Genomic DNA, 112,659 nt, shown 5'->3' with positions numbered 1-112,659 from the left:
GGATCGATCGCGAGGTGTATAAGAAGGCGGCCGCCGCGGGCCTGTACGGCCTCGAGATCGGCGAGGAGTACGGCGGTTCCGGCGTGCACGACTACCGGCACCGCATGGTGGTCTCCGAAGAAGTGTCGCGCATAAACGCACTGTCTTTCGGCGTCACGATCAGCCTGCAGGACGACCTCGTCCTGCACTATCTGCTCGACCTCACCAACGACGAGCAGAAACAGCGCTGGCTGCCCGGTTACGCATCGGGCGAGATCATCGGCGCCCTCGCCATGACCGAGCCCGGCGCGGGCAGTGACTTGCGCGGAATCCGCATGAGCGCGGTGCGCGACGGCGATGACTGGATCATCAACGGGCAGAAGACCTTCATTTCCAGCGGCATCATGGCCGATGTGGTGGTGGCGGCGCGCACCGATCCCGATGCCGGCTCGCGCGGATTCAGCCTGTTCGTCGTCGAGCGAGACACACCGGGCTTCGAACGCGGACGCAAACTCGACAAGATCGGGTTGCCTGGACAGGACACCGCCGAACTGTTCTTCGCCAACGCCCGCGTCCCGCACGCGAACATGCTCGGCGAAGAAGGAAAAGGCCTGCAGTACTTGATGAGTCACCTGCCGCGCGAGCGACTCGGGGTCACCGCGACAGCACTGGCGACGACACGGGCGATCCTCGACCAAACCATCGAGTACTGCAAACAGCGGCGCGCCTTCGGCCAGCCGATCGCCGATTTCCAGCACGTCCGCTTCGAGCTGGCCGAAATGCAGACCGAGTTCGAGATCGCGGAGGCCTACGCCGACCGATCGGTCATCGCCTACAACGCGGGCGAACTCGATCCGATCGACGCGGCCAAGGGCAAGTGGTTCCTGAGCGAACTGCAGAAGCGAGTAATCGACCGTTGCCTGCAGCTGCACGGCGGGTACGGCTACATGACCGAATACCCTGTCGCCAAGGCCTACATCGACACCCGGATCCAAACCATCTACGGCGGCACCACCGAAATCATGAAGGAACTCATCGGGCGAGCGATCGTTCGCTGATTCCGGCGGCAGCCGACCGGCCGGTCAACCCCGGTTCGCTGGGCGAATATCGAACAGAGGCCCCGAACTCATACGGTCTCGTCCCGGTTGCCTGAGGAGAATATCGTCGCGACCCACTCCCCTTTCTTGATCTCCTGCCCACCCAGGACGGTGTCCTGGGTCGCGGTCCTGCGGAAGGTCATGACCGGAGTCACTCATCGCACGAATTCCTCGTTGGCCGTACCGATCCGACCCGAGGTCCGCGCAGTACAGGACGCGGTCGACGCCCAGCGGACACAGGTGGTACTCGAAGCTGTGCGAACCGTCTTCGACGACGACGAAGCGCTACACCATGCCCGGTGGGGCGTTTACCTGCTAGTCGGATACCAGCAGTTGGACGCCGGCAAAGACGTCGCTTCGTTGGAATGGGTCCTGCGCAGGCTGCTGCGCGACGTGGTAGAGCGACAGTCACACGAACAGGGCCACGTAACGCCAATCGAGAACCGCCCGTTCACCATTGGCCACCCGACCACCCGCGAAAACCTCTGAGCGGAGTTGCACCAGGCGAGAGCCCGCAGCGTACGGCGTGACCTCCTCGACGGTGATTACACTGCGCAGTGTGTCGCCTTCGTGTACGGGACCGAGGTGGTCGCAGCCGTGCCAGCCGACCACCGTCGCCAGATTCGGGAAGGCCCGAGATGCCTGCGACAATGCGATTCCGATCGTGTGGCCACCATAGACAAGCCGGCGACCCCCGGCCGCGTGTTCGTCGTGGTGTACCCGAGCGATATTGAGACTGATCCGGGCGAGCTGCGTGGCCGCGTCGACCACATCACCACCGATCACCTCGATCTGCTGCCCGGCTTCCGGAACAAGGCCGTGCGCGCCCGGCACCCGCGTTAGCGCGTCGACATTCCAGTCACCTACCGCCGCCGCCCAATTCAGGTCGGTGTCGGATCCGATGTCGTCGAGGTTGTCTGCCCGTCCGGTGTCGCGGTCCTTGCGTAGTGGCAGCATGGCGCACCGCCAGAAGTCGAGGACGTCGCGGCCGCGCTGATCGACCGTATGGATTCGCAAGGCCACCAGACCCGTCGGAGCCCGGTCCAGACGACGCCGGTTCTGCCGCAAGCCTTCGACCGTCGTCGTGGTCGTGAGCGTGTCCCCCAGGTGCGGCATCCGCCGGAAGACCAGCCCACGATAGAAGAGATTTGCCTTGACATGGTGCGTGACCACTGTCGATTGCCCGATGGCGATGTCCCACACCAGAGCTGGGTGCGCCAGGTACGGCGCACCGGTCACGGCGGCCGACAACTCGTGATCGAGGGGCAAGCGCAGACGGTCGCCGACCACCGACTGATGCACGGCCGCGAGACCATCCGACAGGGTGAGCGACGGCGCACCGTTGAACACCTGGCCGGGTTCGAGCTCGTCGAAGTAGGGTCCTTCTGCGTTCACTGGGTAACTCCGATCTTGCGCAGGGTCCGGCGGGCGGCCACCGCGACCGCTTCATCGATCATCTGGCCGTCGAGTTCTACGGCGCCGCGGCCGCGGCCGTGTGCCGCCGCCAGCGCGTCCACCACTCGTTGCGCGTACTGGACCTGCTCCACGGTCGGTTCGAACGCCAGCGTGATCGTTTCGAGCTGCCGGGGGTGAATCGCCCACTTGGCATCGAAGCCGATACGCGCGGCATGACGTACCGCGGCGCTGAAGTCGTCATCAAGTCCGACGCCAAGATACGGGCCATCCACCGCATCGAGCCGACTCGTGCGCGCGGCCGCAATCACCCTGTCCTGCACCGCAATCCAGAATGTCGGAGCCAGCCCCGCGGCCCTGCCCAACGACGCGGCGAGATCCGCGTACCCGGTGATCAGCGCGGCGAGCCGCGGTGAGGAAGCGGCGATCTGCTCGACCCGGCTCAGCCCGTCGGCGGTTTCGATGAGCGCCTCCACGACGACCGGGGCACAACCTTCGGCACCGGCCTCTATACCGTCGAGCAACCGGTCGACGAATTCGAGATCACCCGGGGACTCGACCTTGGGCAGCACGATCGAACTCGCCGGCACCGCCGACCGGACGACCGATTCGATGTCGAGGTGGCACCAACGGCTTCGAGGCGCGTTCACCCGCACCGCGATCGCGGGCAACTCGGCGACGTTGTCCCAGGCGATGGTGTCGAGTAGCGCCCGCGCCCGATCCTTGTCAGCGGGCGCCACCGCATCCTCGAGATCGATGACCACTTGGTCTGCACCCGCCGTCATCGCCTTGCGGATCTTGCGCTCGTCGCCACCCGGCACGCAGAGGACCGACCTCCGCGGTGGACGTCTCGTCATCGATAACCCACCTTTCATAGTTTTTAATCTATGTTAAAGTATATCGGTAGTCATTGGAGCCTAGCGAGGAGTCACAGTGAGCGAGCTGTCCGCCGAGGAACAGCAGGTAGTGGCGACGGTGCGCGAATGGGTCGACCGCGAGGTCCGCCCGGTCGCTCGCGACCTGGAGCACGCCAACGAGTACCCCGAGAAACTGATCGAGCAGATGAAACAGCTCGGCATCTACGGTTTGGCCATCCCGGAGCCCTACGGCGAAGCACCGGTCTCCATGCCCTGCTACGTCGGTGTGACCGAGGAGCTCGCCCGCGGCTGGATGAGCCTCGCCGGAGCAATGGGCGGCCACACGGTCGTATCCAAGCTGATCCTCACCTTCGGCACCGAAGAACAGAAGCAGCGCTACCTGCCGAAGATGGCCACCGGCGAGATCCGGGCGACGATGGCACTGACCGAGCCCGGCGGGGGTTCCGACCTACAGGCCATGACCACTGTCGCGAAGCGCGACGCGGACGGCTACATGATCACCGGCGCGAAGACCTGGATCAGCAACGCCCGCCGATCGCAACTGATCGCCCTGCTGTGCAAGACCGATCCCGCCGCCGAACCGCGCCACCGCGGCATCAGCATCCTGCTCGTCGAGCACGGGCCAGGGCTGACCGTTTCGCGCGACCTCCCGAAGCTCGGATACAAGGGCATCGAGAGCTGTGAACTCGCCTTCGACGGCTACCGCGCGCCTGCCGATTCGGTGCTCGGCGGCACGGAGGGCAAGGGCTTCGCCCAGATGATGAAGGGCCTGGAAACCGGCCGCATCCAGGTCGCCTCGCGCGCCCTCGGTGTTGCCCAGGCGGCATTCGACGACGCCTTCGCCTATGCCCAGCAGCGCGAAAGCTTCGGTGTGCCGATCTGGCAGCACCAGGCGATCGGCACCTACCTCGCCGATATGGCAGCCAAACTCACCGCCGCACGACAGCTCGTCCTGCATGCGGCGCGTCGGTTCGACGCGGGCGAGCGATGCGATATGGAGGCGGGCATGGCCAAGTACTACGCCTCCGAGGTCGCCATGGAGATCGCGCTCAACGCGGTACGAATCCACGGCGGCTACGGCTATTCGACCGAGTACGACGTCGAGCGGTATTTCCGTGACGCGCCCCTGATGATCGTGGGCGAGGGCACGAACGAGATCCAGCGCAACGTCATCGCTTCGCAGCTCATCGCTCGCGGTGGCCTCACCCGATAAGCCCGAGCGGAACCACGACAGTCGGTGCGGGCCACTCGCGTCGCCCGCACCGACCGTTGTCGCGCGCGTCCGGCCGGGAAACGCGGCGTATGTGGCATTTTGCACATCGTCAGGGCGATCAGGGTGGCACGCGATCCGAAATTGCCCGGGCAGATACGAGAGAGGGTGGTTCGCCTCGCGAGGGGAACCACCCTTTGTGTCATGGGCGCGGGCTACGAGTTCACTTGCGCACCGACCGGGCGGGCGCACGCTTTGCCGACTCCGGTGCGTTCTCGGCCGTGGCACGGTTCGCCAGCATGCCGCCCGCGGGCGTGCTATTGATTCGGGCGTCGTATCCACTCCGTGCGGAACGGTCGAACGTCAGGAAGGTGGAATCGGCCTTGATCAGATGGTTCATGGTGTCCCGAAGCCTGCGGCCGAGCAACGGCTGGGTACGCGCCAGCAGACCGAGAATCCCGGGGAGGTAGATGTCCGATTTGCGCGCCGCGATGGCGCGAACGATGCCCTCGGCAACCTCCTCCGCCTCCAGATTCCGGAAGAACTTCGTTCCGGTCGTGCCCGCGATCAGCTCGGTGTTGGTGAAGGAGGGCAGCACGCAGGTGAAGAACACTCCGGACTTCGCGAACTCCACCCGCGCCGTCTCGGTCATCGAGATGACCGCCGCCTTGCTCGCCCCATAGCTGAGCCTGCCGGGGACTGGGGCGGTGCCCGCCATGGACGCCACATTGACAATGTGGCCCCGACCGCGCGACAGCATCCCGGGCAGCACGGCTCGCATGCCTATCATCGGACCGGCCACGTTGATCTCCGGCACCCGCTTCGACAGCGATGTCGTCTCTTCGAGAAACGGACCGATCATGGCGGCAGCGAAGTAGCGGGTCTCCGCGCTGAGACCCCGCGACACCTATTGGCGGTCATGAAGTCGGAACGCGACTGGTGCGACGGCTGGCAGCGAAGGCGAGGCCCTCATCCCAAGTCGCCTTCTTCATGATCAGACCGCGGTACTTCATGATGACGTTCTGGCCGTTGACCGTGAGTGCGCCGGCGAGTCGGTCGCCCTGGCGATACAGCGCCACGCATCGACCGTCCGTGTCCAGGTCTCCGTCGACGACTTGGATCTCGTCGGCAGTGGGAACACCGACGAACTGGATCCGGCTGTCGTACCAGTCGGACCAGAAGTAGGGCACGGTCTGATACGGCTTGGCGGATTCGGGATCCAGTGCGTTGCGCGCGGCGACCGCGCCCTGCTCGGCCGCGCTCGTCCAGTGCTCGAGCCGCATCAGGCGATCGAACAGCGGGTTGTGCCAGCGCGCGACGTCACCCGCGGCGTACACCCGCTCGGCACCAGCCCACAGGTTGACGTCGCACACGACGCCGTTGTCCAACCGCAGACCGGAGCCCTCCAGCCACCCGGTCGCCGGAATCGCACCGATTCCGACGACCACCAGGTCGGCCTCGATCGAGGTGCCGTCGGTCAGCAGCACTCGCTCCACCTGCCCGTCCCCCGCCAAGCCGGTCACGCCGACGCCGCAGCGCAGATCGGTCCCGCTGCGCTCGTGCAGGGAGGCGCACACGGCGCCCATTCGGTCGCCGACCGCCCGGACCAGCGGTGTCGGCAGTGCCTCGATGATGGTCACCTCGAGCCCACGCTTGCGTGCGCCCGCCGCCACTTCCGAACCGATGAAACCAGCACCGATGACGACTGTCCGCGCACCCGCATCCAGGGATTCGCGCACCGCGATCGCGTCGTCTAGGGTCCGCAGGGTGTGCACTCCGCGGAGGGCCTCCGACCCGGGCAGTGTCCGCGCGTCGGCGCCCGTCGCGATGACCAGCGCGTTGTAGTCGACCGCGCGGTCACCGATCAGCACGTGTTTGGCTTCAGTGTCCAGTCCGGTCGCTGGTGCGCCGAGCACGAGTTCAACGCCCAGTTCTTCACGCAGGACATCCTCGGTCCGGAAGATGGTCGACTCCGGCGTCTCCCCGTCCGACCGCTGATCGAGGTATGCCTTCGACAGTGGCGGCCGGTCGTAGGGCAAATGCTCTTCGGCGCCGATGAGCGTGATGCCACCGTCGAACCCCGCCTTGCGGGCGGCTTCCACCGCCCGCAACCCGGCCAGGGAGGCCCCGACGACTACAAGGTTCTCTTGGGACAACTCGCTCACCTTCCGCTTTCGTTCTGGTCGTTGCGCTGTACTTCGGGCACCCGACGGCTGCAGCGCCCGGGTCCCGGTCAGCCGACCGGGTTGATGCCCGGCTGCGCGCCGGTCATATCGGTGATCTCCTTCCAGCGCTCGGCAACCTCGTCGAGCGTTGGGGTTTCGTCGAAAGTGACGCCAGTGGACTGGAAGTACTGCACACGGTGTACTTGGCCGCCGCCCGCAACCAGGACCGTGCCGCTGTCGGTGCATTCATCGCTGACCAGGTAGCCGACCACAGGGGCGACCTGTGCGGCGGGCAGTTTCGCCAGCAGTTCCGGCGGCGCGATGTCGGTGGTCATCCGGGTGGCCGCCATCGGCGCGATCGCGTTGGCGAGAATGTTGAACTTGCGACCCTCGATCGCGAGCGTGTTGATCAGACCCACCAGTCCGGCTTTCGCCGCGCCATAGTTCGATTGGCCGAAGTTCCCATAGATGCCGCTCGTCGAGGTAGCCACCACGATCCGCCCGTGCCCCTGCTCGCGGAAGTGCGGCCACGCCGCCTTGGCGACGTGGTAACCCCCGTACAGGTGAACCTGGACGACCGCATCCCACTCCGCGGTCGTCATCTTCTGGAATCCCTTGTCCCGCAATATACCTGCGTTGCTGACGAGGCCGTGCACAGCGCCGAATTCGTCGAGCGCGGTCTGCACGATGGCCGCGGCACCCGCTTCCGTCGCGACGCTGTCGTAGTTTGCGACCGCCTGTCCACCGGCCGCGCGGATCTCGGCCACCACACCGTCCGCCATCGAGGTACCGGCACCAGAGCCGTCGCGAGTGCCACCGAGGTCGTTCACCAGGACGAGCGCACCATTGGCGGCGAGCAGCAGCGCGTACTCCCGCCCCAGGCCGCCACCAGCACCGGTCACAACGACAACTCTGTCTTCGACTCCTGACATGGCCTGTCCTTACGTTGATCCCTGGGCTCACCGACCGGTGTTTAATTGAGATTAAATTAAATGCAAGCGAGTAGTCAACCGATGTGCGCGCCGGATCACCCGAGTTCCGGGCCACCGAGACGAACGAAACGAAACTGCCTGGGCGGCCACCCAGGTTGTGTGTAAGCCCGAGCTTCGGGTCGCGCAGTTGCCGCTCCCCGGGAAAGACTTGAGGCCGCCGTCGGGATTGATCGGCAGTCTGCCGCCGAGTTCGTATTCGCCGTCCAGGCTGTCGCGCCAGGCCCGGCCGCGTTCGGAGAAACCCAAGTCCTCCATGAGCACGAGTTCGGTAGGCGTGAAGCAGTCGTGCACCTCGGCGAAGGTGATCTCGTTGCGGGCGTCGATAATGCCCGCCTGCGCGAATGCGTCAGGGCGCTCGCCACCACTTCAGGGAAAGTGGTGAAGTCATAGCCGGGATCGGAAACACCGCGCGCCGGTCCGGCCACGAGCGACAGACCTTTGACGTACAGCGGCCGATCAGTGTAATCAAGCGCATCCTCCGCGCGCACGATCAGCGCCGCCGCGGCGCGGTCGGATACTCCGGAGCAGTCGAACACGCCGAGCCGGCCCGCGACCGTGGGCGCCGCCTCTATCTTCTCCTTCGTCACCGCGGACCTGAACTGCGCCTTGGGATTACGCGCCCCATTGACGTGGTTCTTCCACGCGACGTGGGTCATCGCGGCCCGCAGATCGGCCGGGTCGATGTCGTAGCGGGCGCAGTAGGCTGGATCCAGCAGCGAGAAGGCCGCCGGTGCCGTCAGACTCAGCTCGGCGGCGGTGCCGTCGCTCGGCGGATCCGCTCGCAGCAGGCCGGAGAATCCGGAATCTTTCAGCTTCTCCACGTCGATGCCGTCGGCCAGTTGTTCGGCCACCGAGCGCGCCTGCCTGGCCTGCGTCAGCCGCAGCGTGGTGCGCAGCAGGATCGTGCACCGACAACAGGCCCGCGGCTCGACGAATGGCCCTGCTGCAAGAGCATGGTGTGCCGACCGAGGCGGCCAGGGCGGGAGCCTCGAAGGCGGTTGACGCGATGCGGCCAGACGAGGACCGCCAACAACCCAGCGGCGCCCGACACTCGCGATCGAAGCAGAACTGGAAGCCGAAGGATTCGAAGGTGCCGAGTTGATCGGTCGGGACGGATTCGTTGCTGTTTACCGCTGCCGTCGAGCGTGCACTGGAACGGCATGTCGCCCGTCAGGTGCTCAGGTCGGCTCTGGCGCCGCCGATCTGGAGCGGCTGCGCGAACAACGCAGCATGGGCCGACTTCTGGTCATCCCAACATCGTCACCGTGTTGCATGTCGACGTCACCGCCACCGGTCGCCCGTATTTGGTGATGCCCTCTCAATCCCGCGGCTCACTGCACGATGCGATCAGCGTCTCGGGTCCGCTCGCTTGCGCCGACGGACGGCCCACCACCGGGCCTCGCCGTAGTCGTCGAAGCTTCCGAGGACATCCGGCGCGTGCCGTCGGTGTCGTAGTAATGGAAGGGAACCTGCCAGCTGACGGTGCCGTCTCCAGACTATCGAAATAGTCGATGAGCAGGTCATTCCTGATTGGAGCTAAGGGGACTCGAACTTCCGGTCGCCCATGCTCGTACGTGCATTTCGGTGCAATATCCTGCGTTCCAAGTGATTTCGGCACGCTGACGATCGCTACGGTAACGCGATCGTGTCGACGCGGTGACCATCTAATCGGTTCCTTGCCCGCGGAGATGTGATCAGGTGATAGCTGCGCAGATCTACGGGTCGACAAGACTGTCAGTCCCGCTATTCTCCGCCTGCCAAGAACATCCGACACACCGCGTCGGCGAGTAGGTCCACCTCGTCGTGGTCGAGTTGTCGACTGCCGACTGTTGCGTTCATAGCACCAATCAGCACTCGACTTGCAATGTTCGGAGGTATCCGGGAATCAATAACGCCCGCCCCTTGAGCTTCGGTCAGAAGCTCGGTCCATGCCGACACATACCTTCTGACATGATCCAGCGCGTCGTTTCCCCAATCGCCTCGAGCTGTGCCGGGATCCACCACGCGCACTACAGCGGCGCCCCGGTCGTGGTCCTCGTGCAAAGTCCTGAGGTGAATCTTGACCGCGATGGACACCCTGTCCTGCGCGGTGACGCTTGCAGGCAATTCTGCCAAACCGACCACGATCCGCTCCAGCGCCGCGTCGACGGCATCCCTCAGCACCTCGGTCAATAGGTCCGACTTGGTCTCGAAGTGAAAGTACAGGCTCCCGATTCTCAGATCCGCGCCATCGGCCACCTGTCGAAGACTCGTGCCTTCGTAGCCGTGCGCAGCAAACTCATGCGCGGCGGCGGCAAGAATCCGCTGACGCGTCCGTTCGGCTTTGGTCTGAGCAGGCTTCGTCATAGCCCGCCCGACACTATCCCAGCCTTGCCGAGGAGGCGGCGAGGGTGCTAGGTTCGCCAATAATCGGACGATCGTCCGATTCCAGGGAAGGAGCGGTCATGGCTGGGTCGATCAGCGAACTTCTTGATGCCAATGTGCGGCACCGAGCCGACGCAGCGGCGCTGAAGTTCGGAGGTCAGGCATGGACCTGGCGGGACGTCGACGCGCTCGCCACGGCGTTCGCCCACCGCCTGCTGTCGGCCGGTGTCGCAGTTCAGGATCGAGTCGTCTACGTGGGCAAGAACGGTCCCGGTTGTTTCATCACAATGTTCGCCGCGGCAAAGATCAGGGCAATCTACACCCCGCTGAACTGGCGGCTGACAGCCGCCGAGATCGGCATACTGCTGGATGACATCCGGCCGCGCTACATAGTTTGTGAGGTCGCATTCACCGCCTCCGTCGAGACTTGGGTGTCCAAGTCGCAGTCTGTACCGATCGAGACCGCCGAGAATCTTTGGAAGGCAAGGCCGCCGGCGACCTCGACTCCGATTCCCGCTGATTGTGCTACCCAACCGGACGATATTGCTTTTCAGCTCTACACCTCGGGCACCACAGGCGTCCCGAAGGGGGCTATGTTCGCGAACCGAACCAACGTCAAGACGCTGCTGGAAAGGATCAGCGTCGCCTGGGACTTCACTCCAGATGACGTGAGTCTCGCCGCCATGCCACTGTTCCATATGGGGGGCCTAGCTTGGGCGCTTGCCGGAATGGCCCGCGGTGTCACCACCGTGATCGTGGCCGACTTCGACTCCGTCGGCGTCCTCGACACCTGTCAGAGAGAAAACGTCACCATGGCGTTCTTCGTGCCGGCCATGCTGAACGGAATTCTCGCGGTTCCCGATCTCGACCAACGCGAACTCGGGCTCCGGCGCCTCGTCTATTCCGGTGCCCCCATTGCCCCCTCCACCCTGGTCACCGCCATGAAGGCTCTCAACTCCGGTTTCGCGCAGATCTACGGTCTCACCGAAGCCACTGGAGCATTTGCTCAGTTGGAGCCCGACGATCATGACCCCGGAGGGCCCCGTGAACACCTGCTGTTGTCTGCAGGCCGCCCCTACTCCTGGGTTGAAGTCAAGATCGTCGACACCCTCACCCAGAAAGAACTGCCTCCCGGACAGTCGGGCGAAATCTGGACCCGCTCGGAACAGAATCTTGTCGGCTATTTCAACCGGCCCGAGGAGACGGCTGCCGCGCTCACCCCCGACGGTTGGCTGCGCACGGGCGATCTCGGCTACATAGACCCCGAGGGGTACCTCTACCTCCGTGACCGGCGCAAGGACATGATCATCAGCGGCGGTGAGAATGTCTACCCTGCCGAAGTCGAAAAGGTCCTGGCCGCATACCCATCCATTGCCGACGCCACCGTGATCGGTGTCCCCTCGGAAAAATGGGGCGAAACAGTCAAGGCAGTTGTCGTGCCCAGGGCAGGCCACACCATCGATCCGGTCGACCTCGTCGCGTTTTGTCGTGAGCGCATCGCTTCGTTCAAGTGTCCCACGAGTGTCGACATCGTCGACGACCTTCCGCGCACGGCGACCGGGAAGGTCCGCAAGGACGTGGTCCGTGAGCCGTACTGGCTCGGTCACGACCGACGAATCTACTGAACCTCACGCTTCACCAATCAGAAAGGCAGCACTATGACGATCACTTCCCCGCCGACCGCAGAGGCCGGAGCATTGGATCGGGATTTCGCGGTCAAGTGGTATCAGAGCTGGATCGAGGCGTGGAACAACCACGACTACGAGGGCGTCAAGGACATCGTGACGGAGGATTTCGTTTTGGACAGCCCGACAACCCGCCATACGAACTGGTTCGTTCAGGGAGCGCAGGCCACCAGCGACTACCTCAAGTACGTCCTCACCGCCTATCCGGACCTCACATGGGAAGTCATCGCGCCGCCAATGTTCCGTGACGACGTCCGCCAGGCCGCGTTCAGTTGGCGCGGCACCGGCCATTTCACGGGAGTACTCACCCCTCCCGGGATCCAGGGAGCCGGAAATGCATTCGACTTCTCCGGTCTCGAAGTCTTCTCCTTCCGAGGTGACCGCGCCTGCCACCTGAACGCCTCCTACGACCTGATCGGCCTGACCAAGCAGACGGGCGTCTACCGACTCGGCCGCACCAAACCCTGAGCGCCCACATCCCGCTCGATGTCGTCGCACACCACGGCATCGAGCAAGACGCCATCCCGCACAGTCCAATCACCGAGTGAGGAACCTCTCATGACACACGAGACCCGTTCAGAAATCACCCACAAGTTCTACGACGCCCTTGCCACCGGGAATCGTGACGTCCTGGACTCCGTTCTGGACCCCTCGTTCGTCGGACGCACAAGCCGAGGGCTCCCGCTGGGTCTTGGTGGAACGTTCCACGGACCCGACGACATGCGCCGGAACTTCTGGGGACGGATCGCGCGCCACTACCGTGCCCGCGCAGTTGTCGACGAAGTGCGTCCCCTCGACGCCGATCGGCTCCACGTCGCGGGTCGGTATGTCGGGACCGCCAACGCCAGTGGCAACCCGCTCGATGCAGCGTTCGTGCACATCCTCACCTTCAACGACACCCGCATCACCGCTCTCGATCAGTTGACCGACACCGCAGCATGGCGCGATGCGCTCGGCAATGCCGGTCCGATGACAACGATCGACTTCGACGTCACCGACGGCCTCGCCAGTGTCTTCCTCAACCGCCCCGACGTGCGGAATGCCATCGACCAGACCGTCGCCGACGAAACGCTGGAAGTGGCACGACGGATCCAGGCTGACTCCTCGGTTCGCGCTGTCCTGATCGGTGGCCGCGGCCCCAGCTTGAGCGTCGGTGGCGACATCACCTACTTCGCAGAAGCCGGCGGCGATGACTTCGGCGCGCTGTTCCGCACCATGACTACCCCATTCCACGAAGCGTTCCGGATCTTCGAACGACTCAACGTCCCCATCGTGACCGCCGCGCACGGCGCCGTTGCCGGTGGAGGCATCGGGTACGTCTACGCGGCCGACATCGTGCTCGCTGCCGAAAACACGCGTTTCGTTACCGCGTTCGGCGGCCTCGGCGTCTCCGGCGATGGAGGCGGCAGCTGGCATCTCCCGCGCACCATCGGCCGTGCCCGCGCAGCCGAAGTGATGCTGGAGAATCGCCCCATCACCGCCGAGGAAGCACTCGCATGGGGCCTCATCAACGCGATCGTGCCTGCCGCTGATTTACACGACCAAGCACGAGAGCGAGCCCTGCGGCTCGCGCATGGCCCCACACAAGGCTTCGCCCGTATGCGAACCCTGCTGCGGGAATCCGCCACCAACACGTTGTCCGAACAACTACGACGCGAAACCGATCTGCTCATCGAATGCGGTCGCACCCAGGACGTACCCGCTGCTGTTGCCTCGTTCCTCGAGGGCCAGGCCCCAACTTTCAGCGGGAACTGATCAGTCGCTGCTGCCCTCCACACAAGCCAACCACAGGACGAGAAACTCGAATGACTGGACTCTTCGTCGCCTTCGTCATCCTCATCAGCGAGGCCGCGAGCAGTGGCGAGGACCTGGTCGACGAACTCGAGGCCGAGCTGTGCCGCACGATCAAGTCGATCGCCTGCCCGCGCCAAATCGACGTCATGCCCGAACTGCCCAACGTGGAATATCACACGAATCTCGAAACCCCCTGTCGGGACAGGTCTCACGTTCGGCCTGCCCCTCTCGCGCCGCCCGGCTGGACTGCCGGGCGGCGCGAGCATTACAGAGAACCGGCGTCGTCTACCGGAATCAGCCTGAGATCCCAGAGCAGAGGACCATCGACCGCCGCGATCTCGGTATCGAAGCGCACCCCGCAGCCCCCGCACAGGAACTCGCGGAACTCGACTTTTGCCGCCATCGACGCGTCGCCACCGTCGAATTCCGCCGCAATTGCACTGACCGGCCGACTGCGCATCGTGGCGTGCTCCTTGAAGTTTCAGTCCGCGGGGCCCACGTCTGCGCCGCACCGGTGACACACGAAACGACCATGTGTCATTCCCGTCCGTCGGATTACGCTTATATGCGCCCCGCACTCCGAACACTCGCAACGCGCGGTGTATGGGCCCGCCGGTTCTGGACTCACGTGATCGAAGCCGCCGTCAGGTTGGACGATGCGGCGTCCAGCTTCGTCGCACGTGCTCGTGGTCCCCGGCCGGTGGTTGCCGTCCACGCGACCGGTACGCAGGTTGACCGCAGTCTCCTTACCTCAGGTTTCGCAGGTGTAATCGACGCGGCTGGACTGACCATGTGCCACATGCTGTTCCAACGAACTCGGTCTGTCCAGAGCTGTCTCCCACCTACTGCTGCAGCGAAATCCACTGCGCTACGCGGTCGGTCAGTGCGCGGACTTCGGTGGCCGCCCGGTGCGGCGTCGTTCCGATCGTCGTTCGAAAGCCGTGATCCGCTCCTCGGTAACACCTGTCCGCGCGCCGAAGTGGTACTCCGACGTGGCCACGATGCGTACCGGCTGGGCTACGTCGATGGGCCGGTCGAGGTGGTGCTCGACGTGCTCCATGACCTGGCTGAGCCGCTCCGGCCCGGTTCTTTCCTCTTGGTGATCATCACGCTCAGCGGCACGTACCGTGTGGACCCGACATCCGGTGCCCGGCCAGATCGGGACCGACGACCGGTCGCGGATATAACGAGAGCGACTCCATCGCCTAGTTCCTTTTCCTCCCGTGGGAGCCGAGGCTCCACTCATGGATTAGATTCCATTCTAAGTTAGAATAATGACCAAATCGGCAGGATGCCAGCAACGGCCCGGCGGCTCGGAGTTTCTGCGTCCTAGGATGCAGGCGTGTCGGCGGCGAGTTCCCGCAGCCTGCGCCGATCGATCTTGCCGGTCGCAGTCAACGGAAGCTCGCTGACTGTTCTGAACAGCGGCACCTTGTAAGCCGAGATGTTCTGTCTCGCCCAGGTGGTGAGCTCGGCCACGTCGATGTCGCCGCGCCCGGTCGTCGTCACGAAGGCCATGGGCTGCTCCCCGCGATCGGCATCCTCGACGCCGATGACCGCGCATCGGCCGATCGCCGGATGTCCGACGAGCAGAGTCTCCAGCTCGTCCGGAAACACGCTCATCCCATTGACCTTGATCATGTCCTTGTTCCGGCCCAGGTAGTGCAACCAACCGCTGGCGTCGATGACGCCACGGTCGCCGGTGTGCACCCAGCCATCCCTGAGCAATCCTCCAGTCGCCTCCGGATTTCGCCAGTAGGCGTTCAGCGCGGATGGCGAGCTGATCAGGATCTCGCCCTCCTCATCAAGGTCGCACCATTCGCCGGTCTCGAAATCGGCGATCACGATCCGCGTACCCGGCACCGGTACCCCCGAGAGCAGCCGGCGGGTCAGCAGATCGAAGTCGTCGGCGGTCGCCCCGAACAGCGTGGTATCGCAGGGGTTCGTCTCCGTCATGCCGTAGGGAGCCAATCGGATGGTGCTGTGCTCTCCGGCGACGGTCCGCCACCAGTTTGCGCAGTTCCACGTCGAGCGGACGGACGAATGGGGCAACCAGCGGCGAGACGAGCGACGACAGATCGCGGCCATCTTGCTGAGCGGCCTCGCCTACCTCGGTGAAGGTCTCGACGGTGCCGTACTGGGTTGTGATCGCGTGCCGCTCGATTGCCAGCGCTGATGCGTGCGGATCCCATCTCGTATAGAGGACGGCGGTGGCACCGGTGAGGATCGGCAACAGCAGACCGACATTCTCACCCGCGATCCAGAACAGTCCGTAGACGATGCCGTGCACGTCATCACTGCCATACCCGTCGTAGGTAGCGATCGTCGCTGCCGTATAGACCATGTGCCGCTGGGTGTGCTCACATCCCTTCGGCACGCCGGTGGTGCCACCTGTGTAGTTCAGCGCCGCGAGCTCATCGAGTTCTCCGGATCGAGCGTACGTCGCAGCAGCCGACGCAAGGCTCAGTTCCTCCATGAGATCGAGGGACAGATCGCCACCTTCGCCCCGGTCAGGTTCCTGCATCACATCCTGTGGAGGCCTGAAGGACGGCTCGGTCGGGACGAAGTCCCACAGACTCGTCGACAGGATCAGCCGGATGCCGGTAGCGCCGGCCACGTCGTTGACCAGCCCGATATGCCGACGCGTCGCGACGACCACCGACGCGCCGCAGTCACGCAGCTCATACTCCAGCTCGGCGCGCTTGAACATCGGGCTGATCGGCACGTAGACGCACCCGGCCTTGAGAATGCCTATGAACGATATGACGAACTGCGGGCAATTCTGCATGAGAACCGCGACCCGCTCGCCGGGCTGGATACCCCTGGCAACCAACAGATTCGCGAACCTGTCGGAGAGCTCGTCGAGCTCCCGGTAGCTGACGATGCGGCCGTAGAAGACAATCGCCGGATGGTCCGGTCTCTGCTCGGCCCACCGCCGGACGTACTCCGTCAGCGGCACCTCACCGAAGGGGTACTGCGGTTCGGTGGGCGCACCGACGAGTCGCTCAGCCCATAACTGCGCCAGCAACGCGAGGTGGTCATCCTTTGAACGCTGCACTGATGTGTCTTCTGTCTGGATGCCGAACCGCTCGCTGGACAGCTGTCATCGGTCAGACCCCCTCGCGCTGCGCACTCTGATGCACCCGCGATTCCTCTCCCGACGTGCCGCGGTTGACGCCGACCAGGCCTGCCCGCCCGGGATCGACCCGCATCCGCCGGGTGTACTCGAAGCCCGGACCCATAGCCACCAGGCCGCCATCGACCAACAGCGACGCTCCGGTGACGAATCGGGCCGACCTGCCCAGCAGATACTCCGCGGCACCGGCGATATCCTCCGGCTCACCGTGATCGGGCCACGGCTGCCCGGAGGCATCCATCAGCGCCGCCGTTCGCTCGGGTTTGCCGCCGTGCACCAGCGGGGTGAGGATCGGTCCGGGGCAGATGGCATTCACGCGGATCCGAAAAGGTGCGAGCTCGACAGCCGTGTTCTTGGTCAAGCTGATGACGGCAGCCTTCGCGGCCGAATATGCCTGTGGACCCAGGCCACCCGCTACCCCGGCGACCGAAGCGACGTTCACGACCGCGCCGCCGGTGCCCTGCTGTTTGAGTACCCGTGCGAGGCGTACCGGGCCACAAGATGTTCGCCGCTGGTGGTCAGGTCGGTGCTGGCCAGGGCGAGAGTGTAGGGGCGGGTCTCGTCCAGGTCGCGGATCAGGACCACGCGGATAGGGGTGCGGTGCAGGCTGCCCCACCACAGGCAGGCGATCACTGCGAGGTCCATGTCCTCGGTCACGCCGTAGCGCGTCACGCGAGCACGGGTCCAGGTCGCGCCGACGGCCATCTCGGCAGCGGTGCCCAGGCGTTCGCCCTTCCAGGCGGGGTGTCCGCGTTTGCCGGTGCGTGGCGGCTGGGGTCCGTACAGGACCGCGTTGGCGGCCAGGCGGGTGGTGAAGGTGACCCGAGCGGGCAGGTCACGCCAGGCCGGCCCTCGGTACAAGGCGTCGCCCACTATGTGGACGACGCGGTCGGGCAGCGCTTGGGCGAAGAGGTCGACCATGGTTCTGGCCTGCTCGGTCTTGGAGATGCTGGTCTTGGGGATGTGCAGGCGGAACAGGACGGGCAGGCAGACCTGACGGGCCAGGAACGGCACGGTCAGCACGATTCCGATGATCACGAAGCAGTTGCCGCGCCCGATGTCGTCGCGTCCTTTGGCAGAGCCGTCGTGCTGGTAATTCGCGCCGTGGACCTTCTTTCCGTAGCGGTGGAACAAGGTGTCGTCCACCGCGAGGGTCACCGCCGCGCCCCGGGGCACGAAGCGAGCCACGACAGCACGGGCCAGGGCGAGTCCGACCTGGTCCAGGTCCCACACCGCCTGTGAGAAGAACCGGTGCGCTCGCGACCAGTGGGCCTTCCCGGCCAGTCCGGCGGCCTGCCACATCCCGGTGACGGTGCGCGGACCGTTCCCCGACAGCACCCCGGTGACCAGCGCCGCCATCGTCGTGAACGAGGGGGCGGTGAAGCACGGCCGCAGGACTTCCAGCACGATCAACAAGGATGACGGTACGGTCACCGGCACCTGGACCTCCTCTGTACGGCGACGCGCGGCGCATCCGCAACCTCCGGCAAGGACGGGCACCGTGTATGACCCGATCCGCCGCATTGCGTCCGGACCAGGGGGCGCCATCACCGCGCACCCTCTCCCACGCCGCAAGAACTGGCCTGACGCGGAGGTTCTCGTCCGCCACCACGGCCCGTTCTGCTTCTGCGGACGGTCGACTCGTGTTGCCGTCTTTTCACTGCGAAGCTCGGAGCCGCCCAGCCTGCTGTATGGCCAGACGGCTCCGAGATTTACCCGGCTGACGCGGCCGCTGTGTCGGGAATGTGGACGTGCTGCGTGAGGAACAGGGCTGCGCGGTCCAGTGCCTGGTCGGCCTCGTCGAGAACGCCGGCGAACGACTGGAACACGTGCGGCACGTCGGCGGTGATGTCGAGGATCACGTCCACTCCGGCTGCGTGGGCGCGGGCGGCCAGGCGGGTGGAGTCGTCCAGCATGACCTCGTTGGTGCCCACCTGGATGAGCATCGGGGGAAAGCCGGTCAGGTCGGCGAGGACGGCCGGGCTGAGCATGGGCTGGTGCGGGTCCTGCCCGGCGAGGTACATGGCTCCGGTGTGTTCCACGGACTTGCGGGTGAGGATCGGGTCGATGCCTTCCTTGGTGTCCATGCTCTCGCCCGTGCGGGTGGCGTCGAGGCCCGGGGAGAACGTCACGATGGCGGCGGGCAGCGGGAGGCCCGCGTCGCGGGCGGCCAGACAGGTCGTGACGGTGAGGCCGCCGCCGGCCGAGTCCCCGGCGAACGCGATGGTCGAAGGGTCCTGACCGCTGTCGAGGAGGGCGCGGTAGGCGCTCAGTGTGTCTTCGATCGCGGCCGGGAACGGGTGCTCGGGGGCAAGCCGGTAGTCCACCGAGTACGCTCCGAAGCCGGTCTTGGCAACGAGGTGTCCGGTCAGCGACAGCACGCTTTCGGGGGAGCCGTATACCCAGCCGCCACCGTGGAAGTACAGGATCGTCCCGGCACGCGGCCCGTTGTCCGGCTCGACATGCAATGCGGGTCGGTTGCCGAGCGTTGTCTGCGCGGTGCGGATGCTGTCGGGCACGATCATCTGGGCCATCAGCGCCTTGAATCCGGCTCGGATCGCCTCGACCGACCGGGGGCCCTCGGGTCGCGGTTGCCGCAGCATTGCGTCAATCTGCGCGCGCTGTTCCTTGCTCATCTTCTTCTCCTGCCGTAAGTATCTTCCATTGCACTATATGCCGTGGCATCTAACGTAGACTATATGCCGTGACATCTAAAGCGAGCGGTGAGACGGTCGACCTCCCGGGCTTCTTCGCCGACCTGGTCCGATGCGAGACGCGTCTGTACAACGCCCTCAACGACCGCCTCCGTGAGCGGCACGGGATCGTCACCTCGCAGTTCGAGGCCCTGCACTACCTGCGCGACCACCCCGAGTCCCGCGTGGCGGACCTTGCCGCCGAATTCGCCATCGGCATCGGGGCGACCAGCAAGACCATCGACCGTCTGGAGAAGCAGGGCTGGGCCGTCCGACAGCCGAATCCATCCGATCGCCGGTCCTCACTGCTGGCCCTGACCGACGACGGCCTGCAGTTGGTCGACGCGGCAGAAGGGACCTTTACCGAGCGGTTGGCCGAGCTGATCGCAGATGCGCTCGAGGCGTCCCCCATGACGGCCGCCGCGCAGGCCCTCTCGGAGCTGCGTTCCGTCCTGGAGCGCGACCAGATCGGCACGCCCACAGGCTGACGCATATTCCCAACCCGGTCGAAACGGCAGCGGCCAGGCATGGTCAGCCTCGGCGCACCATCAGGGTCTGCCCCGGACTGATGCCTCTTCGCCGTCCGCAACTGGGTGCCGTAGGCCGGGACGCGCGCTTATGCGTTCCGTGCCTGGCTTATGGGTCCGCCCACCCGCCAACCCCTGACGACCAGCTAACCTCACACACCCTCACCCGCAACCCAGTAGCCGATCACGAGAATGGCGAAACTTCAGCTCCTTGTGTTCCACGTCATATGGCGGGTTCAGGACTATACGCGGGACATTCAAGTGCGCGTCAGTGGTTGTCGGGCAACGAGCGCGTGCGGCGGCCGCATCGTCACCGGCGCTGTTCATAACGGGTGCACCCTCCGGCTACTCCCCGACAATCAGCGATTTCTGCTGGTGAAGTAGGTGTGCGTAGTGGTCAAGTCCCCCTCCGGACACGACCACTATGCCCACGGGCGGTTTTGGGTTGGCTTCGGCCAACACCGTCCGTGTGGTGTGGTCGTAGGCGAGTTTCAGGCCCAGTTGCCGATATAGCTCCAGTTTGTCCTCCGAGTCGGCCTTCCGAAGTATCTCGATCAGCCCGCCGAGAGAATCGACGAGTTGTTTGATTCCCGCCGCGTTCAGACGCTGATGAGTGGCGGTAGCGGCTTCGAGCGCAGCCTTCTGGGCTACAACGAGTTCTCGTTCTTTCTGAACTTCTCTCGTCCACCCCGCGACCAGTGCTGGATCGGTTCCCGCTTCCAGCGCCGCGCGATGCCGGGCGAGTTTCTGGTCAAGTGTGGCCAGTGACGGGCGTGCCGCATCGAGTGCTGGCCTGTTGTCGGGTTGGGCGGCTTCGAGCATCTGGAGTGAGTGCTGGATCCGGTCGGAGTGGAATATGTCCGCCAGCCATGTGTCCAGTGGTCCGCTGAGTTGGTCTTCTCGGAGGTAGACCGAAGGCGCGGGCGCGGTACTCGGCCCGATGGGTCCGAAGCTCGGCGGCAAGGCCGAACGACGGCTGACCAAGATGGGCGTGGAGATCCAGCTCAACGCCATGGTGATCGACGTCGAGCGTTCGGCGTCACGGTGAAGGACTCCGACGGCACGGTGCGCCGCATCGAGTCGGCCTGCAAGGTCTGGTCGGCCGGCGTGCAGGCCAGCCCACTGGGCAAGCTGCTCGCAGAGCAGTCCGAGGGCACCGAGGTAGACCGAGCCGGCCGGGTCGTGGTCGAACCGGATCTCACCATCAAGGGCCACCCGAACGTCTTCGTGGTCGGCGATCTGATGTCGGTGCCGAACGTGCCGGGTCAGGCGCAGGGCACCATTCAGGGCGCAACCTACGCGGCCAAGCAGATCAAGGCTGGGCTGAACGGGCAGACGCCGCAGGAACGCAAGCCGTTCAAGTACTTCAACAAGGGCAGCATGGCCACCATCTCGCGGTTCAGCGCCGTGTGCCAGGTGGGCAAGCTGGAGTTCGGCGGGTTCATCGCGTGGCTGGCCTCGCTGGCGCTACACCTGTACTACCTGGTCGGCTACCGGAGCCGGATCATCACCGTGATCCAGTGGTTCGTCACCTTCCTCGGCCGCAGCCGCGGGCAAATGGCCGCCACCGAGCAGTGGGTGTTCGCGCGACTAGCGTTGGAGGCGATCAGCACCGGCGACGACGAAGACGCCGAACAGCTGGCCGCGGCCCTCGGCGCTTCCAGCAACAGCCGGGTCGCCCTGGACAAGGCCGGCACCAAAGCAGGCTGAAGCCAGATGGGGAATGTTCGGTTATCTCAATTCGGGGTGTCATAGAAAACTCGACCAATCCAGGTTGCCAGCAGATACGAATGTGAGGCGTTGAAGTCTCCTTCCGGACGAAAGGTGATCTATGGGCACAGGCAAGCACAGAGCACCCACCCCGCACCGGCAGAAGCTGGGCTCGATTGTCGTTGCCGGAGCGGTACCCCTGGTCCTCGTGCTGGCAGGAACCGGCACCGCCAACGCCGAGCCCGATCGGTCCATTCCGCTGACCCAGTCGGACCTGACGGACCCGAACGGCGAGACGGACCCGAACGGCCAGACCGAGCAGAACGGCGAGACGGACCCGAACGGCGAGACGGACCCGAACGGCCAGACCGAGCAGAACCGCCAGACCGAGCAAACGGATCAGCCGGCGCAGTGGCCCGCGGCCGAGGCGCCGAACGTGCACCCGTACGAGGGTCTGCGCATCCCGGACGACACCCTGAGTTCGCTGCAGTGGGCGCGTCCGATGCCGAAGAAGAAATACCTGGCTCCGGTGGAAGGGCTGCACGCGCCCGCTTCGGTCGCCCCGGTGCCGCCGATCGCGCCGCCGCCCGGCAAGCTGCGCTTCGGCGACGTGCAGGTCGACGCGCCGGAGTGGCTCTACCGGGAGCAGGCGATCCAGCTCAACGACGGCGCCGCGACCGCCGAGGCCAATATGGCAACATTCCTCGATTCGGTCGGAATGGAGCGCAGCAGGTCCGACCGCATCGCAGGCCAGACCATCGGCGCCGCCGCGATCGGTGCAGCGGCGGGCGCCGCGGTGGCGAGCCCGTTCGCGTTGGTCGGGGCTGCCCTCGGCGGCGGGATCGGCCTGGCCATCGGCCTGCCGTTCGCGCCGATCGGTCTCGGCGCGGCTCCGATCGGTGCCGCTTACGGCGCGGCACTCATGGCCGTTCCTCTTGCGGCCATCGGCGCGGGCGTCGGCGCGTCCCTCGGTGCGGTGCACGCCCTCAGCGCGCCGCCACGGACCGTCACCGACTGAGCGGACGGTGCGTTCGAGGACGAGCCCAAGGGTGGGAACCCGACGACGCTTCGGGTTCCCACCCCTTTTCTTTGTCCCGTCCTCGACCGGATTACACCCCCACTGGGTGAATTCGGCACGAAGAGCACGACAGTTCGTTACCACTCCCAACCGCACCACCGGCGTGTCGATGCACCGCGACCCTCGAAACGGCCCCTACAGGCAATATTTCAGCTATCTCGATGAGCGTGTGTGCAGACCGGCGACGGATGGTTCTCGCTACTGGACATTCCGCCGGTGTCCGGCGTCTTCGTCCTGCTCATCGCGTACGTCGTCGGAACGTCGCGCCACAACTGCCCGACGCCGACCCTCCGCATTCACTCGGCGACGGCGAGCAGCGACCCTGTGCGAGTGAACAGGCTGCCACCGGCCGCCAGCGGTAGCCGGGTCTGTGTCAATCCCGTTGTCGCCACCGGACGTTCGTCGGGGTAGAGGAGTTCGCTCTCCAGTGCACGCGGGGCGGCGGCGGGTGTGCCCGCCCCCAGTTCCAGGCGATGGCGCAGCAAGGGTGTGGCGTCGACGCCGGCAATCAGGTCTCCCCGCCACCGCCCGCCGTCCTCGCCCGTGCGGCCGATCTGGACACGTTCGCGCATGGTTGATGGCTTTCCTGGCCCCGTTCATCCACCAAGCCGCTAACGAATTCCCGGCCGCGCTGGTCGCGCTGCGCAATCAGCTTCCAGTCGACGACGAGCCGATCGGCGTCCTGGGCGGTTCGCTCGGCGGTGCCGTGGCGCTGGAGGTGCTGACCACGCTGCGGGCTCCGATCAAGGCGGTCGCACTGGTCAATCCGGCTGTGCGGATACGGTCCGTCGTCGGGCTCGTCGGGGCGCTCATGGCCGGCTCCGGGCAGTACCCGTGGACAGCCGAATCCCGCAAGACCGCCGATGAACTGGACTTCGTCGCCCGCGCCGCGGACGTCACGGCACAACCGCCGCTGCTGCTTGTCAGCGGCGAGCTGGACCACCCGGCGCTACGGACGGACGCCGCTGCCCTGGTCGACGCGCTACGCGAGCGGTACGCGCACCCGGACGAGGTCGAGCTGAGGACTGTGCCGGAGCTGCCGCACCCGCTGGCCGACGAGCCCGGCCTGGAACCGGCCCCGCAACTGCCCACGGCCAAGGTGGTCGACGAGATCTTGACGCAGTGGTTCCTCCGGCAGCTCACGGGAGACGTGCCGTTAAGGACCGTGTCACCAGGTACATGAAGGCTTCGTAAACCTGGTCACGGCATTTCTGCTGAGCCCCGGCGCGGGACTCGGCACCGGCCAAGTGATCAACGTCGATGGCGGCATCACGATGGGCCACCAGCCCCCGCCCGACGACCCACCACAACCAAAATGCACCCTCCTGGAGCACGGCTCGTGCGCCGGAGGGTGCACCCAATTTCTGATCTAGAGCCTGCGGGTCAGTCTTGCGATTCCGGTTCGTAGCCGGCATAGGTGCGCGGCCCGGTGGACATGACGGCTGCGGTCAGCTGGTTGGCTGCCTCGAACAAAGCCCGTATGAAGGGGTGTTCATCCGGCGCATGGTCATACTCGCCCGCACCTCGCAGGTAAGGCCATGCCTCCTCTGAGATGGCTTGGATTCGGTCGCACAGCTCCCGCGCCTTCGCGATATCCAGCACCGGGGGTGTGGTCGGTTCAATGGGCATGAAAAGGCTCCTTCATCGCCGGTTCTCGCACGTGGTGACCGTCTTGGTGTCCGACTGCTCCTCGTAGTCGAACGGCCCTTTGCTGCCCGTGCCCCGGATACGTGCGGTCATGCGCCATGTCCCGTTTTAGCAGGCTGCGCTCACCTATCCTGGTACCAGGCCGGTCGAATTCGACCACGGCGACCCCATCGTCGGAGAGCAGTTCGCGCGCGCGGCCGAGCAGGCGCACCGGATCGCCGCCGATGCCGACGTTGCCGTCGGCGATGAGGGCGTAGGCCCATCGACCGACGCCCGGCAGCGGGCCGAACAGATCGCGCCGTAGGGCGGGCGCCCGCGAAATCTGGTGACAGCGACGGCCATCAGTGAGATGTCCACGCCGAGCGCGACCACGCCGCGGCGCAACAGTGCGGCGACGAGCCTGCCCGGCCCGCAGCCGAGGTCCACCGTCGGCCCGTCGCAGCAGCGGGTAAAGACGGTGTCGGCGAGGTCGCCGGTTCCGAGCCACCGCTGGATGGGTAGCGGGCGCCTGGTCCCGTCGGCGGCACGGATCCAGCAATCCTCGCCTGCCAGCGCTCGGTCGAAGACCTCGGTGCCGTTCATCGCAGCACCATCGTGCGTTCCTGGAGTCGGCGCACCACCTCGGCGAACCGTCCGCCGATGGCGGCGGCGGCGACAAGAACAGCGTCCTCGAAGCCGGTCGACGTCGGCGTGCGTCGGCAGCAAGTGAACGCGGAAGACGCACCGGCGCATGGCTTTTCGGGTCAGCGCGCCAGTGCACGCGGTCGACATCGGCACGTCGACCAAGGCGCGCGCGGGCTGCGGCATGGGCAGGCCGAGGGCCCACCAGCCGCTATCGGTGGCCGGACCGGGCACGGTGTCGACGAGTTCCCCGGCAGCCCGGGTGAGCAGTTCGGCGCCGATCTGCGGGGTGTCCATGCCGATCTGCAGGACGGGCAGCCCCGCCCGCGCGGCATCAGCGTGCGCGTTGGCCAGCCGTGGGTGCGGATCAGGCCCGGGTGGACCGAGTTCACCCGAATCTTGTGCTGTCGGGCGGCTACAGCAGGCCGGGGTCATCGGAGGTCCTCGATTCGGATCGTGGCATTGGCGAAGTATCGGCCTTCAAGCGTTTGCTACGAGTATGCTGCGGGTGGGGAGGTGTCAGCGCCGATGCTGGCGATCGCCTGGCGACCGCCCGAACCGTCCGAGTAGGACCCGACCCAAGCGGAATCAGAAGCCCGCGTATCGGGCCGACCACAGCGCCTCGACCCGACGGAGGAAGCAGCGATGATCCAGCACAGCGCCCTGGGTAAAGTCTCGCCACCTGACATGCGTTATGAGAACACACTGATCATCGCCAATGGGGACTACCCGAACCTGACACGAGGTTGGAGGAACCATGACGGACTCAACCGGCACGAAACCCGGCCTCGGCCGCTTCGGATCATTTAGTCGCGGAGTAACGCCAGAGCAGGCGAAGGACATCGAGGCGCTGGGCTACGGCGCCGTTTGGGTCGGCGGTTCCCCGCCGGCAGAGCTGGACTGGGTGGAGCCCCTTCTCGAGCAGACCACGAGACTGCAGGTCGCCACCGGCATCGTCAACATCTGGACCGCGGCCGCCAAGCCGGTCTCCGAGTCTTTCCACCGCATCGACCACGCCCATCCCGGCCGGTTCCTGCTCGGGATCGGTGTGGGACATCCCGAGGCCCAAGCCGAATACCGCAAGCCCTACGACGCGCTCGTCGACTACCTCGACCAACTCGACGAGCACGGCGTCCCGGTCAACCGGCGAGTCGTCGCCGCGCTGGGGCCGCGGGTACTGAAGCTGGCCGCCCGCCGCAGCGCCGGCGCCCATCCCTACCTGACGACGCCGGAACACACCGCGCAGGCCCGCGAGCTGATAGGACCGTCGGCACTCCTCGCGCCCGAGCACAAAGTGGTGCTGACCACCGACGCCGAGGAGGCCCGAGCCATCGGCCGCAAGGCGCTCGACATCTACTTCAACCTGACCAACTATGTGAGCAACTGGAAGCGGTTGGGTTTCACCGATGAGGACGTGGCACGTCCCGGCAGCGATCGCCTTATCGATGCCCTCATCGCCTATGGCACCATCGATGCCATTGCGGTGCGGCTAACCGAACATCTCGACGCCGGCGCGGACCACGTCGCGATCCAGGTCCTCACCGGGCCCGACCAACTGGTCCCCGCACTGGCCGAGCTGGCCGGTCCGTTAGGGCTGACGCCGAAGGGCTGAGCATCCTGCTCGGTTAGGGTTTGACCATTCGGTTGCTGGTCACCGGCAGCGCGGGTCGTCGGCGCACTCCCACACGCAGGAACGCCGCCGCCGTGGCGAAATTGGTGTTCACCGGGACCAGAACCTGCTTGCCCGGCGCACATCGCCGATCCAACGTCAGCCGAGGAAGAGCTTCATCCCCTCATGCGTCGCCTTGAACCCGAGCCGTTCGTAGAAGCGGTGCGCATCGGTACGAGCCTTGTTGGTGTCGAGTTGGATCCGGACGCATCCGCGTGCGTGTGCCTCTTCGATCGCCCAACGCATCATGCGCTCGCCGATACCTTGTCCACGCAGGTGGGCGGCCACGCGCACGGCCTCGATCTGGGCGACCTGTCCGCCACGCCACATCAGATACGGGATGAACGACATCTGAAAGGTGCCCACGATTTCGCCATCGAGCTTCGCCGCCACCAGCAACTCGCCGGGGTCGGCATCGATCCGCTCGAAAGCTGCCAGATAATACGCGGGCAACGGAGGTCCCAGCTCAACCGGGACATCGGGAATCGCATCCTGCGCCAGCAGCCGCACGATGTCCTCGAGATCCTCCCGACGGGCCGCCCTCACAATTAACTTGCCGTCATTCATTAGCCCTCCAGCAGTAGATCGTGATCTTCATATCGTGGATATGGCCGGCGCGCGACGCCTCCTCGTCTACTACAACGCGCGTTGGCCGCCGACCTGCGCTGACGACGTACGGGTTGACGATCGTGGATCGGAGGACCAGTGATGCCGGTGACGTAGCTCCGGGCTAGTGCTCGAAATGCCCGTCTCCCGCCCCGGCGCGTGTTGCAGGCTCTTGGTTGCGGCGGCCAGCACGATGACAGCCCGTTGAGCCAGACGCGGCGGCGTGGTCCCGGCCCGGACCAGCCGGGTCAGCTCGAGGCGCTGCAGGTCGGTCAACACGATCTGGTCGGGCGGCAGGACTATGACAACTGCCACCGGCCCCACAGCGAACGAATCGTCTCCGCGACGTCGTCGTAGTCCGGCCGCGTCACCCGCACATCGTCGACCTCGGTCATGCCCACAGCTGTAGGGGACCGCGAGTGACATCGGCTGCGACCGCAACACCTGCATATCGATTGTGACCGGCGCCCGCCGTGGCCTGGACGGAGCACTCGCCCAGCCACATCGACGCGTTATAGCAGGCCCAGCAGTTGGAGGTCGGCGGCGTACTTGACGATCACCTCCCGCGTCACATGCGGAATGTCCTTGTCCGGACCGATCTTCGCGTCCTGCACCGCCGCATGGAACCGCTCGGCTGACGCGGTGGACCCGCGTATCGGCTGCTGCGGTCGCTGATAGTTGTGCAGCAGTGGCAGTAGCGAGTGCTGGCGCTGCCGGTCCGGCAGGGCGCGCATGGCGGTCTCGAACCGCTGCAACCACGCGTCGTAGTCGGGAATGCGTTCGATCTCGTACCCGGCATCGACCAGCCAGTTGACGTACTCGTCGAGCCCGATGCCATCGTCGTACGGGTTCACCACGTGGTAGGTCTGGAACCCGGCCGCTCGTGCACCGATGGTGGCAATTGCCTCGGCGATGAAGTCGACGGGCAGTCCGTCGTAGTGGGCTCGCTGTCGCTTGCCGCCCGAGCCGAGGTCGTAGAACGAGCCGGGCGCGATGCCGGTCGCGATCAGGCTCAGCATCAATCGGGTGAACATGTCCGGGACGTTGAGCTGACCGGCGTACCGGGGCTCCGCCAGGATCATGTCACAGCGGAACACCGCAACCGGCAGGCCGCACAGGTCGTTGGCCTCCCGCAGCAGGACCTCAGCTGCCCACTTGCTGTTCCCATAGCCGTTCGCGTAACTGTCGTCGACCGCGCGGGTTGGACTGATCACCCGGATGTCGGTGTCCTCGAGGAATGCCGATGGTTCGATCTGACTGCCCACGGCGACGGTCGACAGGCCGGTGAAAGACTTCAGCTTCGTTGTGAGCGCGAGGCGGATCAGTTCGGCTGTGCCCACGACGTTGGGGCCGAACAGCTCGCTGTACGGAAGCACATGGTTGACCAGTGCCGCGGGATCGACGATCAGGTCTACCGTGTCTGCCAGCCTTTGCCACACAGCCTGATTCAGCCCGAGGTCGGCCTCGCCTTTGTCGCCGGCGATGACCTCGAGATGATCGGCGGCCAGCTCGCGATAGTGCGCCAGCAGCTTCGGATCGCCGCTGTCGAAGGTCTTGTCCAGGCGTGCACGCGCTGTGGCGTCGTCCTTGGCCCGTACCAGGCAGATCAGTGTCCCGCCGACGAACGCCAACCGCTCCAGCCATTGCAGCGCCAGGTAACGCCCCAGGAACCCGGTCGCGCCGGTCAGCAGGACCGTCCGCACCTCGGCGCTCGGCCCGGGCAGCGAGGACGCGGCCGCGAGCGTCTGGGTGTCGAGGAACTTCTCCAGCGTCAGGTCGCGGGCGTGCACCTCGGTGGCGTCACGCCGGCCATGTACCGCTGCGAACGTCGGCCGCTTGGTGCCGGGCGCCCGCTGCGTCTCGATGTAGTCGGCGAGGGCGCGCAAGTCGGTGGCCGGACTGACGATAACCCCCACCGGCACATCGACGTCGAGGATGTCACGCAGCAGATTGCCGAATGTCAACGCCGACAGCGAATCTCCGCCCAAGTCGGCGAAGTGCACATCCGGCCGTAGGTCGCTGGCCGTCGCGCCCAGAATCGCACCCGCGGCCCAGGTGACCGTCTCCAGGACAGGACGATCGCCGACACCTTGGCGCAACGCGCTCAGCTCGTCGGCCTCGGCTTCTGCCAGGTCGGTGTAGAGCCGCTCCAACCGAGGGCCGTACTGCTCCTTGAGCTTCGGGCGGGCCAGCTTGCGGATACCGGTGAGCAAGCCGTTCTCGAGTGTGAACGGTGTTGTTTCGAGAATGAAATCGCGCGGGATTTCATAGGACTGCAGTCCGGCCGCCTGCGCAATATTCTGAATCGACGCGCTGATCAACGGCTTCAGCGATCGGATGTCATGGGCGGACAACGCATCCTCGGTGGGTACTACGACCGCCAGCAGATACGAGCGGGCACTGTTGCCGTAAACATAGATCTGCCGCACCAGCGGGCTTTCAGCGAAGAGTGCCTCCAACTTCGAGACCGTGACGAACTCGCCCTGCGAAAGCTTCAGCACGAAGTTCTTGCGGTCGAGATAGACGAGTTGATCAGGACCGACCTCGGCAAAGATATCTCCGGTGTGGTAAAGGCCGTCGGAGTCGAACATCTGGGCGGTGACGTCCGGCCGCTTGTAGTAGCCGGGGATCAGCTCTTCGGATTCGATCAGCAACTCGCCTCGAGGATACGGCCGGTCGGTGCGGAAGTAGCCCAGATCGGGGACGTCGACAAGCTTGTAGTCGCCCACCGGCGGGCGCTGCACCTGATCGTCGACGAGCATCACCCCGGCCTCGGTCGCGCCGTAGCCGTTCGCCAGATGCAGGTCGAGGCAGGACTCGACCCATGCCTTCACTACCTCGGAGATCGGCGCGGAGCCCGTGGCCGCCGAAACGAACCGTCCGCCGAGGAGGTTCTGCCGCAACTCGGCCATCACCTCGGCTTCCAGGGCCGTGCGGTCGGCCGTGTCTGTGGCCCGACGGTGCACTCGGCTCTGGAACTCCCCATACAGCATTTCCCAGATTCGCGGCACGAACGTCAGCTGCGTGGGTCGCACCAACGACAAGTCTTCCAGAAGGGTCGACAGGTCGCTCTTGGCGGCGAAATAGGCCGTGCCGCCGGTGCTGAGCGCCATATAGAGGCCCGCCCGTCCCATGATGTGGCTCATCGGCATGAAGCTGAGGACGATCGACGGGTCGGTGCTGCGTTGGCCCCACCTCTCGATAGCCGACCTGCGCCACTGGCTGGCCACCAGGCGGCCGGGAAACATGGCGCCCTTCGGTGTGCCGGTGCTCCCGGAGGTATAGATCAGCGATGCCAACGCCCCTGGTTCGTCGGAAACGAAGGGCGGCGTGGTCGGCAGTGACTTCCCCCGCTCGAGCGCGTCGACCAATATTTCAACGTCGACCCGGCTGCCTGCGTCGACCAACCGCGTCTTGGCGATTTCCAACGCCTCGCGCTGATCATCGACCTGCGGGCGGTAGTCGAACACGATCAGCCGGGCCGGCGCGTGCCCGGTGAGCACCAATTCGACGGCATCGATGAGGTCGTCGACGCTCGATGCGATCACGGCCGGCTCCGCCTCGGCAACAATCGGCCGCAGCTGGGCGACGGGCGCGCTTTTCTGCAGCGGAACCGACACGGCACCCATGCGCATCAGCGCCACATCAATGGTGGTGTAGTCGACGCTCGTAAAACCCAGGACACACACGCGATCACCGGGTCGCACCGAATCGTCTGTCAGGGCGCTCGCAATCGCGCCCGCTCGGTCCCACAATTCGCGGTAGGTGATGGCCTCGAACCGGGGCAGCAATACTGCCGAGGTCCGGCCGGTCTGCTGGTCCTCGACGAACTGGACCGCACGTTGTCCCAGCGCGGGCCGGTCCGCATAGCCTTCCATCACAGTTTGCACGATCTGTGACAGCTGAAGTTCAGGCTGGTCGATCGCGTCTCTGACGGCCTCGTCGGGCCGGGCATCGGCGAACTGCCTATCGGTGGCGTACATCTCCGCGATGCGGCGGTCGAGCCGCGACTCCCATGTATCGGTCGACATGAACTCACCTCGAATCTCTGGAATGGCACTCATGAGTGTCACTTGACACTTTCAAGTGTCAGAGCGACACTTCGAGATGTCAAGGAGGAATGTGATGACAGTGACGAGAACCACCGAACGACGCAGCGCCGTGCAGCAGAAAAAGATGCAGGTCACCACCGACGCGATCGTCAACGCGACCCAGCGTGCGATGCATGAGCACGGCCTCGATTGCACCGTCGAGGAGATCGCGGCTCTCGCCGAAGTCGGTCGCCGGACGGTGTTCCGCCATTTCGCCACCCGTGAGGATCTGATGCAGGCCGCTATTGCGGCGGGCTTTGCCGATCTCTTCGGTTCCGTCCCGAGCTACAGCGGGGGCGACTGGACGGCCTGGCTGGCCGACCTGGCACGGCTGGTGCATCAGAGGTCGGCCAAGGCCGGACGGGTCATCTCACACCTGAGGACGCGCCGCTTGTCGCCGCAGCTATCGGGTGCCTACAGCGAGCATCTTGTCGCGCTGCACCTGATGTACGCTGCCACCGCGACCACGCTGTGGGAAGCAGCAGGAGGCGACGGCCCACCACCGGAGCGGTTGCGCCAGACGGTCGCCGCACATTTGAGCCCGCTGTTCACTCAAGCGGTGCTGCTCGACGCCGAAGGCACCCCTGAGTTCGCCACCGAAATCGCGACCACCGCCATTACAGCCACCATGCGCGAGCTGATCGGCAGCGAAGGAGCCTCCGTACCGACCCCTCCACCGGCCAGCCGATGAGAATGTGGCACTTCGCTGTATTCGGCCACGGAGGCCTCCAATCCGGATCGAGCCGAGATCGGCATCGTCGGCCGGGTTCACCGCAGTGGCGGTGTGAGTGCGCTTGTGCGGGGTCGATACCAACCACGATCATGGAGCACGGTCCCTTCTCACATCGCTGGGGTCGGGATCCGCGGCGGACAATCCGATTTCAAGTACCGTGCCCGTCTTTCTGGTCATGCATCTCTTCAGTCACGCCGCGTAGCAGACCGGATGGCGCGACACACCCCGATCGGGTCAGCCGAGCACCTCGGCGACAGCAAGCTCTCGGGGCGCGGGCGGCGAGCACGTCGATGGCCTCGTGTAGATAGGCGTAGGCGGTGGATTTGCCGATCTTGTTGTCGGTCGCGAGTTGTGTGACGCGAGTGCCGTCGAGGAACCACCTCAGTACCAGCACTGCCTGCTGAAAGCTGGTGAGCGCCCGCCTGCCGGTGCGGGTGCCGCGGCGGCGCCGTTCGGTATCGAGCAGGCCGGTCAGGAATACCACGGTGCGGTCGCGCACCGGCAGGACCGCCGTGTATGTCACACTCATCAGGCGCAGAACCTCGTCTGTGAAGCTGTTTCTTAGTCGAATCAACTTCTTACGGGTGTTCTGCGCTTTTATGTTGCAGCACAAGGTGATTCGTGTGTCACGAACGCCTCCGTCGGCCGAGCCCGGCCGACTACCCGGTCAGCGCCTACTGGTTGGCACCAATCGTTACTCGGAAAGGCTCAATGGCCCACGGCTTTTTCGGGAACTTGAATGAAAACATTGTGGCGAAGGAAAAATTCGTCGCAATGAGAGACGAAACGATGCTAATCACTGCAAATAGGCATGGCTCCGGCTGCATGTTCCCATGCGGTGACAAAGGAGTAAGCTCATTCCTTTCGGTGTCGATAGCATCTCGGTGTCGATAGCGTCGAAATGCTACTGAGCAGGTAGTAGCAGGCGACGGCGACTAGATGCCATGGCGATCGAACGCCCTGCACCAGGTGATTGTCTACTGAACAATGCAACCGAGGAGCAGCATCATGACAGTGGTCCAGAATTTCATCGACGGCAAGCTCGTCGACTCGGTCGGCGGTGCGACGATGGCGCTCGTCGATCCCACCACTGGCGATCAGTACGGCACCGCCCCGGCGTCCAACGAACAGGATATCGACAACGCGTACGCAGCGGCGGCCAGGGCGTTCTGCGACTGGAAACGCACGACGCCGTCGCACCGCCAGAAGGCGCTGCTCGATTTCGCCGACGAGTTGGAGAATGTCGCCGACGCGCTTGTTGAGGCCGAGGGCCGCAACACCGGCAAGCCGAACCACGTCACCTTGGCCGCAGAGATCCCGCAGATGCTGGACCAGACCCGGTTCTTCGCGGGGGCGGCGCGGGTTCTCGAGGGCAAGTCGGCTTGCGAGTACCTTGCGGGCCATACATCGTGGATCCGCCGGGAACCGGTCGGCGTCATCGGGCAGGTGACGCCGTGGAATTACCCGATGATGATGGCAATCTGGAAGTTTGTTCCCGCGATCGCGGCGGGCAACACCGTGGTGATCAAGCCGAGCGACACCACCCCGGTGACGACGGTGATGCTGGCCGAACTGGCCTCCAAGCACCTGCCGCCAGGCGTGCTCAATGTGGTCACCGGTGACCGGGTGACCGGCGCGGCGGTGGTGGCGCATCCGACCCCGAAGATGGTGTCGATCACCGGTTCGGTGGCCGCGGGCCGTGCGGTCGCGGAGTCGGCCGGCGCCCGACTGAAGCGCACGCATCTGGAGTTGGGCGGCAAGGCGCCGGTAATCGTGTTCCCCGACGCCGATATCGCTGCTGCCGCCGAGGGCATCGCGGCCTCGGGCTATTTCAACGCCGGGCAGGATTGCACGGCGGCCACCCGGGTGCTCGGTCACGCGTCGGTGGCCGATGATTTGACCGCGGCGCTGGCCGAGCAGGCCAGCAGTGCAACAACGACGTTCGGCAAGCCCGCCGACGACGAGGACGCCTGGGTACCACCGGTCAACAACGCCAACCAACTACAGCGGGTGCTCGCCTTCCTCGATGAGGTGCCCGATCACGCTTCGGTCGTGGTCGGCGGGCACCGGCAGGGCGACCACGGGTATTACGTCGAGCCGACGGTCATCGGCGGGCTGCGCCAGGTTGACCGGCTGAGCCAGAACGAGATCTTCGGCCCGGTGATCACCGTGCAGTCGTTCATCGACGAAGACGAGGCGATCCGATGGGCCAACGGCGTCGAATACGGGCTGGCGTCCTCGTTGTGGACCAAGGACGTGTCGAGGGCGCTTCGCGTGTCGGCCGCGCTTGACTTCGGCACGGTGTGGATCAACACCCACACCGCGCTGATCGCCGAGATGCCGCACGGCGGGTTCAACTCGTCCGGGCACGGCAAGGATCTGTCGATGTACGGGCTGGAGGACTACACCCGCGTCAAGCATGTGATGGCGAAGATCGGCTAACTGGCGCTCTGGTGGCGGACCCGTTCCGATGGATACGATTGATTTCCACTTTCGGGTGCTTGGAGGATCGCGGGTCGGCAATGTCGGTCCCCGCGATAATTTAATCGGTTTGAGCGGACAGCGCTGGCAAACGTCCGGCGAATCGCCGATCGGACCTCGAATCTCATACGCCCTACGGCAATGCCGCTTAGCTCGCCCCCTGTAGAGCTGTGACCGGCGGTTTTGCGGATGGTCGTCGTTGTGTCGGCGTGATGCAGCTTTGGTTGGCCAGCCGGATGGTAGCGGGTCCGGTGTGACGGGTTCCCTTGTCTGCCTTGCGTTTTACTCGGAAGCTGTTGTGTCTGGCGCGTTTGACGACGCGGGGGTAGGAGCGGTGGCGGCGGGGGTTGAGGTGGCGTTTTGCGGTGATCTGTTCGGCGAGTTCGGTGTGGAGCTCGAGTTGGCGGTCAGGGGGAAAAACCGTCCGGGCCTGCGATGGTGTCGCGGGCGAGTCGGACGGTCTGGGTGAACTTCACGCGGTCGGGATCGATGCCGGTCTCGACCGCGGCCCGGCAGATCAGCGAGCAGATCGCGTAGTGGGCGATGAGGAATCCGTATATTTCCTGGCGGACCATGTCCGGGGTTTGCGAGCGCAGGGTTTTGGCGGGGCCGCGGAGCTGCGTCTTGATTTGCCTGTTCGCGGCTTCGTGTTCCCAGCGTTGGTGATAGGCCTCGGCCAGGATCAGCGAGGGTGCCTCGTGCGGGTCGAGGATGGTGGTGAGCAGGCAGATCAGCTCACCGCCTTCGCCACGGTCGGTGATCTCGTACTCGATGACGCGGGCGAAACGAGTCCGGTCCCAGTCCAACTCCTCCCCGGCTATGGCCGCCTCCAGCAGCTCGGCCCGCATTTTCGCCGGGGTTTTGGGCGCGAAAAGCAGTGTCACATAGGAGCCGTCACCGAGGCGGTCCACGATCGGCAGGTCCATAATGTCACCGAGACGCCACAACAGGTCGGCGTCGGTGTCGGCGCCCTGGCACCACAGTTTGAAACTGTAGAACCCCTGGTCACACACCAACATCATGCCGGGTTCGAGTAACCAGATCAGTTCGGCCGCGCGGTGCGTTCACCGGTGCCCTTGCCCACGACCGGCCCGATCACCGCGCCCAGGCTCACATGCGAGCCGCATTCGGTCAACGTCACCACCCGTGCCTGTGGCAACACTCCCTTGCTCGGTTTACCGAATTCCGTTGCGTTGGCCTCGGTGTCGGCCACGTCGAACACCATGCCATCAATCGAGACCAGCCTGCGTCGCGCGTAGAACGCGTCCAGGGTCAGCCGCGACGCCACCGGCACCGCGATCCGCTCGAACAGTGTTTTCATCGGCTCGAACCCCAGCCGCTGCCGGGCCTGGGTGATCCCACCCGAGGTCGGCAAACTCCACTTCGGATCCCAACAACGCCAAAGCCGCAGCGGCCCAACCAGTTTCCGCATCACCCCCTCGTAGTCCACACCTGCGAACAACGCCAACGCGACCACGAAATACATCACCAAATGCGGCGGCAACGTCCCACCACGACGCTTGGGCGCCTTGCCGTGCTCGGAAATCGCCATCTCCACCGCATCACGGTCCACCACAGCGGTCAACACACCCAACAACACCTGATCGATCAACGACACCGCACCCACATCCACCACGTCGGCGACGCTAACCCCAGCACCGACACGATCCGGCACCGACACGCCCAAAAACGCTCCACACCAACCAGTCTCACAGACCAACCAGCTGGCACTACATCGCAATCATGCCGATGACCTGCGAAAACACGTCAAGCTAAGTGGCATTGCGCCCTACGGTCGACTACGCCATCGCAGTCGATACAGACGAGTCACCCATCGTCGACGAAGTACTCGGTCCCGCCTACGAGCAGGCGCATATGACCTTCGCTGCTACAGAAGATCTGCTGGTGGCGTTCCGTCCTCGAAGGTGGTGGTGCACGCCGATTCCAGCTACCGACAGATGAGTTGTTCGCAGGACTCGCGCGCACGTCGTCGAGACCGAAAAATGAGTCAGTTATCGAAGCCGCTGATTCGAGTCCCAGAGTCTGTTTCGAGTCGGCATTCGATGCAGCCGCAGCGCCACTTCCAGCCTCGACCGTCCGATCCATTTCGGCATTCTCACGGCGTACTGATCGACTACATTTACATTCGAGGGAGCATCCGATGACCGACTCCAGCCCCATCGATCTCAAGGCAAAGCATCGCGCAATGTGGGCACTGGGCGACTACCCCACCGTTGCCACCGAGGTGATCCCAGAACTGGGCCGACGCCTCGTTCAGGCACGCCGCATCGGTCCCGGTCAGCGGGTGCTCGACATTGCGGCCGGATCCTGGAACGCTGCGATCCCGGCTGCCGAGGCCGGTGCCGACGTCGTGGCGAGCGACCTCACGCCGGCTACGGCGCGAGAAAGCGGTCATCGATCGTTTTGCCGACGGCATCGAGTTCCGCGACTTCTTCAAAACCAACTACGGGCCGACGGTCGCCGTGTACAAGGCCATCGCCGCCGAGCCCGGCCGGATGCTCCGGCAGGTCCGCCAACCAGATAACCGCGCCGTCGCGTTCGTAGCTCCGGATGTCGCTGACCCGTTGATCGCCGACGCTCTGGACCTGAGCGACGGCCAACTGCGACCGATCGCTACAGCGCAGGCACGTCTGTGCAAGCCTCGGCCTACCGGATCCGATGGCGTCATTGTCGGCGGCACGATTGTCGGCGGCACGCCAGATCTGTCTCTGTCTCACTTTGCGTGATCCGGAACCCTCAGGCTGCCATGTTGCTGAGCAGGCTCCGGTTGTCGCTACGAGTTCGGATTCAAGATCATCTTTGGTAACTGTGGGTCGATAGGGTGCCGAGGGTGGCGAAGATTGGTTTTCTCGGTGTGGGCCGGATGGGGTTGGGGATGGCTGCGCGCATGATGGCCGCCGAGCATGAGGTGACGGTGTTCAACCGGTCCCCTGAGAAGGCTGCGGACTTGATGTCGGCGGGCGCCGTCCTGGCAGAGACGCCCCGCGCGGCGGCAGAGCAGGCTGATGCGATCATCGCGATGGTGGCCGATGACGATGCCTCGCGCGCGGTGTGGCTTGGTGAGAACGGCGCCTTGGCTGGTGATGTCGCGCCGGGTGCATTCGCAGTCGAGTGCTCGACGATCTCCCGGCCATGGGTGCTGGAACTGGCGAAACATGCCACCGCGCAAGGTCTTCGGTATATCGACTCACCTGTGACCGGACTGCCCGACGCTGCTGCGGCCGGCGAATTGACACTGTTCGTCGGCGCCGACTCGAACGATCTCGAAGCGGCACGTCCGATGCTGAAACCGTTGTGCACCAACATTGTTCGTTTCGGTGACGTCGGTGCTGGTACCGCGTATAAATTGTTGCAGAACCTCCTCGGCTCCATCCAGATCGCCGCGACTGCGGAGGCCCTGCGTATCGCCGAGCTGGCCGGGCTTGATCTGACGACCGTCGTGGACACCCTCTCCCTCAGCAGTGCCGCCAGCCCCACTGTGGTGCGCGTCAGCCGGCTGATGCTCGAGGGCGTGCACGACCGCGAAGTCGCTTTCACGGCCGCCCTGCGCCTGAAGGACACCCGCATCGGTGTGGAACTGGCCGATGCCGTCACCGCTCCTGCCGCGTTGGGCCACGCAGCCTACGACATCTTCGAGCGACTCGTCGAGGCCGGTTACGGTGAGCTCAACGAAACCAAGGTCATCGACCTGCTGCGTGAGTGACGTGCACCCTGGGGTTTCAGTCGCTCAACAGGATTCGCTTGCGGAGTAGGAGATGGACGCGTGCTAGGCCGCCGAGTTCGAGAGTTGGTCTGACTTCTAGCTGACCTCAATCAGTCCTAGTCCAGAGCAGTCCATCCTTCCACGGTCGCGGGCCCAACTCCCCTCGGATGCACGCTAGCCGGTGAACCGCCTGCTCTTGACGCGCCGTACTGAGCACGAGTACTCGAGGGTGCCGGGCCCCGGGGAATGCCGGAGGTCGGAAACCTCCCGCTGCCGAAAGAGCTGCTGGCTCGAGGTATCACCGACATGGTGCGGATCTCCGACGCACGCATGAACGGCACGGTGTACGGCACCGTCGTCCTGCACGTCGCACCCGAATCCGGGGCCGGCGGCCCACTCGCGGTAGTGTGCACTGGCGTTTCATCGAACTCGATGTCGAAGCCCGCAGCCTGCGGGTCGACCTCGGCGACGATGAACTCGCCCAACGGAGAAAGACTCTCAGGCCGTCAACCCCGGTCGCGGACAGCGGGTACCAGCGGCTCCACATCCACCACGTGCTCCAGGCCGACCGTGGCGCCGATCTGGATTTCCTGGTCGGTCGCCGTGGTTCGGCGGTACAGCGGAACAACCACTCACCACCGACCGGAGGCATGGATGGAACAGACTGAACCGATCGCCGTCGTTACCGGAGCAGGCTCCGGACTGGGCCGCTCGATCGCCTTGGCCTTAGCCGAGACAGGGTGGACGGTCGTGCTCGCCGGACGACGCGAAGGCCCTCTGAAAGACACAGCCGCGCTGATCGACGGCCGGATGGTCGCGTTGCCCGCCGATGTCACCAACCCGGAGTCGGTGCGGGCGCTGTTCGCAGAGATCGACCGACGCTTCGGCAGGGTAGACCTGCTGGTGAACAACGCCGGCATATTCCCCACGGCCGCCGCGCCGGACGAGCTCACGTTCGACCAGTGGAAGTCCTGCGTCGACACCAACCTGACCGGCGCATTCCTCTGCGCGCAGGCAGCGTTCCGGATGATGCGCACACAGCAACCCCAAGGCGGCCGGATCATCAACAACGGATCGATCTCGGCGCACAGTCCCCGGCCGCACAGCATCGCCTACACCGCAACGAAACACGCGATCACCGGCCTGACAAAATCACTGTCGCTGGACGGCAGACCATACAACATCGCCTGCGGTCAGATCGACATCGGCAATGCCGCGACCGACATGACCGAGGCGATGAATCACGGTGTGCCGCAGGCGGATGGATCGATGCGCCCCGAGCCCACCTTCGACGCACACCATGTCGCCGCCGCCATCCAGTACATGGCGGGGCTGCCGTTGGAAGCAAACGTCCAGTTCCTCACAGTCATGGCGACCGCGATGCCGTTCATCGGCCGGGGTTAGCTATCCGGGCGAAGCCCTCGCACTCGCGCATATCGCCGCGTCCACCCGAGCCAGTTTGGCGGCAGCCCTCACCTGGCAGCGCGTCATCGAGTTTCTCGACACCGCCGCTTCGCCGCGCGAGGTGACCGATGTCAAATATTAATCATCATGAGCGGGAGGCGTTTTCGCTGAGGTTGCACTCCACTGCGGCACCTGTGGTGCACTGATGTCGACCGAGCCGGTGGCCCGTCAGCCGCCGGCGCAGCCGCCCTCCATCGTGCTGTGGTTGTAAGTGTTGCGCGTACCAGGACGATTGCGTTCGTTATGCCGGATCTTCTCCAGGTCGCGAACCACCGCTGCACGGCGAACGTCAGCTCCATCGGCGGCAGACCAACGACGCCGAATGCCTCCGCCACCGGAACAGCCGACCAAGAATTCGCCGAATATCCATGGCTATCAACCCTTCTGCGCCACCAAATGATAGCGGAGCGGTCAAGCAACATCGTCGTAGCGACCGCATAGTCAGTGGATGAGGGGCACGGCATCAACCCGGCGCCAGGTGCTGTTTCGAGCGTCGCCGACCAGCCGGGTCGATCCCAGCCACGGAACCGCACGCAACTAAACAAGTATCACTCGGAGGTCCGTGGTCACGAAGCGCGGGGCGCCGGGCGCCTGGGCGATCTAGCCAAATCCATAGAGCTCTTCGACCTGGCAGCGAACGAGCAGGCCGGTACGCGGAACGCAGTCAACAACCGGGCATGGTCCGCTGCTCCCCGCGCCCGCATGGGCGACATCAGTGGCGCGGTGGCCGAGGCAGTGCAGGTCCTGACAGAACTGGAGGCCAAAGTGTCGTCCACACGCACATTGAAAGTGCTCGAACCAGTCCGTAACCCAATCGGCGACAAGGCTCTTGGCGCCGACTTCCGCGAGCGTTTCGACGCTCTGTCGATGGTGCAGAAGGCGATCACGGCACGACCAGTGATCTGCTCGGCCTCGAGCTGCGGACTGTGGACGCGGCTGGAGCTCGCGCTATGCGGGACACGGTCGAGGACATCTATCGGCGCTCGTATGTCGATGCGATCGCGTCCGGTGACCCGTTCGACTCGTCGGCCGAATTCATGCACCGGTTCGACGCCTACACCGACCCCACCCGCGCTAGCGGGTTCGAAATGGTAGTGGCGCAGATCGACGGGACACCCGCCGGACAGACATAGGGATGGCCGCTCAATGCGAACAGTGTCTGGTGGAAGAGGTTTCAGCCTGACGATGACGCGCTGGATCGCGATGCATTCGTCGCCGAAGACGGCGCGCGGAGATTCGCGCGGAGCGAGATCATGGTGTGCGCCGAGTTCGTTGGCCGCGGTCTGGCTCGGGCGTTGCACGACGAACTGCTCGACGGTCAGCCACACCAGCGGGCGACGCTGCTGGTCGTGCCCGACAACGCGCGCGCGTACAACACCTATCGGAAGTGGGGCTGGTATCGCGTCGGCGCACTCCGACCGAGCTGGCCGGACGCGCCGACTTTCGATGTCCTGATCTACGACCTACACCCGGCCGATCAGTAGCGGTTGCCCGTCCCGGGCGGTAACGGCTCGTCCGTCTCACCGTTTGCGACAGCCTCGCGGTGCTCATCGTGGTTGAATCCGACCTGCGGCGCATTCACCAGGACTTCGCGGATGCCGCCCAGACCAAGCAGATCCCGGCAAGCCTGCTCGCCGTCTACAACACCCGCGAACCCATCAACGGTGTGCTGGCCGGCATCGTCGACCGGACTCGGCTCTTCAAGGGCCGCGTCGACGCCACGTCGAAGGCCCTGCCCAAGGCCTCGCAGTCGGTGTTCCTGCTCAACCAGGTTCGGCAGTTCGTGAAAGAGCTGCTGTTCGCCGACTATGCCCTCTCCGAGGATTCCGTCGCGCGGCAGAGCGCACAGCTGATCGGAGACAAGGCGTCCCAGGACGAATTTGTCACGGACGCAGTAACTCTCGTCGAGACGCTGTCGGCGCACATGGATCCCTGGCACGACATTTGCGAACTGCCCACCACTGGTGGACCCGCGAACCGGGTCGCGGACTTCCGGGACAAGTACATCAACATGACGGCGACGGGCCTGGTCGTCATCGGCCGCGTCGCGTACGAGATCCGGAAGAGTCCCGATCTCGAATGGCGGCTCGAACAGTACAAGCGACTGGCCACCGAGATCGACTGGCGGCGCAACGCTTCGATCTGGCGGAACAGCATCGTCTCGCCGGAAGGCAAGATCGCCACCCAGCGTGGGCCCGTACGCGTCGCCGCCGAGAAGGTCAAGGAACAGCTCGGGCTGGCCGCGGACTCCCCGCCGTAACTCGCCGCTGCCACAGCCGTTACTCGATTCCGCCGGGCTCTCCTTCGCCGGAGCCCGGCCTCGACACCCCTGTCCGTTCCGGCGATCCGCACGCCGGCGACTGTTCGATGAGGAATTCCCATGTACAACCCCGGATCTCAGCCCAATCCGCAGTACCCGAATCACCCTCAGTATCAGGGTATTCCGCCCTATCCGATACCACCGGCTCCGAAGAAGAAGCTGGGCCCGGGGATGATCATTCTCCTGGTCATCGGCGGCATCGTCGTACTGTGCGGCGGAATCGGCGTGCTGGCGGGCAACTCCAGCAAGGCGACACACGCGTCTCCCTCGGCGTCCGCGCACACCAGCGCTGCCGTCGAGTTGCAATCTGCTGCGCCGTTACCGCCTGCTGCGCCGGCACCGGCTCCCACGACTCCCGGGCTCAACACTCCCGTCCGCGACGGCAAGTTCGAGTTCGTCGTCACCGACGTCCAGTCCGGCGTGCAGACCGTCGGCACCAACCCCTACCTGCGGAAGACCGCCCAAGGCGCGTACACGATCGTGTCGATCACCGTGCGCAACACCTCGAAGGCGCCGCACGGGTTCTCCCCCGGCGACCAGTATGTCTTCGACACCCAGAACCGCAGATTCGGCAATGACGCCGTGGCCGCGATCAATCTGCAACCCGACACCAGCCTCTACGCCGACATCAACCCCGGCAACTCGGTGAGCGCGCAGGTGGTATTCGACTTGCCCGCCGATGCGCTGCCCGATCACATCGTGCTGCACGATTCGATGTTCTCTGGTGGCGCGACCGTCTCGCTGCGATCCTGAGGTTCATCGCTCGCACAGTCTCCGTCCAACGAAGGTGAACGACGCTGCGCAGCAGGCATCTTCGTCCGGCATTCCTCAGTGGCACACAGACATCGCTGAAACAGCCATGCAGACAACAGAACTCAATGAAGAAGGCACTCACATGATCATCAAGAAGGTCGCCGCTACTGCCCTGCTGACGATCGCCGCCACCGCGATCACCTTGTCGGACAACTGATCAGCATCACCACCAGAGCTGCACGAAATCTCCACAAATGTGCCACACATCATTGCGTTCGGCGATGGTGTCGCTTGCTCCGCGGGTTCAGCCTGATTCTTCGGCGGATACGGCACGGTGTTGCCGTGCCGACCGGCCGCCTTGACTTATTCGTAGGGAGTGAACACGAGTTGCGGTTCCTCCTCTTTAGTCATGGGAACGTAGTAGAGGGCGTCGAGAGCGGCGCGCTGTTGCGGCTGTCGTCGGCGCATCCTCGGTGGCGATGATGTCCTTGATGCCCAGCGGAATTCCTTGCAACAGACCTTTGTCGACACCGGCCGCGAAGTCCGCGTCGGCGGCGGCCGCGAGGGCCTGCTGATCGGTTCGTACGATATATGTCCCGAGTTGCTCGTCGAGTGCGTTTGCGCGCTCGATCGTCTTCTGCGTCAACTCAACGGCTGTTAGAGTTCCCGCACGCAAGGCTGCGGCGGCGGCAGAGATGGTCAGCGGCATCGCGTCCGGTGCGGTCGAAACTGCTGCCGCGCGTACTGAAGTCATGGATTTCTCCTACAGAGAGTGTGTGCGCTACCGCGCTGCTTGGAGTTCGGGCATGCGAATGTGGTGGTCGGTGGCCTGCTGGTAGCTGGAACCAATGGCAAATAGGGTCGATTCGTCGTGCGGGCGACCGACCAACTGGATGCTGGTGGGAAGCCCGGCGGTCGCGCCTCCTGATGGGCAGGCAGGCAGGCAGAGCGCTGGACTGCCGGTGAGATTGAACGGGATCGAATTTCGCATGACTCTGGCGAGCCAGGCGGCGCTGCCCTGTGTGTCCGCGATGGCATCCAATTCGGGGGCGACTGCACAGACACTGGGCGTGATCAATGCGTCGGTGCCCTTCATCGCGACCTCGAGTTGCCCCTGGGCGATGCGCCGGTAGCGCAGGCTACGCAGGTAGTCCACGGCCGGGATGTAGGGGGCGTCCGCGAGCAACCCTGCTCCCATCGGGTCCCGGTTCTCCACGTCGTAGACGTGGTGCTGGTGATAGGACAGCGTCTCGGGGTACATCACTGCGAGGGCCGCTGTTTCCCATAGGTCGACGTCGGCCAGTGCGACATCGACGACAACCGCGCCGAGTTCGGTCAATTCGCCGATGGCCTGTTCGAATGCGGCCGCGATCTCGGGGCTGAGGCTGTCTTCGAACCAACCGCGGGGTCGGCCGAGCCGTACTCCGCGCAGATCGGCGGGCAACACCCGGGAGTAGGCGGGTACCGGGCGGCGTGAGGAATTCTGGTCGCCAGGGTGGAATCCTGCGATCGCTTCGAGCATCACCGCGGCATCACGCACGGAACGAGCCATCGGCCCGGCATGGTCCAGCGTCCAGGACAACCCCATGACACCGTCGCGTGGTACTCGACCGTAGGTGGGTTTGAGACCGGTGATGCCGCAGTACGCGGCGGGAATGCGGATCGAGCCACCGGTATCGGTGCCGATCGCGAGTGGCATCTCCCCCGATGCGACGGCGGCACCGGAACCGGACGACGAGCCGCCGGTGGTGCGAGTGGTGTCCCAGGGATTTAGGCAGCGGCCGAACGTCTTGTTTTCGGCTCCGCCGCAGGCGAATTCGAAGGTGTGCAGTTTGGCCAACCGCACACCGCCTGCCGCGCCGAGTCGGGCGGCGAGTGCGGCGTCGGCCTTGGGAACGTTCTCCCGGTAGAGTGCGGATCCGCCGGTGGTCGGCACGCCATCAGTGTCGATGATGTCCTTGAGACCGTAGGGCACGCCCTCGAGCAGGCGCGGTACTCCCGATCGCCAGCGGTTCGCACTCTCGGCGGCCTGTGCCAGTGCGGAGTCTGCGAGCAGGGTGAGTACCGCATTTAGCGTTCCGTCGAGTTGATCGATGCGGTCCAGGCACGAATGCGTCGCTTCAATGGGCGAGGCTTCGCCGGCCCGGTACGCGGCGAGCAAGTCCGTAGCAGTGAGCTCCCATAATTCGGTCATCGCGATTCATCTCCTGATTCGAGCCAGCCTGTTGCGGACGATGGTTCGATAACGTCACCGACGAAGACCAGGGGTATGTGGCGCAATCGATCCAGTCGTGGCGCCATGGCGCGGTGGGTGTGCACGGCGGTTTTCAGTCGGTCGCGGTCGAATGACAGTCCTTGATCCAATGCGCATTGGCGGAAGTGTTCTATTGCACTGTCGAGTTCATCTTGTGGATGCATGTTGATCTCCTTCGTGTTCCGAGCGAGAACGGTTTCCTCACGCCGCGAGTTGCGGTGCAGCGCGAATGTGGTCTGTTGTTGGTGGCCGCAAGGTTTCACCGATGAAGGCGGTGAGCACTATGCACGTGAGCAGGACTGTGATGACGCCGGCCAGCGCGGAGCCGATCCCGAAAGTGCCGACAAGCGCGCCGACCGCGATCGAGCCGAGCCCCATTCCGATGTCGGCGGCGATTCGGTACGCTGACAGGCCGCTCTCCATGGAGAGTGCGAGGTCGACCGCTGAGATGGACGGCAGAACCCATCCGGTACCGATCGCGGTGCCGAGCAGCGCGCTTGCCACCACGTACAGCCCCAACGAATGCGATTGCACCGCGTGGTAGGCCAGCATCGAACCGATGACGCCGAGGCTCATGCCGAACGTGGTGGTGGGCAGTCTCCCGACCCGGTCGGCAAGGGTCCCGGCGACGTACATGGCGAGCATGTCGAACATCGCCGCCACCGTGAGAACCATCCCGAGGACGAACCCGCTGAGCCCGAAGTACCGAGCCGCGGTGAGCGGCATCAGCGTCAACGCCAATCCGCCGCGCAACGACTGACCGAGGCCGCCGAGCACGAGCACGGATAGTGCTCGCGGCCTTGCGAATTCGGGGATCGAGGGCAAGCCGAGCCGGGGCTTGCGTTGACTGGCGAGGTAGGGCAGATGCAGCCGCACCACCGCGCTGGCCAGCAGACTGAGCGCGGCGCATACCGCGAACGCGAACCGGGGCCCGAAGGCCTCGACATCCACCCAGGCTCCGGCGAGCGCGGCCCAGGTCAATCCGCCGCCGGCCAGCGGTCCGACCGCGATCCCGAGGAACCATGCGGCGTTGAACCCGCCGAGTGCCCGTCCTTCCGCCCCATCGCCTGCGGCGCGGATCGCCAGTTGCGGCCCCACCGCCACGAACATCACCGTGCCGAGCCCTTGGAAGGCCCGGGCTACGCCCACGATCCACGGGTTCGGGGCAATGGCCGTGACGGCGGAGCCGACGCCGAAGATCAGCAGGCTCAAACTCAGCGCGCGTCGTGGCTCCAGGTACGGGAGCCATCGTGTGCCAATGACATTCATTGTGAGGGTGACCATTTGCATCGAGGCCACCACAATGCCGGCGGATAGTGGGCTGGCGCCGAGTGCGACCGCGAGGATTGCGGTCAGCGGTGAGGTGAGACCGAAGGCGACTCCGCACATCACCACGAGACCGAGGAATCCTCGAATCATCGGAGGGTTTGCGGTCGGCTTGGCCGTCTGAATGTCGGACATCGTTGTCGCCTTCTGTCGTACCTCCTCAAATCGCGGTGCTAGCCGACTGTGACCGTGGTCAGATCGGCGAACCACGATTTGGGCTGGACGAATCCCTTGACGTTGGGGGCCAGTGCACGCGGGTTCTTGTCGCTCACGATGTCCAGCCACGCCGCGTCCTGCGTGAGCAGTGCCACCACCTGCGAGTAGATCGCACTGCGCGCGGAATCGTCGAGCGTCGCCTTGGCTTGCTGGAGCAGGGCGTCGACCTGTGGATTGGAGTACTTACCGGCGTTCGATGAGCTGTGGGAGCCGAACCAGGTGTTCCAGAAGCCTTCCTGCTGCATCGACAGGCTGATGTTGATCATGTCGGCGCCACCGGGGATTTTGCCGTTGAAGAAGTCGGTCAGCATCGATGCCCATTCGACCGGTTCCAGGGCCACCTTGACGCCCACGGCCGCGAGGTCCTGCTGCAATGCCTGGTTCATCGGGGTCGGGATCATATTGCCCGATCCACTCGTCGGATACGACAGTCGCAAGGCGAAGCCGTTCGGGAAGCCGGCTTCCGCCAGCATGGCCTTGGCCTTGGCCGGATCGTAGGAGTACAGGTCGTTCTGGGGGCGGTAGGCGGCATTGGCGCGTGCCCCGGTCTGAAGCATGGGTTCAGCGGTGCCCTTGAGCAGCTGACTGACCATGGAGTCGCGGTTGATCGCATAGTTCAACGCCTGCCGCACTTTCACATTCGCGAGCGGGCCCTTCGTCACGTCGAGTACCCACGGCCACGTATGGTCGTACGAGTTGGTCAGCACCTGGTACCCAGCGGCCTCGAGCGAGGGCACGTCGTCCGGCGAGGGAACCTCGATCCAGTTGACCTGCCCGGAGCGCAGTGCCGCCACGCGGGCTGTCACATCTGGAATCGGCTTGAACACCACACGGTCGACTTTGGGGCGGCCACCCCAATAGTTATCGTTCGCGGTGACGGTGAGCTGCTGGCCGCGCTTGTAACTTTCGAATTTGAACGGCCCGGTGCCGACCGGGTTGAGTGCGAAGCGCTCGTTGCCGAGCTCCTTGACCGCCTTCGGTGATGCGAAGAACACGGTCGCAAGGTTGCTGGGCAAGTAGGACAACGGACCGTCGGTGTCGATGCGGACGGTCATGTCATCCACCTTGGTGGCCGACTTGATGCCGGCAATATTCAAACTGGCCTGCGCATTCAACTCCGGGTAGTAATACTGGCTCGTCTTGTTCATGTAGCGGTCGAAGTTGAACACCACGGCATCGGCGTTGAACGGCTCGCCGTCGTGAAATTTCACGCCGGTTCGCAGCGTGAACGTCCACGAGGACCCGTCCTCATTGGGTGTCCACTTGGTGGCAAGGCCCGGGATGAGCGCCGGAATCTTGTCACCTTGCCTGAGGTCGAACTTCGTCAGGCCGTCGTACAGCTGATTGCCGACCCAACGGATACCCTCGTAGCCCTGGTTCTGGGACATGCCGGTGTCGAGTAGCGGGATGTCCGAGGCTGTCATGCCGATCGCGAGGGTCCCGGCAGCGCTCCCGCCGCCACCGGATGGGCCGCCACATGCGACGGTGGTCGCCATCAGCCCGGCGAGCAGTGCTGCTGCAACGGCCCTTCTGCGGGTGAACTGCACTTTCATGGATCTAGTTCCTCTCGGGAATACTGAACTGGCGGTTCAGGACGCCAGGGGTAGTGCGGTCGGATTGGTTTCGGAGGTGAGCAGGCAGGCGCTGAGGTGGTGTTTTCCCACCGTGGTCAATTCCGGCACCTGGATCGAGCATTGATCGGTGGCGACAGGGCAGCGGGTATGGAACACGCAGCCCGAGGGAGGATTCGCCGGATTCGGCAGATCCCCGTGCAGCACGATTCGTTCGCGTCCACTGTTGGGTGACGCCGAGAGCAACGTCGCCGCGTATGGATGCGACGGTCCCTGCCACAGCCGCGCGGCGGGGGCCTCCTCGACGACCCTTCCGAGGTACATCACCACGACGCGGTCGCTGATGTGTTGCACCACTGCCAGATCATGGGAGATGAACAGGTACGCAACGCCGAGGTCGGCCTGCAGTTCGGCGAGCAGGTTGAGTACCTGTGCCTGCACGGACTTGTCCAGTGCGGAGACCGCTTCGTCACAAATGACGAGTGCGGGTTCGGTCGCGAGGGCGCGGGCGATTGCGGCGCGCTGCAATTGCCCACCTGATAACTCGTGTGGGAACGCTTGACCCTGCACGCGTGTCAGTCCGACACGGTCAAGCAAGCCGTCGATCCGAGACTGCCACTCCGACTTGGGGTAACCGTGGGCACGGAGGTTGAATTCGATCGATTGCCGCACCGTCATACGCGGGTTCAGCGAGGTCTGTGGGTTCTGCGGCACGACCTGGAGGTTTTTCCGCAGTTCGCGCAGCTTCCGTCCGCGCACGGACAATATGTCCGCTCCGTCGAAGCGGAGCTGGCCGGAGTCCGGATCCAGCAACCGAAGCAGCATCTTCGCGGTGGTGGATTTTCCGCATCCTGATTCGCCGACAAGACCAACGGTCTCGCCGCGATTTACGGTGAGGCTGACGCCGTTGACCGCACGTACACCGGTACCGAATGTCTTGGTGAGGTCGACTGCGTCGAGCAGTGGTGTCGAGGCCATCAGCGGGCTCCTGCCAGGAACTGGTTATCGGCCGAGGGATTGAGAACAGGACACGCGGCCTTTCGACCAGATGCGACGGTGACCAGGCTGGGTGCGCCGAAATTGCATTCGGCGGTTGCATAGTCACAGCGACCCGCGAAGGCACAACCGGCGAACGGTTCGCCCGCGGTGGGTGGAGATCCAGCAATCGCTTTGAGTGCGCCCCGCAGCGTCTCCGGGTTGGGCACGGCCGCCAGCAGTGCCCGGGTGTACGGGTGCCGCGGCGCACCGAGCACATCGCGGCCGGGACCGGATTCGACAATGCTTCCCGCATACATCACCGCAATACGGTCGGCGATGTCCGCGGCAACGCCGACGTCGTGGGTCACCATCAGTAGTGCGGTACCGAGCCGCTGCTGCAGCTCGGCGAACAGCTCGAGCACCTGTGCCTGCACCGTGACGTCGAGGGCGGTAGTCGGCTCGTCCGCAACGATCAGTGCGGGGTCACAACTGATCGCGATCGCGATGGCCACCCGTTGGCGCATGCCCCCGGACAGCTCATGCGGGAACGATCGGAATACCCGATGGGGGTCCGGGATCCCTACTTGGCGTAGCAGATCCACGGCTCGGTCGCGGGCCTGCGGCTTCGTGTCGACGATGCGATGGAGCAGCATGACCTCGACGAGTTGCTTGCCGATCCGGCGGAGAGGATCGAGCGCCCCAGTGGGGTCCTGCGGCACCATCGCAACAGTAGATCCGCGCAGAGCACGCATTTGATCGTCGGAAGCGGCGAGCACGTCGACGCCGGCGAGCATGATCGAGCCCTCGATCCGGGCCCGCGGTCCATGTAGGCGCATGATCGAGCGGGCGGTCACGGACTTGCCGCTGCCGCTCTCCCCGAGCAAGACCATGGTCTCACCAGCGCGCAACTCGAAGGAAACGGATCGGACGGCGCGCACCTGCGAACCGTTGACCGCGAAAGTCGTTGAGAGGTTTTCGACACACAGCACCGGTGTCGTCGGCAAGGCGGTTTCCACGGTCGGCCGGACCTCGGCCGCTTCGTCGACAGTCATCACATCTCCGATCTGACGTTGAGGTAATCCCGCAGCCCGTCACCGAGCACGTTGAACGCGACGGAAGCGATGACGATCGCCAGGATCGGAGCGAGGATCAAGGACGGCGCATTGAACATGTACTGCTGCAGTTCGCTGATGGTCAGGCCCCATTCAGCGGCGGGCGGCGCGATGCCAAGGCCCAGGTAGGACAGACCGGCGGCGTAAACGATGGATAGGCCGATCAGCGCGGTGCAGTAGACCATGACCGCGGGCGCGATGTTCGGCAGTACCTGACGCATCGCGATCGAAGTCCAGGAGGCTCCGCTGGCCCTGGCCGCCTCCATGTAATCGACGTTGCGCAGCCGGGACGTCTCGGTTTCGGCGATGCGCGCCACCGGGGGCACCAGGATCACCGCGAGGGCGATGATCGAGTTCGACGAACCCGAGCCGAGGGCTGCGGCGATCGCGATTGCCAGCAGGACCGCGGGAAACGCGTAGAACACGTCGAGGGTCCGCATCACGCCGGTGCGGGTGCGTGAGGAGCCAAGTCCGGCAATAAGACCCAGCCCGGTACCGAGACTGCCGGCGACGATTACGGGGATCAGCCCGGTCATCAGAGACGGCCGCGCGCCGTAGAGCAGCCGCGACAGAATATCCCGACCCTGCCCATCGGTGCCGAGAATGTGGCCATCGGTACCGATTGGCAGCAGCCGCCCGCTCAAAGAGCCGACGAGGGGATCGTACGGTGCGATCAGCGGAGCAGCGAGAGTGGCAAAGACGATCAGTCCGATCACACCGACGGACAGCTGCGCCGACAGCGGCAAGGACCGTTTTCGACTCCTACGGGACACACGTTGACGAACCCGAGGAAGCGGAATACTAAGGGTGGCCATGAAAATACCTTTCGGCTGGGTCGGGGACGGTCAGGCACGCACACGCGGGTCGATCACGGCTTGAATGACGTCGACCAGCAGATTGATCACCACGAACGCCAGCGCCGAGACGATTACTCCGGCTTGAATGACTGGCAGATCCCGCTGCGAGATTGATTCGAACACGAGCAGGCCGACACCCGGCCAACTGAAAACCGTCTCGACGAAGATGACACCACCCAGCAGGTAGCCGAGCTGCAGACCGACGATGGTGACGATCGTCGGGGTGGTGTTATGGAAGGCGTGCCAGAGGATTCGGCGCTCGCTGAGCCCCCGCGCCCGCAACGCATCGATGAAATCCATGCTCATGACGTCGATGAGGGTGGACCTGAACATCCGCGCGATAATGCCGGCGGGCACGAGTGCGGCGGTGATACCGGGCAAGATCAGGTGGGAGAGCAGATCTCCTACCCCACCGCCACCGAACGGGCTGTACATGCCGGAGGTGGGAAACAATCCGGCTCCCGCAGCAACATAGATGATCAGGATCAGGCCCACCGAGTACTGCGGCAGGGAGATCGAGACGAGAGAGATCGCGTTGCTGATCGCCGCAGCGATCTTTCCGCGGCGCAGCGCGGCGATTCCGCCAAGGAATAGTCCGGCCACGACGGCCACGGCGGCCGAGAACAGGGTGAGAATCAGCGTATTGCCGAAGGCATCGAACACGATCGGCAACACCGGAACCTGCTTCGCGATGGACTTGCCCAGGTCTCCCTGCAAGAGATTGCTGACCCAGCTGACATATTGCAGGGGTAGTGGACGGTCGAGGCCGAGCCGAGCGCTCAACTCGGCCCTGCTCTCCGGCGTACTGGTTGGACCGGCGAGGCTGGCCACCGGATCACCGGGGATGATCTTGATCGTGATGAACACGACGATCGACACCCCGATAAGGATGGGGATCGCGGTGAGCATCCGCCGTCCGACGAAGCGGATCATGGCGCACCTTTCATAGGCGGGGTAGGGATACCTCGAGACAGATTTCGGCGCCCGAGAACCGCACGAAACCGGTTTCCACCGGCTGCCCGTCAGTTCCGTACAGCACGCGGCTGAAGAGCATCAGAGGTGCACCGACCTCGATGGCGAGATGATCGGCGGCCCACGCATCGGCCAGCACCGCCTCGACCTTTTGGACAGCCGAGCCGACCTCGATTCCGGACTGTTCGAGCCGGTCGTAGTAGTCACCGGAGAACACGGAGCCGATCGGGGCGCCGTGTGAATCACCAGGGACGTAGCTGCGAGTCACGGCGACCGGCCGGTCGCCATGCAACGTGAGGAACTCGAGCCGGGTACAGATTGCCCCGGCGGCGAGTGCCAGTTTGTCGATAAGCGCCGGCGAAGCCACCACAGTCTGTGAGCCGATGAACCTGCCGCGGAGCGGGACGATTCCGCTGCGTTCGGCGGCATCGTGACTCGAATGCACCCGGTCGAACTGGTGCACGAGCTTGCGTGACACGGCAAAAGTCCCGGCCCCCTGGGTCCTCTCGACCATGCCTTCCTCGCGCAGCATGGACAGCGCGTCGCGCACCGCGTTGCGGCTGCACGCGAACTCGAGGATCAAGGCGGGTTCGCTCGGGAACCGCCGATTCCGGTAGTAGCCGCCGAGGATCCGATCCCGCAGGAGATCGGCAATCCGAACAGCCGCCTCGGCCCGGCGTGGGCGCGTCCAGGACTCTCGGGCAACACTCACAGTCAGCCTTTCAGGTCAGGGGAACCGGGGTTCCGCGAACGAATCCCGTGGAAGAAGATCAGCCGCAGCTACGCTGACTCGACGGCGAATCCAACCTGGTAGCACAGCCCTTCACCGAAATGGGGTGCAATGATCTGGAACCCGGCCGGCAGGTCGTCTTCGGCGAGTCCACCGGGCACCGTGAGCGCCGGATGGCCGGTTATGTCGAGTGGAGAGGTATTGCGGGTCGAGGACCCGATCCGCTCCGCCACCAACTCGCCAACACTCAGCGAGTCGGCCAACAGATGGGCAACTCCCGGCGTGGTCGGGGTGATCAGCACATCGACCTGTTCGAATGCGGCGTCAACCTGCTTGGTGAGCTCACGTCGCATGTTGTGCGCCTTGACGAACGGCACCCCGAAATACTCGGAACGCACGTGCTCGGCAACGAGCAGATTCGCCTTGAGCATCGGAGGCAGGTCCGTGCCGCCGAGTCGAGCCTGCGCCGCGAGGGTCGCGACGGCTTGTGGGTCGACCCGGCCCAGATGCGCGAAGTTCCCGGTACCGTAGCTGGCCGCCATCGCGCTCAGGCTTGCGGTGAGAACCGCGGAGGTGATCATCCAGCCGTGCTCCCAGAGCGGCACCGACAGCTCGATTACGTTGGCACCCATTGCCTCGAGTGTTTTCCTGGTCCCGGCGAACGCGGCCTTCATCCCCTCCGTCGCACCTACAGGATCCAGCGACTCGACGATGACGCCGATACGAAGGCCTTTGACTCCCAGTCCTTCTCGACTGGTGAAGAGCGACTCGTAGCTGGTCTCGAACCTTGAACCCGCGCGCAGCCATTGCGGGTCACGCTCGTCCGGTCCGGCCAGCACTTCCAGCATGAGCGCGTTATCCGCGACAGTGCGGGTCATCGGGCCGATGTGGTCGAGGGTGTGATCCATGTAGGTCATCCCGTACGAGGGCACGAGGCCATGGGTGGCCTTCATACCCACCAGGCCGCACCACGCCGCGGGGATACGCACTGAGCCGCCTTCGTCGGCCCCCAGCGCAAGGTCGACCTGGCCCGCGGCGACCGCGGCACCCGACCCCGACGAGGATCCACCGGTCGAGCGGGCCGGGTTGAGGGGATTTCGCGACGCACCATAGTAGGAGCCCTCACCGAGACCACACCCGAGGTCTTCGAGGTTGGTCTTGCCGGTGATCCGGGCACCCGCGTCGAGTAGCCGCTCGATGACCACGGCATCCTCGGTTGGCACCTGCACCGGGTTGCGTCGACCACCGTTGGTCATCGGTACGCCGGCTACTGCGATACAGTCCTTCACTCCGACGGTGCGGCCGGCAAGCGGACCACGCTCTGCTCCGCGCACATCGCAGAATCGGATAAACGCGTTGTACGGGTCCTCGTCACCGACCGGTGTATGGCCGGGATCTCGGTAGCGATGCCGAAGGACCGGTGTGGGCTCGGGCAAGCCTTCCAGTTCGTCAAGGGTGGTCAATGCCGCCGCGACTTTCTCCGCGAGCACCTGTGTCTCGGTCTCGGTGATGCGCCAGCCCAAGAAGTTCGCGTAACCGGCGACCTGTTCAGCCGTCGGCGGTCGGAGCCGACCGAATGCCCGCTGTGAATCCATGTTGCTACTCCAGTCGATCTACTGAGTGAAAGGTGTGAAGCCGATGGCCGGGGACTCGTAGCGCACGCCCTGCACGCGGTAAAGCGCATCGATCGAAGCCCTACTGGGGGCGAATTGCTCGATCATTGCGGCGATTTCGGCCTCGTTGGGGGTGACGCCGGACAGGGCGAGGAGGTGGCGAACCGTGGTGTCTGCCGAGAAGGACATGTCGTATCTCCTTGAGTGAGCTCGGGCGATCAGGCGGTGACGAGCGTCGGGGTCTGCAGATGCCAGTCGGTGCTGGACTGGAAGACTGCGCCGACACCGAGGACTGTGGTCTCGGCGAACGGCCTGCCGCAGATCTGCATGCCCAGAGGCAGGCCCGCCTCGGTGAAACCGATCGGGATCGACATCACCGGGTTGCCCGGGCAGTTCCAGTACTGTGTCTGAATTCCGGCCAGGGTGTCGATGGGACGGGTCGGGGCGGTGTCGGCGAGCTTGAACGCACCTTGCAGAGACGTCGGTGTGACCACGATGTCTACCTCGGCGAACAGTTCTGCGAGGGCCATCTGCCCGAGGCGCCGGACGCGTTGCGCCTGAATGTAGTCCGTGGCGGTGTAATTCAGTCCATTGCCAATGAAATACCGGGCGCCGGCACCGTACTCGGTGAAACGGGTCGCCAGATCCGGCAGGTGGTAGGTAGCTGCCTCCGCGCTCATGATGACCATCTGCGCGGTCCGGATCTCCTCGTACAACGGCAGCGTGGCATCGACGATCGTCGCCCCGGCAGCCTCGAGTGCCGCTATGGCGGCCATCATCGTTGGGTGCAGTGCCGGATCCACCGGATCCGGCAAATGTGTGAGCATGTCGACGCCGATGGTGAGGCCGGACAGATCCATCGGTAAAGCAGCCGCATACGGGGTGCTTGGGTGGGCAGACGCGTAGGGGTCCGACGCGTCGTAGCCTGCCAACGCGTCGAGCATGAGCGCACAATCGACGGCGCTGCGCGCCATCGGCCCGATGTGATCGAGGGTGTAGCCGAGCGGTACGCATCCCGACTTCGGGACGCGACCGAACGTCGCCTTCAGACCGGTGATGCCGCAGTACGCCGCAGGCATCCGGATGCTTCCGCCGGTGTCGGTACCGAGTCCGCCGAGAAACAGCCCCGCAGCAACGCCCGCCGCAGTGCCTGAACTGGATCCCCCCGGACTGTAGTCGAGGTTCCACGGATTACGTGGGATTGGGAACTGCTTGTCCGAGTCTGGAAATCCGATGGCGTATTCGTATGTGGTGACCTTGCCCGTGATCACCGCGCCCGCCGCGCGCAGTCGCGCCACCACCGGGGCGTCCCCCTCGCCAGCAGACCACTCGGGATCGAGTATCACGCTCTGCGCCGTGCTTGGCCCCTCCACCGTCGAGATAATGTCCTTGATACCCAGCGGAATCCCATGCAGTGGTCCGCGCGCCTTCCCCGCCGACCGCTCGGCATCGGCGATTTTCGCCGCCGCGATCGCCGACGCGTCGAAACGGGTGATGTAAACGCCCAGATCGCTGCATGCGTCCGCGGTCGCCAGTGCTTCTTCGACGAGTTCACACGAGGTGACCGTGCCCGCATCCAGCGCAGCGGCTGCATCGGCGATCGTGAGGAACCTGCCCATGTCGACCTCCGTCCTTACCAACCGACGGACCTGTTTCCGCCGAGTGATGAAACAGTCACAGGAATGTGTTACCTGCCGATATCCGCGGTGGGCCCAAAAGTTACGCCACGTAGTTTCGATGAAAGGCCATGTCCGACAGGTGTTTTGGATTGAACAAATGTTAATTCGCGCTACACGAATGCCCAATTGAGGCGCAGATCACATTCTCGATCGGATCGCCCGCACCTAACTCGCCGTCACCGCCGCCATCGCCCCAAAAGCATTGGGAGCGGCCTCATCTGTCTCACCTTCGGCGAAATCCGATGTCTTCTGGCACACGTGACCACCCGCAGCCTCGACCGCGCCGCCCTGCCGGCAGGGATCTGGCGACGCCGCCACCAACACCGGGCCGGCTCGAGGAGGCTAGACGGTTGAATCCAAGGGGTCAGTGATCGGCTGGTCGGGGCGCCAGTGGTGAGGTTGTGCCAGATCGCGGCGGCCAGGGCGAGGAGTCGCTGGGCGACACGGGCGTAGAGTCCGGCGGCGGTGCGGGGGCCGTGGGCTTCGAGGGAAAGGTGTCCTTTGCAGGTGTCGTAGACCGATTCGATGAGTTGGCCGATGCTGCCGAGATTTCCGATCTTGCGCTCACACCACCGGAATTCGACGACCTGCTCGCCGAACTCACCCCAGCCCACCAAGCCCGAACCCCCACCCGGGCAAGCGGCCGCAAACCCGCCACCTCCTTCGCCGACCGCGTCGCCATCACCCTGCAGCGACAACGCTTCTCCACACCCACACACGTCCTCGCCGAACTGGTCGGAGTAAGTACCACCGCCATCCTCAAAGCGCTCAAACACACCCGGCCCCTGCTCGACGACTCCGGCCACACACCCGAACCGACCGGAACCACCCTCAACACCGCAACCCAGACACGCGAATTCGCCACTCGCACAAGCAGACACACCGCAACCTAGCAAAAATTACGTGTTGTTCATCTGCAAGTCAGAGCGGACTACCCCTGACCAAGCACATCATCGTCGAGGTGACCCCGGCCGTGACTGCCCCGGCAACCAGTCCAACGGGTGCATCGTCGGCGGGGTGATCACTGGCATGCGCTGCCAGGAGGCTCAGTTACACGGTGGTGACTGCAGCCTGTGGTCAGGTCAACAGCGCTTTGGCTTCGGCGAGTTGTTCCACCGCTTGCAGCCAGTTGTCCGACCGCGGCGTGAGCGCACGCGCAAGACCAGCCGGCTGATCCTGCTCGCCTTCCTCACTACCGAGGGGCGCGCGTGATCGGGGGTAACGGAATTTTGATCAGCCCTCGACAAGCTCGGGGGCGAGTGTCTCAGGCTCGTTCGACTCCTCCGGGGCGCTGGACCGGCGAGGCAACAGCACCGCCATCACGATCACGATCAGCGCCAGCGCGGCGGAAACGGCGAAGGCCAGGCGCATGCCGTCGAGGTGCGCGGTGATCGGATCGGTGCCGTGCGCTACCAGTTCGGTGCTGCGGGTGGACATTACGGTCACTACCAGTGCGGTGCCGACAGCCGCGGCCACCTGCTGCAGCGTGCCCAGCATGGAGCTGCCGTGGGAGTACAGGTGTTGCGGGAGTGCGCCCAGGCCCAGGGTGAAGACGGGGGTGAAGGCCGCCGCCAGCGAGACCATGAGTAGGACGTGCATGACCAGTAGCTGCCAGTACGGCATGGTCATCGAGATCTGGGTGAACCCGGCCAGCGTGGCCGCGATACCGAACGAACCGGGAATCACCAGCACTCGCCCGCCGAACCGGTCGAACAGGCGCCCGATAGCGGGGCCCAGCAGGCCCATGGCGAGTCCGCCGGGCATCACCAGCAGACCCGTCTGCAGTGGACTCAGGCCACGCAGGTTCTGCAGGTACAGCGGCAGTAGGATCATCGATCCGAGCATCGCCAAGAATGCGACCGACATGAGGATCAGCGCCTTGGTGTACGTGCCGAACAACAGGATGCGCAGATCGAGCAGTGGAGTGCCGGTGCGCTGCAGCCGTAGTTGACGGGCCGCGAACACCCCGATGAGGGCCAGTCCGGCGGCGACGATCAGCACGGGTGTGGCGACGCTGCCGGCCCCGAACTGGCTGAGCCCGTACAGCAGGCCGCCGAATCCCAGCGCCGCGAATGCCACGCTGGACCAGTCGATCGCGCCGGTCTGCGGTTCGCCGATATTCTCCAGCCGTCGCAGGCCCAGCCAGGCGACCGCCGCGGCGATCGGGAGCACCAGCGCGAACAGCCACCGCCAGGAGCCGATCTGCAGCACCAGGCCGGATATGACCGGCCCCATCGCCGGCGCCACCGAGATGGCAAGGGTGACATTGCCCATGACCCGCCCGCGGTCTTGCTCGGGTACCACCGTCATCAGGGTGGTCATCAACAGCGGCATCATCACTGCGGTGCCGCCCGCCTGGATGACCCGTCCGAGCAGCAGCACCGCGAACGACGGGGCGAGGGCAGACAGCGCGGTGCCGGCCAAGAAGACGCCCATCGCGATCGCGTAGGCCCGGCGGGTCGTGACCCGCTGCAGGAGCCATCCGGTGACCGGGATGACGGCCGCCATGGTGAGCATGAACGCGGTGGACACCCACTGCGCCGACCGCTCGGTGACGTGGAGGTCGGCCATCAGGCGCGGTATCGCGTTGATCATGATGGTTTCGTTCAGGATCACCACGAAGGTCGCGAGCACCAGCAGCCGGATCACCGTCGGGGTCCGCCCTCCGGTCTGATGAGCGGATGTTTCGGCGGGCATCGGATACCTCCGGAGTGTTTGTGAGTACAAGACGACGTGTGGCCCCGATGCCGCGTCACCGACTGCCGTGTCGCGGCGCCACACCAGATCAGACGGGAACGGTCCGCTCAACTCATCGGTCGCGCGTCAGTATTCCTGTCGCCTGCGCGGGAATCACCTGTTTTTCCGCGCCTGCCGTCGAGTGCCGTCGAAATCGCCTGCTGGTCACCAGCACTTCTCGGAGACCGGCCAGGTCGAATGGTGAGGCAGGTCACGTCCGACGCGAGGTCCGCGCTGGCGGATCGTGACCTATCCGCCGGGCTGGATGATGCCCGATTCGTAAGCAGCGACGACGAGCTGGGCGCGGTCGTGCGCGTCGAGCTCGGCCATCATCCGCCGGACGTGCGTTTTCGCCGTCATCGGGCTGATGAACAGGTGCGTGGCGATGTCACTGTTGCTCATGCCCCGGGCGGCCAGTGCCAGCACTTCTTTTTCGCGGTCGGTGAGCCCGGCCAGTTCGACCGGGACGATCGGGGGCTGGATCGGCTGCCGGGCATAGGCGCCTATCAGCTTCTTGGTGACGCTCGGCGCGAGTAGCGCCTCGCCGTCAGGACCGCGTGGATGGCACGGCGGAGTTCATCCGGGCTGGTGTTCTCGATTACCGCGGCCGGTACGTGATCCATTGCCACAATCTCGAACACGAGGACATGGCCATGATGGCGACGATCAACGTAATCTGATTGCCCTGACTTGACTTTCCGGCCAGAGGGTCCGAGGTATCGCCGCGTCCGAAGGCATCACCTGTGACGGCTCCGACCACACCGCGCCCAATCCAACCGACCGGGACGCGGAGACCGGCGTTGGGGACCGGTCGTCACCTGCGGTCGGACCGCACGTAACCTCACCAACGTGGATTCCGACCGTACCGCAATCGTTCCCCAGCTTTGCTTACTACCGCTCTCCGATGCCCACCTCGACGAACGGTTGTCCCGATGACCGACGCCATCCGCCGCCACGACCCGACATACCACGGGTTCGCCAGCGACAACACCGCCGAGGTGCATCCAGAGGTGTTCGCCGCGCTGGCGCTGGCGAACGGTGGACATCAACCCGCATATGGCGCAGACGAATACAGCGCGGCGCTGTCGGGTATCTTCGCCCGCCACTTCGGCGACCACGCCCGTGCCTACCCGGTATTCGGTGGCACCGGCGCCAATATCGTTGCCCTGCAGGCGCTATTGCCGCGCTGGGGCGCGGTGATCGCCGCCGAGACCGCACACGTCAACGGTAGCGAGTGCGGCGCCGCCGAGAAGATAGCCGGTGTCAAGATCTATCCCGTCTCGACGCCCGACGGCAAGCTCACTCCCGAACTCATCGATCGTCAGGCATGGGGCTGGGGCAACGAGCACCGCGCCCAGCCCGCGACCGTCTCGATCACGCAGAGCACCGAGCTGGGCACGGTGTATTCGATCGACGAGATCCGCGCCATCTGTGATCACGCTCATCATCTCGGCATGTTGGTCCACCTCGATGGTGCCCGATTATCCAATGCCGCAGCATCTCTCGGCGTCGCACTGCGCGACTTCACTACCGATGTGGGTATCGACGCGCTGTCCTTCGGCGGGACTAAGAACGGGCTGATGTTCGGCGAGGCCGTGGTCGTCCTCAACCCGGATATCGACGGCATCGAATACCTGCGCATGATGTCCACCCAGCTGGCGTCGAAGACGCGCTTTCTCTCGGTGCAGTTCGAGGCGCTGCTCAGCGGCGACCTCTGGCTGCGAAATGCCTTGCACGCCAACGCCATGGCGACACGGCTGGCAACTGCGGCACGGGCGATCGACGGCGTAGAGGTCATGCGGCCGGTGCAGGCCAACGCCGTGTTCGCGATCCTGCCACGCACGGTCACCGAGCAGCTACGCAGGCAATTCAGCTTCCACGTGTGGGACGAACGTACCGGTGAGGTCCGCTGGATGTGTGCCTTCGACACGACCCCCGACGACATCGATCGTTTCGCCGCAGCCCTCGCAGCGCAGATGAGCTCGGCCGTGGCGAGTCGTCCGACTGTGCATTCCTGAGGTTTATCAGCTGACGGTTCCCGCCCGAACCGCCTCCGACTCATGCGGGCCTTTTGGAGCCGTCATGGACGGGGCTTCCTGCGCCCACGGCTATGGGCCTCTCGACTGCTGGACCGGTAGAGGCACAGTGTCGACACCGCACACGGGCCTGGCGGAGTCGAGCATGTGATCGAGACCGCTGGCCAGGAATAGCTCATCCGCTGCGAAATTGGTTGAGGTCGGTCACAATATGCCTAACCGGCTGCCTCGGTCGCGTGGATTCCGTTAGGTGACAAGATGACTGTCGGCCGGATGTCGGTGATCTGTTGGACAGTATTCGTCGTCATGTGCTTCGGGTTCCTGCCCGCAATCGCGGGCATTTACTATATCCAGGGCCTGCCGGGTCCAGTGCGTTTGGGCCTGGCGATATTCGTCGTGGTCGTCTGGTGGGGTCCGTTCGGCTACGGCATGTACCTGTCCCAGGTCGCCATGGGGAACAACGACAGGCGGTTGCTCACGCGCGGTATCCCCGGCACCGCACTGGTGTTGGAGGCCAAGACAACCAACATGACGATCAACAGCGGTGGGTTTGACTGGGAGGGCAAGCAGGTCTATCGCTATCGCCTACGCGTGACTGTACCCGGTCGAGAGCCATACGAAACCTATTGCCGCATAACCGCATTCGGCATCCGGGAAGGGGATACCGTAAAGGTTGCCGTCGCCCCGCACAACCGTAAGCGCGTCACCATCGACGTCAGTCAGCACCAGACCAAGCCCGATCATCCCGCCATGCGGACCTATTTCACGGTCCACCCCGCGCAGAGCTGGCCCATCGTAGATGACCGAATCGCGCAGGACGGAATTCCCGACTTCGTCGTCCGACTTCAGCAACTCGCCGAACTGGCCAGGCTCCACAAAGAAGGCTCACTTACCGACGCGGAATTCGCCGCCGAAAAAGCCCGCCTTCTCGGCTGAGCCACGGTGTCGACACGCAGAGACGGATCGATGGTGGGGATCTGTGCTGCGGAGATAGTGCCGGTGCCACGGCCGATCAGGAAACGTTCGCGCTCACGATCCCGGCGTGCCCGCGTCATTGCTTTGTCTACTTTCTGTGGGTCGAGGACTGTGGGACAAGCTGGACTCCGTCTACCCGACGGGGGATACCTGGATCGGACTCGCGTAGTTCGGTGGGGAGTGCTTCCTCCGGTGCGCCTTGCCAGGTCACCGGTCGCAGGAATCGACGGGGGAAGCTTTGGGCCAGTTGGCGGGCCACGACCGGTGGACCTGGTCCTCGACGTCGCGCCGATCAGCGGCGTACTCCCCGACCTCCTTCAGATCGCGAACGGCGATCCTCGCCACGTGCTCACCATCGTCGACTTCGCCGCCGCCGAACTCGGAGTCCGCACCACCTTCGGTGAGGATCAACCGTTGCGCTACGACGTGCTCCACGAGTACGCCCAGCGCGCCGCAGACGGCCAGTTCACCATTCCGATCGCCCGCACCTTTCCCCTCGAAGACTGGCGCACAGCACTCGACATCAGCCAGAGCGGGCAGGCCAGGGGCAAGCTCTTGCTACTTCCCGCCAACGCGACAGCTGACCTCCCCGGTCCCGGTGCTTCACGAGCACCGGGACCGGTGCGTGCACACCAGCCCGGCTACCTCGCTGCCTTCCGAACCGAGCCGGCAAAGGTCCGGGCAGCATACCGAGACGCCCCGGCCCAGGCCTCGACAGGTCCGGGGCTCATAGCACTACCGGCTTCACCGAGACGACTGGAGTGGGCGCACTAATGGCCACGTCCGTAATCGCCACGCAACGTCATGGCGCGTTTGGAGTTAGGTCGACGCGGTGATGAGTTCGTCGGTGACCCACCGTGCGACGTTGGCCGGGTAGGGCGCTGGCAGTCCGAGGACGATGTGCTGGAAGCCGGCGTCGATCGCGTCGCCGATCGCGTCCTGGGTGATGCTGGGCTGGTCGTAGGAGACGGGCAGGTGGATCGAGCGGGTGACCGAGGCGGGGTCGCGACCGATCTCGGCGCAGTAGCGGTCCAGCAGTGCGCTGCGGCGGATGGCGTCGTCGATGTCGCCGCCGGGGATGTTCCACACGTCGGCGTGCTCGGCGACCACGCGGAGCACGGGGGCCGAGCGTCCGCCGATAAGGATCGGCGGGTGGGGGCGCTGGATGGGTTTGGGGTTGCAGAACGCTCCGGTGAGGTGGAGGTAGGTGCCATGGAAGTCGAACGGTTCGGTCTCGGTCCACAACCGCCGGATAACTGTGCACGCTTCGGCGAGGCTTTCCACGGCGTGGGCGGAGTCGTGGAAGGGCAGGCCGTGTGCTTCATACTCGCGCCGGGCCAGAGGGTAGCTGGGTCGTGAGCCTGCGCCGATACCGAAGTCGAGCCGTCCGCCGGAGACGATGTCGACGGTCGCGGCGATCTTGGCCAGCATCGCGGGCGGTCGGAATCGGTTGCTGGTCACGAGTAGGCCGAGGCGCAGTCGTTGGGTCTGTGCGGCGAGGGCCGAGAGCAGTGCCCAGCCTTCGTAGGTCGGTCCGCTCGGGTCGCCGCCGATCGGCATGAGGTGATCGAATAGCCACGCATGCTCGATCTCCGGGATTGTGTCCGCCTCGCGCCAGACCCGCAGGACGTCGTGGTAGTCGACCTGTGAGGGGGCGGTCATGATCCCGAAACGAGGCTGGGGTGTTTGCGGCATGGGGCGGTTGGTCCTTTCAACACGGGTGGGACACGCTCCGGTTCAGAAGCGGACAGGGGACTCGAGTCTTTGAAGGCCTGCCTTTGTGACGCGTCAGGCGGCAGGGTGCGCAAGCTACTGCCCGCCTGCCGCCTGGTGACTGACGTGACGAGCGATCAGCGACGTCGCTGCGCCGCGTCGAGCAGGGCGGGCGGAGTATCAAACTTTTCGTGTGGGGCAAGGTCGACGCCGGGAGCGACGATCGCGTCGATCGCATCGAGCGCGTCGGCGGAGAGCACGGTGTCTGCGGCGGCGAGTTGAGAGTGCAAGTGGTCCATAGTGCGGGGGCCGATGATCGCGCTGGTCACGGCGGGGTGCGCGGTGACGAATCCGAGCGCGAGCTGGATCATCGTCAGGCCGGCCTCGTCGGCGACTTTGGCCAGCTGCTCCACGGCATCGAGCCTGGCCCGGTTGGAGGGGATGGCGGTGTCGAAGCGTTGCGGCATGAACATCGAGCGGCTGGTGGTGATTTCCTGGCCCTCGCGGATCGCACCCGACAGCCAGCCCGAAGCCAACGGGCTCCACACCAGCACGCCGAGCCCGTACTGCTCGGTCACGGGCAGCACGTGGGTCTCGATCCCGCGCTGCAGGATCGAGTAGCTGGGCTGTTCGGTGACGTAACGGCTCAGGTGGTTATCCCGGGCGGCCCACTCGGCCTGCACGATGCGGTACGCGGGGAACGTCGATGAGCCGAAGTAGCGAATCTTTCCCGCGCGCTGCAGGTCGGTCAAGGCCGACAGCGTCTCCTCGTCGCTGGTGCTCGGGTCCCACCGGTGGATTTGGTAGAGATCAACGTGGTCGACGCCTAGACGGCGCAGGCTGTTGTCCAACTCGGTGACCAGCCAGCGGCGCGAACTGCCCTGATGGTTGCGCTCGTCGCCCATGGGCATGCTCGCCTTCGTGGCCAGCACGATGTCGTCGCGGCGGCCGGCGATGGCTTTGCCGACCATCTCCTCCGACTCGCCGTCGCTGTACATGTCGGCGGTGTCGATGAGGTTGATCCCGCCCTCGAGAGCGGCGTCGACGATAGCGGTGGCCTCGTCCTGGGTGGTGCGCCCGATCTTGCCGAAGTTCATCGCGCCGAGCGCGAGGGTGCTGACCTGCACACCGGTGCGCCCCAAGGTGCGGTACTGCATGACTGTTCCTCCTTGAGAGGTGAAGCGAGTTTGCGATGCGTGGCTGGTTTTGGCTCACTCGTTCTGGCATCATGAACAAGCGGAGCCTCGTTCCGCTAACGAGCATACGGAACACGGTTCCGTTTGACAAGTGGAGTGACGGAGGTAGCGGCGCGGTGGTCGACATCGACAGCGGATCAGGGTCGTCAGCCGCGGAAGCGGGCCGACGCCCGGCGTAACGAGGAGACACTGCTGGACGCGGCCGCCGCGGCTTTCATCACTTCCGGCGTCGATGTGCCCGTGCGCGACATCGCCGCCAAGGCCGGCGTTGGCGTTGGCACGATCTACCGCCACTTCCCGACGCGAGCCGATCTCATCGTCGCCGTATACCGACACCAAGTCGAGGCATGCGCTGAGACCGGTCCGGCGCTGCTGGCGGCGAACGGCACCGCATGCCGCACTGGCGAGTTGGATCAACCTCTTCGTCGACTTCCTGGTCACCAAGCACGGCCTCGCCGAGGCGTTGCAGTCCGACGCCGCCGCCTTCGAGACTCTGCACGCCTATTTCATCGACCGCCTCGTCCCCGTGTGCGCCCAACTGCTCGACGCTGCTGCCACGGCGGGCGAGATTCGGCCCGACATGGATGCCTACGAACTGCTGCGTGGCCGTCGGCAATCTCTGTATCGGCGCGGACAACAACCCCCGCTACGACGCACGTCGCATGGTCGAACTCGTCATCGCAGGACTGCGCCTTCACTAGGATGCCGAGGCGATGGACCCGAAGTAGCTGAAGGTCCGGTTCAGCCCGCAGGCGGTGCCCACCTGGTCGGCGGGGGCCTGGGTGTAGAGGGCGGTCTGGTTGCCGACCGTGGCGGTGGCAGTGATGACACGGCATCGTTTTCCGCCACCACCGCCGACGGCGGCCTGCACCGGTCGGGCAGGCGGCCTGCCCGACCGTGCGGCCGGTGCAATCTCCGGGATGCGTGCCCGGAGCGGCACCATCGCTCGCCGCATCGTCACCGCACGCGCCGACCCTGCCCATGCCTCGTAAACCGTTGGCCGACAACGCATTCACTAACTTCCGGGACCGGAACTGGCCGCTGCGATCCGAATGCACGATCGTCGCCTCGGGCGACCGGAACCGCGTTGTGCAACGGCCACCGCCAGTGACGCCTTCATGCCGGAGTCGATCCAATAGCCGACGATCCGTTGAAGCAGGCCGACATCGAACACGGTGCCCGGCCTGCCTGATCGACGGTCCGCTCGAGCAAGGCTATGCCAGACACCAACCGATCCGTTGTTCCCGACCCGACACGGGACACCTCTTGCGTGACTTGCGTGCGATCAGCGACGCCGACCCCGACGGGCAGTTGTAGGCGACCGCGATCGCCGGCGTCCTGACCGACGCACACCACGCGGCCCGCACCGCCGCGCTGGCCGGACTATGTAGCAAGTACGCCGCAGCCGGTTTCCGATCCCAAGGGCACACGCGATTCGGCATGACAGCGCGTCAATCCGGATGCGTTGGCAGGCAATCCAGCTGCGGCCTGTGTGATCGTCGGCGTTGCTGCGATCATTGGCCGTAAGAGAACCGAAGATCCGCGAAGAGCAGTTGATTGAGCCGCCGCCGAAGGTGTCCCGCCTTGTTTTGGTCAGGGGCATCGTCCGGGGTGAGCAAGGTGAACCGCAGCAAGGTCTCTGCGCCCCGGACCGCCGTCAGCTCGAAGTGCACCCAGTCCTTGGGCCTGCTCGGCCACAGCGATGACCACACAACCCTGTCGGGTTTCTCCGCCTGCAGGACTCTCGGTTCGACTTCATCGGGCAGTAAATTGAGCCAGGGGCGAGCCGTTGGCCGACGAGGCTCTGTGAGCGACTCCCAGACGACGAGCGTAGGTGCCGGCAGCCTGCGTGCCCTCGAACCGATCTCGATCACGCCAGCAGCGTAGAGGTTACGACACGACACGCCTGGTCGGCTCGTCGACCGCCGATCTGATCATCCACCTCTACCCTGTGACGGTGCCGACCACCCATTCGCCAGTGCTCACCCTAACGTGAGTACCTCTTGCGCCCCGGGCGCGCAGCCCGTGGATGACGCGCCCCCGCCTCGGCATATGACCGCGGCGGAATTCCGGGAACATGGTCGCGCAGTAGTGGATTGGGTCGCGGACTACTGGGAGCGGGTGGAGTCTTTGCCGGTGTTGTCGACAGTGGCGCCCGGTCAGGTTCGTGCGCAACTGCCGTCGTTACCGCCGGAGACGGGCGAGCCCTTCACCGCTTTGCTGGATGACCTCGACCGGATTGTGGTCCCGGGGCTGACGCATTGGCAACATCCGGGGTTCTTCGCTTATTACCCGACGGGTGCTTCGGGGCCGGCGGCGTTGGCCGATCTGCTGGCATCGGGGTTGAGTGTGCAAGGCATGCTCTGGCAGACGAGTCCGGCCTGTACCGAGTTGGAGCAGCATGTCTTGGACTGGCTTGCCGGGTTGCTCGGGTTTGCGGAGCGATTCAGTTTCGCGGGTAGCGGTGGCGGCGTGATCCAGGACAGCGCCTCCAGTGCGATGCTCGTCGCGATGCTCGCGGCACTGCACCGGGTGTCGGGTGGGCGGGTCGCTCGTGACGGTATGGACCGGGGCCGTTACGTCATCTACACCTCGACCGAAGCCAACAGTGCTTTGGAGAAAGCGGCGCGAATCACCGGTCTCGGCTCCTCGGCGGTGCGTTTCATCGAGACCCGCGCCGACCTGTCCATGGACCCGACGGCACTACGCGCGGCAATGGAACAGGATGTGGCCCTTGGTCTTACGCCAGTGATGGTGATGGCGACGGTGGGCACGACGTCCACCTGTGCGGTAGATCCGGTGGAGCTCATCGGCCCGATCTGTCGCGAATATGGCGCATGGTTGCATGTGGACGCGGCGTACGCCGGAGTCGCCGCGATATGCCCGGAGCTACGGTGGATCCACGCGGGCGTGGTCCAGTTCGCCGACTCCTACGCGACCAATCCGCACAAGTGGCTGCTCACCGCCTTGGACTTCGACGCGTGCTACGTCGCGGACCGCCGCGCCCTGGTGGGCGCGCTGTCGGTGGTGCCGGACTATTTGCGCAACGATGCGAGCGAATCCGGCGCGGTGGTGGACTACCGGGATTGGCAGGTGCCACTGGGGCGCCGGTTCCGTGCGCTCAAGCTGTGGGCGGTGATCCGCTGGTACGGCGCGGAGGGGCTGCGCGAACACATCCGGCATAGCGTCGCGCTGGCCCAGCAGTTCGCCTCGTGGGTGGTCGCGGATGACCGCTTCGAAGTGCTGGCCCCACATCCGCTGTCCCTGATCTGTTTTCGGTTACGTGGTCGCGACGAGGCCAATCGGGAACTGCTGGACGCAGTCAACGCTACCGGGCGAATGTTCCTGTCACACACCAAGGTTCGTGGCGCGTTCGCACTCCGTTTGGCGATCGGCGGCACCGCTACCCGACATGATCATGTCGCCACTGCCTGGGCGCTGCTGAGTGAGTGTGCGGGCATTGTCGGCTCAGGTGAACGGCACTGACGGCGTATTCGCCGTGAGTAGGCCGATACGACGTTGCCCCAGGTCGTGCAATACGGCCACCGCTGCCGACGGGCGACTGGCGGTGGCGGTGCGCAGGCTGGGCGCGGCGGCGCCCACAAAGCGCTCGCACACCCCTTCGTGTGCCGCGTAGACCGCCGCCAGCGCCGTCCGTAGCCGCGCGCAGCCGTCCCGCAACTCGGGAATACCGGCATACTGCCGCCACTCCCGAAGCACGGCAACGAGCATCCGATGGTCCACGGACAGGACGCCGCTGAATCCGGCGGACACTCGAGGCGGCGCCATCAACGGCCGCACCTGCTCCCGGTACTCATCGATACCGAAACCGGCCGTCAATCCCAATGCTGTTGCACTGCAAACGAAGAAAGCGCCGGTGCTATCGAGGCCCTGTTCTGCTCCGCGGAGATCGCCCAGCCGAACGCGCCGGCAGGCGTGACGCATGCCGACCGTTGCGCCCTGCGTCAACACCGCGAACATCCGGTGTCCCTGGACCCACCACTCGAACGCCGTCCATGGCGTGGCGATCGCCGAAGCTGGCGTATCCACGAGTGGACGGTACGGCGGCGGCAATGCCTGGGTCAGGTCGTCGAGCAGGCCGGGCACTTGCCGTATGTGGGTCTGTGCGATCGACTGACCGGCGATCTCCCGGTGCGTCCGTGTCAACGCCGCCCGCCAGGAGGTCGCGGCATCCGATGCCACTCGCTGGATGCCGAAGAACGCGTCATGCTCTATTTCGCCCTGGGTGCGAAGGTGATCGCATGACCGGGGCTGATCGAGTCCGCTTACGTTCCGGCTGTCGCTCGGTTCGAGCATCGTCAGGTCATCAGCGAGGCGAGCGGGGTGCGCGAGCTGCAGCGGCGCCCCGACATGATGCCAACCGCCTAGTGGATCGACCATGAGATCACCACGATAATTCGGCTCTGGACACCGCCCGGCAAACACCGCCGAAGGTTCCTTCGGCGGCGCTCGCCTCGACGCCTCGGGATGTCAGTAGACGGTAAATGTGCCGGTGAGCTTCGCTTCGGTAACCCCGGGGCAGGACTGGTCGGTGCTCACGGTGTTGTCGTCCGCCGCGGTATGTCCCGCGTAAGTGCCCGTCGCGATGGTGATCGGGAACGTGGCGGGACCCGAGCCTTTGGACTTGCTCTGGTTGTCCGCGGCAACGCTGCTGATAGTGCTGGTGCTCTTGTCAGACCACGTGATGGTGCCGGTGCCTTGATGGATGGTGACTTTCCCGTCGCACGAGGCGACTTCGGTGCCCTCTTCCACCATGCTGACCGGGTACGGCTTGCCTTCGTCGACGGCTGTTCCGGCGCAGTCGGTGAATTCGGCGGTGGCCGTCCACCTGACCTTCGACGGTTTCTCGGCGAGCCCCGACTCGAGCCATTTGACCGTGCCGTTTTCGGTGCAGGTGATGGTTGCATCTTTGGTACTGCCGCCGGGCGGGTCGGCGATGCCTTGCGCGATGAACGGGGTAGCGCCGAGCGATGCGCTCGCGAGAACAACGGCTCCGGCCAGACGATATCGGGTGAACATGCGTCTCCTTAGTCGTTTCTGCTTGGCTGATGTCCGCCCCAGACACTAATCGGCTATCGACCTCGGGTCGGGTTCCCTGGGTCCACGCGGCGTGGCGGGTATGCCCCAAACGCGGACCATTTTGGGAACCGCACGGCAATTGGAAGGACGAGCTGAATCGAGTGATCAAGGGCCGCGGCCTCGAGTTTCCCGATGCCTACCGGGCGATCAGGCGCGACGGGCGCGACGGCATTCAGCTCCACGGAAATCGCCGGAAGTTTTTGTGGGGTCAGAGCGATCAATCGTTCGTGAACCTGTGCCCACCGGTTTCGTAGCAGCTCGCGCACGTAGTGGTTGACTTCGTTTCCAGTTCCAGGCGGGAAGTGAATTCCAGCCATCCTCGCCGCTGATTGATGGCCGCCGCCCTCCGCCTGCTCGATCATGTGCCGGAGCTTCGCACGGGTGCGACGCAGCTCAACAGGGTCTTGAGCGTCGACAGCGTCGCGGCCGAGTCCCTGCACGTACCACCACGGCGCATAACCAGGTCGGCGCCGACGGCTTCGACGGCACGTGCCCGCGCCTATAAAATCAGGTAGGTGGACCCGCCATCGGCGCAGCGGGAATTCACCGCATACGGGCCATCGCACTGGATTGCGCTGGCCGTATTTGCGGTCGGTGCGGCGTTGCTCGTCCGCCTCGGACGCACGCACCGTAGCCCCTGTAGCGCACGCCGATTCGGCCGAGCCTTGGGTGCATCGACGCTGGTGCTGTACCTGGCGATCTGCCTCTCCGCGATGGTCCCCCCGACTGTCGGCCGCTCGGTTCCGCTGCGCCTGACTGATCTCGCGACCATGGTGGCCGCGTACGCGCTGTGGTCGCACCGGCGCTGGGCGTATGCGCTGACCTATTATTGGTGCCTCACCTTGAGCACGCAGGCGCTCGTGTCACCTGCGCTGCACAGCCCGGACTTCCCGCACCACGAATTCCTGGCCTTCTGGGCGATTCACCTGGTCGTGGTCTGGGCGGCTATCTACCTGACCTTGGGCATTGGCATGCACCCGGACTGGCGAAGCTACTGGATTGCCGTAACAGTCACCGTGGTCTGGGCCGCGGTCACCTTTGTCTTCAACTTCATCGCCAACACCAACTATGGATTCGTCAACGGGAAACCCTCGACTCCGTCGCTGCTCGATGTGCTCGGCCCCTGGCCCTGGTATTTGGTTACCGTGGCCGTCCTCTTACTCGCCGTGTGGGCCTTGATGACCTGGCCTTGGACTCGGGCAACACCGAATTTGTCTCGACACAGCAAATCACCGTGACACCGACAACGTCACCCACTCGCGCCTGGCAACCAAGGAATCGACTCCCGGGCCAGGTCCAGGCGCTCGAGACGGGCCGTGACCCGGGCCGTGGTCGATATCGCCGGGCTCAGGATGCCTGAGCAGCCCCAAGCGTCCAGACGCGCTGCTTGCTGTGTGGCCTCGGTGCACGGTTGGTCGCGTCCGCCGAGTGCGTCTTGGCGTTGGCATCGTGATTTGTTGTGGTATTTATGAATTCGGCAGCCGCCACGGGCGCGATCTCCCGGAGCCGGACACAGGTGTCGGGCAGATTCTCGTTCGCGGCCGGGAATGCCGGCAGGCTGGTTGTCATGGAATTTCCCTTCAGCGCGTTACCCCGCAGAAGTCGAGCGTCACAAAACCAAAGTCGAGGAGACTCAGACCTCGCCTACGAGGTCTCGGCGGTCTGCGCCGCCTCTCATATCTCACCGGCCCCCGGTCTGAACCGCAGCCGAAGAGAATCGCCGATTACCGAGCACACTACCGACACACACGGCATCACCTGGTGAATTTTCGGGATGTTCGAACTGCTCGGGTTGCAAGAGGGTTGCTTGAAGTCCGGGCACGCCGCCGCATCTGCCGCAGGTCGGTGCGGGTGCCGGGCGGCAATGTTCCCCCAGGATTATTACTGAGTCAGAGCATGCCTCACATAAACATCGGCGGGCCCCGGGCGGATCCACGCGGGGCTATCGTCGGCTTCTGAGCTGGGCATTGTCCGGTTTTGAACACGAATCCGAGGCCCCGGATAGACCGGACACAGCTGAACGATGTCGCACGACACATTTAACACCGGCTCATGATGAAGGAGCTCCGACGCCGCTTCTGCGACAAGGGATGGAGGTTCGCTCACAACGGGGTCGTGTTCACCGGCGCAGCCAGCGTCACCGTGACCCGCTACCGCTACCGCGGCAGCACAATCCCGACCCCGTGGACACCGAAACCGGCAACCGCGAGTTGACCAGCGGGCAAGACACGTGGAGCGCCCGGTGCCTCGAGACAGGCACGCCGGGTGCGGCAGGGGGTCCCGGAAAACGGATCGGCGGCAACACCGACACCGCGCCCGAGGCCTACCTAACCACTTACACCGACGCCGAACACCAATTGTGTTGCGCCCATGCCCAACGCGAGCTGCAAGGCGTCGCCGACAACGCGCCCGCCGGCACCCCGTGGTGTTGGGCAGATCAGGTCGCCGACGCGCTGGTCGCGATTCAACGGCTGGTCACCGCCGCCGTCGACAGCGGTGCCGTCGCCGACAACATGCCACTGATCGACCCCGACGCGCTCGCCACGCAGGTCCGTCTCTACCGCGACGCCGCCAAGATCGGCCTCGCCGAGACTTCCGCCCGTTCCACGAAGCTGATGCAGAAGCAGAACGCGCTGGCCCGTCGGCTCCTCAAACGGGAAGACGACTACCTGCGGTTCACCACCGACATCCGGATCCCGCCCGATAACAACGGCTCCGAACGCGACATCCGCATGATCAAACTCCGACAAAAAGTCTCCGGCTGCCTGCGAACCCTTACCGGTGCCGAACAGTTCTGCGCCATCCGCAGCTACCTATCCACAGCCGCCAAACACGGCCACCAGTTCCTCGAAGTCCTCGTCATGCTTGCCGAGGGCCGACCTTGGATTCCCGCAACAACCTAACCAGTTACGTTTTGAACCGTTGCGGCGTTGACCGTGCAGGCACGATTCCTGGCCGCCGCGCGGGAATTTCTGACCGCAGAGGGATTCACCGAGCTGCTGCAGCCCATCATCGGTCCGGTGACCGACCCGGGCGCACGCGGCGCGAAACAGGTCGATATCGACTACTACGGTCACCGCTACAAACTGATGACCAGTGGCATTCTCTACAAACAGGCGTCGCTGCTCGCCTTCGACAAGATCTTCCATGTGGCCCCGAACGTGCGGCTGGAGCCCGGCACCTTGCGGAGTTCCACCAGCTCGATGTGGAGATCGCGAACGGGTCGAGGAAAGACGCCATGGATGTGGCCGAGCGTCTGACGAAGTACGCGGTGGAATATCCTGAGCAACGCCCAGCGCGAACTGGAGATCCTGGACCGCGACCTCGAACAGTTGAAGCAGGTTCTCGTGGGCCCCTACGACCGCAGGCGACACACCACCGCGGTGACGGAGCTGCGTGGCCTCGGGTACGACCAGCGCGAACACACCGAGATCGACTGGCAGGGCGAAGAGATCATCTCCGCGGCCGCCACCCGCCCGTTCTTCATCACCGACTACCCCAAGGGGTCCCGCGGCTTCTACGACAGCGAGAACCCCGACGAGCCCGGCGTGCTGCGCAACTTCGATTTGATCGTCCCTGGCGGGTTCGGCGAAATGATGAGCGGCAGTGAGCGCGAGTCGGACTACCGCACGTTGTTGACCCGAATGCGGGAAACCGGTGAGAATCCGGCCAAATACGAGTGGTACCTCACCTTGGCCCGCGAAGGACTCTCGCCCAGCGCGGGCTTCGGCCTCGGCGTCGAGCGGTTCACCCGGTTCCTCGGCGGTTTGGCCGCGGTCTGGCAAGCCACCGCCTATCCCAAAATTCCAGGGGAGCTGCGTCCATGAGTGTGCTGTCGGCTCCTGGATTTCCCGAGCGGGAGGTGCGGGCGCGGGCGCGGACGGCGGCGGGTTCGGTGTTTCCCAACAATGCGCGATACGGCTCGACCCTGTTCGGACAGGGTCAGGACGCGGCGGCTCCGGATCCGAATGCTATGGACGCGATCGACCATGCTCGGCTGGTACCGCCGGTGTTCGTGCCGCTGCGCGCGGAGATGATGTTCGATCTCGGCAGGGAACCACTGGCAGGCGATGTCGATCTGGCCACCACCATCGGCGGTCTGCGCTCGACGCAGCCTGTGTACGTGTCGGCGTTCGGATCCACCGCCGTGGCCGACGGCGATCTCGGCGTCGCGGTGGCCGGGCAAGCCGGCGCGGCCGGCGTGCCGATGGTGATCGGAGAGAACATCGTGCCCGTGTCCGGCTACGGCCGGATGGCGCAGGAGGTACCGAGCTCGCTGCTGCGTCGGCTCACCGAATACACCAAGATGGCAGCCGACGACGTCGGAGGCGTGATCGTCCAGCAGAGCACCGAGGACGCCGACGCCGAAGTCTGGAACCTGGTGTACCTACGACGCCGCTGAGGCCCAGGTGCGGCGCTCCGCCACTCCTGGCACATTCACCGAGGAGATCCTGCGCCAGCAGATTCGGTTGATGCGCAACAACTATCCGCGATGCCGCGTCTGGGTGAAGCTGCCACCTGCCAGGGATGTGGCCGACGCGGCCGAGGTCGCGTGGGCGGCAGGCGCCGATGCGGTGACCGTCGACGGCGCCGAGGCGGGCACGGGATGGGCACCGCACGGGTTCCTCGATCATGTCGGCCTACCGTTGGCCGAATGTTTGCGCCGTGTCGCCGACCGCGACCGGCATGGCCACAGCCTGCTGGTCTCCGGACGGTGCTGGGAGGGAACCCGAGTCGTCAAGTGCCTGGCACTCGGCGCCTCCGCCGTCGGCCTCGGCCGGGCGGCGCTGGTCGCCGCGGACGAGAACGCCGATCATGGACTGACGAACCTGCTGGCCGCGTTCGAGCTGGAGCTGCGGCTCCTGATCAGCGCGCTCGGTAAGTACCGGATCGCGGATCTGGCCGCCGAGGACATCTGGTTCCCTGCTACGAACGAGAGGACGCGATGAATACAGTGCGACCGTGGCGCGTGGCAGTACTCGGCCCCGGCGGTGTCGGCGGGCTGGTGGGTGCGCTGCTGGCCCGTGCCGGGCACCGAGTGATCTTCCTCGGCGGACAAGAGACGGTGCGCGCCGTGCATGAGCACGGAATGCAGGTGCGCAGCGGGATGTTCGGCGACTTCACCGTGCAGGCCGAGGCGGATACCGAGTTACCCGAGCCCGTCGACGTGTGCCTGGTGACGGTCAAACAGAACGTCCTCGGCACAGCCATCGACCGGGTGTCCCCCACTGCGCTGGGGGACGGCTTGGTGGTACCGCTGCTCAACGGGATCGAGCATCCGGCGGCCCTGCGCGAGCGGTACCGCCCGGATCTGGTCGTGCCTGGCGTGATCCGGGTTGCCTCGACCCGCGTTGCGCCGGGGTCCATCGTGCACGGCAGCCCGTTCGTCGAGATCGATCTGGCGAGTGCCACCGCGCCACTCGAACGGCTCGACGCACTGGCCGCGATGCTCAACGGCATCGGCGTACATGCAACCGCACGCGAGGACGAAGCCGCCATGCTCTGGGGCAAACTGTTTTTCCTCGCTCCGTTCGCCCTGATGACCACGCGCCAACGGTGTTCCGTCGGCGACATGCGCACCGTGCATCGCGCGGAGCTGGTCGACCTCGTTGCGGAGATCGCCGCACTGAGCCGCGCGTCCGGCGTGCCCGCCGATGTCGAGGCAGCCCTACTGTTCTACGACGCCTTCCCGCCGGAAGCCAAGTCGTCGATGCAACGTGACGCCGAGGCCGGACGCCCGCTGGAGCTGGATGCGATCGGGGGCGCGTTGCTGCGCATCGCGCAGCGGCACACGGTGCCGATGCCGCTGACCGAGCGCTTGGTCGCTGACCTGGCTCGACTGGGCAACGGGTCGGCTCCGGCCGAATCGGGGAGCTGACCCGGCGATAGAGTTCGAGCTCGATCGAACCGGAAGGGCGACACGTGGCAGCGAATGAACCACAGCCGAATTCGTCTGCGGACGGTGATTGGCGGGACAACGGGGTGCGTGTCATCAAGTCGGATCAGCTCGACTCGAACACCGCCCAGACACCGGCTGATCGCCCGTTCCAGGCCGGCGCCCGAGAGCGGCTGCGCCAAGTCGTGCTCGACGAGCTGACCGACATCCCCGAGCAGTTCGTTTATCTTCCCGAGCCGCGCGATGACCGGCTGCGTGCCGTCGCCGACCTGCTGCACGCCGACCCGGGTAACACCTCCACTTTGGCCGAATTGGGACGGGCCGCCGGCGCCAGCGAACGCACGCTCAGCCGCCTGTTCCACGCCGAGCTCGGCATGAGCTTCCACCAGTGGCGGACCCTGCTGCGCGTCCAGCACGCCCTGGTGCACCTGCTCGACGGCCATCCGGTTATCAGCACCGCGCTAGCGTGCGGCTGGTCCAATCCTGGTAGACGTTGTCGAGCAACGCCTGGTCGAGCGCGACACCGGCCGTGGTAAACGTGTTCAGGCTGACGGGTTCCAGCGCAAATCGGACGTTCGCCGTAGCGTTGAAGTCCAACTGATCGTCCGGTGGCGTCGCGGACTGAGTCGCCTTGCTCGGGTCCGATCCGTCGGGCACGACGTCACCGCCGGTCCCGCACGAGCGAGATATGCATCACACGATATCTCCGTTCAGCGAATCTGCTTCAGCGGCATACCTTCACGGAACGCCGCATGTCCCGGCGGCAGGGTGGGCGCGCCGAACGGGTTGAGCCAGACACGCAGTAACTCACGGGCGACCTGATCGGCATCGACGAATGCGGTGCGGGCGTGCACATCCATCGATGCCAACGTCGACCTGGTGCGCCTGATGGCACTGGCAGCAGTGACCGAAGCCATCCGCTCGGTCGCGTCGGCACCAGTAGAGCAGGCGCTGATCGACTACCAGTCGCCATTGTCGAACTCCGCACGGACGGCGGCCACCGCGGCCTCGATACGGTTGGTCACCTTCAGCTTCGCGAGAATGCGACTGACATATTCCTTCACCGTCTCCGGACTGATGAACAGCCGGGAACCAACCTCCCGGTTGGACAGGCCGTCGACCACCAGCCGCAGAATCTCCCGCTCCCGCTTAGTCAGCGTTGAAAGACGCTGCCGCACTTCGTAATCCATCGCCACACCGGGGCGAACACGAGTTGAGAGACACTGCCGCACTTCATAATCCATAGCCACGTCGGGATGAACACGATCCGGCTGCGGTGCCATCGCCAACACCGCTCCCGAGATCAGCACCTCCAGTACCTCCAGTACCTCCAGTACCGCGACCACACCGCGGTCCATTGCCACCACCGCGTCGACCGATATCCGCCTTGGCGGCGCCGAGTTCCACCAGCAGCGTGATCATCGGCGAATGCTCCAATTCCCGCAGCCGAGCCACGGTCTCGGCCAGACCGGCCAGGCGCGCCACCGAGGCATCCAGGACGACCACGTCGGGACGCCAGCACACGGACCGATCCACGACCTCGCGCCAGGAACAGGTACCCGCCAGCGCGAAACTGTCGTAGGCGGCCACCGCATCCTCGAAATCCGTTCGAGCGAACGGAAAATCAGAGGCAACCAGAAGTGTCCGCGGCTGGACCGCACCGGAACTGCACAACTCGACACGGCGGCGACGGCCGTTGTGGAGCTGGTCCTGCTGATCCGATCCGAACCCGAGCGTCATGGCGGACCATCAGCCACATTGTTGCGAGAACTTTCCAACACTTGCTCAGGAGTTCGGCGTTCTTCAGGACTTCGGCGATCTTCGCCGGAGGGCCCGAAGACGAGGCATTCCTTCCATCCGCTGCGTTCGAACAGCCGCATTACCGGTGTGGCCACGAAGGTCATGACGATCGTCATCAAGGCGAGGATCGTGTAGAGCTGGCCGGTGATCAGGCCCGCGGACAGGCCGATATTGAGCAGAATCAGCTCCATCAATCCGCGAGCGTTGGCGAGGGCACCCATCGCGCCGGCTTCGCGCCAGCTCATCCCCTGCCAACGGGCCCCAGTCCGATAGCACCGAACTTGCTGGCGAATGACACGACCATCACGACGACCGCGACCAGCAGTACCTTCGGCTCGAATATCAGACTGAGCTTGGTATTGAGCCCCGAGTAGATAAAGAAAGCCGGAAGGAGCAGGTAGGCGACCAATGGTTCGAAACGATCACGGATAGTGTCGAGCAACTCGCCGCGCGGCATCACCGTGCCTGCCACGAACGCCCCGAAGACCGAGTAGATGCCGACGTAATCAGTGAACCAGCTCCCCAGCAGCACAACGAGCAGCACGATCGTGAGCGGAGTAATAGGAAGGCTACCGCTACGTTCGCCATCGCCGCTGCCTGTGACCGGTCCCCGATGACGGAACCACCCGGTTTTAGAGCCAGGTTGTTTTCGATCCGTATTCAGTTGATGCCGCAGGCCACCGGGTGGTGGCTGTGGCTGCAGCGGGCAGCGTACTCGGCCGGGGTCAGATAGCCCAGCGCCGAATGTCGATGTCGTCGGTTGTGGTCTACCTTGTAGTCGCCGATGACGACGCGGGCTTCGAGCAGGCTTGTCCAGTGGTTCCGGTCGAGGCATTCTTTGCGCAGCCGACGGTTGAACGATTCGACGAATCCGTTATTCCACGGCGTGCCCGGTGGGATGTAGATGATCCCGACCCGGTTTGCGCAAAACTGTTGCAGCGCATGGGAAATCATTTCCGGCCCGTTGTCCATCCGCAACACCGTCGGCGACCCACCATGAGTGGTGAAGACCTTCTCGAGCTCGGTGACGAGCCGCTCGGCGGTGATCGAGCGTTCAACCAGATGCAATAGTGATTCACGGGTGTGTTCATCGACCATCGACGCGATCTTCACCGCTCTGCCGTCGATGGTGGAATCGAACTGAAAATCCAACGCCCACACCACCTTCGGTGCATCCGCATCGACCGGCGGCATCGACGAAACGCCGGCCCGTTTACGCGGCTGGTGCTCACGCACCTGCAGCCCTTCCTCCCGCCAGAGCCGATGCACCTTCTTCTTGTTCACCGAGCTGCCCTCGTCGAACCGCAACCGCGCCCACGCCCGCCGGAACCCGTGACACGGGTTCTTCGTAGCATACGAGCGCAGCCAGGCCCGCAAACCGGCGTCCGGATCATCCGGGGTCTGCGCGAGGGGCAGCCGCCGATACGTCGAACGAGCAAGCCCAACGACCTTGCACGCGAACCGTTCCGACACGCCCTTCACTGCTGTGAGCATGTCGACGGCACGGCGCTTGGACGCTGGGCTCAGAATTTTCCCCGGCTGATCTCCCGCAGGGCGTCCTTTTCCAGCTCCGCCTCGGCCAGCAGCCGCTTGAGCCGGGAATTCTGCTCCCGCAGCTCCTTGAGCTCCTTCGCCGCATCGGTATCCATACCGAAGAGCGGCGCCAGTTGTACAACGTCGCCGCCGACACTTCCAGCTCTGCGGCGATCTCCTCGCCCGACTTACCGGCCGCGGCCAGCTCATCGGCACGGCGCAGCTTCCGCACGATCTCCTCCGCGGAATGCCGCTTCCGTCCTCCAGCCATGATCCCAATCGTCCCTTCTGGCCCCTACCAGGGCCAACAGGACTCTAATACCGAGCGGTCTCATTCATTGGGGACGGGCCACCTGGTTTCCAGGTGTTCAGTCGCAGCAAGAAGCGCCGCGCAACGACGGTCATGAAGATCAAATAGGCCAGTCCCCCACCTATCGCAAGGAAGGCACCGGACATGCTCTCCTTAGTCGTGGCGACGACCGTTGCCAGCAGCACCCAGGCGCAGGCGTCGTCGACGGCCGCACACGACAGCGACATTGTGCCGAGCCGGGTGTTCAACAGACCCGAGGCGTAGATGATCCAGGCCAGCATCGGGAACGCGGTGATGGCGACCGCCGACGCGACGAACAACCCGCCTTGCCAACTGCCGACTTTGCTCGTGAAGTAGCCGCCCTGGCTTACCATCCACACGCCGAGCATGCCGCCGAGTAGCAAGGGAACACCGATACCGGCGGCCGAGGTGGCTCCTGCCTTTCCCAGATGCGACCGGAGAATCTCCAGCTTGAATGAGGCGCCCACCAGGAACATGTACAGCACGAGACCGAGCTGGCCCACGACATAGGCCTGCGGCCGGTGTGTGGTATCCATTTGCTCAGTACGGGCGGGGCCCGGCGTGCTTCGCAAGCCGCAGGCATTGCGGTCGTCAGTTCACGGCGACACCACCAAGGCGATCATGTGCCATCGCCGGTATCCTCGAGCCACTCGTGTACGCGTCGTGCGCCGTCCAGATGAGCGCCGTACACCGATGGATGCTGCTCAGCGAGTTTCGTGAACATCTCGACCGTATCGGTGATCGCGGCCAGGCCGTCCTTCTGCCGACGGCCAGTGATTGATTCATATTGTTGTGTTAGGCCGGTCGCGATGGCGACCGGCGCGGCAATGGACGGTAGCTTCGGTGAACCACCGTGTACGCGATCATTTCGTGTCGTTGGCGGGGTGTAGCGCTGGTCATGTGTGGGCGATCTGAGGTGCCCGAAGCCGTACTCCTCGGGCGGACTGCCGCGGTTACCTTGCGTCGTCGCGGCGGGCTGTGGAGGCTGTGGGTTCGGTGAATCGCGTCACGGCGATGACCAGTGCGACGGCGAAGAACAGGAGATCGAGGATCATCTGGATACCGACAACGGTCTTGGCGGCGTCACTGACGGGCGAGATTGTGCCGGTGCCCGCGGTCGTCAGCATGCCCAACGAAAAGTACAGGGCTCCGGTGTGTGACAACGGCTCGGTGAAGTCTCTCGTCGTGCCTGCGTCGTAGTACAGCTTCGAGAAAGTGATCAGGATGTCCAGAGCGGCGAAGATGATGACGATCGTTGTCCACAAGCGGTCTTTGATGACCATCACGGTGGCCACCGCGTAAATCGTCACCACGGTCGGCGGCACGCAGACGACCAGCACCATCGGCGCCGACAGGCCGGACCTCGCGGAGGTCGCCCAGAAGTAGATCCAGAAGACCACTTGAACCGGTACCAACACGCATACGGCGCGTTTGGTTCGGCGCAGAGCCCGCTCCGACTCCCGTGGATCGCGAGAGGATTCGGCGGGCCGTCGGGCCACGACGGCCGATTTCTCCTGTTCGCCACCCTGCGCAGCTACCTCGTCCGGGTCCGCCATGGCCGAGAGTCTAGGACTCGCACAGCATGAATGCGGCGAGCCACGGCGCGGCCACTGCGTCGGGGCAACTCGACAACCTTGTCCCCCGGCTACGAAGCTCCCTCTACCGCTTGCTACGCGGAGTCGCCTGTTGTGCGCTGTTGTCGACGAGTCCCGAGCGGGCCAGCAGTAGACCGCTGACTACTAGCACCCAGGTGGGAAACGCCAGCGTGACCCACATGCTGACGTTGCTCCCGATCAGCAGTGTCAACGCAAGCAGGTAGCTGAGGCCGGCGAGCCAACGGGGCATCAACCTGGTCTTCAACCAAATTGTCGCCAACGAGATCATGAATACGGCGGCCATTCGAAGCGCATACGTCTGGGTCGCCGAAAACACGACCATCTTGCCGAAGTTGACCACCTCGCCGCGGGCGACCGGGTCGACGACCCCGGTGTTGCTTGTCACCAGCGCTCCGGCGACGGCGGTGGCGACGAACATCATCGCCAGAAACAGCAGCCCGCTGCCGAGGAACACCGACAGGAAGAACCGGTCTTCGTAGCGCCCGAATCCGTCGCGTACTACGCCGATGAACCACAGGAAGCTGATGCCCGCGATGGGCATCAGCACGGTCGCTGTCGTGATCGAGGTCTGTTGGCCCGTCATCAACCGAGTCGAATTCCGAACGCCTTCGGGTATTTCGATGCGTATCAAGATCAACGTTGTTCCGAACAACACCGCGAATATGACTCCGGCTAGTGCGGCGGCTCGTGGCGTTGACAGACGGCGAAAAGTCGAGGGCTGATCCGTGTGTTGCGCTGGCGTCGACATGGCATCATCCTGCCAAATCCGAGCATGTTCTGCCGGGTTGATGGCTCTAATAAGTGGACACGGGCAACTCGGATTCCAGGATCCACTTATTTTCCACACATGCGAGCGTCGCTCGTTTCCACCCCCACTTTCCGGCAGGCACCGCAAACTAGACATACTCGAAATCTGGCGGGGCAGGTCATGGCTGCGTGGCGATATCACAGGCCGTCCGGTCGATGAGACGTCGATCCACGTGACCGGCCCCCTGATCGAGCAGATTCCCAGCACACGGCTTGCGGCCGGCATCGACCAGCGAGTATCGGCTGTCGATTTCGATTGATGGCACCTCAGGTAGTCACCGCTCATTGCGCTGCGCCTATGCGCTTGGAAGCGGTACGCTGATCGGCGTCCGGTTCCCTACAGTGGTGCGGAAGGTGGAGCCATGTCGACGACCGATCATGACTGGAGCAAACCGGCAGCTATGGCCATACCGGCCGAAGGCTATTTTGAGCTGGAGCGGGGCCGATACGGCCCGATCTATCCACGGACGCCTGCCTCCTATGGTTTCTCGATCATCGCGAAGGTGAAGCTGGGTCGAGAAGACGCTATTCGCGCATACGGCAAGCAGATAGAGGACGCGGTCGCGAGTAGTCCGGATGTGCTGGCGCCACTGCGGCTGCACTATCTGCGATGGGTGTTGTTCGATGTCGGCTCCGGATTACATTTCCAATATCAGGGCATCTTCGATACCGATTTCGACAAATACACCGAGGATGCGGTGGCGCTCTTCGCCCAGACCGGTATCACCACCGTTTTCACCAACCTCGAAGGATTCCCCGAGGACTGGAAGGAAAACCCGGGCGCGTTCGCCCGATTCGTCCGAGAACATCACTTTCCGAGCTTCCTCGAATACGGCGAATATCCCTACGTCACCGCCGACAAGATCAAAAAAGCGCTGCGGCTAGAGGCAGCGTTCTCCGACATGCTCGACCAGATGCAGTGATCACCCCGTCGACGCTCGAGCTCGACGACATCCAACACATCCTGCTGACCCGCACCCCGGCGATGACGGGCCGCTACGAGTTCCTGTCTTTCGACGACCCCGCCGGAGGCCGGGCCTGGTTGGCCGCGCTGCTGGATCGGGTCCAGTCGGCCGCGGACGCGCGTGCCACGATGGACAGTTCCGAGCGTTGGATCACACTGGCCTTCACCTGGGGAGGGCTGCGGGCGCTCGGCGTGTCGGAGCAATCGCTCGCCACCTTTCCCGACGAGTTCCGTGAAGGCATGGCCGCCCGCGCCGACATCCTGGGCGACACGGGCGCCAATCACCCGGACAACTGGGCCGGCGGGCTGGCCGGTGACGACCTGCACGCCATCGCGATCTTGTTCGCCCGCACCGACACCGAACACCAGAGATGCACCGCCGAGCACAACAAGCTTGTGGCCCGCTGCCCGGGTGTGCGGGTGTTGTCGTTCCTGGATTTGAACGCGACGCCGCCATTCGACCAAGCCCATGACCATTTCGGGTTCCGAGACCGGTTGTCCCAGCCAGTGATCGACGGATCGGGCGAGACCCCGACACCAGGCTCGGGCCCAGCGCTGAAACCCGGTGAATTCATCCTGGGCTACCCGGACGAGGAGGGGCCACCCCACGGGCTGCCCCAGCCGGAGGTGTTGTCACGCAACGGCAGCTACATGGCCTACCGGCGGCTGCAAGAACACGTCGGTGCGTTTCGGAACTATCTCCGCGAGCACGCTGACACCCCGGACGGGCAGGAGCTACTCGCCGCGAAGTTCATGGGCCGCTGGCAAAGCGGCGCCCCCCTGACACTGGCCCCCGACCACGACGATCCGCAGCTTGGCGCGGATCCCATGCGAAACAACAACTTCACCTACAAAGAAATGGACCCGCACGGCTACGCGGTTCCGCTCGGCTCCCACATCCGGCGGCTCAATCCGCGCGACACCGCGGTCAACATGAACCGCCGCAGGATGATTCGCCGCGGAGCCACCTACGGGCCCGCACTACCCGAACGCGAACCCGACGACGGGGTGGACCGAGGCATCGCCGCGTTCATCATCTGCGCCAGCCTGGTCCGCCAGTTCGAGTTCGCCCAAAACGTCTGGATCAACGACAAGACATTCCACGAACTCGGCAACGAACACGATCCCATCTGCGGCACTCAGGACGGAACCCTGGAGTTCACCATCCCCAAGCGGCCCATCCGTAAGGTGCTCGAGGGCCTGCCGGCCTTCACCACGCTCAGAGGCGGCGCGTACTTCTTCCTGCCGGGTATCAACGCCCTGCGATATCTCGCCACGCTCAACCGTCAAGAGGTGACATCATGAGCGCCCTTTCCCCGGCACGCACCTACAACCAGAACCACATCCCGCGCACGCACGACGGGCGCCGGCGGATCAGCATCTATTGGACGTGGAGCTACCCGTGGGAGGCCCAACGCGATCCCGCCGAAATATACAACCGCTTCTCCACGATGACCGAAGTCCGCAACGTAACGTGGCCGGGCTACGAGACCTCCGAGTACGACGCAGCGCACTTCCTGCAAGGCATTGCCGGCACACTCGAGCTGTTCCATCGCTCAACTCTGGCGTTTCAGCGGCTGGCCGGTGAGGCGACCGGTCATCCCGTCGCGGTGTTCCAGCGCATCGACCAAGCCGGCTACCAATTGCCGATCGACGAGCGGATCCTGGCCGACACCGACACGCTGATGGTGTTCGGGCTCGATCACGTCCTCTCCGAGCAGGAAGCCGCACCCGAAGAGTGCGCCGCAATCCAGGACTGGCTGCAACGCGAAGGCACCTGCCTGCTGTTGGCGCCGCACCACGACGTCGGCTTCACCGACGACTACACGCAGCGACAAACCGAATACGAGCATCACGGCGACCCATTGGTGCCCCGCCAGCAGAGATTCGGCCAGTACACGCGCTCACTGATGAAAGCGCTCGACGTGCCGGTCCACAACAAGTGGGGCCTACGCCCCGCGGTCGTCGACGGCACCGGAGAGATCGCTCCCCTGACCGGGTTCCGCGATCTGGACACACCCCAACTACTGGACAACGTCACCACCTTCAACTTCCACCCCCATCTCCCGCACTACGCGCTCACCGCACCGGAAAGCGAGTCCCTGCGGGTCCTGGGCCGCCAGCGCATCGACCCCACCCGGCCCCACCCCTACACCGCGGCCGGCAACACGGAATTCAACGCGCTTATCTGGATGCCACCCACCGGCCAACGTGCCGGCGACATCGTGCTCATCGACTCCACCAACTTCACCACACTGTTCGGCGGCACCGACAGCCTCGAAAACCTCTGGCACAACCTCGCCACCATGAAATAACCGCAAGCCAGGTTGCGCCGCGCGGCGGCCTGATATGTTGCGGGTTAGCGCTGCTGCGGCGAGACCGTTCGCGCAACGTCTGGTCGGTGTGGCCGATAGGATCAGGTCTCCGCTTGCCTCGCTAACGGCGATGCGCTGTGTCGCAACCGATTTCACAAAGCTCCGTTGAACTACGAGAAGTGTGCTGAGGCGGACGGCGGCGCCGCGTGATACCGCACGCCGACACGGGTGAGCCGCTTGCCGCAGGCGCAGCCTCCCGATGGCGACCTGCATGGTCTGCGGGAATGTGAAGCCCTGTTGAGCGAGCCGTGTTGTCTCCCGTCGTGGGCCGGTAGGGTGGCCCGCGTGCTGGCCGCCGGGTAGGGCAGGATCGCCGCCGCGGCGTCGCTGCAACCGGCACAGGCCAACGGCCACCCGGCGCTGATTCTCCGGTGGAGTGGGGCGAGATCGACACCGTCGTAGCGGTGGGCATCGACGACGAGCTGTCACAGATGCAGCGGGAGACCGCCCCGCGTCGCTGAGCCCGGGGCCTCGGAAACGAACAACACACCCGGCATCTCCACCTGCACGTCGCTATAGGCGACGGCGTGGCATGGTTTGTCTCACAGTGCTGATCCGACTCAGCCAGACAGTCCCGGTTGGGCAGCCGTGTTCAAACATCCGATAATGCCGTGACCGATACGGTTCGAGAGCCTGACGGATGCATCGTTGTTTATGAGTACCTCAGCGGATATCGATGTCGCCTTTGCTGGTGATGATCTAGTGCTGCGGCTGGCCTGCGCGGCCTACCTCGCCCGCTATACCGGCAGCTCCCGCATCCATTGCACTTCCGACCTCCGGTTGTATTTCCGATGGTGCACCGACCACCAGCTCACACCGCTGACGATGGTCCGGCCAGAAGTGGAGCGGTACGTGCGCTGGATGCAGGAGACCCGCCGGTTCAAACCCTCCACTGTCGCCCGCCGCACCGCGGTGTTGACCGGGTTCTACCGCACCTGCGTGATCGACGGCGTCCTGGAACACTCACCCGCGGAATACGTGCGCCGACCGCGAGTGGCGAACGAGTCACCGACGCTGAGTCTTTCGCACCTGCAGTTCGAAGCACGCTGTCCGCCGCACGGGATTCGGCCCATCCGAGCGATTTCGCACTCGTTGCAATGCTCGGGCTCCTCGGGTTACGGATTTTCGAAGCCTGCCAAACCGACATCGACGACCTCGGCGAGGAGCACGGCCACCACGTACTGCGCGTGGTCGGCAAGGGCACCAAAGTCGTTCTCGTGCCGTTGCCTCCAGCAGTAGGACGGGCAATCGACCGCTCCTGCGGTGACCGGGTTCGCGGCCCGATCCTGTTGAACACCCGGGGCCGGCGAATGGACCGGCACTGCGCGACCCGTCGCCTGCGGCGCCTGGCACAGTTCGTGGTGGTGCGGTTGCCGCGGATGCACCCGCACATGCTGCGGCATACGTTCGTGACCACCATGCTCGACGCCGGAGTGGATTTGCGGGACGTGCAGATCGCCGCCCGCCACGCCGACCCACGCACGACGATGCGATACGACCGAGCCCGCACGAACCTCGACCGGCACCCGAACTACATCCTGGCCGCGTACATGGCCTCGGGCACATGACGACTCAACACGCACTACTTTGCCGAAGAGCGCGCATTGCTCGTTCGGTGTTCTACGACCAACGTGGGCTCTGCACATTGGTCGACGAACTGACCCGAAAGCGCGATCGGGTTGGGCATGAGGGCGTTTCCCTTTTTGCTGTGCGGTGGTTACCCTTCCGTTGAACGAGGCGCCAGCCGGTCACGCCGAGCACGACACAGCCCGATAACGGATAGCGGGATGACCGGTAGCCAGACGGAGAGCAACGGCGGGGGCATGGACGGAACTCAGTAACCGGCTTCCGTTATTGCCCCTCTCACACAATATTTCACGACCCGACCAGGTCCGGGTGGAACTTGGTCACTATCCGGCGAATCCCGTCGCGCCAGTCGACCGTCGTGTCGCCGATGAGTTCACGCATCTGCGTCACGTCAGTCGGATTACCGCGCAGCGCCTGGGCACTCTCGTCGAATGCCGGTTCCCTGCCGACCAGCGAACCGAGGTACCCACACCACTCCTGCAGGCTGACGGTCTGGTCGCCGCACCAGTTGATCGTCGTTGCCGGCACCGACGCCACCTCGAGCAGCTTCGGGATGGTCGCGATGATGTCGTCCTCGTGGATCGGGTTGTAGCGGGCCGGACCGCCGCCCGGAACCGGAATCGGGATGCCGGCCAGGATCATCTCCATGTGGTAGTACGGCCACCCACCGTGGTCGCCGTACGGGACGTTGAGTCGGGCGATGGTGGTGGGCAAGCCGAGCACCCGCGCCATCGTGCGGGCGACGACCTCCCCGGCGATCTTGGAAATGGAGTAAGTCGGGAACAAGGGCTTGTGGTTGTCACCAAGGGCGGCGCGCTCGGTCCGGGGTTCGTCGTCCGGCGGGTCGTAGACGGCCGCAGACGAACAGTGCAGGAAAGCTTTTGCGCTACGGCAATGGGCCATCAGCAGGCCCACGGACTCCGCGTTGGCTCCCAGATCCTTGTCCCAGTCGCCACTCTTGGCCACAGCCAAGTTGAGGACGTAGTCGAAGTCGCACGGGAGTCCGGCGAAATCTCCCGTGGCCAGGTCGACGGTCTCGCACCGCACCCCCACCTGGTCGAGGGCTTCACGAGCCGCGGTGTTGGTGAACCGGGCGATACCCCAGACCTCGTTATCGACCGCCAGGGCCCGGGCAATGGGAGTAGCAACCTGTCCAGTCGGACCGGTGATCAGGATCTTGGAGCCGCGCATGCGCTGATGGTAGGCGACCGGCGGGTGGCCGTACACATGTTCGCGTATGCATGCAGACAGCTGTATTGGATTGCCACACTCGATATCTCACCGTTTGCATCAATCTTTGCAGTGTCCGGAGGGACACGACCGCTATGCCCACTCCTTACACCAGACGAAACACATGAAGGCGCGGCCACCCTGCTGGAGCGTTATTCATAAGCCTCCGCGAAAAAGTGCAGTGCGACTATCGTTTTCAGGGCAGAGGGGAATTTGTGGACTGGCGCGCGGTAGCGGCCGCCTTCCTCGCTGAGCATGCGCCAGGTCTTCAGGTGAGCGACGGCTCGCTCCACCGCGGCCCGGATTCCGGAGAGTGCGGTATTGAACGCGGCCTGGCTCTCGTGCAGTTCGCGGCCCGGAGGTTTCTTGTAGGGCACCAGATCGATTCCGTCGACACCGACGTAACCGGAATCGGCGACAGTGTCGATCTCGGCGAGAAGGTCGGCGAGTCCGGAGGCGGCGTATGCGTGCGCGTCGTGTCGGGCGCCGTGCACGATCGTCATGCCGACCGCGACGAGCCTGCCGTCGAGGTCGGCGGCGATCTGGATGTTGAACCCCGGATACTGGGTTTTTCCGGAGAACAGGTCCGGGATCGCCGACCAGTCCCAGGTCGGGCAGATTGTGCCGTCCACCAGCACGGACCCGACTCCGATGACGTCGCGGGGGTTGGGAACGAACTCTTCGAGTACGTCAGCGATCACCGGTCGCAGCAGATCCCAGCGGCGGCTCACCGTGGACTGACTGATCCCGAAGAACGCGCCCGCGACATCCTGGACGAGGTTTCTGCGCATCAACGACACCACCAAAGCGACAGACCTGAACAAGCTCAACGCGTAAGGGCGACCGGCCGACTCGAACCCGCCGACGGTCTCGTGTACCCGGGCAGTCAGTTCCGTCAGTTGCCCATCGGTCAGCCCCGTAATAGCCTTGTACCGCAACGGCCCTCGTTCTCGCTCGTAGACTTCGTAACTCCACGAACTGAGATACATGAGGGCCGTTGCCAATTCGGCTGCGACGCGCCGACGTATCAAGCAGTGCGATCACCGTCTCACCGGCCACACAGGCCACGAGAGTTGCTATGCCACAGCCGATTGCGGGACAGGCTTATGAATAAGCCTCCTGGAAGCCCTCGACTCCGGCATCACCCTGTTCGACACCTGCCCGCAACGAACACCAGGAAATCACTGTGCGGCAATGGGTTCCCGCAGACGCAGTTCGACTACCCACTGCCCAGGAGATACAACGCTGGCCGCCTGGACTGTGATCAGTCGTCGTGGTTGTCCTGCCCGACCCGGGAAGACCTCCGATGATCTTAAAATTCAAGCGGCGGCTCCATTGGGCGGCTGTCCTGTCTCATCGAAGTTGAGGCACCCCACTGGCGTTGACCCGTGGTGCCTCAACGTATCGAGACGGCGAATGACGGGTTCATCTCATTGAACATGAGGCAAATCGTCGGAGTGGTCCTGTCTGTCGACCTGGGGTAAGGGACTTTTATTTCCCGTGAGCGCCGTCTAGGCCAGTTCGCCGAGGTCTCGGGTCATCCAGCCGGGGGTGTCGAAGCGGATGGACGAAGCTCCGACCAGCGTTGCCAGGTGCGCTTCGAGGTTCTCGAGTTCGGTGGCGCCGATCTGCCGCATCCATTGGTCGCGTAGCTGGTCGAATATCTCTTCGCCTTGGCGCAGCACTTCGAAGCCGAGGGCGGTGACCTGCAGGCGTTTACGGCGGGCGTCGAGGGGGTCGGTATCGCGCGCCACGTATCCGCGCTCCTGAAGCACCGCAATGGTCTTCGCCGCCGCCTGCTTGGAGACCGACAGGCGGCGGCCGAGTTCGGAGGCGTTGTCGGCGCCTGCGGCGATGGCCCGCATGGCGAAGTCGTGGACGGGGCGCACATCCTCGTAGCCGCGCAGGGCCAGCTCCTTGGTCGCGTCGTCCACCAGCGAACGGAAACCTCCCAGCAGGAGCAGCGCGAGATCGGCGCCGGAGCGAGACATGGCAGAAAGCGTACGGCAGACGACTGGACATCGACAACCAGGTTGGCTAATATTTCGACAACCAGGTTGTCGAGCTAAGGAGAGACAATGCATGCCACACCAGCCGGCGCCACACTTCCGGAGATCACCCACCACCGCGTCGAGGTCAACGCAACCACGCTGCACTACGTCGCGGCGGGAACCGGTGGAACCCCGATCCTGCTGGTCCACGGGTTCCCCGAGACCTGGTGGGCCTTCCGTAAACTCATCCCGCTGCTCGCGGAGCACCACCGCGTCATCGCCGTCGACCTGCGCGGCTTCGGCGACTCCGACAACGGACCGGGCGAGTACGACAGCACCACCTCAGCCGAGGACCTGCACCAGTTGATCCAGCACCTCAACCTCGGCCCGGTCCACCTGACCGGGCAAGACATCAGCGGAGCGACCGTATTCCGCCTCGCGACCACCCACCCGCAGGACGTGCTCAGCTTCACCGCGATCGAGACGGGACTGCCCGGGTTCGGCGTGGAGGCGCTGGCCGATATCACCCACGGCGGCGCCTGGTACATCGGCGTTCTCGCCGCGCCCGGCATTCCCGAGATGCTGCTGGCCGGGCGCGAGCGCGAGTTCCTGGGGCAGTTCGCATTCTCGGCCACGAGCGCGACCCCAGATGCGAGCACCGACGCCGACATTGACGAATTCGTCCGCACCTACGCGCGGCCCGACGGCTGGCGAGGAGCGATCGGCCTCTACCGGTCGATGCTGCGCGAGGGTTCCGAGATCAAGGCTCTCGCCGACGCGCCGGGCCTGACCGTACCCGTGCTCGCGGTCGGCGCCGGCGGACGCTCCTTCACAGCCGCCACCATGACCCAGGCCGCGGCGGCGACCGAGGTCAGCTCGGTATCCCTCGACGGGGTCGGCCACTACGCCGCGATGGAAGCCCCCGACGAGCTGGCGAAGGCCATTCTCGAGTTCACCGGACGCTTCGACGCGGCCTGACGACTCGACGCCGCTCGTCACAACAGGAACACGAGCCACTCTAGTCACTGTGCCTCAGCTACATGAGACAAACCCGAGACTGCCTCAACTCAACGAGACTGCCTCGGATCCAACGAGATCGGACAGCGGCGGCGGGATGAAGCGGCTGGGTGACTGGAGGCTTGCCGCTTCGCTGGTGAATCCGGACGCCGAGGCAGGGGCCGTCTCGTATCGGCGAAATCGGGCGTTACGCGACAAGCGTGTTCTTCTGTCTGCGCGAGTCAGCTGACTGCTCGGTAATGCCGATTATCGTGCGCTCGTCACCGGCCGCTGATGTCGTACGGCCCAATTCGGGTTCGAGCGGTGCGGGGTGTTCGCGTCGGGGTAAATAGCATCGGGACGTGTCGTGGCGATTATGTGGACGCGTTTGCTCCGTGGTCCAGTCCGCGCACGGGCATCAAATGTGACGAAGTCCAACCGTGGAACGTGATGCACGTCATTGCCCGAGAAGGCGTGGTTGGGCATCGTCGTCAATTCGTTTTTGGAAAGAACCTGGTTGGAGATGCCCAAATGGCCGACCACAATTTTGCTTACGACCTCACGCTGGACGAGGCACGACGGCGCAGCGCCGTCGTCGCGGCGCTCGGTGACGACTGGGATCCGGTCGCGGTGCTCGCCGAGGAAGATCTGGCGTACGACATGCTGTACTCGAATCTCGACGATGAGCAGCAGCGGATCTACGAGGAACTCGTCCGGGCCGGGATCCTGCCGGATCGGGCGACGCGCCATATTGCCGACTGATCTCACCACCGAGCACGAACCATGACTGGCGTTCGGCGTGTTGGCTCCGGCGAGTCGTGACCTAGTTCGTCACGCAGTCTTTCCGTGTAATCGACACGCTGCTCCTCGGTCAGCAGACTGCCTCTGGGGTCTGATCTTGGAGGTGGTCGTGGGGCGTCGACCGAGTGTGTTCGTCCGGTCGGTCACGATGGAGGAGTGCCGGAAGCTGCTACGGATCAGCCGGCCGCGAAGGACCCGGTGAAACTCCGCCGGGCGATCGTGGTGCTGATGTCCGCCGAGGGCCAGACGGTCAAGGACATCACCACGCTGATGCAGGTCGGCGAGGACTACGTCCGCGATGTCATCCACGCCTTCTTCGAGCGGGGGTTCGACGCGTTGGACCCAAAATGGAGCGGGGGACGCCCCAAGACGATCAATGATGAGGTGCGTGAGCACATCTGCCTGATTGCCCGGACGTCTCCCGCGGACTGGAAAATCACCGCGTTCTCCATCTGGAGCCTGAGCAAGCTCGCCGGTCAAGCAGAAGGTGACCGCGGCCATCAGCCGGGAGACCCTGCGCCGGATCCTGCGCGAGGGCAAGGTCTCCTGGAAGACCACCACTACCTGGAAGGCGTCCACCGACCCGGAGTTCATCGTCAAGATGCACCGCATCCTGGCGCTGTACGACTCCCCTCCGGCTGACGGGCGGGTGATATGCGTTGACAAGTTCGGGCCGGTGCGCCGTCCGCGCCGCCTGCGGGCAACCTATAACCGCTACGGCGGTGTGAGGCACATGCTTGCTGCCCTCGACCTGTCGACCGGCAAGCTGTACCGGATCCGCCCGCGCAAGCGGTGGCGGGAGTTCCTCGACCTGCTCGAGGCCCTGCGCGTCCGCTGGCCCGGCCAGAAAGCTGTATGTGGTGCTGGAACTTCTCCCCGCACAAGCACGCCAAGGTCCGCACTTGGGTGGCAGACAACGACATCGAGCTGGTCTTCCTCCCGACTTACGGATCCTGGCTGAACTGGATCGAGGCCGAGTTCGCGGCCTTGCGCTACTTCGCGCTCAACGGCACCGATCATCGCAGCCACGACGAGCAGAACGCGGCCATCGCCGCTTACGTCCGCTGGCGCAACGCCCGCGCCGAGCCGAAGACGAATTTCGCACCCGACTCACCCATCCGTCAGTGGAGGCAATACCCCGCCGAGGCGGCGTGAGGAGCGATTACGCGATGAGGAGGAGCACGCTGATCGCCAGCATCACCACTGCGGTGGCGCCGTGGATGCCGTAGACGGCGGCCTTGGGCCCGTTGCTGCGCAGCGCGATCAACGCGTCGCCCACGGGTATGCCAGTGGCGGCCAGCATGAACCAGCCCAGCAGGTGTGGTGACCCGCCGGCCAGCAGGATGAAGATGAAGAGCCCGGAGGCTATGTCGCGCACGGCCTTGACGGCCAGCCATGCCTGGAAGCTGCGGTCCTCGGTCGGTGTGCCGGGGATGCCGAAACCGACTGCGGCCTGCGGCGCCCCAGAAGGCACGTGCGCCGACGAAGATGATGCCCACGCCGATCAGTCCGGCGAGCACGGTGGCGACGTTGGTGAGCATGGTTGCTTACTCTCGGTAGCAGCGTGCACTATCGTCTAGCGGCGCCAGTTGTCGTGTCGATGATAGAGATACCTCCGGCAGGATGTCTAGCGTTGCTAGGATGTTGCCATGTCCGCCATCAAAGAGCGCCGTGAACGTGAACGCGCCCAACGCCATCAGCTGATCATCACAGCAGCCCGCGAACTCGCCGAGGCCGAAGGCTGGGAGGCGGTGACGACGCGAAGGCTCGCTGAGCGGGTCGAGTACAGCCAGCCCGTGCTCTACAGCCACTTCAGTGGCAAGGATGCCATCGTCCGCGCCGTCGCGATCGACGGATTCGACGAACTCGCCGCCCACCTGCGCCGTGCCCGGCTGGCCAACCCCAAGCCACGGCAGGCCCTGCACGCCGTCTGCCGCGCCTACCTGGAGTTCGCTACCGAGCGGCCCGCCCTCTACCAGGCCATGTTCGTCATGCCGACCGACGTGAAGTTCGCGCACGCCGAGACACCGCCCCCACTGCGCGCCGCCTTCGACGAATTCGTCAGCTGTCTTCGCCCGGACAACGCGCGACGCGAACTGTTCGCCGAAGTCATCTGGAGCGCGTTGCACGGCATAGCCACCCTGTCGGACAGCGGCCGCATTCCCCCGGACAGTCAGGAGGAGCGGCTCGACTTCCTCATCACCCAGCTCGCCGACACCCCAAGCTGACCGGCCCCACGCCATAAAAAAGGGGCCATTGGACGGCCAAGGATCAGAGCCGAGCCACTAGCTGCTCCGGCTCTCGGCTGAGTTTCGTGGGCAGTGGATGCGCAGTAATGCCGCATATAGCGCGTAGCGCTGGCGGGATGTCCCCTTCTGCTGATGTCCCACTTGCCCGGCCACTCTCTGCCGGGCGCCGGTGAGTTCCGGAGAGGAGGGCTGGAACATATGTGTAACGACTAGTGAGCGGCATCAACATCCGGAAATGCTGAGAAGCGTGCACTTTGGTCGGCATCCTCCTGTCGGCAAGACACAGACGGCAAACTCCGCACACAGCGCAGGGCGGTCTCCGCCACCGCGCGGAGACCGCCCTGGGGGCCTGCCGGGACACGAGCGAAAAGGGGCAATGAGCTCCCGAATCTGCTGGTCGGGGCGGATGTGCTCCGAGGTTCTCGGCCAGCAGGGTGGTTCGCTCGGTGTAGCAAAACCCGCGCGGCATCGGACTGCGCGTGCTGGATAGGCTGCGCTGCGTTACGTCAGTTTCTTGCTCGGGGTCTGGGTTGTGACGGCGATCGATCGAACCGCGTATCCGGTTCAAGAGAGTGGTTCCCGCGCGGGAGCTGATTAAGGCGTTCACGCCGACGGTCGCCGAGGTCGCGTGGGCGCGGGAGAAGACGCAGAACGATCAGCATCTGCTGGCCTTGGTGGTGTGGCTGAAGTCGTATCAGCGGCTGGGGTAATGCTGTGCAACATGTCCCTGGCCGCGACCCGGGGCGGGCGAGCTGGAATCGGTGTCGACCACGCCATGGCCGCCGGATATTGGGTTGGTCGCAGCGACGACCGGTACCTGCTGGCGTATGCCCGCGACATGGCCGCCGAGGCCCCCGCCGAACTCGGCCAGACCCGCGAATGCCGCACCGCGCTGGCTGAAGCCCGCGAGATCATCGACGCCGCGGCGGCCACCCATCTGCCCAGCTACGTCTACGATCCCGCGCTCAACGCCGGATTCGCTGCCGAATGCCTGACCAAACTCGGCATCGGAGACGAGGCGGTCACCGCCGCGACACGGTGCGTCGACCTCATCAACCCCGCCTTCGCACTGAGCAGGGGGTTCGCCGATGTCGGTCCCGGCACCGCGCTGTGCCTGACCGGCGAAGTCGACGAGGCCGCCCACATCATCGCCCGCACCTCCGACACCGCGGTCACCCACGGATCACCCCGCCTCGCCAGCGAAGTCCGCGGCGCTCGCGACACCATCCGCAACAGCGCCCCCCGGCTCGGCCAGCCTGCGCGAACTCGACACCAAACTCGCCGCTCACGGCCTGGTCTAAGCCGCACCGAACGGCGTTGTCGACGAACAGGCAGGCCAGCTGCTTCGCCACGCGATCGCTCCGGTGACCGGGGGATTCACGCTGGTCCCGGCGTGCAGCTGGAAGACGGGATTACGCAGGGGCAGGGCTGTCGCACTGCATGCGCGGAGTACTGCTCTCCCGCCGGTCACATGGGAAACAGGAGTGCAGTGACTTCGAACTGTGTGTGTCGTACTACACACCATTGAATTCGACACCGCCTAAGGTTTGACTCGGTCCGCCCATCAGGGGCAGCTGAGTGGAGGGATTCGAAGAATGAAGTTCGAGAAGATCACTGCTGCCGTTTTCATGGCCATCTCGGCCGTGGGTATCACTGCGGCAAGCGCCCATGCAGAGCTGGCCGTAACGGAGCAGCCGACTGCGGTGACTGCGGGGGACACGACTTCCGGTGTGGATCACGGAATCAACTACCAGATCACCGTTTCGCCAGTCGACAGGGTCATTATCACTAACGTTGAGAATGGCAAGTTCGAGATCTCGCAGAATGGTGCGGTGGTGCTCGAGTCCGGCGACGGAGCGGCGGTGACCGAAGTGCCGCAACGGTACGCCGTCGACGGGCGTTCGATCGCGATTGCGCAGCAGATCGGTGCGGACGGCCGCACCCTGACGCTTACACCGACCCCGACGGCAGAAGATATTGCGCAACTGAAGGACATCAGCTCCTACGACCGGCTCAAGGAGCAGATCAACAAGAACCTGCCTGGCGTCGTCGGCGGTGCCATCGTGGGCGGCATCCTCGGGGCGGCTATGCCCCTGATATGGGGGATCAGCATCCCCGTGGGTGTGCTGATCGGTGGAACCGTCGGCGGATACATCCTGGGCGGCCCGGAGTTCCTCGACGCCGTACAGGCGTTCGCCACCGGCCAGCCGTGATCACGGGCAGGTGAAATAGCGTGTGCGCGGGCGCTTTCCGCACCCGCACACACGCGCCCAGACCCGGACTGGTACGGATATGCACCCGGTGCCCCTCTTCAGTGCGTGTGCAGGAATCAGGGTCACCGGGTGCAACAGTTCGGGTTCACCGGCCAACTGGTCATCAGGATGCACACGGGCCGACGCCGCCGACCTTGCCAGTCGATGTCGTCCAGCCGCAGGTGCGACACCTCGCCATTGCGTAATCCCAACCGAGACTGACTGCGCCGCACCCGCCCGAATCGACAACCGCTCGGTCCACCCCTCAGCGCCCGGGGCCATCGTCGGCCCTGCCTTAAACGACGGCCGCACCGCCCCGCCGCCGCCGCCTCGAGCCTTCCCTCGTCGTCCGCTCGACCACCAGCGCGCCCGGCCGCTGAACCACCACCGAGCCCGAACTCGGTGTCCGACAAAGCACGTCGCAATCTACCAGGGTCGCCTTTACCTCCGTAGCAGCCGGCCAACTCGAGAACCCCTGCAGCCCTACAGATGCCCTGGAGGCGTTCTACATCGCCGAGGCTTGCGAACTCTCCCGTCGCGATCGGCGTCCGGTCGAGGTGACCGAAGTTCGTCGCTGACCCGCATAGCCGGAGTGTCTCCCTCAGCGCCCATCTCGACTCTCACAGTCGATCGACCGGGTAGGCGGGTTCGCGCCCTGCGAGGACATCAATCACCGCTTGTGCGGCCGACATACCTGCCCGGATGCGCGCTTCTGTCGTCTGACCAGCCAGGTGCGAGCTGACGAGCACGTTGTCGAAGGCGCGCAGTGGACTCGAGACAGACAGCGGTTCGTATGTGACGACGTCGAGTGCCGCGCCGGCGATCTCGCCTGCGGCCAGGGCCTCGACGAGCGCGTCCTCGTCCACCAGGCTGCCTCGCGCGGTATTGACCAGGATCGCTGTGCTTTTCATCGACTGCAGGCGTTTGCGGTCGATCAAGTGGCGGGTCGACTCATCGGCGCGGACGTGCAGCGATAAGTAGTCCGCAGTCGAGGTGACAGTATCGAGGTCGACGAATTCGATACCCGGTTCGTCGGCGTCCGGGTGTGCGGAACTCACCGCCACGGCCATGCCGAAGGCTCGGGCCAGTCGTGCGACAGCTCGACCACTGGGTCCGTATCCGATAATTCCGAGTGTGGATTCGCGAAGCTCGCGGCCGGCATCGCGGGGCCACTGCCCGTTTCGGACACCGTCGAGGACCGCGGGAAGTTTCCGCGCGACCATAAGGATCAGAGCCATCGTCATTTCCGCGACCGCGTGGTGGTTGACGCCGGGGGTGTTGCACACACGTACGCCGCGGCGGGCGGCCACGGCGACGTCGACCGATTCGTAGCCGACGCCGCTGCGAGCGATGACTTTCAGCGAGGATGCGTGCTCGAGCATATCCGCGGTGACCGGTTCGCTTGCGATGATGGCGCCGTCTATTCCGTCGAACAGGGCCAACGCCTCATCGCGGCTACGGGCAGCGAGGGCAGGAGAGTAGGTCACCTCATGGCCGTGCCGGCGGAGAATGTCGTCGATCTCGTCACCGGGACAGAGGTAGTCGGTGGTGACCAGTACACGTGACATGCGCGAATCCTCTCGAAACGTGTTGCACCGTTGGTGCGGCTTTCAGCGGTCAACTCAGGCATACCGGATGGGCCGGCCAGTCGCGGGGCCACTCATCGCGACGGCGCGTCAGGTCGCGAATCCGAGCCGGTGGGCCGGGAGGCTGCGTCGAAGCAGCGGGCGGTGAACACGCAGATACCCCCAGCGACGATCAGGATCACGCAGGTCATCGTCACCTCGTACCAGCCCCCAGCCTGCCATTGGTAGGTCACCACGGCGCCGAAGACCGAGCTGCCCACATAGAACGCGAGCAGGTACAGCCCGGACCTCGACGCGGCTTGGCTTCCGGGATCAACTTTTGGGCAGGGCGCGGAACCTCTGTGAAGTTGATCTTTAGACGGACCTACTTCCTATCAGGGGTTCCGCGTTTCTCGTTGCATCCCAACACCTTCCACTCGCCAGCGTCCGACTGGCTACCTCACGCCGACACGGCTAGTCGGAAAGGCTCACTACGCGAGACCGTGCCTTGCGGAGAAATATTTCGGCAAGAACGTCCGCGCCCTCCCTCGAATTTGCGCGCGAAATGAGGCATTGCGCGCACGCTCGCCACGGAGGAAAGTGAGTATGTCCGGTGGCGCCACCGGGGCGTCGCCCCGACCAGGGAGGTGGCCCGTGTACGCACGTTCAAGCACAATTACGGCCCAGCCGTCGTCGATCGACAACGGGATCGCATACCTCCGCGATGAAGTGATGCCGAATCTGCCCGAAATCGAGGGGTGGGTTGGCCTGTCATTGATGGCCGACCGGGCATCGGGGCGCTGCATCGCCACAACCGCGTGGGAATTCGAGGCCGCGATGCATGCCAGCAGAGAGCGGATCCAACCACTGCGTGATGGTCTCGCCCGGGTGCTCAACGGCCCGGTGGATCTGGTCGAAGAATGGGAAATCGCGCTGATGCACCGCGTTCACCCGGCTGGCGACGGCGCGTGCACTCGATGCACGTGGGTGCAGGGCGATCCAGGCGAAAGCGACCGAATGATCGACGTGTTCAAGGCGGACGTGCTGCCGGAGGTCGAAATGATCGACGGATTTTGCAGCGCGAGCCTTTTCGCCGACCGGGCAACCGGCCGCGGGGTGGCCGCGACCGTTTGGGCAAGCCGCGCGGCGCTGGACAACAGCCGCGAACAGACGGATAGGATCAGGACCACGTCGACCCAACGGCGTGGTGCCCGCGTGCTCGAGGTGGCTGAGTTCGACCTGGCCTTCGCTCACCTGCGCGTGCCTGAGATGGCTTGAAATCGTCAGCTGGCTCCACCAACACGACTGCACGGCTGTCGGCGAGCATGAACTCCCTACGTGCGGGCGGCAGATCCGGATCGACCAGCAGCAGAACGCCACCGCCCGCAGGACTGCGTGAGCGGCGTGCGAGCCGGGTGGCAGGCACACCCCCACCGCTCGTCCCGATCCCGCTCCTGCCGTCTTCAACACTTCGGCCAGCGACCCGGCGGCGGCTGCGACCTCACCGTAGGTGAACGCACGCACGCCGCTGCCGGTGTCCTCGATAACAGCCGGGCGATCGGGATGCGTTGCCGCCATCGCGAAGAACGCCTCCTCGACGCGGCGATGCTGCGGAACAGTCGACTTCCCCCGCGCCGCCGCGACGGCAAGTTGCCCGTTCGCGACCCGGCCCAGCCGCCACGCCGCGGCCGTCGTCGCGCCGGTCGCGACATCCGCGACACACGCCGCCATCAACTCCGCCAACCACCCCAGCTCGACGGCATCGACCGTGTGGCGGTATTCTAGGGCCAACGCCACACGACCCTCGTGCTCGGCGACATGGACACTCAAAACGAACTTCGCGGTACCGTTGCACACCAGATACGGCCGCCAACGCACGCCTCGCGGCCCCCGCGGCGAGGCCGGTGGTAGGTCAGCAGCCCCGCTCGGCTGCAACTGGTTCACCACGACGACCGACCTCGCGGCGGCCGTCGATCCGACCTCACCCGCGATGGAGTCCTCGCTCCAGTCGAACGCAGTGCCGCCTGCGACAACTCCTCGCCCACCGCGCCGATCAAGTCACCCGCCGTGGCGGCCGGCGCCACCGCCGCGAGCACAGGCAGCAATCGCACGCGATAGCTGACGTCCCGATCCTCCTCGGGGCGTCGATGACTGAAGGGAATTCGCACGGCGAAAGTCCGCTCTGCGCTCCACTGAGCCAGAGCGGCCGCCACACCGGCGGCGACCACCGCGAACGGGCTGACACCCGCTGCGTGAACTTCTGCCGCACGCGACGCGCAGTCGGCGACCGACGTCTCGGTGACACGGACCAGTCGTTCACCCACCTCGGGCGCACACGTCGGCACCCGCACCGGCGCGAGCGCGAACGTCTGGTCCGCCAAAGCCCGGCGAGGCGCCAGAACCTGTCGGCCTCGCTCGCGGTGACCAGCGGCTAATAGGGCAGCGCGGGTGACCCCACGGGCTCCTCTGCACCGTCGACGAGTCGCCGATACACGGCGACGATCTGCCCGACCAGCAGATGCAGCCTCAATCCGTCACAGGCGACGTGGTGGACTGTCAGCTGAAGCAGCCCGCCGGCCAGACCTGCATCCCAGTACACGATCCGATGCAGAGGTTCGTCCGGCAGGAACGGCCGGCGGGCCTCTGCCGCAACCGCCCGGACTCGTCGAGCGCGCCGATTGCCGCTGCGCGCCAACACAATCCACGCCGCCGCCACGCCAGGCCGCGCTCGTCATCGGCGATGGTCGCGGTACGCCGACGACAGCCACATCTCACCACTGAATACGCTGACCCCACGGGAGCGCGAAGTCCTCGGGCTGATGGCCGCGCGGGACACGACAACACCACCATCGCCAAGACCCTGATCGTCACCGGACGAGCCGTCAGCAAACACATCGGCAACATCTTCCTGAAGCTCGACCTGCCCCCAGCGACAGCGAACACCGCGGGGTCCTGGCCGTGCTGGCCTACCTGAACGGCGCGTGACACTCCGCAGCCGAACTTCTCCCCGATCACAGTCACGCGGACCGGGCCGGCAGCCGGCTCGGTCGGATTCAACTCTGCCCGCACGGATTCTCATGCCAGACCAATAGCCCTCCCGCTCACATAGCACGCGGCATCCGACTGAGCGATGGGTGTGATGCCCTGACCTAGCAGAAGCAGGTCAGGGCATCACACCCATGCGCTTGAGGGCGACCCGAGGCGCCACTTACTTCGCCGGAGCGGGCATCGGCTGGTTGATCGTCGTGAAGTACTGCGCCGCGGCCATGATCGCCACCGGAGCCGTCACCAGCAACTGACCAGCGAGAGTACCGAGAGCGCCAACAGCAATGATGCCGCCGAAGCAGCCGATCACCGCTGCGGGCACGAAGGGGCCGAACAGACCAACGATCGACGCGGCAGCAACCGTGGCGCCAGCGATACCGCCCAACAGGCAGCCGACTGCGCCCCCGGTGAGACCGCCGACCAGGGTGCCGACAGTCGCACCTGTGCTGATTGTGGTGATCAGGCGATTCCATGCCGCTTGTTCACGGTCGTATGGAGTCTTCCACGGAGCGGTATCCTCATAAGGCAGTGCCGTCGGCTTGTAGACGGCATGCGCAAGATCCAACTGAGGAGTGAGGGTCGCCGTACGATCCCTGATCTCCGCCGCGATCGGAAACACATAATCGTCCACCCGAAACGACAACTCCGCCCCGGCGAGCACGCTCCCGTTGGCCGCCTTGATCTTGAACACCCCATCCTCGGCAGCCATCGAGCCAACGTCGGTGGAAATGATCGTGGCCCTCTCAGTTGCTCGACTTTCGCACTTTCGAGGGAGTCCGGCTCGGGGCCTCGGCGGTGCCCGCGTGAGGACGTCCTGACGTAACGGCGTGTCGCGCAAGCGGTTTGGGCTTGATGGTGGAGCATCGGCGGTGCTTGTAACAACCCCCGTCGCTAAACGAAGAGTGTTCCGCCGATGCTCCAGGTGCCAACCTTACCGGGCTCGCTCACGCGTGTCCTGGCCTCCTTGCGGCCGTGTTTCACCGCGCCGACGTTCGAGACGTTCACGATGATGGTGGCGGGTTTGTTCGCACAACCGGCGGCGCGGACGGTGTGCGGGATGCTCACCGGTGCGGGGTTGGCCCGGATCTGCCCACCACAGCCGGGCTCACCGATTCTTCTCCACGGCGCGATGGAACCCCGGCAGGTCGGCTTGATTCTGGCGGAACTGATTGTCAACCAGCTACTTTCGCCTGGCGCGGCGATCACGGTCGCCGTCGATGACACCGGTGTTCCGACGTCGCGGCAAGCGCGTGCACGCGGTGGGCTGGTTCCATGACGGCTCCGCGGCGGGGCAGGTCAAGCTGGGGTTCGCCCAACAACTGGGTGGTCCTGGCCATCGTGGTCACGCTGCCGTTGCGTTCGCGGCCGGTCGCGCTGCCGGTCCTGGCCGCGTTGGCGGTCAAAGGCGGCCCAGCGAAACCGGATCTGGCCCGCGACATGCTCGAGTTGTTGGCTGAACGGTTCGCTGATCGCACGGTTCACCTCGTGGGCGATTCCGCCTACGGGTGCTGCGCGTTCGCCGGTCTCGGTGACGGTATGACGATCACCACCCGAGCCAAGGTCAACGCCGTGTTCTATCAGCCTGCCCCACCCCGGACGGGGAGGCGGGGCCGACCGGCGTTGAAAGGCAACAGGATCGGCACACCGGCAGACATCGCGAAGACCGTGATCTGGAAGTCGGTGACCGGTGTCGCGTTACGGCACCACCAGCACCGTGAAAGTCGCTGAACTGGTGTGTCTGTGGTTCGGGACATGGCGCACCGATCCGGTCCGGGTCATCCTTGTAGGCAACACCGGACGCACCACGAAAACCATTGCCGCCCATGGGTATGATATCGCGCTGATCACCACCGACCTCACCTCCACCGCGGAGGAGATCATCGCCCGCTACGCGGCCCGCTGGGCCATCGAGGTCACGTTCTTCGACGTCAAAAACATCCTCGGTGTCGGACAAGCAAGCAACCGTGTCCAGGCCGCGGTCACCCGGACCGTTCCCTTCGGGCTGCTATGCCACAGCATCCTCATCCTCTGGTACGCCGTGGCCGGCCACCACCAGGACGACGCCGCCCAACGACGCGATGCCGCACCCTGGTACCGGACCAAAACCGAACCCTCGACCCTGGACAAGCTCACCAAGCTCCGACGCCAGATCATCGCCACTCGATTTAACCCGGGATCACCCCGACCAGCGACAACCCAGGAAATCATGGAAGTCCAGGCAGCCTGGCTTGAAGCGGCCGCATAACTGCGAAAGTCAAGGCACAATCCGGCCGGGAAGATTCGAGCCACACACCGAAAAATCGATGTTTCCATGGCAAATACGGAATCCATTCCGCGTGTGCTGTCGATGACGAGGTAGAACAAGGAATCCTCATTGGGTTCCAGCCCATCATCAACTTGTCAGTCAGTGGTCGGCCTGCCCGTGCAGGCCCTCGTCAGCCTCGAGATCGACCAGCGCTTGATGACCTCGATCGTGCGGGGCCTACAGGACCTTCCGGAGGTTCTGGAGGTGCGGATACAGGCGGGTCGGGAGGGCCTCTATTGAAGGCCTAACGCTCGCTGCAAAGTTGCCCACCGATTGCCACATTACCCGGTGCCATCTCAATGAGATGCACCTGGACACTCGCCGTCGCGACGCCGAGTGTCGCAACCATCACCTCTGTAAGCTTTGCCGCGAGGGCGCGCTTTTCCTCCACAGTGCGTCCAGAGAGTATTTCAACCTTGATGATCGGCATGGCCTTGATCCCTTCCCTATCCGGCGACCACGAGATCGCGCGGCGACGTTAATTACACTCTTAACAATCAATACTTGAGTCCCTGCCCGTCACCACTCAGGTGCGGGCCACAGCGAAGAATACGACAGTGAATTGCATCGATTGGCTGACCTTTGCCGAAATGCGCCGCCTGCCAGCATCCGCCATTGCAGAGTCCCCACCTTCCAAAACCATGACGACCGCAGGCCACAGTCTTGCTAGGCGCTCGGCATCAATCAGCCCTGATGAATAGCGCGGCTAGGATCGCGGCCAAACGGTGGCCATATGTGGATCATTCAGCGATCGCTCGCATGACCTCGAGGGCACTGGAAAGCCGGAGTCAGGTCTCGTTACGTACGGTGCTGTAGACGAAGTCTCCGGTTACCTGCAGCAGCCCAGTCGGATTCGCCAGAGCGGCCAGCGAGTCCTCGACTGCGGCAGACACGGCGTCGACATCCCAAGAAGCAGCAAACACAGACGGGCGCAGGATCGCGGGGCGGCCCACAACCGACAACTCGCCGCCGTCGATCCTGATGACTTGCCCATTGAGCCCGGCGGAGAGGTCGGACAGCAGGTAGGCGACGACCGGCGCGTTGTCGGCAGCAGTGGGAAAGGCTCCCAGGCGGGCGTCCAATTCGGCTCCGGAGGCTCCGTTGCGCCTCAAGATATCCGCCGCCATCTGTGTGCCTGCTATGGGTGAGACTGCATTGACTCGCACACCGGTCCCGGCCAAGTCGGTCCCCCAGTCATAGGTGAGGGAAGCGATCGCACCCTTGCTCGCGCCGTAGATGGCCGTGTTACCCAGGCCCATGTGCGCCCCTGAGGTCACGTTGACGATCGCGCCCGAGCCCTGCTCGAGCATCCGTCGCATGGCATGTACGCCGCAAAAGATCGAGCCCATGACGTTAACCTCGAACAGGGCGCGCACACGTTCGGGATCCAGGTCCGTCGAGGGCCCCACGAACATGATGCCGGCGTTGTTCACCAGCCCATCAATCGAGCCGAACTCGCGGATACATGTATCGATGAGCGACTCCGCCTCGTCGGCCTCGGAGACGCTTGCGACCAGTCCCACGGCCGTCCCGCCCAGATCAGTGATGGACTCGACTGTCCTGTCCACGGACGCCTGACTCAGGTCATTCACGACGACCGCGGCCCCTTCGCGAGCCGCGAGCAGCGCGCAGGCCGCGCCGATTCCTCCGCCACTGCCGGTGACGACAATCGACTTACCCCGTAGATTCGACAAGAACATCTCCTTCTTCTCGCCGAATCACGATGCGCGTGGACGGCATTCTCTGGAATTCTCTGGTTGCGGTCCACCCGTGCGGGTGGAGCCTCAGCGCGTCGTGAGGACGATCTTCCCTATGTGTTGCGAGGACTCGATAATTTCGTGGGCAAGGGCTGCCTCGGACAATGGAAAAGTCGCCTCGACGACGGGCCGTACCGATCCGTCCTCAATCAGCGGTACAACGCTGCGAACGACGTCGGCGATAATCGCCTCCTTTTCCTCCACGGGGCGTGATCGCAGCATCGAGCCCATGAGTCGCACACGCTTCCGCAGCAAGGATCTGAGGTCGAAGTCGGCCTGGTATCCGTTCTGGATCCCAATAATCACCAGGCGTCCGTCCATCGCGAGAGCGTCGATGTTGCGCTGTACGTAGGGCCCGCCCACAATGTCGAGGACTACGTCGACTCCTCGCCCATCGGTCTCCTGATGCACACGCTCGACGAATTCCTCGGAGCGGTAATCGATCAGGATGTCGGCGCCGAGCGATTTGCAGGCGTCGAGCTTGGCCTTGCTGCCGGCTGTCACGGCGACCTTGGCGCCGAGCGCCGATGCCAGCTGGATGGCCATCGTGCCGATACCGCTGCTGCCTCCGTGAACGAGTACAGTCTCGCCTGCGGACAGCCGGCCCAAAGTGAACAGGTTGGACCACACTGTGGCCGCCGCCTCGGGCAACGCCCCGGCCGCCACCAGATCGATGCCGACCGGCACACGCATCACCTGTCCGGCCGGGACGGCCACCTTCTCGGCATATCCACCACCAGCCAACAGTGCGCAAACCTGGTCACCCACATGCCAGCCCTCGACACGTGCGCCGACTTCCGCCACCACGCCAGCGCATTCGAGCCCCGGGAATGGCGAAGATCCGGGTGGCGGGTCATAGCGTCCTTTGCGCTGGCTTGTATCCGCTCGGTTGACCCCCGCAGCCACAACGTCGATGACGAGCTCACCCTCGGCCGGCACGGGATCGGGTGTCTCGATCATGCGCAACTCGCCCCCCTCGGGTGCGGGATCGATAGCGACCGCTCTCATGACCGCACGGTGGCAGTTGCTGCGTCGGCCGGCACCCCGTCACGGCAGACCGCGGTCGACCGAAGCGTTGCGACAGCTGTGATACTCATAATCATCGCGTGTTTCCATCCTGGGAGACGCCACAGTTGCTCTCCCCGGTTTTATGCGTCGCACTGACGTCTAGTTCTTCTTGATATTCATTATTATGATCACGGGCGTCGTTTGAATAGTCCTGTCAACAGACAATCCCTATTCCTTCAGGTAATCGCGAGTGCGTTCGCCGGCGAACCCACTCCACCGCGCAGGTTTATCGGGGCTGATGTCACGAAGAACTCGTGGCGTCCAATTGCGTCGCACTGCTCGGCGAGCTCGTCGAGCCACCAGAGTTCTCCGATAGGAATTCCGAGCCGCCCGAGCAGCTTCGGGTGCAGGAAGTTTTCCCCGAGTGGCCATGCCTCGAGGGACGGATTATCGCTCGCTACCGCACTGACGCCCCAGTCCCACAGGTACGCCAGCATGTCCTCCCCATCGGCCAGTCCCGGCGACGTCGCGTCAACTCGCGCTGCGGCCTTCTCCTCCCTCGAGGCGGACTTGTAGCCGGTAGTCCAGCCCGTGCGGAACAAGAGCACGTCACCCTCACGAGGTTCAATCCCAGATTCGTTTCGGAACGCTTCAAGCTCCGAGATCTCGATCCGGTCGTGCTTGTTCCATACCAGGTCGCGTCCTTGGCGTGCACGCCAGCGTGACATGTCGAACAGAATGCCCCGGCCGGCGATACCACGCTCCGCCCAGGTGTGAACCCCGAGCTGGTCACGGGACAGGTGGTTATAGAAGCCGATCTCGGGATCTCGTATATGCAGAAAGCCGTCCCACTGGGAGGACGACTGTGGGTAGAACCCGTCCAGGTAGTCGTCGAGATTTCCCAGTGGCGTCTGAAAGACCGTGTGGCGTACCTCCTGTCTGCTGTACAGGGGTGGATCCGGCCAGTTCAGCGGGGCATTGAGGCTGAAGACGTCGCCCGTCTGGATCAGGCTCGCAGCATGACGCACTTGCTCGGGGGTCTGCCTGTTCAGTGAGCCGTTCGCGTCTTCAGCCCCGAAGAAGCCGCGGGCATCACCCGACGGAAGATCTGCATAGCGCATGAGCCATCTCTTTCCTGGAAGTACTGAGGTCGTCCAGCGGCACGGCGTTGCGCCGGACCAGTACGCAGTTCGTCCTGCGCATCACCCCATCCTGCTTCCACCATTGACGTCGATGGTCGCGCCGGTGATGAATCCCGCGGCGTCGGACGCGAGGAAGGCCACGACTGCCCCCACGTCGTCGGGCTGTCCCAGGCGCCCGACCGGGATGGTCGCCAGCATGGCCTGGTTGACCTCGTCGGCCACGCCCGCCGCCATGGGTGTCTCGATCCGGCCCGGCGTGATCGCGTTGACCGTCACGCCATGCGGGCCGTACTCATGCGCCACCGTGCGGGTCAGTCCGAGCATGGCCGCCTTGGTGGCGCCGTAGTGCACGCCGGCGACCCGCGCACCGGTGTGAGCGGCCTGTGAGGAGATATTGACGATCCGTCCCCAGCCTCGCTCGACCATCGGCCCGAGCACCACTCGAATCCCCAGGAACGCACCCGTCATGTTCACGTCGAGCACCTGCTGCCACTCGGCCACCGGGACATCGGCGGTGCGCAGCTTCGCACCGTCGTGCTTGGGTGAGATCGCCGCGTTGTTGACGAGAACGTCGATCCCGTCGAAGCGACGCGATGCCGCCAGCACGACGTCGTCCCAGTTGTCCTGGGACGACACGTCGGCATGTACGAGCTCCAGGCGGTTGGCCACGGATGCGTGCTCGGCACCGAAGGCCTCGAGGTCTGGGCCGGAAATGTCGGTGACGACCACGGACCAGCCGGCGTCGAGCAAGGACACGGCGATGCCGGCGCCAATGCCCCTGGCACCGCCTGTCACCACGGCGGCTCGCCGCCGAGACACCTCACCCACGGTCGGCCTCCGTACGCCGAAGCCGCACGACACCGTCGAGTGCCACCACGTCGCCTGACGGACGCACCACCAACGGGTTCACGTCAATGGACTCCAGGACGTCGGCCGTCGCCGCGACCATGACCGAGAAGTCGGAGACGACGCGGGCCAGTGCCCGCTCGTCGGCCACCGGAAGGCCCCGTGCACCGCGCAGCAGTTCGACCGCGGCGAGTGAACCGATCATGTCGGCGGCCTCGTCAACGGTCAGCGGCGCGGGACGAATCTGGACGTCACTCAGGATCTCGGCGAAGATGCCGCCCGCGCCGACCAGGACTATCGGGCCGAACGCGGGATCGATGCTCGCGCCCATGATCAACTCCGCGCCACCGCGGACAGACTCTTGGACGACGGCGCGGCACTCGCGCAGGCCGAGTCGGCTCGCGACCGCGAGGACCTCCTCGGCAGCGGTGCGCACGTCCTCATCCGACGTCAGGCCGAGCTTCACCCCGCCGACATCCGACTTGTGTTCCACCTCGTCGGACAGCAGCTTGACCACAACGGGGTACCCGAGCGACTGCGCCGCGGTCACGGCATCCTCGGCCGAACCCACCTCCAACTCCCGCGTCACTGGGACGCCGGCCGCCGCCAGGACACGCTTGCTCTCGACCTCGTCGAGCATCAGGCGACCCTCCGCGGCGGCGCCGTAGAGGAACGCACGCTGCTCGCCATCGGGTTCCCCTGGCGACTGCGGCCGACCTGGCTGCTCGAGCGCGGCGGACCACGACGCGAGCGCGGCGGCGGCGCGCATCGCGCGGACCGGCTCATCGAACGTCGGCACGCCGGCACCGGTAAGGATGCGACGCGGGTTGCCCGACCCGCCGACCCACGCCACGAGGACTGGCTTCGGCGTGGACGCGGCCACCTCGATGATCCGCTCGCAGATCGCCGCCTCCTCCATCTCCAGGTTGCCAAGGAGGATCACGGCGATGTCCGTCTGCGGGTTGTCGACGCAAACCCGCAGCGCGTCGGTCAACATCGTCTGGTCCGACGCGATGGCGCCGGTCGTGTCGATGGGGTTGGTGACCGACGCGAACGGCGGGAGGATCGCTGCCATCTTCGCCTGCTGGTCCTCGGTCCACTCGAAGACGTCGAGCCCCAGGTCCTCGGCGTAGTCCGTCATGAGAACGCCTGCCCCGCCGGAGAGCGTCACGATGCTGACCTTGCGCCCCTCGGCCACCTTGTCGGTGATGAAGAGGCGCCCGAGGTCGAGCAGCTGCTCGACGTCGACGGCCCTCGGCATTCCGTAGCGTCGGAGCACGCCGTCGAACACGGCGTCCGAGCCCGCGAGCGCGCCCGTGTGGGAGGCCGCGGCAGCCGCGCCACGCTGGGAACGACCCACTTTCATCACACATACCGGCACCCGGTGGGCCTGTGCCGCCGCGAGCGCCTGCTCGAACCGGGCGCCGTCCCTGGTGCCTTCCACGTACGCCAGCACGGCGCGGGTCGAACCCTCCTCGACGAGCCCCTGAATGAGCTCCCCGAGATCGAGGTCGGCCTCGTTGCCGGTGCTGAAGAAGCGACCGATGCCGAGCCCGTCACTTTGTGCCATGTTGAGGATGAAGCCACCCATGGCCCCGCTCTGCGAGACGAAGGCGACGCCGTCGTCTCGCAGCTCGAAGCGTTCCTGGTCCAGGCCGGTCATGAACGCGGCCGTCATCGCATTGGAGACGCTGACCGCCCCGACGCTGTTAGGACCGAGGATCCGGACGCCGGCACGCGCGGCCACCTCGGACAGCGAGTCCTGAAGCGCGGCGCCCGCCTCGCCCGTCTCGGCGTAGCCCGAGGCGAACACCACCGCGAAGCGGATGCCACGCTCGCCGCACTGCTCGATCGCAGCGGCTACCGCCGGCTGGGGCAGCACGATCACGGCGAGGTCAGGTGCGACGGGCAAGTCCGCCACGCTCGCGTAGGTCGGCTCGCCTTGGACGACATCACGGCGCGGGTTGACCGGGTAGATGCGACCGGCGAACCCGTACTTGCGCAAATACCGCAGGGTGCGCCCCGACGCCTTGGTTCCATCGTTCGACGCACCGATGATGGCGACGCTGGACGCCTTCAGGAGCCTCGAAACGGTCTCGGCGGCCGAGAGGCGCGACGTGGTGCTCATGCCACCCCCAGGATTGCCGCGCCGGCCTTGGCGCGGTGCTGGTCGGTGCTGCCGAAGGCGATCTCCCAGGCCTTGCCGCGTTGCAGTCGCAGGTGTAGATCGTGTTCCCAGGTGAAACCGATCCCACCGTGCAGCTGGAGCGCGGCCGAGCCTGCGAGATAGGCGGCTCGGCTGGCCGCGGCCTTGGCGAGCGCCGAGGCCGACGGCACGACGTCCAGGTGTGTCTGCAGACGGTAAGCAGCGTGCCAGGCCAGCGAACGAGCGGCCTCCGTGTGCATCGCCACGTCCGCCAGGCGGTGCTTAACCGCCTGGAACTCTGCGATCGGCCGACCGAACTGGCGCCGGGACAGAACGTAATCGCGGGTGGTGTCGAGCAGGCGCTGCGACAGGCCGACGAGGAGACACGACGTGGCCGCCGCGCCCACACGGTCCACCAGGGCCGCTCCGGCGGGATCGTCGGTGAGGAGGGTCGCGTCGCTGAGCTCGACGTCACACTCGGACAGGCGCCGGGAAGGATCGGCGCCCCGCAGGGGGCGGCCAGTGACCCGCGACCGCTCGACCACGTGCACGCTCCCCCCGGCCCGCACGAGGAGGAGGTCGGCAGTCAGGCCGTCCGGGACGATCGCAGCGGTCGCGCCGTCGGCCACCGCGACCACCACCTCTCCGGCCGCGATGCCGGGGAGCCAGCGCTCCTTCACTTTGTCCTCGCCAAAGGCGCCGATCACGAGCGGCGCGATGAGAGCCGTCTCGGCGACGGGCTCGGGCACCGCGAAGGCGCCGGCCTCCTCGAGCACCAGGGCCAGGTCGACGACGTCGCCGCCGGAGCCGCCGAAGTCCTCGTCGATGAGGAGGCCGGCCACGCCGAGGTTCGCGAGGCCCCTCCAGAGACGGTGGTCGTAGGAGTGCCCCTCGTCCCACACCTCTCGGAGCGCGGTGTCGGGGAAGTTCGCGCGGAGGTAGCTCCGCACCGCGTCACAGAAGTTGCGTTGCGTGTCGGTGAAGTCGAAGTTCATGGACTTCAGCTGCCCTTCGGTAGTCCGAGCGCCCGCTCGGCGATGATGTTGCGCTGGATCTCGTTCGATCCCGCGTAGATATGTGCCGCTCGACCCAGCCAGTACCGCTGGATCAGGGGGGAAATGGTTTCTCCCTCGGCGAGAACCTCAGCGCGGTTGCCCAGCAGCGAGAGCCCGAACTCGTGGATGCGTGTCTGCATCTCCGTCCACCACAGCTTGCCCATGCCCGACTGCGGGCCGGGGCGGCGCCCTTTGGACAGCTCGGTGAGGGTCCGTAACGTCATGTAGCGGTAGGCCTCTATTTCCTCGTAAAAGCGGCCGACTTCGGCCTGCACGCGCGGGTCGCGCCGCAAGGAGTCGGGCACCATCGCCACGACCTCGTTCAGTAGCGCATGAAAGTGCGCGGCCGTGTTGAGGTTGCTGCCACGCTCATGGGAGAGCGTCACCATGGCGATGCGCCAGCCGTCGTTGACGTCGCCGATGACGTTGGACAGCGGCACCTCCACGTCGGTGAAGAACACTTCGGCGAAGTCCGCCTGGTAGTTCATCTGCTGAATCGGCTTGACCTCGACCCCGGGACTGTGCCGATCAATCATGACGAACGTGATCCCCTTGTGCTTGGGCGCTTTGGGGTCCGTCCGCACCAGAGCGAAGATCCAGTCGGCGAAGCGCGAGTGCGAGGTCCAGATCTTCTGACCGGTGATGCGCATGACGTCACCATCGATGACGCCTCTCGTCCGCAGCGACGCCAGGTCACTGCCCGCGTCCGGCTCGCTGAAGCCCTGGCACCAGATCTCATCGCACGACAGCATGTTCTCGAGCCAGCGCTCCTGCTGATCCGGCGTCCCGCACTCGATCAGGGTCGGTCCGGCGAGCCCCAGCGCGAGGCGGTTGAGACGGTTGGGCGCCCCAGCGGCGAGGTACTCGTCGTAGAAGATCGACGTCTCGAGGGGGCCCATGCTTCGACCGCCGAAGGCCGTCGGCCAGTGGATGGCCGCGAATCCCGCCTCGAACAGTTGGCGCTCCCAGGCTCGGTGCTGCGCCAGACCCTCTGGAGTGGCCGGGGATGCGAAGCTCTCCGTCGGCACGTTCTCCGCCAGCCACGTGCGGATTTCCTTTTGAAACGCTTGCTGAATGCTGTTCAGCGCGAGGTCCACGGGACACCCCTCCTCTTTCGATCGCTATTAATAGCTATCATAGCAATCTATTTATTCCGTTGCGGCGGTGACGTCGCCGAGCATGTGCTGCACCAGAGCCTGAGCGTCACCGATCTCCGCGACCGGACCCGCGAGACGCTGGAGCCGTAACCACCGATAACCGGGATATCCCAGTTGAGGTCACGTAGGCCGAGGACGAGACGGCCCGTGTCCGCGCCCGTCTGGGTGAAGGCCAGCAGGGCGCTGGGGTTGGACTTCTTCAGACTGAGCAACTGCGGCGTCAGATCGGTGACAGGCACGTCGAACTGCTGCGACGCAGCAGCGGACGCTCCGCGATCTTTGAGCGCCTGCTGGAAGGAACTCGCCGCCGC

At 64.9% G+C, this 112,659-nt stretch carries 110 protein-coding genes and 14 pseudogenes (2 of these 124 only partly in view); 50 read left to right on the top strand and 74 right to left on the bottom strand.

Annotated elements, in window-relative coordinates:
* Positions 1-1,037: the 3' portion of an acyl-CoA dehydrogenase family protein gene (locus ACV7NQ_RS38765; protein ID WP_463364078.1), read on the top strand. 109 nt of this gene lie to the left of the window's left edge; the window shows 1,037 of its 1,146 coding nt (coding positions 110-1,146); its start codon lies beyond the left edge, outside the window; its stop codon occupies positions 1,035-1,037.
* A 71-nt stretch (positions 1,038-1,108) separates the two neighbouring features.
* Here ACV7NQ_RS38765 and ACV7NQ_RS38760 read toward each other — a convergent pair.
* The 3 genes and pseudogenes from ACV7NQ_RS38760 to ACV7NQ_RS38750 form a co-directional block, all read right to left on the bottom strand.
* Positions 1,109-1,270, bottom strand: a pseudogene (locus ACV7NQ_RS38760) (cytochrome P450); the annotation flags it as partial.
* 214 nt (positions 1,271-1,484) lie between these two features.
* Complete coding sequence (locus ACV7NQ_RS38755; RefSeq protein ID WP_463364077.1) at positions 1,485-2,471, bottom strand: MaoC family dehydratase; 987 nt, start codon at positions 2,469-2,471, stop codon at positions 1,485-1,487.
* Positions 2,468-3,346, bottom strand: coding sequence for an HpcH/HpaI aldolase/citrate lyase family protein (locus tag ACV7NQ_RS38750; protein ID WP_463364076.1), 879 nt, complete (start codon positions 3,344-3,346; stop codon positions 2,468-2,470). Before ACV7NQ_RS38750 ends, ACV7NQ_RS38755 begins: the two co-directional genes overlap by 4 nt.
* Before the next feature lie 76 nt (positions 3,347-3,422).
* Between ACV7NQ_RS38750 and ACV7NQ_RS38745 the strand changes: the two genes are divergently transcribed.
* Positions 3,423-4,580 (top strand): acyl-CoA dehydrogenase family protein, encoded by a 1,158-nt coding sequence (locus ACV7NQ_RS38745; protein ID WP_463364075.1) that lies wholly within the window; start codon positions 3,423-3,425, stop codon positions 4,578-4,580.
* Positions 4,581-4,800: 220 nt separating this feature from the next.
* Here ACV7NQ_RS38745 and ACV7NQ_RS38740 read toward each other — a convergent pair whose 3' ends face one another.
* The 5 genes and pseudogenes from ACV7NQ_RS38740 to ACV7NQ_RS38720 all read right to left on the bottom strand — a co-directional run bounded on the left by ACV7NQ_RS38740 (position 4,801) and on the right by ACV7NQ_RS38720 (position 10,080).
* Positions 4,801-5,484 carry an SDR family NAD(P)-dependent oxidoreductase gene (locus ACV7NQ_RS38740; RefSeq protein WP_463364074.1) on the bottom strand — a complete coding sequence of 228 codons (684 nt, stop codon included), beginning with the start codon at positions 5,482-5,484 and terminating at the stop codon, positions 4,801-4,803.
* Between the two features lie 10 nt (positions 5,485-5,494).
* On the bottom strand, positions 5,495-6,733 hold the full coding sequence (locus tag ACV7NQ_RS38735; protein ID WP_463365986.1) for an NAD(P)/FAD-dependent oxidoreductase: 1,239 nt from the start codon (positions 6,731-6,733) through the stop codon (positions 5,495-5,497).
* Positions 6,734-6,810: 77 nt separating this feature from the next.
* A complete protein-coding gene (locus ACV7NQ_RS38730; RefSeq protein WP_463364073.1) occupies positions 6,811-7,674 on the bottom strand; it encodes an SDR family NAD(P)-dependent oxidoreductase in 864 nt (287 codons plus the stop codon).
* Positions 7,675-7,756: 82 nt separating this feature from the next.
* Positions 7,757-8,561: pseudogene (locus ACV7NQ_RS38725) on the bottom strand (thiolase C-terminal domain-containing protein); the annotation flags it as partial.
* Positions 8,562-9,477: 916 nt separating this feature from the next.
* Complete coding sequence (locus ACV7NQ_RS38720) at positions 9,478-10,080, bottom strand: TetR/AcrR family transcriptional regulator (RefSeq protein ID WP_463364072.1); 603 nt, start codon at positions 10,078-10,080, stop codon at positions 9,478-9,480.
* 98 nt (positions 10,081-10,178) lie between these two features.
* Between ACV7NQ_RS38720 and ACV7NQ_RS38715 the strand changes: the two genes are divergently transcribed.
* The 3 genes from ACV7NQ_RS38715 (at position 10,179) to ACV7NQ_RS38705 (ending at position 13,538) form a co-directional block, all read left to right on the top strand.
* Positions 10,179-11,723, top strand: coding sequence for an AMP-binding protein (locus ACV7NQ_RS38715; protein WP_463364071.1), 1,545 nt, complete (start codon positions 10,179-10,181; stop codon positions 11,721-11,723).
* Positions 11,724-11,756: 33 nt separating this feature from the next.
* Entirely contained in the window at positions 11,757-12,251 is a 495-nt protein-coding gene (locus ACV7NQ_RS38710; RefSeq protein WP_463364070.1) for an ester cyclase, read from the top strand.
* Between the two features lie 90 nt (positions 12,252-12,341).
* The gene (locus ACV7NQ_RS38705) at positions 12,342-13,538 is read left to right on the top strand and encodes an enoyl-CoA hydratase-related protein (RefSeq protein WP_463364069.1); all 1,197 of its coding nucleotides are present in this window, start codon (positions 12,342-12,344) and stop codon (positions 13,536-13,538) included.
* 304 nt (positions 13,539-13,842) lie between these two features.
* Here ACV7NQ_RS38705 and ACV7NQ_RS38700 read toward each other — a convergent pair.
* The 6 genes and pseudogenes from ACV7NQ_RS38700 to ACV7NQ_RS38675 form a co-directional block, all read right to left on the bottom strand.
* Positions 13,843-14,046, bottom strand: a pseudogene (locus tag ACV7NQ_RS38700) (hypothetical protein); the annotation flags it as partial.
* A gap of 860 nt (positions 14,047-14,906) precedes the next feature.
* Positions 14,907-15,533 carry an AMP-binding enzyme gene (locus tag ACV7NQ_RS38695; RefSeq protein ID WP_463364068.1) on the bottom strand — a complete coding sequence of 209 codons (627 nt, stop codon included), beginning with the start codon at positions 15,531-15,533 and terminating at the stop codon, positions 14,907-14,909.
* 121 nt (positions 15,534-15,654) lie between these two features.
* Positions 15,655-16,536 (bottom strand): annotated as a pseudogene (locus tag ACV7NQ_RS38690) (AMP-binding protein); the annotation flags it as partial.
* 151 nt (positions 16,537-16,687) lie between these two features.
* Positions 16,688-17,155, bottom strand: coding sequence for an SDR family NAD(P)-dependent oxidoreductase (locus ACV7NQ_RS38685; protein ID WP_463364067.1), 468 nt, complete (start codon positions 17,153-17,155; stop codon positions 16,688-16,690).
* Complete coding sequence (locus ACV7NQ_RS38680) at positions 17,152-18,153, bottom strand: IS701 family transposase (RefSeq protein WP_463364066.1); 1,002 nt, start codon at positions 18,151-18,153, stop codon at positions 17,152-17,154. Before ACV7NQ_RS38680 ends, ACV7NQ_RS38685 begins: the two co-directional genes overlap by 4 nt.
* A 272-nt stretch (positions 18,154-18,425) precedes the next feature.
* Positions 18,426-19,349, bottom strand: a complete 924-nt coding sequence (locus ACV7NQ_RS38675; protein ID WP_463364065.1) for an alpha/beta hydrolase — start codon at positions 19,347-19,349, stop codon at positions 18,426-18,428.
* Positions 19,350-19,417: 68 nt separating this feature from the next.
* Between ACV7NQ_RS38675 and ACV7NQ_RS38670 the strand changes: the two genes are divergently transcribed.
* Entirely contained in the window at positions 19,418-19,894 is a 477-nt protein-coding gene (locus ACV7NQ_RS38670; RefSeq protein ID WP_463364064.1) for a MarR family winged helix-turn-helix transcriptional regulator, read from the top strand.
* A 384-nt stretch (positions 19,895-20,278) separates the two neighbouring features.
* Here the strand turns inward: ACV7NQ_RS38670 and ACV7NQ_RS38665 are convergent, their stop codons facing one another.
* Positions 20,279-20,755, bottom strand: coding sequence for a hypothetical protein (locus ACV7NQ_RS38665; protein ID WP_463364063.1), 477 nt, complete (start codon positions 20,753-20,755; stop codon positions 20,279-20,281).
* Positions 20,756-20,846: 91 nt separating this feature from the next.
* Here ACV7NQ_RS38665 and ACV7NQ_RS38660 point away from each other — a divergent pair.
* Together ACV7NQ_RS38660 and ACV7NQ_RS38655 are read left to right on the top strand one after the other, a co-directional pair.
* Positions 20,847-21,643 (top strand): annotated as a pseudogene (locus tag ACV7NQ_RS38660) (NAD(P)/FAD-dependent oxidoreductase); the annotation flags it as partial.
* 121 nt (positions 21,644-21,764) lie between these two features.
* Positions 21,765-22,661, top strand: coding sequence for a hypothetical protein (locus tag ACV7NQ_RS38655; RefSeq protein WP_463364062.1), 897 nt, complete (start codon positions 21,765-21,767; stop codon positions 22,659-22,661).
* A gap of 356 nt (positions 22,662-23,017) precedes the next feature.
* Here ACV7NQ_RS38655 and ACV7NQ_RS38650 read toward each other — a convergent pair whose 3' ends face one another.
* Positions 23,018-23,293: a hypothetical protein gene (locus ACV7NQ_RS38650; protein ID WP_463364061.1), complete on the bottom strand. Its 276-nt coding sequence runs from the start codon at positions 23,291-23,293 to the stop codon at positions 23,018-23,020.
* Positions 23,294-23,298: 5 nt separating this feature from the next.
* Between ACV7NQ_RS38650 and ACV7NQ_RS38645 the strand changes: the two genes are divergently transcribed.
* Positions 23,299-23,904, top strand: a complete 606-nt coding sequence (locus ACV7NQ_RS38645; RefSeq protein ID WP_463364060.1) for an alpha/beta hydrolase family protein — start codon at positions 23,299-23,301, stop codon at positions 23,902-23,904.
* Between the two features lie 200 nt (positions 23,905-24,104).
* Here the strand turns inward: ACV7NQ_RS38645 and ACV7NQ_RS38640 are convergent, their stop codons facing one another.
* Positions 24,105-24,350 (bottom strand): hypothetical protein, encoded by a 246-nt coding sequence (locus ACV7NQ_RS38640; protein WP_463364059.1) that lies wholly within the window; start codon positions 24,348-24,350, stop codon positions 24,105-24,107.
* 144 nt (positions 24,351-24,494) lie between these two features.
* Entirely contained in the window at positions 24,495-25,424 is a 930-nt protein-coding gene (locus tag ACV7NQ_RS38635) for a DUF2064 domain-containing protein (protein ID WP_463364058.1), read from the bottom strand.
* Positions 25,425-25,746: 322 nt separating this feature from the next.
* Here ACV7NQ_RS38635 and ACV7NQ_RS38630 point away from each other — a divergent pair, with 322 nt between their 5' ends.
* Positions 25,747-26,601, top strand: coding sequence for an LLM class F420-dependent oxidoreductase (locus ACV7NQ_RS38630; protein WP_463364057.1), 855 nt, complete (start codon positions 25,747-25,749; stop codon positions 26,599-26,601).
* 156 nt (positions 26,602-26,757) lie between these two features.
* Here ACV7NQ_RS38630 and ACV7NQ_RS38625 read toward each other — a convergent pair whose 3' ends face one another.
* The 3 genes from ACV7NQ_RS38625 to car all read right to left on the bottom strand — a co-directional run bounded on the left by ACV7NQ_RS38625 (position 26,758) and on the right by car (position 31,295).
* The gene (locus tag ACV7NQ_RS38625; protein WP_463364056.1) at positions 26,758-27,225 is read right to left on the bottom strand and encodes an N-acetyltransferase family protein; all 468 of its coding nucleotides are present in this window, start codon (positions 27,223-27,225) and stop codon (positions 26,758-26,760) included.
* A gap of 69 nt (positions 27,226-27,294) precedes the next feature.
* Positions 27,295-27,579 carry a hypothetical protein gene (locus tag ACV7NQ_RS38620; protein ID WP_463364055.1) on the bottom strand — a complete coding sequence of 95 codons (285 nt, stop codon included), beginning with the start codon at positions 27,577-27,579 and terminating at the stop codon, positions 27,295-27,297.
* 197 nt (positions 27,580-27,776) lie between these two features.
* On the bottom strand, positions 27,777-31,295 hold the full coding sequence (gene car, locus ACV7NQ_RS38615; protein WP_463364054.1) for a carboxylic acid reductase: 3,519 nt from the start codon (positions 31,293-31,295) through the stop codon (positions 27,777-27,779).
* A 94-nt stretch (positions 31,296-31,389) separates the two neighbouring features.
* Here car and ACV7NQ_RS38610 point away from each other — a divergent pair, with 94 nt between their 5' ends.
* Positions 31,390-32,046: a TetR/AcrR family transcriptional regulator gene (locus ACV7NQ_RS38610; RefSeq protein WP_463364053.1), complete on the top strand. Its 657-nt coding sequence runs from the start codon at positions 31,390-31,392 to the stop codon at positions 32,044-32,046.
* Positions 32,047-32,353: 307 nt separating this feature from the next.
* On the opposite strand, the pseudogene ACV7NQ_RS38605 reads toward ACV7NQ_RS38610, so the two are convergent.
* Positions 32,354-32,617 (bottom strand): annotated as a pseudogene (locus ACV7NQ_RS38605) (IS5/IS1182 family transposase); the annotation flags it as partial.
* A gap of 479 nt (positions 32,618-33,096) precedes the next feature.
* Between ACV7NQ_RS38605 and ACV7NQ_RS38600 the strand changes: the two are divergent.
* On the top strand, positions 33,097-34,530 hold the full coding sequence (locus ACV7NQ_RS38600; RefSeq protein ID WP_463364052.1) for an aminobutyraldehyde dehydrogenase: 1,434 nt from the start codon (positions 33,097-33,099) through the stop codon (positions 34,528-34,530).
* A gap of 446 nt (positions 34,531-34,976) precedes the next feature.
* Here ACV7NQ_RS38600 and ACV7NQ_RS38595 read toward each other — a convergent pair whose 3' ends face one another.
* Together ACV7NQ_RS38595 and ACV7NQ_RS38590 are read right to left on the bottom strand one after the other, a co-directional pair.
* Complete coding sequence (locus tag ACV7NQ_RS38595) at positions 34,977-35,591, bottom strand: transposase (protein ID WP_463358709.1); 615 nt, start codon at positions 35,589-35,591, stop codon at positions 34,977-34,979.
* 20 nt (positions 35,592-35,611) lie between these two features.
* On the bottom strand, positions 35,612-36,250 hold the full coding sequence (locus ACV7NQ_RS38590) for a transposase domain-containing protein (protein WP_463365557.1): 639 nt from the start codon (positions 36,248-36,250) through the stop codon (positions 35,612-35,614).
* A gap of 480 nt (positions 36,251-36,730) precedes the next feature.
* On the opposite strand from ACV7NQ_RS38590, the pseudogene ACV7NQ_RS38585 reads away from it, so the two are divergent.
* Positions 36,731-36,961: pseudogene (locus tag ACV7NQ_RS38585) on the top strand (SAM-dependent methyltransferase); the annotation flags it as partial.
* 1 nt (position 36,962) lies between these two features.
* Here the strand turns inward: ACV7NQ_RS38585 and ACV7NQ_RS38580 are convergent.
* Positions 36,963-37,190: a hypothetical protein gene (locus ACV7NQ_RS38580; RefSeq protein ID WP_463366137.1), complete on the bottom strand. Its 228-nt coding sequence runs from the start codon at positions 37,188-37,190 to the stop codon at positions 36,963-36,965.
* A 230-nt stretch (positions 37,191-37,420) separates the two neighbouring features.
* Between ACV7NQ_RS38580 and ACV7NQ_RS38575 the strand changes: the two genes are divergently transcribed.
* Positions 37,421-38,293, top strand: coding sequence for an NAD(P)-dependent oxidoreductase (locus ACV7NQ_RS38575; protein WP_463364051.1), 873 nt, complete (start codon positions 37,421-37,423; stop codon positions 38,291-38,293).
* 246 nt (positions 38,294-38,539) lie between these two features.
* Positions 38,540-38,650 (top strand): annotated as a pseudogene (locus ACV7NQ_RS38570) (hypothetical protein); the annotation flags it as partial.
* 149 nt (positions 38,651-38,799) lie between these two features.
* Here ACV7NQ_RS38570 and ACV7NQ_RS38565 read toward each other — a convergent pair.
* The gene (locus ACV7NQ_RS38565; RefSeq protein ID WP_463366136.1) at positions 38,800-38,925 is read right to left on the bottom strand and encodes a hypothetical protein; all 126 of its coding nucleotides are present in this window, start codon (positions 38,923-38,925) and stop codon (positions 38,800-38,802) included.
* Positions 38,926-38,947: 22 nt separating this feature from the next.
* Between ACV7NQ_RS38565 and ACV7NQ_RS38560 the strand changes: the two genes are divergently transcribed.
* The 6 genes from ACV7NQ_RS38560 (at position 38,948) to ACV7NQ_RS38535 (ending at position 43,047) form a co-directional block, all read left to right on the top strand.
* Positions 38,948-39,697: an SDR family oxidoreductase gene (locus ACV7NQ_RS38560; protein WP_463365985.1), complete on the top strand. Its 750-nt coding sequence runs from the start codon at positions 38,948-38,950 to the stop codon at positions 39,695-39,697.
* Positions 39,698-40,707: 1,010 nt separating this feature from the next.
* Positions 40,708-40,890: a hypothetical protein gene (locus tag ACV7NQ_RS38555; protein WP_463364050.1), complete on the top strand. Its 183-nt coding sequence runs from the start codon at positions 40,708-40,710 to the stop codon at positions 40,888-40,890.
* 120 nt (positions 40,891-41,010) lie between these two features.
* Positions 41,011-41,241 carry an N-acetyltransferase gene (locus ACV7NQ_RS38550; protein ID WP_463364049.1) on the top strand — a complete coding sequence of 77 codons (231 nt, stop codon included), beginning with the start codon at positions 41,011-41,013 and terminating at the stop codon, positions 41,239-41,241.
* Between the two features lie 59 nt (positions 41,242-41,300).
* Complete coding sequence (locus ACV7NQ_RS38545; protein WP_463364048.1) at positions 41,301-42,017, top strand: DNA sulfur modification protein DndB; 717 nt, start codon at positions 41,301-41,303, stop codon at positions 42,015-42,017.
* Positions 42,018-42,248: 231 nt separating this feature from the next.
* Complete coding sequence (locus ACV7NQ_RS38540; RefSeq protein WP_463364047.1) at positions 42,249-42,830, top strand: DUF4352 domain-containing protein; 582 nt, start codon at positions 42,249-42,251, stop codon at positions 42,828-42,830.
* A 34-nt stretch (positions 42,831-42,864) separates the two neighbouring features.
* Positions 42,865-43,047, top strand: a complete 183-nt coding sequence (locus ACV7NQ_RS38535; protein ID WP_463364046.1) for a hypothetical protein — start codon at positions 42,865-42,867, stop codon at positions 43,045-43,047.
* 186 nt (positions 43,048-43,233) lie between these two features.
* Here ACV7NQ_RS38535 and ACV7NQ_RS38530 read toward each other — a convergent pair whose 3' ends face one another.
* The 15 genes and pseudogenes from ACV7NQ_RS38530 to ACV7NQ_RS38460 form a co-directional block, all read right to left on the bottom strand.
* Positions 43,234-43,584: an amidase family protein gene (locus ACV7NQ_RS38530; RefSeq protein ID WP_463364045.1), complete on the bottom strand. Its 351-nt coding sequence runs from the start codon at positions 43,582-43,584 to the stop codon at positions 43,234-43,236.
* Positions 43,585-43,611: 27 nt separating this feature from the next.
* On the bottom strand, positions 43,612-45,024 hold the full coding sequence (locus ACV7NQ_RS38525; RefSeq protein ID WP_463364044.1) for an amidase: 1,413 nt from the start codon (positions 45,022-45,024) through the stop codon (positions 43,612-43,614).
* A 261-nt stretch (positions 45,025-45,285) separates the two neighbouring features.
* Positions 45,286-46,545 (bottom strand): MFS transporter, encoded by a 1,260-nt coding sequence (locus ACV7NQ_RS38520; protein WP_463364043.1) that lies wholly within the window; start codon positions 46,543-46,545, stop codon positions 45,286-45,288.
* A gap of 38 nt (positions 46,546-46,583) precedes the next feature.
* Positions 46,584-48,179: an ABC transporter substrate-binding protein gene (locus tag ACV7NQ_RS38515; protein WP_463364042.1), complete on the bottom strand. Its 1,596-nt coding sequence runs from the start codon at positions 48,177-48,179 to the stop codon at positions 46,584-46,586.
* 36 nt (positions 48,180-48,215) lie between these two features.
* Positions 48,216-49,175, bottom strand: coding sequence for an ABC transporter ATP-binding protein (locus ACV7NQ_RS38510; protein ID WP_463364041.1), 960 nt, complete (start codon positions 49,173-49,175; stop codon positions 48,216-48,218).
* Positions 49,175-50,227 carry an ABC transporter ATP-binding protein gene (locus ACV7NQ_RS38505; RefSeq protein WP_463364040.1) on the bottom strand — a complete coding sequence of 351 codons (1,053 nt, stop codon included), beginning with the start codon at positions 50,225-50,227 and terminating at the stop codon, positions 49,175-49,177. Before ACV7NQ_RS38505 ends, ACV7NQ_RS38510 begins: the two co-directional genes overlap by 1 nt.
* On the bottom strand, positions 50,227-51,033 hold the full coding sequence (locus ACV7NQ_RS38500; protein ID WP_463364039.1) for an ABC transporter permease: 807 nt from the start codon (positions 51,031-51,033) through the stop codon (positions 50,227-50,229). The genes ACV7NQ_RS38505 and ACV7NQ_RS38500 overlap by 1 nt, the downstream gene beginning before the upstream one ends.
* A gap of 99 nt (positions 51,034-51,132) precedes the next feature.
* Positions 51,133-52,077 carry an ABC transporter permease gene (locus ACV7NQ_RS38495; protein ID WP_463364038.1) on the bottom strand — a complete coding sequence of 315 codons (945 nt, stop codon included), beginning with the start codon at positions 52,075-52,077 and terminating at the stop codon, positions 51,133-51,135.
* Between the two features lie 10 nt (positions 52,078-52,087).
* Positions 52,088-52,828: a GntR family transcriptional regulator gene (locus ACV7NQ_RS38490; RefSeq protein ID WP_463364037.1), complete on the bottom strand. Its 741-nt coding sequence runs from the start codon at positions 52,826-52,828 to the stop codon at positions 52,088-52,090.
* A 68-nt stretch (positions 52,829-52,896) separates the two neighbouring features.
* Positions 52,897-54,441 (bottom strand): amidase family protein, encoded by a 1,545-nt coding sequence (locus ACV7NQ_RS38485; protein ID WP_463364036.1) that lies wholly within the window; start codon positions 54,439-54,441, stop codon positions 52,897-52,899.
* Positions 54,442-54,459: 18 nt separating this feature from the next.
* Positions 54,460-54,648: a hypothetical protein gene (locus ACV7NQ_RS38480; protein WP_463364035.1), complete on the bottom strand. Its 189-nt coding sequence runs from the start codon at positions 54,646-54,648 to the stop codon at positions 54,460-54,462.
* A 29-nt stretch (positions 54,649-54,677) separates the two neighbouring features.
* Complete coding sequence (locus ACV7NQ_RS38475) at positions 54,678-56,078, bottom strand: amidase (protein WP_463364034.1); 1,401 nt, start codon at positions 56,076-56,078, stop codon at positions 54,678-54,680.
* A 425-nt stretch (positions 56,079-56,503) separates the two neighbouring features.
* A pseudogene (locus ACV7NQ_RS38470) lies at positions 56,504-56,698 on the bottom strand (IS982 family transposase); the annotation flags it as partial.
* Positions 56,699-57,371: 673 nt separating this feature from the next.
* Positions 57,372-58,835 carry an MDR family MFS transporter gene (locus ACV7NQ_RS38465; RefSeq protein ID WP_463364033.1) on the bottom strand — a complete coding sequence of 488 codons (1,464 nt, stop codon included), beginning with the start codon at positions 58,833-58,835 and terminating at the stop codon, positions 57,372-57,374.
* A 288-nt stretch (positions 58,836-59,123) separates the two neighbouring features.
* On the bottom strand, positions 59,124-59,330 hold the full coding sequence (locus tag ACV7NQ_RS38460) for a response regulator transcription factor (protein ID WP_463365984.1): 207 nt from the start codon (positions 59,328-59,330) through the stop codon (positions 59,124-59,126).
* Positions 59,331-59,431: 101 nt separating this feature from the next.
* Here ACV7NQ_RS38460 and ACV7NQ_RS38455 point away from each other — a divergent pair, with 101 nt between their 5' ends.
* The 4 genes from ACV7NQ_RS38455 to ACV7NQ_RS38440 all read left to right on the top strand — a co-directional run bounded on the left by ACV7NQ_RS38455 (position 59,432) and on the right by ACV7NQ_RS38440 (position 62,659).
* Complete coding sequence (locus ACV7NQ_RS38455) at positions 59,432-59,554, top strand: multicopper oxidase domain-containing protein (RefSeq protein WP_463364032.1); 123 nt, start codon at positions 59,432-59,434, stop codon at positions 59,552-59,554.
* Positions 59,555-59,806: 252 nt separating this feature from the next.
* Positions 59,807-60,892, top strand: coding sequence for a threonine aldolase family protein (locus ACV7NQ_RS38450; protein WP_463364031.1), 1,086 nt, complete (start codon positions 59,807-59,809; stop codon positions 60,890-60,892).
* A gap of 276 nt (positions 60,893-61,168) precedes the next feature.
* Positions 61,169-61,846, top strand: coding sequence for an SHOCT domain-containing protein (locus ACV7NQ_RS38445; protein WP_463364030.1), 678 nt, complete (start codon positions 61,169-61,171; stop codon positions 61,844-61,846).
* Between the two features lie 303 nt (positions 61,847-62,149).
* Entirely contained in the window at positions 62,150-62,659 is a 510-nt protein-coding gene (locus tag ACV7NQ_RS38440) for a zinc-binding dehydrogenase (RefSeq protein ID WP_463364029.1), read from the top strand.
* 45 nt (positions 62,660-62,704) lie between these two features.
* Here the strand turns inward: ACV7NQ_RS38440 and ACV7NQ_RS38435 are convergent, their stop codons facing one another.
* A complete protein-coding gene (locus ACV7NQ_RS38435; protein WP_463364028.1) occupies positions 62,705-63,580 on the bottom strand; it encodes an LLM class flavin-dependent oxidoreductase in 876 nt (291 codons plus the stop codon).
* 155 nt (positions 63,581-63,735) lie between these two features.
* The gene (locus tag ACV7NQ_RS38430; RefSeq protein WP_463364027.1) at positions 63,736-64,755 is read right to left on the bottom strand and encodes an aldo/keto reductase; all 1,020 of its coding nucleotides are present in this window, start codon (positions 64,753-64,755) and stop codon (positions 63,736-63,738) included.
* Positions 64,756-64,890: 135 nt separating this feature from the next.
* Between ACV7NQ_RS38430 and ACV7NQ_RS38425 the strand changes: the two are divergent.
* Positions 64,891-65,495: pseudogene (locus tag ACV7NQ_RS38425) on the top strand (TetR/AcrR family transcriptional regulator).
* Here ACV7NQ_RS38425 and ACV7NQ_RS38420 read toward each other — a convergent pair.
* Entirely contained in the window at positions 65,492-65,755 is a 264-nt protein-coding gene (locus tag ACV7NQ_RS38420; protein ID WP_463364026.1) for a hypothetical protein, read from the bottom strand. The pseudogene ACV7NQ_RS38425 and the gene ACV7NQ_RS38420 sit on opposite strands and share 4 nt — an antisense overlap.
* Positions 65,736-65,944, bottom strand: a pseudogene (locus ACV7NQ_RS38415) (IS3 family transposase); the annotation flags it as partial. The gene ACV7NQ_RS38420 and the pseudogene ACV7NQ_RS38415, both read right to left, overlap by 20 nt.
* 941 nt (positions 65,945-66,885) lie before the next feature.
* Between ACV7NQ_RS38415 and ACV7NQ_RS38410 the strand changes: the two are divergent.
* Entirely contained in the window at positions 66,886-68,280 is a 1,395-nt protein-coding gene (locus ACV7NQ_RS38410) for an aminotransferase class V-fold PLP-dependent enzyme (protein ID WP_463364025.1), read from the top strand.
* On the opposite strand, the gene ACV7NQ_RS38405 is transcribed toward ACV7NQ_RS38410, so the two are convergent.
* Complete coding sequence (locus tag ACV7NQ_RS38405; protein WP_463364024.1) at positions 68,263-69,195, bottom strand: hypothetical protein; 933 nt, start codon at positions 69,193-69,195, stop codon at positions 68,263-68,265. The two genes, ACV7NQ_RS38410 and ACV7NQ_RS38405, sit on opposite strands and share 18 nt — an antisense overlap.
* A gap of 90 nt (positions 69,196-69,285) precedes the next feature.
* Positions 69,286-69,834: a hypothetical protein gene (locus tag ACV7NQ_RS38400; protein ID WP_463364023.1), complete on the bottom strand. Its 549-nt coding sequence runs from the start codon at positions 69,832-69,834 to the stop codon at positions 69,286-69,288.
* Between the two features lie 575 nt (positions 69,835-70,409).
* Between ACV7NQ_RS38400 and ACV7NQ_RS38395 the strand changes: the two genes are divergently transcribed.
* Positions 70,410-71,132: a YwaF family protein gene (locus tag ACV7NQ_RS38395; RefSeq protein ID WP_463364022.1), complete on the top strand. Its 723-nt coding sequence runs from the start codon at positions 70,410-70,412 to the stop codon at positions 71,130-71,132.
* Between the two features lie 109 nt (positions 71,133-71,241).
* Here ACV7NQ_RS38395 and ACV7NQ_RS38390 read toward each other — a convergent pair whose 3' ends face one another.
* Positions 71,242-71,463: a hypothetical protein gene (locus tag ACV7NQ_RS38390; RefSeq protein ID WP_463364021.1), complete on the bottom strand. Its 222-nt coding sequence runs from the start codon at positions 71,461-71,463 to the stop codon at positions 71,242-71,244.
* Between the two features lie 614 nt (positions 71,464-72,077).
* Here ACV7NQ_RS38390 and ACV7NQ_RS38385 point away from each other — a divergent pair.
* The 7 genes from ACV7NQ_RS38385 to ACV7NQ_RS38355 all read left to right on the top strand — a co-directional run bounded on the left by ACV7NQ_RS38385 (position 72,078) and on the right by ACV7NQ_RS38355 (position 76,326).
* On the top strand, positions 72,078-72,797 hold the full coding sequence (locus ACV7NQ_RS38385; protein WP_463364020.1) for an IS66 family transposase: 720 nt from the start codon (positions 72,078-72,080) through the stop codon (positions 72,795-72,797).
* A 33-nt stretch (positions 72,798-72,830) separates the two neighbouring features.
* Positions 72,831-73,154, top strand: a complete 324-nt coding sequence (locus ACV7NQ_RS38380; RefSeq protein WP_463365983.1) for an amino acid--tRNA ligase-related protein — start codon at positions 72,831-72,833, stop codon at positions 73,152-73,154.
* Positions 73,155-73,241: 87 nt separating this feature from the next.
* The gene (locus tag ACV7NQ_RS38375; protein WP_463364019.1) at positions 73,242-73,721 is read left to right on the top strand and encodes an amino acid--tRNA ligase-related protein; all 480 of its coding nucleotides are present in this window, start codon (positions 73,242-73,244) and stop codon (positions 73,719-73,721) included.
* The gene (locus ACV7NQ_RS38370; protein WP_463364018.1) at positions 73,718-74,296 is read left to right on the top strand and encodes a hypothetical protein; all 579 of its coding nucleotides are present in this window, start codon (positions 73,718-73,720) and stop codon (positions 74,294-74,296) included. Before ACV7NQ_RS38375 ends, ACV7NQ_RS38370 begins: the two co-directional genes overlap by 4 nt.
* A 7-nt stretch (positions 74,297-74,303) precedes the next feature.
* Positions 74,304-74,843 (top strand): glutamate synthase-related protein, encoded by a 540-nt coding sequence (locus ACV7NQ_RS38365; RefSeq protein ID WP_463364017.1) that lies wholly within the window; start codon positions 74,304-74,306, stop codon positions 74,841-74,843.
* Positions 74,840-75,772 (top strand): ketopantoate reductase family protein, encoded by a 933-nt coding sequence (locus ACV7NQ_RS38360; protein WP_463364016.1) that lies wholly within the window; start codon positions 74,840-74,842, stop codon positions 75,770-75,772. The genes ACV7NQ_RS38365 and ACV7NQ_RS38360 overlap by 4 nt, the downstream gene beginning before the upstream one ends.
* 44 nt (positions 75,773-75,816) lie before the next feature.
* The gene (locus tag ACV7NQ_RS38355) at positions 75,817-76,326 is read left to right on the top strand and encodes a helix-turn-helix transcriptional regulator (protein WP_463364015.1); all 510 of its coding nucleotides are present in this window, start codon (positions 75,817-75,819) and stop codon (positions 76,324-76,326) included.
* Between the two features lie 174 nt (positions 76,327-76,500).
* Here the strand turns inward: ACV7NQ_RS38355 and ACV7NQ_RS38350 are convergent, their stop codons facing one another.
* The 8 genes and pseudogenes from ACV7NQ_RS38350 to ACV7NQ_RS38315 all read right to left on the bottom strand — a co-directional run bounded on the left by ACV7NQ_RS38350 (position 76,501) and on the right by ACV7NQ_RS38315 (position 81,818).
* The gene (locus ACV7NQ_RS38350; RefSeq protein WP_463364014.1) at positions 76,501-76,650 is read right to left on the bottom strand and encodes a hypothetical protein; all 150 of its coding nucleotides are present in this window, start codon (positions 76,648-76,650) and stop codon (positions 76,501-76,503) included.
* A gap of 99 nt (positions 76,651-76,749) precedes the next feature.
* The gene (locus tag ACV7NQ_RS38345; protein ID WP_463364013.1) at positions 76,750-77,136 is read right to left on the bottom strand and encodes a helix-turn-helix domain-containing protein; all 387 of its coding nucleotides are present in this window, start codon (positions 77,134-77,136) and stop codon (positions 76,750-76,752) included.
* A 390-nt stretch (positions 77,137-77,526) separates the two neighbouring features.
* Positions 77,527-77,835 carry a hypothetical protein gene (locus ACV7NQ_RS38340; protein WP_463364012.1) on the bottom strand — a complete coding sequence of 103 codons (309 nt, stop codon included), beginning with the start codon at positions 77,833-77,835 and terminating at the stop codon, positions 77,527-77,529.
* The gene (locus tag ACV7NQ_RS38335) at positions 77,832-78,134 is read right to left on the bottom strand and encodes a cation:proton antiporter domain-containing protein (protein ID WP_463364011.1); all 303 of its coding nucleotides are present in this window, start codon (positions 78,132-78,134) and stop codon (positions 77,832-77,834) included. The genes ACV7NQ_RS38340 and ACV7NQ_RS38335 overlap by 4 nt, the downstream gene beginning before the upstream one ends.
* Positions 78,135-78,250: 116 nt before the next feature.
* A pseudogene (locus ACV7NQ_RS38330) lies at positions 78,251-79,394 on the bottom strand (IS3 family transposase).
* Between the two features lie 44 nt (positions 79,395-79,438).
* Positions 79,439-79,990 carry a cation:proton antiporter gene (locus ACV7NQ_RS38325; RefSeq protein WP_463364010.1) on the bottom strand — a complete coding sequence of 184 codons (552 nt, stop codon included), beginning with the start codon at positions 79,988-79,990 and terminating at the stop codon, positions 79,439-79,441.
* Positions 79,991-80,407: 417 nt separating this feature from the next.
* A complete protein-coding gene (locus ACV7NQ_RS38320) occupies positions 80,408-81,010 on the bottom strand; it encodes an ion channel (protein ID WP_463364009.1) in 603 nt (200 codons plus the stop codon).
* A 103-nt stretch (positions 81,011-81,113) separates the two neighbouring features.
* A complete protein-coding gene (locus ACV7NQ_RS38315) occupies positions 81,114-81,818 on the bottom strand; it encodes a hypothetical protein (protein WP_463364008.1) in 705 nt (234 codons plus the stop codon).
* 421 nt (positions 81,819-82,239) lie between these two features.
* Here ACV7NQ_RS38315 and ACV7NQ_RS38310 point away from each other — a divergent pair, with 421 nt between their 5' ends.
* The 4 genes from ACV7NQ_RS38310 (at position 82,240) to ACV7NQ_RS38295 (ending at position 86,784) form a co-directional block, all read left to right on the top strand.
* A complete protein-coding gene (locus ACV7NQ_RS38310) occupies positions 82,240-82,800 on the top strand; it encodes a hypothetical protein (protein WP_463364007.1) in 561 nt (186 codons plus the stop codon).
* Positions 82,797-84,146, top strand: a complete 1,350-nt coding sequence (locus ACV7NQ_RS38305) for a Dyp-type peroxidase (RefSeq protein ID WP_463364006.1) — start codon at positions 82,797-82,799, stop codon at positions 84,144-84,146. Before ACV7NQ_RS38310 ends, ACV7NQ_RS38305 begins: the two co-directional genes overlap by 4 nt.
* A complete protein-coding gene (locus tag ACV7NQ_RS38300; RefSeq protein WP_463364005.1) occupies positions 84,143-85,156 on the top strand; it encodes a hypothetical protein in 1,014 nt (337 codons plus the stop codon). The genes ACV7NQ_RS38305 and ACV7NQ_RS38300 overlap by 4 nt, the downstream gene beginning before the upstream one ends.
* An 851-nt stretch (positions 85,157-86,007) precedes the next feature.
* Positions 86,008-86,784 carry a tyrosine-type recombinase/integrase gene (locus ACV7NQ_RS38295; RefSeq protein ID WP_463364004.1) on the top strand — a complete coding sequence of 259 codons (777 nt, stop codon included), beginning with the start codon at positions 86,008-86,010 and terminating at the stop codon, positions 86,782-86,784.
* Between the two features lie 307 nt (positions 86,785-87,091).
* Here ACV7NQ_RS38295 and ACV7NQ_RS38290 read toward each other — a convergent pair whose 3' ends face one another.
* The 3 genes from ACV7NQ_RS38290 to ACV7NQ_RS38280 form a co-directional block, all read right to left on the bottom strand.
* Positions 87,092-87,994, bottom strand: coding sequence for an NAD-dependent epimerase/dehydratase family protein (locus ACV7NQ_RS38290; RefSeq protein WP_463364003.1), 903 nt, complete (start codon positions 87,992-87,994; stop codon positions 87,092-87,094).
* A gap of 191 nt (positions 87,995-88,185) precedes the next feature.
* Positions 88,186-89,022 carry a transposase family protein gene (locus tag ACV7NQ_RS38285; protein ID WP_463358528.1) on the bottom strand — a complete coding sequence of 279 codons (837 nt, stop codon included), beginning with the start codon at positions 89,020-89,022 and terminating at the stop codon, positions 88,186-88,188.
* A 522-nt stretch (positions 89,023-89,544) separates the two neighbouring features.
* Entirely contained in the window at positions 89,545-90,024 is a 480-nt protein-coding gene (locus ACV7NQ_RS38280; RefSeq protein ID WP_463364002.1) for a MarR family winged helix-turn-helix transcriptional regulator, read from the bottom strand.
* Positions 90,025-90,111: 87 nt separating this feature from the next.
* Here ACV7NQ_RS38280 and ACV7NQ_RS38275 point away from each other — a divergent pair, with 87 nt between their 5' ends.
* The 4 genes from ACV7NQ_RS38275 (at position 90,112) to ACV7NQ_RS38260 (ending at position 92,976) form a co-directional block, all read left to right on the top strand.
* A complete protein-coding gene (locus ACV7NQ_RS38275) occupies positions 90,112-91,002 on the top strand; it encodes an alpha/beta fold hydrolase (protein WP_463364001.1) in 891 nt (296 codons plus the stop codon).
* Between the two features lie 549 nt (positions 91,003-91,551).
* A complete protein-coding gene (locus ACV7NQ_RS38270) occupies positions 91,552-91,782 on the top strand; it encodes a DUF6400 family protein (protein ID WP_463364000.1) in 231 nt (76 codons plus the stop codon).
* A gap of 195 nt (positions 91,783-91,977) precedes the next feature.
* Complete coding sequence (locus tag ACV7NQ_RS38265; RefSeq protein ID WP_463363999.1) at positions 91,978-92,463, top strand: helix-turn-helix domain-containing protein; 486 nt, start codon at positions 91,978-91,980, stop codon at positions 92,461-92,463.
* 264 nt (positions 92,464-92,727) lie between these two features.
* Positions 92,728-92,976, top strand: a complete 249-nt coding sequence (locus tag ACV7NQ_RS38260) for a hypothetical protein (protein ID WP_463363998.1) — start codon at positions 92,728-92,730, stop codon at positions 92,974-92,976.
* A 7-nt stretch (positions 92,977-92,983) separates the two neighbouring features.
* On the opposite strand, the gene ACV7NQ_RS38255 is transcribed toward ACV7NQ_RS38260, so the two are convergent.
* On the bottom strand, positions 92,984-93,295 hold the full coding sequence (locus tag ACV7NQ_RS38255; RefSeq protein WP_463363997.1) for a DUF4267 domain-containing protein: 312 nt from the start codon (positions 93,293-93,295) through the stop codon (positions 92,984-92,986).
* Positions 93,296-93,470: 175 nt separating this feature from the next.
* Here ACV7NQ_RS38255 and ACV7NQ_RS38250 point away from each other — a divergent pair, with 175 nt between their 5' ends.
* The 4 genes from ACV7NQ_RS38250 to ACV7NQ_RS38235 all read left to right on the top strand — a co-directional run bounded on the left by ACV7NQ_RS38250 (position 93,471) and on the right by ACV7NQ_RS38235 (position 96,283).
* On the top strand, positions 93,471-94,049 hold the full coding sequence (locus ACV7NQ_RS38250) for a TetR/AcrR family transcriptional regulator (protein ID WP_463363996.1): 579 nt from the start codon (positions 93,471-93,473) through the stop codon (positions 94,047-94,049).
* Between the two features lie 593 nt (positions 94,050-94,642).
* On the top strand, positions 94,643-94,780 hold the full coding sequence (locus tag ACV7NQ_RS38245) for a hypothetical protein (RefSeq protein ID WP_463363995.1): 138 nt from the start codon (positions 94,643-94,645) through the stop codon (positions 94,778-94,780).
* Between the two features lie 11 nt (positions 94,781-94,791).
* Positions 94,792-95,598, top strand: a complete 807-nt coding sequence (locus ACV7NQ_RS38240; RefSeq protein ID WP_463363994.1) for a hypothetical protein — start codon at positions 94,792-94,794, stop codon at positions 95,596-95,598.
* Positions 95,599-95,665: 67 nt separating this feature from the next.
* Entirely contained in the window at positions 95,666-96,283 is a 618-nt protein-coding gene (locus tag ACV7NQ_RS38235; RefSeq protein WP_463363993.1) for a hypothetical protein, read from the top strand.
* A gap of 659 nt (positions 96,284-96,942) precedes the next feature.
* Here the strand turns inward: ACV7NQ_RS38235 and ACV7NQ_RS38230 are convergent.
* Positions 96,943-97,890, bottom strand: coding sequence for a phosphoglycerate dehydrogenase (locus ACV7NQ_RS38230; protein WP_463363992.1), 948 nt, complete (start codon positions 97,888-97,890; stop codon positions 96,943-96,945).
* Positions 97,891-98,619: 729 nt separating this feature from the next.
* Here ACV7NQ_RS38230 and ACV7NQ_RS38225 point away from each other — a divergent pair.
* Entirely contained in the window at positions 98,620-99,165 is a 546-nt protein-coding gene (locus ACV7NQ_RS38225) for a hypothetical protein (RefSeq protein WP_463363991.1), read from the top strand.
* Positions 99,166-99,285: 120 nt separating this feature from the next.
* Here ACV7NQ_RS38225 and ACV7NQ_RS38220 read toward each other — a convergent pair.
* The 4 genes and pseudogenes from ACV7NQ_RS38220 to ACV7NQ_RS38205 form a co-directional block, all read right to left on the bottom strand.
* A pseudogene (locus tag ACV7NQ_RS38220) lies at positions 99,286-99,465 on the bottom strand (AMP-binding protein); the annotation flags it as partial.
* Between the two features lie 853 nt (positions 99,466-100,318).
* Entirely contained in the window at positions 100,319-100,486 is a 168-nt protein-coding gene (locus tag ACV7NQ_RS38215) for a hypothetical protein (RefSeq protein ID WP_463363990.1), read from the bottom strand.
* 609 nt (positions 100,487-101,095) lie between these two features.
* A pseudogene (locus ACV7NQ_RS38210) lies at positions 101,096-101,665 on the bottom strand (hypothetical protein); the annotation flags it as partial.
* Between the two features lie 158 nt (positions 101,666-101,823).
* Positions 101,824-102,108: a hypothetical protein gene (locus ACV7NQ_RS38205; protein ID WP_463362785.1), complete on the bottom strand. Its 285-nt coding sequence runs from the start codon at positions 102,106-102,108 to the stop codon at positions 101,824-101,826.
* 96 nt (positions 102,109-102,204) lie between these two features.
* Between ACV7NQ_RS38205 and ACV7NQ_RS38200 the strand changes: the two genes are divergently transcribed.
* Positions 102,205-102,660 (top strand): transposase, encoded by a 456-nt coding sequence (locus ACV7NQ_RS38200; RefSeq protein ID WP_463362786.1) that lies wholly within the window; start codon positions 102,205-102,207, stop codon positions 102,658-102,660.
* Positions 102,620-103,177: a hypothetical protein gene (locus tag ACV7NQ_RS38195; protein WP_463362787.1), complete on the top strand. Its 558-nt coding sequence runs from the start codon at positions 102,620-102,622 to the stop codon at positions 103,175-103,177. The genes ACV7NQ_RS38200 and ACV7NQ_RS38195 overlap by 41 nt, the downstream gene beginning before the upstream one ends.
* Positions 103,178-103,481: 304 nt before the next feature.
* Here the strand turns inward: ACV7NQ_RS38195 and ACV7NQ_RS38190 are convergent, their stop codons facing one another.
* The 9 genes from ACV7NQ_RS38190 to ACV7NQ_RS38150 all read right to left on the bottom strand — a co-directional run.
* Entirely contained in the window at positions 103,482-103,667 is a 186-nt protein-coding gene (locus ACV7NQ_RS38190; RefSeq protein WP_463363989.1) for a tautomerase family protein, read from the bottom strand.
* Positions 103,668-104,025: 358 nt separating this feature from the next.
* Positions 104,026-104,931: an SDR family NAD(P)-dependent oxidoreductase gene (locus tag ACV7NQ_RS38185; RefSeq protein ID WP_463363988.1), complete on the bottom strand. Its 906-nt coding sequence runs from the start codon at positions 104,929-104,931 to the stop codon at positions 104,026-104,028.
* Positions 104,932-105,021: 90 nt separating this feature from the next.
* Positions 105,022-106,002 carry an NAD(P)H-quinone oxidoreductase gene (locus ACV7NQ_RS38180; protein ID WP_463363987.1) on the bottom strand — a complete coding sequence of 327 codons (981 nt, stop codon included), beginning with the start codon at positions 106,000-106,002 and terminating at the stop codon, positions 105,022-105,024.
* Between the two features lie 236 nt (positions 106,003-106,238).
* Positions 106,239-107,123, bottom strand: coding sequence for a cyclase family protein (locus tag ACV7NQ_RS38175; protein WP_463363986.1), 885 nt, complete (start codon positions 107,121-107,123; stop codon positions 106,239-106,241).
* An 81-nt stretch (positions 107,124-107,204) separates the two neighbouring features.
* Positions 107,205-107,972: an SDR family NAD(P)-dependent oxidoreductase gene (locus ACV7NQ_RS38170; RefSeq protein WP_463363985.1), complete on the bottom strand. Its 768-nt coding sequence runs from the start codon at positions 107,970-107,972 to the stop codon at positions 107,205-107,207.
* Positions 107,965-110,118, bottom strand: a complete 2,154-nt coding sequence (locus tag ACV7NQ_RS38165) for an acetate--CoA ligase family protein (protein WP_463363984.1) — start codon at positions 110,116-110,118, stop codon at positions 107,965-107,967. The genes ACV7NQ_RS38170 and ACV7NQ_RS38165 overlap by 8 nt, the downstream gene beginning before the upstream one ends.
* Positions 110,115-111,131, bottom strand: a complete 1,017-nt coding sequence (locus ACV7NQ_RS38160) for an acyl-CoA dehydrogenase family protein (protein WP_463363983.1) — start codon at positions 111,129-111,131, stop codon at positions 110,115-110,117. Before ACV7NQ_RS38160 ends, ACV7NQ_RS38165 begins: the two co-directional genes overlap by 4 nt.
* 5 nt (positions 111,132-111,136) lie before the next feature.
* The gene (locus ACV7NQ_RS38155) at positions 111,137-112,288 is read right to left on the bottom strand and encodes an acyl-CoA dehydrogenase family protein (RefSeq protein WP_463363982.1); all 1,152 of its coding nucleotides are present in this window, start codon (positions 112,286-112,288) and stop codon (positions 111,137-111,139) included.
* A 47-nt stretch (positions 112,289-112,335) separates the two neighbouring features.
* Positions 112,336-112,659, bottom strand: the final stretch of a protein-coding gene (locus tag ACV7NQ_RS38150; protein WP_463363981.1) for an ABC transporter substrate-binding protein. The gene runs 555 nt beyond the window's last position; only the last 324 of its 879 coding nucleotides appear in the window; its start codon lies off the right edge, out of view — the gene reads right to left on this strand; its stop codon occupies positions 112,336-112,338.

This window comes from Nocardia sp. Tas62D01 (assembly GCF_055232035.1).
This window is presented reverse-complemented; position numbering and strand designations above follow the sequence as displayed.

Excerpts from the sequence above, each read along its gene's own strand:
- ACV7NQ_RS38450 (WP_463364031.1), top strand. The coding sequence starts at position 59,807 with ATGACCGACGCCATCCGCCGCCACGACCCGACATACCACGGGTTCGCC.
- ACV7NQ_RS38720 (WP_463364072.1), bottom strand. The coding sequence starts at position 10,080 with ATGACGAAGCCTGCTCAGACCAAAGCCGAACGGACGCGTCAGCGGATT.
- ACV7NQ_RS38550 (WP_463364049.1), top strand. The coding sequence starts at position 41,011 with ATGGTGTGCGCCGAGTTCGTTGGCCGCGGTCTGGCTCGGGCGTTGCAC.
- ACV7NQ_RS38390 (WP_463364021.1), bottom strand. The coding sequence starts at position 71,463 with ATGACAACCAGCCTGCCGGCATTCCCGGCCGCGAACGAGAATCTGCCC.
- ACV7NQ_RS38635 (WP_463364058.1), bottom strand. The coding sequence starts at position 25,424 with ATGACCCCGGCCTGCTGTAGCCGCCCGACAGCACAAGATTCGGGTGAA.
- ACV7NQ_RS38650 (WP_463364061.1), bottom strand. The coding sequence starts at position 23,293 with ATGCGCGAACGTGTCCAGATCGGCCGCACGGGCGAGGACGGCGGGCGG.
- ACV7NQ_RS38625 (WP_463364056.1), bottom strand. The coding sequence starts at position 27,225 with ATGAATGACGGCAAGTTAATTGTGAGGGCGGCCCGTCGGGAGGATCTC.
- ACV7NQ_RS38405 (WP_463364024.1), bottom strand. The coding sequence starts at position 69,195 with ATGGTCGATCCACTAGGCGGTTGGCATCATGTCGGGGCGCCGCTGCAG.
- ACV7NQ_RS38285 (WP_463358528.1), bottom strand. The coding sequence starts at position 89,022 with ATGTATCTCAGTTCGTGGAGTTACGAAGTCTACGAGCGAGAACGAGGG.
- ACV7NQ_RS38465 (WP_463364033.1), bottom strand. The coding sequence starts at position 58,835 with ATGCCCGCCGAAACATCCGCTCATCAGACCGGAGGGCGGACCCCGACG.
- ACV7NQ_RS38530 (WP_463364045.1), bottom strand. The coding sequence starts at position 43,584 with ATGACTTCAGTACGCGCGGCAGCAGTTTCGACCGCACCGGACGCGATG.
- ACV7NQ_RS38695 (WP_463364068.1), bottom strand. The coding sequence starts at position 15,533 with ATGACGGAGACGAACCCCTGCGATACCACGCTGTTCGGGGCGACCGCC.
- ACV7NQ_RS38665 (WP_463364063.1), bottom strand. The coding sequence starts at position 20,755 with ATGCTCGAAGCCGCCCAACCCGACAACAGGCCAGCACTCGATGCGGCA.
- ACV7NQ_RS38555 (WP_463364050.1), top strand. The coding sequence starts at position 40,708 with ATGCGGGACACGGTCGAGGACATCTATCGGCGCTCGTATGTCGATGCG.
- ACV7NQ_RS38175 (WP_463363986.1), bottom strand. The coding sequence starts at position 107,123 with ATGCGCTATGCAGATCTTCCGTCGGGTGATGCCCGCGGCTTCTTCGGG.
- ACV7NQ_RS38400 (WP_463364023.1), bottom strand. The coding sequence starts at position 69,834 with ATGTTCACCCGATATCGTCTGGCCGGAGCCGTTGTTCTCGCGAGCGCA.
- ACV7NQ_RS38480 (WP_463364035.1), bottom strand. The coding sequence starts at position 54,648 with ATGTCCTTCTCGGCAGACACCACGGTTCGCCACCTCCTCGCCCTGTCC.
- ACV7NQ_RS38370 (WP_463364018.1), top strand. The coding sequence starts at position 73,718 with ATGAGTGTGCTGTCGGCTCCTGGATTTCCCGAGCGGGAGGTGCGGGCG.
- ACV7NQ_RS38645 (WP_463364060.1), top strand. The coding sequence starts at position 23,299 with ATGGCTTTCCTGGCCCCGTTCATCCACCAAGCCGCTAACGAATTCCCG.
- ACV7NQ_RS38495 (WP_463364038.1), bottom strand. The coding sequence starts at position 52,077 with ATGATCCGCTTCGTCGGACGGCGGATGCTCACCGCGATCCCCATCCTT.
- ACV7NQ_RS38180 (WP_463363987.1), bottom strand. The coding sequence starts at position 106,002 with ATGAGAGCGGTCGCTATCGATCCCGCACCCGAGGGGGGCGAGTTGCGC.
- ACV7NQ_RS38430 (WP_463364027.1), bottom strand. The coding sequence starts at position 64,755 with ATGCAGTACCGCACCTTGGGGCGCACCGGTGTGCAGGTCAGCACCCTC.
- ACV7NQ_RS38190 (WP_463363989.1), bottom strand. The coding sequence starts at position 103,667 with ATGCCGATCATCAAGGTTGAAATACTCTCTGGACGCACTGTGGAGGAA.
- ACV7NQ_RS38270 (WP_463364000.1), top strand. The coding sequence starts at position 91,552 with ATGGCCGACCACAATTTTGCTTACGACCTCACGCTGGACGAGGCACGA.
- ACV7NQ_RS38705 (WP_463364069.1), top strand. The coding sequence starts at position 12,342 with ATGACACACGAGACCCGTTCAGAAATCACCCACAAGTTCTACGACGCC.
- ACV7NQ_RS38235 (WP_463363993.1), top strand. The coding sequence starts at position 95,666 with ATGAAGTTCGAGAAGATCACTGCTGCCGTTTTCATGGCCATCTCGGCC.
- ACV7NQ_RS38445 (WP_463364030.1), top strand. The coding sequence starts at position 61,169 with ATGACTGTCGGCCGGATGTCGGTGATCTGTTGGACAGTATTCGTCGTC.
- ACV7NQ_RS38655 (WP_463364062.1), top strand. The coding sequence starts at position 21,765 with ATGGGCACAGGCAAGCACAGAGCACCCACCCCGCACCGGCAGAAGCTG.
- ACV7NQ_RS38275 (WP_463364001.1), top strand. The coding sequence starts at position 90,112 with ATGCATGCCACACCAGCCGGCGCCACACTTCCGGAGATCACCCACCAC.
- ACV7NQ_RS38230 (WP_463363992.1), bottom strand. The coding sequence starts at position 97,890 with ATGTCACGTGTACTGGTCACCACCGACTACCTCTGTCCCGGTGACGAG.
- ACV7NQ_RS38340 (WP_463364012.1), bottom strand. The coding sequence starts at position 77,835 with ATGAGCTGGCGCGAAGCCGGCGCGATGGGTGCCCTCGCCAACGCTCGC.
- ACV7NQ_RS38630 (WP_463364057.1), top strand. The coding sequence starts at position 25,747 with ATGACGGACTCAACCGGCACGAAACCCGGCCTCGGCCGCTTCGGATCA.
- ACV7NQ_RS38640 (WP_463364059.1), bottom strand. The coding sequence starts at position 24,350 with ATGCCCATTGAACCGACCACACCCCCGGTGCTGGATATCGCGAAGGCG.
- ACV7NQ_RS38160 (WP_463363983.1), bottom strand. The coding sequence starts at position 111,131 with ATGAACTTCGACTTCACCGACACGCAACGCAACTTCTGTGACGCGGTG.
- ACV7NQ_RS38225 (WP_463363991.1), top strand. The coding sequence starts at position 98,620 with ATGCCGAATCTGCCCGAAATCGAGGGGTGGGTTGGCCTGTCATTGATG.
- ACV7NQ_RS38675 (WP_463364065.1), bottom strand. The coding sequence starts at position 19,349 with ATGAGCAAGGAACAGCGCGCGCAGATTGACGCAATGCTGCGGCAACCG.
- ACV7NQ_RS38475 (WP_463364034.1), bottom strand. The coding sequence starts at position 56,078 with ATGGGCAGGTTCCTCACGATCGCCGATGCAGCCGCTGCGCTGGATGCG.
- ACV7NQ_RS38360 (WP_463364016.1), top strand. The coding sequence starts at position 74,840 with ATGAATACAGTGCGACCGTGGCGCGTGGCAGTACTCGGCCCCGGCGGT.
- ACV7NQ_RS38595 (WP_463358709.1), bottom strand. The coding sequence starts at position 35,591 with ATGATGTTGGTGTGTGACCAGGGGTTCTACAGTTTCAAACTGTGGTGC.
- ACV7NQ_RS38525 (WP_463364044.1), bottom strand. The coding sequence starts at position 45,024 with ATGACCGAATTATGGGAGCTCACTGCTACGGACTTGCTCGCCGCGTAC.
- ACV7NQ_RS38715 (WP_463364071.1), top strand. The coding sequence starts at position 10,179 with ATGGCTGGGTCGATCAGCGAACTTCTTGATGCCAATGTGCGGCACCGA.
- ACV7NQ_RS38540 (WP_463364047.1), top strand. The coding sequence starts at position 42,249 with ATGATCATTCTCCTGGTCATCGGCGGCATCGTCGTACTGTGCGGCGGA.
- ACV7NQ_RS38200 (WP_463362786.1), top strand. The coding sequence starts at position 102,205 with ATGACGGCTCCGCGGCGGGGCAGGTCAAGCTGGGGTTCGCCCAACAAC.
- ACV7NQ_RS38560 (WP_463365985.1), top strand. The coding sequence starts at position 38,948 with ATGGAACAGACTGAACCGATCGCCGTCGTTACCGGAGCAGGCTCCGGA.
- ACV7NQ_RS38435 (WP_463364028.1), bottom strand. The coding sequence starts at position 63,580 with ATGCCGCAAACACCCCAGCCTCGTTTCGGGATCATGACCGCCCCCTCA.
- ACV7NQ_RS38295 (WP_463364004.1), top strand. The coding sequence starts at position 86,008 with ATGGTGCACCGACCACCAGCTCACACCGCTGACGATGGTCCGGCCAGA.
- ACV7NQ_RS38350 (WP_463364014.1), bottom strand. The coding sequence starts at position 76,650 with ATGGATGTGCACGCCCGCACCGCATTCGTCGATGCCGATCAGGTCGCC.
- ACV7NQ_RS38165 (WP_463363984.1), bottom strand. The coding sequence starts at position 110,118 with ATGAGCACCACGTCGCGCCTCTCGGCCGCCGAGACCGTTTCGAGGCTC.
- ACV7NQ_RS38505 (WP_463364040.1), bottom strand. The coding sequence starts at position 50,227 with ATGACTGTCGACGAAGCGGCCGAGGTCCGGCCGACCGTGGAAACCGCC.
- ACV7NQ_RS38300 (WP_463364005.1), top strand. The coding sequence starts at position 84,143 with ATGAGCGCCCTTTCCCCGGCACGCACCTACAACCAGAACCACATCCCG.
- ACV7NQ_RS38240 (WP_463363994.1), top strand. The coding sequence starts at position 94,792 with ATGTCCCTGGCCGCGACCCGGGGCGGGCGAGCTGGAATCGGTGTCGAC.
- ACV7NQ_RS38315 (WP_463364008.1), bottom strand. The coding sequence starts at position 81,818 with ATGTCGACGCCAGCGCAACACACGGATCAGCCCTCGACTTTTCGCCGT.
- ACV7NQ_RS38710 (WP_463364070.1), top strand. The coding sequence starts at position 11,757 with ATGACGATCACTTCCCCGCCGACCGCAGAGGCCGGAGCATTGGATCGG.
- ACV7NQ_RS38510 (WP_463364041.1), bottom strand. The coding sequence starts at position 49,175 with ATGGCCTCGACACCACTGCTCGACGCAGTCGACCTCACCAAGACATTC.
- ACV7NQ_RS38310 (WP_463364007.1), top strand. The coding sequence starts at position 82,240 with ATGTCGACGACCGATCATGACTGGAGCAAACCGGCAGCTATGGCCATA.
- ACV7NQ_RS38600 (WP_463364052.1), top strand. The coding sequence starts at position 33,097 with ATGACAGTGGTCCAGAATTTCATCGACGGCAAGCTCGTCGACTCGGTC.
- ACV7NQ_RS38280 (WP_463364002.1), bottom strand. The coding sequence starts at position 90,024 with ATGTCTCGCTCCGGCGCCGATCTCGCGCTGCTCCTGCTGGGAGGTTTC.
- ACV7NQ_RS38750 (WP_463364076.1), bottom strand. The coding sequence starts at position 3,346 with ATGACGAGACGTCCACCGCGGAGGTCGGTCCTCTGCGTGCCGGGTGGC.
- ACV7NQ_RS38485 (WP_463364036.1), bottom strand. The coding sequence starts at position 54,441 with ATGGATTCACAGCGGGCATTCGGTCGGCTCCGACCGCCGACGGCTGAA.
- ACV7NQ_RS38730 (WP_463364073.1), bottom strand. The coding sequence starts at position 7,674 with ATGTCAGGAGTCGAAGACAGAGTTGTCGTTGTGACCGGTGCTGGTGGC.
- ACV7NQ_RS38250 (WP_463363996.1), top strand. The coding sequence starts at position 93,471 with ATGTCCGCCATCAAAGAGCGCCGTGAACGTGAACGCGCCCAACGCCAT.
- ACV7NQ_RS38320 (WP_463364009.1), bottom strand. The coding sequence starts at position 81,010 with ATGGCGGACCCGGACGAGGTAGCTGCGCAGGGTGGCGAACAGGAGAAA.
- ACV7NQ_RS38515 (WP_463364042.1), bottom strand. The coding sequence starts at position 48,179 with ATGAAAGTGCAGTTCACCCGCAGAAGGGCCGTTGCAGCAGCACTGCTC.
- ACV7NQ_RS38520 (WP_463364043.1), bottom strand. The coding sequence starts at position 46,545 with ATGTCCGACATTCAGACGGCCAAGCCGACCGCAAACCCTCCGATGATT.
- ACV7NQ_RS38290 (WP_463364003.1), bottom strand. The coding sequence starts at position 87,994 with ATGCGCGGCTCCAAGATCCTGATCACCGGTCCGACTGGACAGGTTGCT.
- car (WP_463364054.1), bottom strand. The coding sequence starts at position 31,295 with ATGTCGACCGATACATGGGAGTCGCGGCTCGACCGCCGCATCGCGGAG.
- ACV7NQ_RS38325 (WP_463364010.1), bottom strand. The coding sequence starts at position 79,990 with ATGGATACCACACACCGGCCGCAGGCCTATGTCGTGGGCCAGCTCGGT.
- ACV7NQ_RS38610 (WP_463364053.1), top strand. The coding sequence starts at position 31,390 with ATGACAGTGACGAGAACCACCGAACGACGCAGCGCCGTGCAGCAGAAA.